This window comes from Christensenella sp. KGMB01412 (assembly GCF_055522415.1).
In genome coordinates this window covers 403,701-492,976 of the sequence record NZ_JBVFVW010000002.1, presented here as the reverse complement: position 1 = coordinate 492,976, position 89,276 = coordinate 403,701, and the positions used below count along the sequence as shown (strand labels likewise).

Below are 89,276 nucleotides of genomic sequence, written 5' to 3'. Positions count from 1 at the left end.
TATCTTTTTTGTTTTTTTTATTCAGGATGTGTTTATATAGTTAAATTACCTTTATTTAAGCGAAAAAATGATTTATATAATTTTACGTTTGATCCTGTTTTTTTGTCTCGATTCAAAATTATTTGTGGCTTTTTTACTTTTTTATAAAATGCCATATACTGACAATCTCCCACATCCACAAATAAAAAAGGACTGTTACGACGTCTTCGCCCTAACAGTCCTTTATTCATATATTCATAATAAATTTTTTACTTTACCGTTTTTCTGAGGTCTACACCAAGCTGGTAAGCCGCTGCAAGTTCCTCTTCGTTCGGGTTGAGCTTCGCCTTTGCTTCGCCAACCACCTTCACGCCAAGATCGGTCAGCCGCTCGCTCATATACTTGCAGGCCTCCCCGCTCCACGCATAGGTGCCGAATACTGCCGCGTGCTTTCCCTTGACCACATAAGAGCAAAGGGAAGTCATTACATCCCATACGGGCTTTAACACATCCCTGTTGAGCGTTGGCGATCCAAGCGCAAACGCATCCGCATTATGGATTTTTGCGGCAACTTCCGACGCAGCAATCTTGGAAACATCCTCGATTTCTACCTCCACGCCATCCTGATCCGCTCCTTCATACAGCTTTTCGGCAAGCTTTGCCGTATAGCCGTAGCATGTAACATATCCGATATAAATCTTTTTCGGATCGTTGATCGTGGGCATGGACCAATTTTCGTAACGCTTCACAGCGCCCCACGGATCCTGACGCAAAACCGGACCGTGAGACGGGCCGATCACATCAATTTTCAGGTTCCGGATCTTTTCAACCGCCTGCAAAACATAGCTTTTGAACGGCGACATAATCACATCGAAATAATATTTCTGGGAAGCGATCATATTCGCGTCAAGCTTTGTAAGGTCGTCGAATATCTGGCCTGCCGAATAGTGGAACCCGAATACGTCGCCTGAAGACAGGAACGCATCCTCCTTCACATACGTAAAAATGGAATCCGGCCAGTGTAAATAAGGCGCTGAAATAAACTCAATCGTCTTATTGCCAAGGTCAAGCGTTACTCCGTCGCCCGCAACAATACATTCGAAATCCCGGTTAATGATCTCTTTGATGAACGTTTTTGCAGGACGCGAGCATACAACCACTGCGTTTGGAGCCGCATCCATCAGCTTAACCAAGGCGCCCGAATGGTCAGGCTCTGTGTGATTACATATAATGTAGTCAATTTTCTTCGGATCGACAACCGCGCTGATGCGCTCCAGCTGTTCTTCCGAGAATCCCTGTTTTACAGCGTCAACTACCGCAATCTTTTCACTTCCCTGAATCAAATACGAATTATAGGAAGTTCCCCATTCGGTTCTCATGATTACGTCGAAAATACGCAGATCAGGATTCTGAACACCTACCCACCAGATGCCGTCCGTTATTTTTGTCGGTGCTGCTGTCATACATACCCCTCCGTCTTATTCTTTCTCGAATGCCGATTTATCGGCTCCGCAAACAGGGCATACCCAGTCATTGGAAATATCGTCAAACTTTGTTCCTGGCGCAACGCCGTTATCCGGATCGCCCACCTCGGGATCGTAAACATAGCCACAGATTGTGCATACATATTTTTCCATTTGTTTTGTTCTCCTTTAGTAATTGATTTATAATGCGGAACAATCGTCCCTTATTTATCTGCAAGATACGCGTTCAGCTTTGTTTCCAGAGCATCCGCGTCAATTCCATGGACGGCACAAGCCTGTTCCAGATTCTCAAAATGCGCAGCCGCGCAACCAAGGCAGCCCATTCCGGCTTCCATAAAGATATCCGCGCAGCCTTCGTCTACCTGGATAATATCCATGATGTTCATATCCTTCGTTACTTTTTTTGCCATTGATTTTTACCTCTTTCCCTCAATCATTAATTACTGCTTTTTTATCGATCTCTAAAATATATAAATTATCATATATATTCATAAATAACCGTTCCCCAAATTGGCTAAACGTTTTTTTACGCGCCAAACGTCACAATAAGTTCCGGCGAACCGTTTTCCCGGATGAACCGGACAAATTCCTGCGCGCTGTGAATACCGTCCGGGAGCATCACGCCTCCCCGGCCGACGTCCTCTTCACTGTGCGCATCGCTTCCGCCGATCATGAGCAGATCATGCTCCGCCGCAAATTCGATCGCAAGCTTATTGCGCGAAAAATGCCTCGGATGCGTATTGACGATCTCTATTCCGTCATAGCAGACAGGCTCTACCGGCGTAAGGCCATAGCGGTACGGGTGCGCCTGGAATACGAGAAAACCGTTCTCGTGCATTTTCCTGTAAAAATCCTGAAAGCTGAGCCGGTACAGGTATGGCTCGTCATATAAGAATTCCCGAGTGAATCCATACACCAGAAAATCGCTTCCAAGCCCGCTTTCCTGATCGATGCCAAGGGCGACCTCCATCCCCGGAAGCACGGTAATGCCCGTTCCCTCCGCCGCCTTGAGCGTATGCTCGTAGCCATTCCAGAAATAATCGATTTTTTCCTTCCACGATTTCCGTTTGAGCTTCGGTACCTCAAATACCTCCGGGTGATAATGATCTGTCGTAAATACATAACGGTATCCCGCTTCCTGATATCCATTGATCAGGTATTTGGCAGGTATCCGCGAGCACGGGCTGACTTCCTTCGTGTGACAATGCAATTCCGCCTGATAATATTTCAATATGCCACCTCCGCATTCTTACACTCCTATCATAGTATATTAATACCTCCCGTGCAACGCAAAACTTGATATATCGCAGCTTTTTTTTAATAAAATACACCTGTGGCAATTTGATATATTTTATTTTCCCGTTGCTTTTCTTTGCTTCCAACGCATGCGATTTTGCGAAGGAATCAGGCGGTATGTAATACTTCCATACATAGAAACATTGCAGCATGAAAATTTTTGCAGAATATGTCCAATATATCATTTTGATATCCATAAGCGTAAAAATGAGCGGCAACCAACACACAATTTGATGAAAAAACACTCCGCATATGTTATGATATTAATAGTATTGGGCTGCTATCCTGAGAGCGAGCAGTCTGACATAATTTCAGAAATCGTATTTTTATCAAAAAATCAAAGGGGTTATTATGCAAAATCATTATTATTTTTATCTTTCTCCAAACAACAACCCGCATCACACGCTCGCAGTGGAAGAATATATGATGAACCATGTGAGCCCTGGCGATGTAATTCTTTACCTTTATATCCATTCTGATTCCATTATTATTGGAAAAAACCAGAATGCCTGGGCAGAATGCCGTCACGAACAACTGGGGGCGGACGGCGGGATTCTTGCGCGCAGGGTGTCCGGCGGCGGAGCAGTGTTCCACGATATGGAAAACCTCAACTTTTCCTTTATTGTCGGACGCGAGACTTACGACCTGCACCGCCAACTCAAGGTCATGCTGGCCGCGGCAAAAATGTTTGGTATAGATGCTGAATTTTCCGGCAGGAACGATATTCTGGCGGACGGCAGGAAATTCTCCGGCAATGCGTTTTGTTTCCGCAAAAACGGCGCGTTTCACCACGGTACAATCCTCATCAATACGGATATGACAAAATTATCCAAATATTTAGCGGTACCAAAAGATAAAATTGAATCCAAGGGCATCGCGTCCGTACGTTCCCGTGTCGTAAACCTTGCAGAGCTCAATCCCCAGATCACACCCGAAAGCATGACTCAGGCGCTCAAAAAATCCTTTGCCGCAGAATATGGGGAGCCGCAGGAATATCCCTTCACGCAGGAAGCATGGGATGAAATCGCAAGAATCGAAGAACGCAATGCAGGATGGGACTGGCTGTTCGGCCAGACGCCGCAGTTTGACATCACCATCAAAACACGTTTTGCCTGGGGCGGAATTGAGCTTTTACTCAAAACCAAGGATGCGGTTATTGAAGACGCTACGCTTTATTCAGACGCAATGGATGCGGACTTTATGGCTTCCATCCCCAATGCACTGAAAGGGAGCGTATTCCGCAGCCAGGAGCTGGCAGAACGCCTCCGCAGCCTTCCTGAAACCGAAGAACAAAAGCAGATCACGGACGATATTGCGGCATACATTGTCGAGCAGGGATATTAAATAATCCAGAACACAGGCAGCCATACCGGTTCATTGCGGGTATGGCTGTTTTTTTTGCGTCTTCTACTTTATAAAAAAACGATACTCGGTTATTGACCGGCAGATTTCGTTCTTTCCAAGGATACACGATGGAAAATGATCGTGATGCACACTGTCCGGATACAGCTGCGTTTCAAAGCAGCAGGCGCTTCTTGCCCCATAACGTTTCCCCCGCTTTCCCCTGACTCCCGCAAGTGCGTTCGCAGTATAAAACTGCATTCCGGGCCTGTCTGTAAAAACCTCCATCACAAGACCGCTTCCCGGCGCTTCAAGCCGTGCGGCGCGGCGCAGTCCCCTGCCCCTCAGCACAAAATTATGGTCGTATCCGCCGCACAGCTTCATCTGGCGCGCTTTGCTATTAATCATCCGTCCAATCCGGTGCGTTTCTCTGAAATCAAACGGCGTATTTTCCACCTTTAAAACTTCTCCTGTTGGAATCAGGTTCTCATCGACCGGCGTATAATAGTCGGCTTCCATAAAAAGCCTGTGATCTTCGATGCGCCCGCCGCCATCCAAATTGAAATAGGAATGGTTTGTAAGGTTCAATACGGTATCCGCATCCGAACGCGCCTCGTATTCAAGGCGAAGCGCATTTTCCTCCGTAAGGCTCATTGTTACGCACACATCCACTGCCCCCGGGAATCCCCCTTCCCCGTCAGGGCTTCTGTACGTAAAGAATAACCTGTCTCCTTCCCCTGTTTTCCCCTCCCATACAGCCCGGTGAAATCCAAATTTTCCGCCATGTAACAAATTGATTCCGTTTTCATTACATGGAATATGGTATTTCTCTTTTCCAACCGCAAAGCTTCCCCCGGCGATACGGTTTGCGCAGCGCCCGATGGTCGCCCCCAAAAATGGTTGTTCTGCAAAATATTCCTGCGGCATATCAAAACCGAGCACCACGTCCTGAAGCGTTCCATGTACATCCGGAATTTCAAGGGACATGATCGTGGCCCCATAATTGGTCGCCTTTAAGCGCATACCGTTTTTATTTGCAATCCTGTAAATGTAAACCTCTTTTCCGTTTTTTTTGCACACTCTTTCTGTTGTTGCCATCGTATCTTCCTTTCCAAAGGAAAAGCGGCGCATATGCGCGCCGCTTTTCCCATTTGTATTGTGAACCTACCTTATGAGGTGGCTTTCGCACCCATATTGTTTGTATCCTGAATTTTCCGGTAAAACCCATGCAGCTCTTTGAGGGATTGTTCATATAGCTTTTGGAAGGGTTTGTATTTTTCATACATATCCTGATTCGTGGCATACTCCGCAGCAACTTTTGCATGTGCTTTTGCCGTATCTTTAAGGTCCGGAAATATGCCAACCGCATTTCCCGCGAGCAGCGCTCCGCCCCACATTGCCGCATCATCCCTGTGGAGCACCTGATAAGCCTTTCCTGTCACATCTGCGTTCATCTGCATCCAGAACGCAGATTTTGCGCCGCCTCCGATTGCCCTGACCTCTTTTTTGCGGTATTCAGGATACAGCTTTTCTATTGTGTCAATCGTAAGATTGAAATCATATGTAAAGCTCTCCAGCAGCGCTTTATAGAAATGCTCCCTCCCGTGACTCCAGTCGTGCCCCATCCACATTCCGCGCAGCACTCCGTCAAGCGGCATAGAGCTTCCTCCCAAAAGTCCAATCGCCATAAGCCCGCCGCATCCCGGAGGTATATTCCGCATATCCCGCTCCAGCCTGCAAAACGCTTCTGATAGCTTTTCCCCGTCGCGCCGTGCAAACGTATTTACAAACCAGTCAAGCGTAATCCCTGAACCAGCTACAAACTTTGTCGCAAAAAAGTGTCCCGGTACTGCGGATGGCAGGCAATCGATTCTGCCCGTCTGTAAATCGGGCCTGTAATCCGGCACACAGCAACTGATCTCCCCGTAAGAACCAGCCTCAAAAATCAAATCCCCGGGCGATACCGCGCCGCTTCCGAGCGCGCCCGCCATCTTGTCCCCCGCACCGGAAACAAGCGGCACACCTTCTCTAAGGCCGGTATACTCTGCCATTTTTCTGGAAAGTTTGGCGCATATGGTATTGGATGAAACGATGCGCGGCAGGTATTTGGTATCGAGCCCGATCCTGTCGCAAATGCGCTCCGACCATGCTCCCTTCCCAATATCTGCAAGGCCCGTCCATGTCGTGTAGGTCGTATCGATCACCGCATCCTCGACAGGCATTCCGGAAAGCTTTCCAATCAGATATCCGCTGATCATCAGGTATTTCCTGATCTTTTTGCTTTCCTCCGGAAATTCCTTTTTGAACCATTCAAATTTAGGCGCCATCTGCGGAGCATTTGTGCCGCTGGTCTGAAGGAATTCTCTCTTCAGCTCCTTCATTTGGCGCTGCGCATACGGCATATACCGGCTGTCAAGCGAGCACGACCATGTGGTGATATCATTCCATTCATGATCCACCCCCATAAACCCGGACATCTGGCCTGTAAAAGCGATTGCCGCTATGTTTTTCACCCTGCCTCCAAGCTCATAGCATACCTTTTTCATACAGGAAACCGCGGAAGTTACCAGATCGTCTCCCTTCTGGATAAAGATGCCGGGCTTTGGCCTCTCATCCCTGACCGGCTCTGTCCTGAGCGCTACGCAGGCGCTGTCCGTATCATACACGCCGGTTTTTATGAAACTCGTTCCGAGATCCACCGACATCAATAGAACCTCTTCCATATTCGTTTCTCCTATTTTACCAAGAGAACATACTCCCAAAGGGGCCGTATGTTCTCCTGGCGTCGTTTCTATTTTGGTGTGTTTGTTACCTTAAACCTCGATACACTCGATATCGAGTACATCGCACAGCATACGCAGCCTTCTCATATGGTCGCCTGTAAACATCACCTGATGATGCGTGCCTCCATATTTCAGCCAGTCGTTCATTGACGCACGGATTCCCTGATCCGGTTTAAAAAACGAATAATTCATCGGAATCCCGGGGATTTCTTCCGTATCAAGCACCTCGCCCTTTGAAATCAGCATCCTGTAACGGCTGCCTTCCACAGGCACCAGCGTTGCCATCGTCGTCTCTCCCGGCTGTGCGCTGTAAATCGGCGTGGGCGGGTTTTCCATATCCCCAATGTCCAGCGGACGGTCAATCAGCTTTATGGGCCTGTCCTTACGGGCGATCTTCCAGTTTCCTTCTCCCATATGGCTCATCAGCGCCGCATCGCGTACGTAATCGAGCGAATACATCTCGGTGAAATGCGGATCGCCGATCAAAAGGTGTCCTATCACGGTAAGCAGCATCGCGTGCACGTCCCCCTCCGCCGAATAACCATAGCCTTTGGCAAGCAGGTTTGACGCGCCCAGTATCGGCAGCTGCCGGAGCCTTGCGCCGTCATCGTGGTAAATGGTAAAGTTTGGCGTAAACGCCTCATACCCTTTTTTGACCATGAATTTTTCAAAGGCAATCTGCAGCCGGGCCGCGTAATGGTGCGATTCCTTCGGCAGGTTCGGCATAATCTCAAAATTCTTCGCATCCTCTGCTACCTGCTCGTCCACTTCCTCTTTTGTTACTTTTTCAAATTCCTCCACCACAAGCCCGATTGACTCGTAATCGATTTCCATTCCAAATTTTTGGAAATATGCCACTTCGTCCCCAAGGATGTCGCCCATGCCCTGCATTTTGTTAAATACAGCTCCCTTGACGGACTTCAGACGTTTTTTGGTGTAAGCCGCCGCAGCCCAGTCCTCTACAAAGTCCTTGAACGCCTTCGTATGCCAATCCTCTGTAATAATCGTTGGCTTTACGCCAAGGCGCATCAGCATATTTGCCGTATCCTGCGAGCCGTGAATGCCCTGGTTGGTTGTCAGCAGGCTCCAGTTCCAGTCCTGCGTTACCTCGGCAAGCGGCTGGATGTTTGCGATCAGCACCGGCAGCCTGTTGTCTTTCATTGCCTGTACCACGCGCATTCCCGGCGAATACAGCAGGTTCAGGGATATGATTCCGTCATAATCCTTATCGTTAAACGTTTTTACGATGCGTTCGATTCCATCCCGGTCCTTTGCAATCTCCGGAAAATCGATCTCCACTACATCATCCAGATAAGCGGTCAGCTCCTTTACAAATTTTGTCTGGTTTTCCGGTATTTCCGGCTGCGACTCGTCATAAAGCCCCTGCATGATTCCTAAAAGGCCAACCTTTGGTTTCATTTTCTGCAACATCGTTTTTCTCCTTATGTTTAATTTCCTTTTTTCCTGTGTGAAAGCTGGTCGATCGTTACTGCCAGTATCAAAATCGCCCCACTGATAAGGTCCTGCCAATATACCGATACGCTCATCAGCACAAGGCCATTGTTGATAATATTGAGCAATATCACGCCGAGGATCGAGCCGAATACCGTGCCCTCCCCGCCCGTCAGGCTCGCACCGCCGATCACGCACGCCGATATCACGCGCATCTCCGTTCCCACGCCCGCGTTTGGAGCTGCCACATTAAAGCGCGAAAGTGACAGCACTCCCGCAACGCCTGCGAGAAGCGCGCATACAATGTAAACGATCATCTTGATCTTTGCCGTATTGATGCCCGAAAGGAGCGCCGCTTTTTCATTGCTGCCTGTGTAATACACATTGCGCAGCGGCGCAGACTTGCGGAACAGGAAGTCGGCTATGACCGCTATGACGACAAAAATAATGACAAATACCGGAATCCCTGCAAGGTCTCCGCTGCCAAGCACACGGAACTCCTCAGATACGCCCGAAAGCGACAGCGGCGAGCCTTCGGTCAGCACATATGCCGCGCCGCGCGCAATACTCATCATACCAAGCGTCGCGATGAGCGGGCTGAGGCCGATCTTTCCGATAAAGTATCCGTTGAATAAGCCGCACAGCAGCGCTACTCCAAGGGCAATGAGTGCAGCCAGCCAGATATTGACTCCAAAAAAGATATACAGCGCACCGGCAGTTACCATCGATAGCCCCATCACAGAACCAACCGAGAGGTCTATTCCGCCAATCACGAGAACCATTGTCATTCCAATCGCAATAATTCCATCCGCAGATAGCCCCAGCGCTGTTGTCGAAAGGTTTGCGCTTGTCAGGAAATACGGCGAAATGATACTCAGGATTACTGTGATGCCAATGATCAGGAAAATAACCGAGGTTTCCCTGAAAGCAAACAGCTTTTTGAATGTATTTGCGTTTTTTTGATTTTGAAGTGTTCTTTCTTCCATTTTTCTCCCCCTTAGCTTGCGGCTGTTTTCTGCTGCGCGCCCGATGCGTACACGATAATATTTTCTTCGCTCAGGTCGCTGCCCGAAAGCTCCCCGCTGATTTTCCCCTCGTGCATCACGACCACCCTGTCCGCAACGCCTATGATTTCCGGCAGCTCTGAAGAAATGATGATCACGCCAATCCCTTCGTTTGCAAGCTTACGCAGCATTTTATGGATTTCTGATTTTGCGCCCACGTCGATTCCGCGCGTCGGTTCGTCCATAATGAGAAGCTGGGGATTGGTCGCAAGCCATTTGCCGATCATCACCTTTTGCTGGTTGCCGCCTGAAAGGCTTTTTACCTTTTGCTGGTTTGAAGCAATCTTGATTTCAAGGTCTCCCACATACCGGTCGCACAGCTTTCCCTGCTTTGCCTTGTCGATGGTAAGCCCGGACCTTATATTGTCTACCTTTGCCGCCGCAATATTCTCCTCAATGGTCATATCGAGGAACAGCCCCTGCGATTTGCGGTCCTCCGTGAGATATGCAAACCCGTGCGATATCGCTTCTTTATAGTCCTGGTTTTTGACCGTCTGCCCTTTAAAAATAATTTCACCGTCATCCTTTTGGTCGATCCCGCACATGGCCCGCATGACCTCCGTACGCCCAGCGCCCACCAGTCCGTAAAAGCCGAGCACCTCGCCCTTTTTGAGCGCGAAGGAAACGTCCTCAAATACGCCCCTGCTCGTGAGCCCATTCACCTTCAGAATCACTTCGCCGGTTTGCGCCGCCTTTTCCGGATACAGGTTTTCTATATTGCGCCCTACCATCATCCGTACAACCTGGTCCGGCGTTACGTCTTTCACTTCCACGCTGTCTACAAAGCAGCCGTCCCGTATGACAGTGATCGAATCGCACATCTCGAATATTTCTTCCATACGGTGGCTGATATAAAGGATGCTCACCCCCTGCTCCTTGATTTCCTTTAATATCTGGAACAGCACCACCGTTTCCGCTTCCGTAATGGATGAAGTCGGCTCGTCGAGTATCAATAATTTGCAGTCGAGCGCAAGCGCTTTTGCAATCTCGATAATCTGTTGCTGTGCAACCGTAAGGTCCTTTACAAGGTCGTCCGGCCCAAAATCCGCATGGAATTTCTGCAGATAGCGTTTGGCATTCTCATGCAGCGCACGCGCGTCCGTAAGCTTCATTCCCTTGCGCGGCAGCCTTCCCATAAAAATATTTTCGCTTACCTTCAGGTGAGAGCACAGGCTCAGCTCCTGGTGCACAAAACCGATCCCCGCATCCTGCGCTGCCTTTGGCGTCAAAAATTGCACCTTCTCACCCATAAATATAATTTCCCCTTCATCCGGCTGCATCAGCCCGGAAATCACATTCATGAGCGTTGATTTGCCCGCCCCGTTCTCTCCTACGATCGCGTGCGCTTCCCCTTTGTGCACTTTGAAATGCACCTGATTGAGCGCGAGCGTGCCGGGGAATTTTTTTGTAATATCCTTTACTTCCAAAATAATCTCGTCATGTGACATAGCGTTCCCCCATTTCGTCATCCTTGTTTTGTATCCGGCTTCGATTCTGTCGAAGCCGGATACAAAGGAAAGCAAACCTATTTTTCCATGTAGAAGGAATCCGCATTATCCTTCGTTACAATGCTTACGCCTGTATCGACCGTAGTCGGCAGTGGGCTGATGCCTTTTTCCTTCCAGCCTTCCACTGGATTAGCATGGTTATTGTGCAGGTCATACAGGAATTCAAACGACCAGAAGCCCATATTGTAGGTGCCCTGTGCAATCGTCGCCTGGATCGTGCCCTCCTTAATCATATCGAGCGTCGCAGAATCCGTATCAAAGCTTACAACCTGGATCGCGCCTTCCTTGCCCGCTTCCTTGACAGCCGTACCCGCGCCTACTCCTGCGGTGGAGTCCGTGCAGAAGATTCCTTTCATATTGGGATTTGCCTGTAGCATTCCCGCCGTTACCTTCGCGCCTTCCGCCTGGTCGAGATTACCGTTTACAGTCTGTACCACCTTCATATTTGGATAATTGGCCTCGATTGTTTCTTTAAAGCCGTTTGCGCGTTCCTCCAGGTTCAGCAGGCCCGGCACCTGCAGTATCCCGACTTCTCCCTGTTCGCCGCATAGTTCTGCGATAGCCTTTGCCGCTTCTACGCCCGCCGCATAGTTACCGGTGGCAAGGAAGGAGTAGCGCCCGCTGTCAGGAGAATCCGAGTCGAACGTCACCACTGGAATACCCTGGTCTATCGCCTTCTGGATCGGATCCTTCAGCCCCTCCGGATTCACGCACGTTACCGCAATGCCCGCAGGGTTTTTGGCGATGACCTGCTCCAAAACGGTAACCTCCTGGTTTACGTCGTTTGTATTCGCGCCCGTATATTCGGTTTTTGCTCCATATTTGGCCGCCGCGCTTTCAAAACCGTTATAACAGCCCTTCCAATACTCGATCCCCGAAGAGAACGTAACCATATAGTAGACGTCGTCCGGATTTGCCGCAGACACAGCCTGTGTTCCCTCATCTCCTGCGGATGCGGCAGGCGCGTTTGCGGAAGTGCCGCTGCAACCAGCCAGCATAGCCGCCGTTAACAATAAAGCTACGATAACCATCAAATTTTTTTTCATTTTTTCTCCCTCTTTCATTACTTTTTTATAGGATTTCATTCTTGTGAATGAAACTTATGATCTTCGATTACGCCCGTTATTCAAACGTTATTACCGCCTTCATAACGCCCTTTGTGCGAATATCTTCAAATGCGTCCCCAATCCTGCAAAGCGGGTACCGCTGCGAGATATATTTTCCTGCATCGATTTTGCCGCCGGACATCCATTCGAGTACCTTTCTGTTTTGTTTTGGCGTTGATGCGTGCACCCCATATATACCAAGCTCTTTATAGTGGATGATATTGCTGTCCAAAAAACCTGTTCCTTCCCCCGGAAGTCCGCCAAACAGACTGATCCTTCCGCGTTTTGCAATGATGCTTTGCGCGTCGCGCTGTGCCGCGCCTGCAGAGCACGCAACAATCGCAACGTCCGCTCCGCAGTCTTCCGTCAGCTCCAGTACGCTTTGCCGCACATCCCCTTCAACAGCAAATATCTGCGGGATCAGTTCTTTTGCAGCCTGTCTGCGCGTTTCGTTTGGTTCGATCATCATTACCTTCTCCGCCCCTGCTGCCAAGGCAAGCTCAGCGTGCATACATCCGATAAATCCGGAACCAAATACCACAACACGGTCCCCTTCGCCAATATTCAGGAATTCCTGCGCGTTCACCACGCACGCAATCGGCTCCGCAAGCGCCGCTTGCTCATAAGGTACATTTTGGGGCACATGGTTCACATTTCCCATTTCAAAGTACCGTGCAGGTATTTCCATATATTCCGCAAAACTTCCGTCACACTGGAACCCCAGCGTTTCCAGATGATCGCACATATTCGTATGCCCCCTGCGGCACATCCTGCATTCACCGCATCCAAGCGCCGGGGCAACCGACACGATATCCCCCGGTGCAAACCCCTGCACACCCACGCCGGCTTCGACAATCTCTCCACACATCTCATGGCCGATTGTAGTGCCCGGGGCAATCTTTTTGCTGCCATGCAGGTATGTCCTGAAATCCGTACCGCATATGGACGATGCGAGCACCCTTATCACTGCCGCGCCTTTCCCTGCCTTTGGGCGCTCCTTCTCTACCAGTTCAAATTTTTCGTCCCTGTTAAAAATATATGCCAGCATATTGTCAACCCTTCCCTTCTGCCTTTGTTATTTTTCCAACCGCGTTCACGTGCACTCATTTTGCAAAAAAATTTCCTTTGAGATGCTAATATTACCTTTTTTCCAACTTTTGCCATGTATCAGGTGTGGCCAAGAATGATGCGGAAACTTTTTCTGTACTTCATTCGGCTTGCGTTCACGTGCACTCAAAAGATTAAACAAAGTACCGCCTTTTCGAATGCCTGGAAAAAGCCTGTTTTCATGCGCTATTCATTTTTTTGCTGTCATTTCTGGAGTCTGGTTAAAAATCTATCGTTACTTGCTTTTCAATATTTATAGAGCGGGTACCCATCCACACTGGGCCGTTCGCTGAGCAATATCCCCAGCCTGGTGTACAGATGTTCCTTCTCAGGCATTTTACCGTCCGTGAGATACCGCGATAATATTTTCAGGGAGTAATAGCCTTGCGCGTGCGGATCCTGGTGGATTGCCGCATAAATCACATTTTTTTGCATCAGCTCTTCTATTTCGTCATTTACGTCAAAACCGATCGCCTTTATAACGTCCTGTTTCCCGCAATCAAGTATTGCCCTTGCGGAGGCTTCAAGTCCCGTCGTTGTGGTCAAAAATACGCCCGCAAGCTGTGGGTAATCGATTGTCAGCCGTTTGGTGATCTGGTAGGCTTCTTCCTTGTCCTCAAAATACTCGTAGGTGCCAATCAGCTCAATCTGCGGAAAGCTTTCCTTCATGACGCTGATAAAGCCCTCTGCGCGCTCGCGCAGCCCGGAAGCCTGTGGAAACCCTGAGAGAATTGCCACCTGTCCCTTTTTCGCAAGAAACTTTCCCATCAGCTCTGCGGCCACCCTGCCCGCCATCATGGAGTCCTCGCCCACAAAGCAAAGCCTCTTGCTGTCCGGCAGATCGTTATTGAGTGCAACCACCGGCATCCCGGCCTCAACCGCAGCGTCCACATGGGGGCGCAAAAGAACCGGGTTTGCGGGTATGATCAGCATTCCGTCATACTTTTCCTGTATCGCTTTTTCAAACAGCTCGATCTGCCCGCATACGTCGTTGACAGCCTTGGTATGGTAATAGGTAACGCTTACGCCAAAATCCTTCAGTTCCTTTTCCGCATCCCTGATGCCCTGCTCGATCTTTCCAAAAAAGTACTCGGGTATGCTCGGCAGAATCGCTACAATACGGATGTCCTTTTGCAACACCAGCGTACGCGCAAGCTTATTGGGCTTGTAGCCAATCCTCTCTGCGGTTTCCAGAACCCTGCGTTTTGTTTCTTCGCTGATCCTTCCGGCGTTATTAAGCGCCCGATAGACCGTTCCTCTGGAAATACCAAGCAAATCCGCAATATCTTGTGATGTATGTCTTTTTTGCATAAACCGTATCCTTTACGCAGCTTCCATTCAGAGTTGCCTGCTTTATTTTTCGTTGTGTGCTCGTGAACGCAATTCATTAAAAAAATATATTTATAAAGTATCACGCATTTTTATAAATAGCAAGCCTTTCTGTCGCAAAAAAGCGAATCTGAAATATATTTCCAGGATTCGCCCTTGCAGGTTAAATTAATTTCCCTTTGTTTTTCCCTGTTCTCCCGTGTATAACAATTCATCCAGCATTCTCTGCGGATGGTTGAGGAATTGTTTTGTGATAAAGTAATGCTCTGTTTGCTCGTACATCGTCTTTTCTATGCCATGCTCATCCAGTACAAAAATATCCGCATCAGGATACGCCATCAGGATCGGAGAATGCGTTGCAATGATAAACTGCGAGTTGCGGCTGGCAAGCTCGTGCAGCATCACCAGAAGGGAAAGCTGCCTTGCCGGGGAAAGCGCCGCCTCCGGCTCGTCAAGGATATACAGCCCGTTTCCCCAAAAGCGGTTCTCCACAAGCGCCATAAAGCTTTCCCCATGCGACTGCGCGTGCAGCGATTCCCCGCCGTAGGAATGATAGATGCCTGAACGCTCTTCCTCCATCTCGTCCACATTGGAGGCTACGTTGTAAAAACTTTCGGCGCGCAGGAAAAATCCGTCTTTTGCAAAAGGAATTCCTTTTGCAATCCTGATGTACTCATACAGGCTGGAATGCGTGCTGCGTGAAGAGAAATTAAAATTTTTAGAACCGCCTTCCGCATTGAAGCCGTATGCCACTGCCACCGCCTCGAGCAGCGTCGATTTTCCACTGCCGTTCTCACCAACAAGGAAAGTGACCTTTTTTGTCAATTCAAGCGGGCGGTAAAGCGCCCTTATTGCCGGAATCCCGGCCAGGTACGACCGTTCCAGCTCCGCGCGCTTATCCTGCCGCAGTACAACCTGTTTTACATACATTGTTTCTCCCCATGCTCAGTACGCGTAATAACCGAACGCGAGCAGCATCATTGCAGAGAATACGGCTACGATAATCGATACCGCCAGAAAAACAACGCTGAGCACAAAGCCCGCGGTTCCCATTCCCTTCGCCGTGGAACGCATTCCCTTCCTGCCGCTGACAATTCCGATAATACCGCAAACAATCCCAATGATCGGTATCCAGATGCCAAGGATGCTTACCAGCCCCATTACAAGGGCAAGCGTCGCACTTCCTTTCGGATCGTGAACAAACACCGGTATGCCCTGCGACGCCTGCTGCTGCGGCTGGTATACCTGTTGCGGCGCTTCCTGCCGGAAGTTTTGCGCTCCCTGAACGGCTGGTGGAGCCTGCTGCATGTCCGGCGCAGTCTGCCCTGCCGGCTCTGTGGGCTGCTGGGGCGCCGCTCCATTTTGCAATACCTGCGATTGCTGCAAAAGTCCGATCAGCTGGTTCACTGTTTTATGGAAGCTGTCCTTAACGGCAAATCCCCACGCCCCGGTAAAATCCATCTCCCCGCCATATACGCCGGGCAGCCATACAGTGCGCAGCCACGCCTCGAGGTGCACCCGCCCGCCCATATACTCAAGCTTGATAAACTGCGGCGCTGCAAGCGCTCCAACGCCCTTTTTCCATACATTTTCGCCTTTGAAATTTACATACTGGTATCCTTCCTTCCCGAAAAAATCCTGCGACACAAATGCAATAAACTGATCCGCATCCGGCCTGTCCACATAAAAATCTGCCATAAACCTTGCCATCACTTTTCTCCTTTTCCTGTTTGTCTCCGTATGATCGATCTATTTTATCAAACTTCCATGCACCTTTGCAGGCGCAGGAAATACAGATACTTTTCTTTGACCGGAATTCCGGTGATTTCTTCAAGCGCACGTGCATAGAGCTCAAGCTGAACTGCATAACCCTGCGCGGCCTGTTCCATCGTATTGTGCGTCACGCGGTCTGTTTTATAGTCTACAAGCACCCATTTGTCTTCCAGGAAAGCAAGGTCTAAAATACCCTGCACCATCATGCTGCCTTCTCCTTCGTAGCCGATGCTCTGCGCCTTTACCTCCAGATTAAACGGCTGCTCCTTCAAAACGCGCCCGGCGGTTTTGATCCTCTCATAAAGAGATGTTTTCAAAAAGCCCTCAATCCATTCCGTGTGTGCAAGAACCGCCTCGCGCTCCTGCCCGGTCAGCAGCTTTCGCGCTTCCATTTCAAGCGCCGCCTCACGAACATCCTGACCGGTAAGCACAACGCGTTCCATCATGCTGTGCACAAGCGTGCCAAGCCGTGCGCCTGTGATCTCCTCGTCGTCCGGCTGGAGGTCTGGTATCAGGAACCTGCGGATATTCGCAGCGTTCGACTGCTTTACTGCGCTCACCGAAACCTTTGCAGGGATATCCGGCTGGCGCGCAGCGGATAGAAGCTCCGCCCGGTCCTCAACTTTTGCCATTTTATTACAGTATTCATCAAAGTCGAACGTGGTTTTTTCCTTTTCCCCTGCCTCTTCATCCCCTGCAAAACGAACCGGTATCTGTCCGCCGGCATTCGCCGCCATAATCCAGTCCAGCATGGATTTTGCATCCTCGTAGGAGCCCATATCGTGCATCATCGCCCATTCGTGCCGCGCCTTTTCAAGGTTCCCCACGCTTCCGGCAAGAAATAGCTTTTCACGCGCGCGCGTCATCGCCACATACAGCACGCGCAGCTCCTCCGACAGGTATTCGCGCCGGATTTGTTTTTTTGCAAGCTCAAGCTCTATCGTTGAACGCCTCACAAGGCTTTGCTCGTCGATATACTGCATCATCAGCCCATAGTCTGAATGGATCAGCATCCTGTTTTTAAAATCCTGCACAGTAAGCCTGCGCTCGAGGTTTGCAACATAGACGATCGGATATTCGAGTCCCTTGGAGCTATGAATCGTTGTAATGTGCACGCAGTCCGCGCCACCGGCTGCCATCGCTGCTTTGACATACGCGCCGTCCCGTTTTTTTGTTTCATGCAGGGCACGAAGCAAAAGATAAAGGCTGTTGCCCTGCGCGGCGCACAGCTGCGCCGCCATACCAAGAAACTGCGAAAACGCCGTACGCTTCATTTCGCCGTCAGGTACGCAGGCAAGGTAAGTTTCAAAATCAAATTCCGTCGCCACAAGCGACAGAAATTCAGGCATCGCAAGGGATTGTGCACAGGTTTTAAGGTAATCGAGCTTTTCATAAAAGGACCGCAGTTTTCTTGCCAGCGTGTCCTCTTTTTCCGCCGCATACATCTGTGCCGACTCATAAAAAGGTTCCTTATCCCTGTCTGCGCCGATTCGAATACGTGCAAATTCCTCCTCGTTCATTCCACCGATAAACGACCGCATCACACTCAGAAGCGGTATGTCCTGCCGCCTGTTATCCACCAACCGCAGGATGTTCACAAACAGCTCGATCTCCTTAAGCTCCCTGGCCTGTTCCACATCAATGGAGCAGGGAATGCCCCGCCTGTCAAGCTCCGCCTTCAGCAGATAAATCATATCGCTGCGCGAACGAACGAGTACTGCAAAATCTCCAAACGCCGCTTTACGCATTGCGCCTGTTTTTTTGTCGGTCACCTCGCCCGCAAGCTCCCTCTCGATGCTGCGCGCAATCATTTCCGCTTCCACCGCATGCCTGCTGCGCGTTTCATCCTCACCGTCGTCCGCCTCGCAGGCGAGCAGGATTTCGGTCTTGCCACCCCGGGCGCTGCCAACCAGCCGCTCTCCCTCGTCGTACCTGATCTCCCCCAGGGTTTCGCACATTACGCATTCCATGATGCCATTAACCGCATCAATCACGCCGCTCTTACTGCGGAAGTTGTCATTCATCAAAATCAATTCGCCGCCTTCGGCCTGCGCGCGGAATTCCTGTGATTTCTCCTTGAAAATAAGCGGATCAGCCAAACGGAATTTATAAATACTTTGCTTAATATCCCCCACCATAAAAAGGTTTCCATCGCCCGACACGGCTTTTATAATGCTCTCCTGTACCGGATTGGTATCCTGATATTCATCCACAAAGATGTACTGGTACAAATCCGCATACATCCTGCGCACCTCTTCATCCTCAAACGCACGCAGCGCAAAATGCTCCATATCCGAATAATCCAGAACGTTGAGCTCCGATTTGCATTCCGCATAATATTCGTGAAACTGCCGCACCAGGGCAAGCATTGCGCAAACGTCCTGCTGCGTATGCGCCAGCTCCGCACTGGCGGTAACATGGAAGTTTTCGTAATCATCCCCGGCAAGCGCCTGTTTCAGCTCCTTACGCGCCTGGGCGTACAAATCCTGAATCCGTTTCTTACACTCGTCTCCAAGTCCTTTCGTGATGCTGGGTATCTTCATGCCCACGCTGTTTTTGCGCAATGCGGCAACGCCGTTGTCACGCGCATAGGAATACGCCTCGCCAAGCAGCGTGGCGCAGGCTTCGTCCTGTGCAAGCTGCTGTGGATATTTGCTGCCGGAAAGCGTGGCGCTGGCATCCATCAGACGCTTTGCACGCAGGAGATGTTCCATGATATTCTCGTCGTACTGCGCTTTCAGCCTTGCGATATATTCCTCATTATTTTTATGCTCTGATCGCTCCGCCCACGCAAACGGCTCCGGCTTGCTCATAATATGATCGTAAATACGGAACAGATATTCCATCAGCTGCCTGTCGTCCCCACGCCTCGTATAGCGCTGCACAAGCCGCAAAAAATCCCCGTCTTCCTCTTCATACAGCCCGTCAAACAACTCGCGCGCAGTCTGCGTTTTCATGCGGTTCATCTCTCCCGCATCCATGATACGCACCGTTGGAGACAGCCCCAGGATCGCATAATTTTTGCGCACCACCTTCCCGCAAAAGCTATGAAAGGTGGAGATATCCGATACCGCGACAAACTCCGCCTGTTCATACAGGCGCTTTTCCCCCTGCCGATGCGCCTCCTCTCGCAACTCCCGGGCTATCCGCTGCCGCATCTCTGCCGCCGCCGCATTTGTAAACGTCATAACAAGCATTGTGCGGATATCCGCCCCGCCCTCAACAAGGCGCGCGACGCGCTTTGCAAGCACGCTCGTCTTCCCGCTGCCCGCGGCAGCTGATACAAGTACGCTTTTTGTCTGTGTCTTAATTGCCCTTGCCTGTTTATCTGTCAGTCTCATACCTGTTCCCCATGTCCGCTGATTTTCTCCATTGCCTGCTCCCGCGTCAATTTCTCAATCACACGCGGATGGTTCCCCATATATCCCTCGTCATACATACAAATACTCGCAAATTCACAATAGTCACAGCCCATACGCTGTTCGAGCCGGTACGGCATGATCTGCGTATTTCCCTGCTTCATTTCAAGTACCGCCTGACCGATCAGTTTTTTGGTAAACGCTACCAGCTCTTCCACCTCATCCGGGCTGAACAGCCTGTCCTGCGCATTTTTCCTGACACTGCCGTCCTTTTTACGTTCAATCGCGATCGTAAGGACAATATCGCCTTCCCCGCCGTAGAGCTTTTGTGCCGTATCAAAATCAACGCCGCAAATACCCTCCATGTCAAACTCCCCGTCAACGTCTTTCCCTTCCTCTTCAAAGGACGGAAGATGTATTTTCAAATAGTTCGCGCCTGCAAATTCCGCGCCGTTTCCCAGCAGCTCGCGCACTGCAATGATATAGATCATCAGCTGCAGGCTAAGGCCGCTCGCGAGTTTCAGGAGCTTAAATTGCGGATCGCCTGTTTTATAGTCCACAATATCAAAATAGAGCGTACCATCGATAACTGCCGTATCGATACGGTCTATTTTACCATTGATCGTAAGCCCATCCGTAAATTCCTGCGAAAACCAGTATTCACTCTCCGCAGGCTGCAGGCTTGCGCGTCCGGTCTGCGTACGGATTGCGTGCGCCGCAAGCCCTACCTCTCGTTCCACCAGGGCCAGCACGTTTTCATTGTGCCTGTTTAACGTATATTTACTTTGCTCCTCACGCGCCGTCCCTGCGCAGGCCTTCAGGGTTTCCACAAACTCCTCTTCCGGAACATCTGCCCAACGCGTTTGCTTCTCCTTGAATGTGTTTGTCAGCTCCTCCAGAATTTTGTGCGCATAGTTTCCAACATCAAGCTGGTCGATCACATATTCCCTCGGCTGCTCCACATTCAACCCGTAAGCAATAAAATGCTTGTAAGGGCATTCAAAATATTGCTCGAGCCTGCTCGCGCTGCCCTTCATTTCTCCATACAGGGCAGCGGCAATATCCGCATTGAGCCGCGCTGCCGCATTCGCATTCATCACACCGCGCCGGATGGCCCGCTGCTTTTCCGGAAGCGTGTCGTCTGCCAGTACGGCTGCAACTACCTTTCTGTCATATTCCTCAACCGTCCCGTCGGCAAGCCCACGAACGATACGCGCAGCCTGTGCATAGGCGTTCTGCTTCAGAAGCGGCGCGATATCAGCGGCACGGTTCTGCTTTACCGCTCCGAATAATTCGCCGAGCTTATCGATCAACGGCGACGGTTTTTCCCTCCCGTCGTCCACATAACTGAAAAACAGCTTTTCCTTCGGCTTTGTAACGATTTTCTGTATTGCCAGCTTTTGCTTTTCCACATTCCCGGTAAACTGGAGCCCCGCAAGCTGCGAAAGCAACAGCTCCCGTTCATAATCAGCAAGAATATCGGACGGCTGTTCGTAATTTGGTAAAAGCCCGTCGTTCGCCCCCACAACAAAAACAGCCTTAACATCGTCAAGGCGGATATAAGAAACATCTCCCACCGCCACCTCATCTGCTCCCGGCGGGATCACGCCGATTTTCTGTGATGTAAGCCCTGTTTTCAGTAAAGAAAGTATCTGCCCCTTGCCTGCCTGCGTATCTTTTAAAATCTCCCTTGCCTGCGTCAGGATGCGCATGGTCTTATCAAAAACCTGCCCGTTCCACTCCGCGCTTTGCAGAAGCCCCGCCTCACGCGCTGCCTTGGTCTGTTCCGCAAGCTTCGCGTCCACATGCAGCCTCTGCATATACGCAAGCACGCAGCCAATCAGGCTGTCCGCGTCCTTTGCCCCCTTCGCCGCTTCACGCAGCTCGGTCACTGGCTCCATAAGGCGCAGCCTTGCCCGCTCCGCGCGCGGCTCCTTGAACGGATAGCCAAATGCAAACCCGTCGCGCACATTGCAGTACGCATAATTTTCCAGTGCGTCCGCCTGTTCCTCCCTCAGATCGCAAAAGCCTGTCCTCGCGTGTGCAAGTAACGTATCCTTTTTCAGCCGTCCCTGTGCAAGTTCAAGCGCAGTCAATAAAAACATACTGAATGCGCACTGTGCAAGCGTCCTTTTTTCTCCTGTAAAGCATGGAATGCCCGCCTCTGCAAAACGTCTTCTTATCACAGGCGAATAGCGCTCCCCGCTGCCGCACACAACAGCCATGTCGCGGTAATCATATCCATATTTCCGGTTAAGCCACACAATCTGCGCCGCCACCGCGCGCACCTCTTCGTCAACGTCCGGCGCACTTGTTACGCTGATGTCCTTCGCCCGTTCTTTATGCCGTGCAGGATAAGCGTAAAGATTCTTTTCAAGGTGCAGGATGTCCTTCGAAATTTCCCTGTTTTCCGTAATGATCGTCGTTTCAAGCCCCATTTTTATTGCATCCTGCAAAAATTTATTCCTGTTTTCATTACAGATTTCATAAACCCCGCTATCCGGAGCATTGGTCTGTGCGTAATAAAAGGACATGGTCGTATCCTTTGCCGCGTGCATCAACGCTTTTAAAAAACGCACCGTCTGCACATTATAAATATCAAATCCATGAATCACAAGATGCGCGCCTTTTAAAAATTCAGCTTCCGGGATATGCTCGATGACAAGGTTAATTTTGTCTTCAGTGTCAAAAAGCCCTGCTGTCTTTTCCTCAAAACGCTCATACAGAAGCGCAATATCTGCAAGCTTTTTTTTGGTGTTTTCATGGCTCGTATCGATTTCAAGCAGCATTTGCGGCGTTATGTCAAGCGTTTTAAGCTCCGCGATCAGCCCTGAAAGCTCCATGGGAACATCGCTTTTCCTTGCGCTTTTGGCAAGCGCCTCGAGATGTTCCTGTTCGCCGTCCAAAATAAGGCGCAGGATCATACTCTTTCCCACGCTGTCAATTTCAGGGATCGTCCTGCCATACGTACTTTCCAGCACCCTGTCGCAAATACGCGCAGGGCTTTGTACGACCGCGCCCATCAGCCCCTTCAGCCCAAGCTTGTGCATAAGCTGCTTTTCCGTGATATAGGTGGCCTGCGGCGGCACAACAACCAATACATTCGCAAGCGGATCTTTGCGGATGATCGATCCTATTTTTTCCATGACATAATCGTCTCTTTTGCTGGCGGTTCTTCCCAGCACAAATTCAACGCCCACGTATCGCTCCGTTCTCTCAAGGTTTTTCAAACCAGAACATAAAAATTTTACTTAGCATTATTATATCATGGGACGCAACCAATTTATGGATTAAATTCAAAGTATTTCAGGCAATAAAAAAAGGTTATAGCCTAATGGCTACAACCTTGGTTTACAAAAGGTTTTTAACCTCTTACTAAGTAGTTCAGCAAGAGATTCAAATCTTCTGGCTCGGATACGATCAAATCCAACTCGTCGATCTGTGCGTCTTTGAACATCTGCGTCAAAGCGATGTACTGGCACAGTGTGGATTTCAGATTCAGTCTGTCACCCTCTGAGGTAACAAGCTCTACCTTGCCTTTGCAGTCCTTCAATAATTCAAAGAATTTCTGCGGTTCGCTAATGTTTTTAATTTTCACTCCGTTGTCCTCCTGACACATTATAAATTTGTGGGTTCCGGGGAGTTTTTTGGAGCTCACCCTTTGTGTAATAGTAACACAAAGCCCTACATACTGTCAATATAACCCGTATGGATTGCCCGTAAACATTTTAATGAAACTTTTACAGAAAATACCTGAAAATAATCGGCAGGGCGATGGCAACGCTTCCAAAAACGGCAATCATAACCTTGATGACTGTCATATCGTGCTTTGTCTCCCGCTGCACCTTCCTGAGCTTTTCGTGAATGGTTTTGATTACCGCGTCATCGGCTTCTTTGCGTTGCTTTTGCTCCTGCTCGCGCAGTTGCCGCACAGCTTGTTCCCAATCGCTCATACGCGAGGTAATCTCTTCAGAATATATATTGAGCCGCTTTTGCAGGTCTGCTGTCTGTTCCCTCAGCGCAAGCCTCAGCCTGTCCTGCTCCCGCCTGATCGTTTCGTATACGGTTAGCGTACCGTCTACAAGCAGCGCGGAATTTTTCAAAAGCGCTTTCATCTGCGACTTGGTATGCTCCAGCTTCTCATCGCTCTTCTGCAAATCGGAAACAAGCGCCGTTACGCCTTCCATTTCTTTCAGGGCCTTATTCAGCTCGTCAATACTTTCATTTAGCTGTTCAAACATAGCCATGTTTTTTCCCCGTCTTTCCTGCCCTTTAAATTCCCGGCCTTCAGATTCCCCACTTTTCCTCCAGTGCCAGCGTCGTCCCGTTTTCCTTTAGCTTTTCGATTGTTTTGTTCATTTCTGTCTCGACGGCGCTCTGCCCTGTCGGCAGCATAATACAATATCCAACCGTATAAAGCGGTTCCGCCAAAATCCTGTAGCCTGCATCCTGGAACTGTCTGGATATTGCGCGCGGCATGATCACCGCCGGAATACGCCCGGCTTCCAAATCGAGCATTGCGCTTTCGTAATCCGCATACCGCTCGACCTCAAAGTTTAACTTTTCATCCTCCAGATACTGCTTCAGGTCGTCCACAGACATTGCGGTATTGATAACGCCAATCGACGTCGCCTCAATGTCCGGCACCCTCTGCACACGCGAATCCGCACGCATAACGGCAACGACGTCGTCCGTATAATATGGCTCGGTCAGTGTAAAGCCTTTTGTTTTTGAGACATTTTCGCCTGTCGTCAAAAGCCCCAGCGCAATATCGATGTTGCCATACTTGATTGCACCGCCCGCATCCTGCGATGTAATAGGATAATACTCATACATTTTTTCCTGGTTTCCGAGCAGGTCTTTCAGTACTGCGTCGATATAATCCCTGTCAAAGCCTATCAGGTTCCCGTTTTCATCTTTTCCGCCAAAGCCTTCTATATCAGTACGCAAACCAATCCTCACAACGTCGCGCGTCATAAGGAAGCTTGTATCAAATCCCTGTCTGGTTGCCAAATTGGTAAACAGAACCGCACAGGCGATTACCGCGGCAATAATCAAAATGGTAATCAAAAGCGGTTTTTTATTTCGTTTTATAAACTCGGCGCCCCTGTTGCGGCGGTGCGATTTAAATTCTCTGTCCAAATTATTTCTCCTGTTTGTCTATGTGGCTTATTATACTGATTTTCGCGGAATAATTCAACCAAACACTTGCAAAACATTTTTTAACATGATAAATTTAGGTTAAATATCAGTCATAAAATAAATGAAAAAAAGGACATGTAATTTATGCCTCAGAAAAACATCGAATCCATCCTGGTCATGGGAGACTCCGTCGCAAAGGGCGTTGTGTTCCATCCTGAGAAAAACCGATATATTTTTTCCAAGTCGGGGTTCATTCGCAGGCTTGGAACCATGCTCAAGGCCAAAATCCTTGATTTTTCCAAATTCGGCACCACCTCTGATTATGGATCAAAGCTGCTGGGCGATAAGCTCAGTGACCTCAATCCTGATCTTGTGCTGATTGAGTACGGCGGAAACGATTGCGATTACAACTGGGATGAGGTCGCGCAAACCCCCATGAAAGAGCATTTCCCCAATACGCTTGTTACGGCTTTCGAGGAAAATATCACCCATATGGTAAATTCCTTAAAGAAAGAGAATAAAATACCGGTGCTTATGAATCTGCCGCCGCTTAACGCGCCTTCGTATTTTCGCTGGTTTACCAAAAACGATCCGCAACGCGCCCATAATATCTTAAAGTGGCTGCATGATGTATCCAAAATTTACTGGTGGCAGGAAAAGTATTCTTACACAATCGAAAAAATCGCCCACGCGACCGGCACGCACCTGATCAACGTCCGTAATGCGTTTTTGAGCCAGCAGCATTATCAGAATCTTATCTGCGAGGACGGTATCCATCCCAACGAGAAGGGGCAGGCCCTGATTGAAAAGACTTTTATCGATTATATCGAAAAACACGCGGCATATATGATGGTATAAATAAATTGCATTAAAAAAGGCGCATATCAAGGTGTATGCGCCTTTTATGATTGCCGCTTATCGCCTCGCGGCAGCGGTTCTTTCCCATGCTTTCTTCACGCCTTTTGACGTAACAAATACTCCGTTTTTTAAATTTCACTTTCCGCTGTTGCGCTGTCAATCAGCTTGATGAGCTCGAGCGCGCTTCGAAATTTCTTTTTTTCGTTTTTTTCAGACCAGACAACCTGACCCTGCCAGGTCGCGTTTTGCCTGTATTGTATCTGAACGATAAATGTCGCTTTTTTCCCAGTTACATTAATTGCTTCCGTCTGTTCTGCCATACTTTTTGCCCCACTTGCCTGAGTTTTTTCCTGCGCTTCTTTTCTCTTTCCAAACACCCGGTGCTCGATTGCCGCCTGCGGATATTTCAGTGTATTCAAAACAGAATCTATTTTGATCACCATTTCATTGATGTCGCAAAACTCTTCTGGTTTTTCCAGGCATTTGTGGTGAATGCTTCCAAAAAAACCTGCCCCGTCTCTCTTGTCTACGCATACATGAATACTGTTTTGCACAATTCATATATCCTTCCTCAGCTTATCATTACTATTATAATCCAAGCCAGTCACAAAACCGGTCACAAAATTGGCTTTGCATAGCCCTTTTGAAATTATAAGGCAAAAAAGGCCCTTTCATTTCTTCCGCTTACAGCTCATTTACCGTATGCTTCCTAAATGATTTCATATCCTGCGCCGCAGTTCTCCGCAGCAACGCAAAATGGATACTGCTTCGCAAGGGCATCCTGCGCTTCCTGTACCGCTTCTTGCGAAAAAATAGCAAATACACAGCTCCCGCTTCCCGTCATCATCGCAAAATCCGCCCCCAAAGCCCTGCATGCACAAATCACATCAGAAACCTCCGGGCATATCCTGATCCCCGCAGGCATCAGCACATTATTTGCCAGTGAAAAATATCGGCGCACATCGCCTTTGGCCAGCGCATCTGTAATTCCATCCATATCAACCGTTTCCTTCGGCAGCTCATGAAACACGCTGTACGCCTGCCCTGTCGGCACGCCGCCTTCCGGCTTTACAAGCAAATATGCAAATCCGCACCGGTTCGCTACTGGCGATAATACTTCTCCCACGCCGCGCGCGCGCATACATCCTCCCTCGATAAAAAACGGAACATCCGCGCCGATCCCGACGCCGATCTCCTTCAACACTTTTTTCGAAAGATGCGTTTCATAAATCCGGTCAAGCGCGGCAAGCGTCGCCGCCGCATCGCTGCTGCCTCCGCCCAGCCCTGCCTGCGAGGGGATTCTTTTTTCGAGCGTGATTTTTGCGCCGCCCGTTATCCCTGTTTTTTCAAAAAACAGGCGCGCCGCACGCAGAACGGTATTATCTCCCTGCGCTTCCATACCGTCGCACAAAAGCGCCAGCCCGTCCGCGCGCACTACGGTTAATTCGTCCGCGAGGGATATATTCTGCATCAGCATATCAAGCTCGTGCATCCCGTTTGGATATTGTCCAATTATGTTAAGGGCCAGATTCAGTTTTGCATATGCCTTCAGTTTCATAATTTCTCCCGCATTCAAATGGTCAGCAACATTATAGCATAAAGCGTTGCATTATGTTAGAATATTCAGGAAGAATTGAATCGAGGATTTAGAATGTTTTTATCAGATGAGTGGAGTGATTATAAGGTGCTCGATACCGGCGACGGTATGAAGCTCGAGCAATGGGGAAACGTAATCCTTTCCCGGCCCGATCCGCAGGTGATCTGGGCAAAACAGGCTCCCGCGCTTTGGCGGGACGCCCATGCGGAATACCACCGCAGCGAACGCGGCGGAGGACAGTGGAGCTATCTCAAAACGCTTCCCGAGCGCTGGACTATCAGTTATCGCGATTTGCAGTTTTATGTGCGTCCCACAGGCTTTAAGCATACGGGGCTGTTTCCTGAACAGGCTGCCAACTGGGATTTTATGGATAGTATGATCAAAAATTCCGGCTTTTCTCCCCGCATCCTGAACCTGTTTGCATATACCGGCGGAGCAACGCTTGCATGTGCGGCTGCCGGAGCGCAGGTTACGCACATCGACGCGGCAAAAAGCATGAACGGCTGGGCGAAGGAAAACCTTGCGCTCTCAGGCCTTTCGGACAGGCCTGTGCGCATCCTTGCGGACGACTGCCTGAAATTTGTACTGCGGGAACAGCGCAGGGGCAACCGCTACGATGGAATCATCATGGATCCGCCAAGCTATGGCAGGGGCTCTGACGGCAGGGTGTTCCGGACTGAGGACAATCTTTTCGATCTGGTATCCGAAACCGCAAAGCTGCTCTCAGATACGCCGTTGTTTTTTATCATCAACTCCTACACCACAGGGCTTTCCTCCGTGGTCAGCAGAAACCTCCTGTCCATCTGTCTTTCCGGGCGGGGCGGCACAGTGGATGCTGACGATTTGTGCCTTCCGGTGGAGGGCCAGAATATCTTCCTTCCCTGTGGCACAACGACAAGGTGGCACATATGATTCCGCAGATACTATTTGAGGACAATCATCTGGTCGTTGCTGTAAAGCCACAGAATATGCCCTCGCAGGCAGATAACTCCCACGATGCTGATTTTCTCAACGTCATCAAGCGTTACGTCAAGGAAAAATACGGGAAACCGGGCGACGCATACATTGGACTTGTGCACAGGCTTGACCGTCCCGCAGGCGGCGTGATGGTGTTTGCGCGCACATCCAAAGCCGCTGCGCGGCTATCCGCGCAGATAAAAGATGGCACGCTCAAAAAAAACTATTATGCCATTATAACAAATCCGGTCCCGCCCAAGGGGACGCTCTGCGGCTATCTCTTAAAGGATGCCAGAACGAATACTTCTCGCGTTGTTCCGGAGGATACCCCGGGCGCCAAACGCGCAGAGCTGTCCTATTCCATCGCCTGTTCGGACGGGCCGTACTCCCTTGCGGATATTGCACTTAAGACGGGACGTTCACACCAGATACGCGTGCAGTTTTCCCATATGGGGGCTCCGCTTCTTGGAGATGTGAAGTATGGCGGCATGGAAAACCCAAGGCTGTGCCTGTGGTCGTATTCCATTTCCTTGATTCATCCCACAAAAAAAGAGCGGCTGACCTTTACCTGTCCGCCGCCCAATCTCTTTCCATGGCCCCTGTTTTTTGATTAATCAAAATTCACAAGCGGGAAATCGATATCCTCTGTCTGGATCATCTTCCCGTTCAGATATTCGAGCATATTGTTCACGCCCGTATCAAAACTGATCGTAGTCGCCCATAACGCCTGGTATTTGATGCCAAGCTTTTTGTTTGCCTTCATATCCCCATAGAGGTTATCCCCCAGGATCGGGAAACCCGCCGCTTCCATATGCGCGCGCTCCTGATTCAGGTACTGAGTCACCGGTTCGATATCGATAATGCTGTATATTCCATTGCTTTCCACCACCTGATAACGCGTATAAATAGGCACGCTGCCACGCAACTTCGTTTTTGCGACACGGTAATTGTCCTTATCGTCCTTCACATAAAAATGCTGAAATTGCCCGCGCTCATATTCCGGACACCCCTTAACAATGGCACGAAAAACACGTTTAATACGCCGCTGGCGGATTGCTTCACGGATCGCCTCGAAATATTCGGCATTCTTGGCAAACATCACAAGCCCGCCCGTATAAATATCGAGCTTAAAGCACATAAATGGAATACAGCCTGATTCTTCGGAATATTCATTTCCGTCCTTCATATAGTTAATTACCATAGACATCAGCTCCGGCGCGTTTGGCGTCGCAGCGGTGCAGGTCACGACCGTTCCCGGCTGCTTGTTGACCACAAGGATGTTCTTATCCTCGTATACCACATCAAGCAACGGAAACCGCTCATATTCCACAGGCACATACACCTCTATGATGTCGCCGTCCTCCACCTCAAAATCCTTCTTGATGCGGCAGCCGTTCAGCTTAATATCGCCTGTTTTGATCATCTTTTTCAGATTCAGTTTTTGAAGCTCCGGTAAAGAGGCAGCAACGCACTGCGTTACCTTGCTGCCTTCCTGCTCCTTCTCGATTTCCAGTTTGATCATGAATGTCCCTCTGCCTTTTACGCTTCTAGTGGTAGCGTGTTTTTTGTGATATACTATATATTGTATTATAGCCTTCAAGCAAATAATTTGCAATTCTTACTGATATAATATATATTAAAAACATATATAATATATATTAAAAACATAAAAAGCAGAAGGAGGACTTCTATGGATCAGTTATCATGCGTTTTTAACCGCCGCAGCGTCCGCAAGTATACGGATCAGCCCGTATCCACGGAGCATGAGGAGCTTTTACTGCGTGCGGGTTTATGCGCTCCCAGCGCGCACAATTCACGGCCGTGGGAATTTATTGTAGTGCGTGATAAGGACGTACTAATGTCGCTTTCACAGCTGCGTCCCTATTGGAAGCTATTGAAAAATGCCGCCCTCGCAATCATCGTTTGCGGTGATGTTGCGGATTATCATGGTTCCACCAAAGAATTTTTCATTCAGGACTGCTCGGCTGCCACGCAAAATATCCTGGTCGCTGCAGAAGGCCTCGGGCTTGGAGGCGTGTGGCTCGGCTGCTATCCCACCGAAGGCGCAAAAGGCGTTGCAGAGCTGCTCTGTATTCCGGAAGGCGTTATCCCGGTGAGCGTTATATCGATCGGGCATCCCGCCGAACACGCAAGGCCGCACAGCGGAGTCGAACCGTCTAAAATCCATTACGACAAATACTGATTAAACAGCGCTTGACATACCTTGAACATCTATGTATAATCCAAGCATAGGTATTCAAGGTATTTTTTGTGCAAAATTATCGTTCTGTAATCTCAAAGGAGGTAACCATGAAGTTTGACAAAAACATGACCTCAGTAGGCACTTCGCTCCTGATTCTCCATCTTCTTGAAAAGGCCGATATGTACGGCTATCAGATTATCAGCGAGCTCGCGCAGCGTTCCAACCACGTGTTTGAATTTCAGGAGGGCACGCTGTATCCTGTTTTGCATAGTATGCAAAAGGATAAGTATATCGAGTCCTATAGCGTCAAAGCCGAAAACGGCAGGCTGCGTAAGTACTACAAAATCACGGATAGGGGCATCAGGCAACTCTCCAGCAAAAAGAAAGAATGGCGTATATTTTCTTCCGCCATGGAAAGCATGATGGGAGGTACCGTGTGATGGGATTCAGCAAAACCAATTTGCCCGATCGAAACAAAGGGGTGATCTATCATGAAGCTTGGTGAAACAGCTTTAGCGTATATTGCATCCGTTTGTGGCAAGATCAAAGACCGCCGTGCGCGGGAAGCTCTTCGCGAGGAGCTTACCAGCCATCTGGAAGAAATCATTGACCAGTTGGTTTCGGAAGGATACGAAACGGATCGTGCTGAATTTGAGGCGGTATCGCGTATGGGCGATCCCCGTACGATCTCAGGAAATATGAACAAGGTCTATTCGCCGGTGCTCTACACGATTGCAAAATATTCCTGTCTTGTGGTCACCTGCGTGCTGTTCCTGCTGAATATTGCGCCCTTTCTCTTTTCAGGCAGCAATTTTCCGCCTGCGATTATATCAGATGTCGGCGCCATCGGCGGCGCGGACGGACCGACGGCGATCTATGTTGCGACTACGTTTCCCTTAGCCGCCCTCTTTTATCTCTTTCTGTTTGCTACGCTCTTTCTTTTCCTGTTTCCGCTCCTGAAAAATACAATCCACAAAAGCCGTAAAAAATAAGGACAAAAACACCCGGAAAAAATCCGGGTGTTTTTGATTCGCTATTCGTTCTCTATCATACCGTTTCGTAAATTCCGGTCGTTCCCGTACCGATATGATCTGATATCCGACTCCTTTGCTTCCATCCCTGCAAGCATATTTTATCATGCCGGGTATCTGGCTATTCCCTGCCCGGGAACAAATCCGCATAGCGCATTTCTTTTCCGCAGCCGCTTTTAAAAACAAGCGTTTCCTTCGTGACGCACATTGGTACGTGGGGCACGCCGGTATCGTCTATTTCATCCCCGCACACCTCGAAGCCGAAGTTTTCATAAAACCCTTTGACTCTTTTTTGCGCAGTGAGGCAAACCTTTGACGGCTTGAATTCAAACGCTTTCACAAGCAGCACGCGCATCATCAGGTCGCCGATGCCCTGTCCCCTGTCTTCCTTCAGCACGCATATCCTGCCAATACGAAAGGTTTTCCCGTCGTGGTATACCCTGCCGGTACCCACCGGCCTTTGCCCGTCATAAATCACGACGTGCATTGCCTGATCGTCAAATACATCAAGCTCTTCCTCTTCCGGAAAGCCCTGCTCCTCTACAAATACCGCATGGCGGATCATCTTTGCATCCGGAGCATCTTTTATCCCGCAAAACCACTGGTTCGTAATCAATATTCCGGCGCCTCCTCGTCGTCATGGACATAATCCACTTCCATATATTTCGTGTATTCACCCTGCCATTGCATAGAGATCGCCCCCGTTGGGCCGCTCCTTTGCTTTGCAATGATGACACGCGCTTTTCCAATATTTTCCGGCGTTTTATCCTCCGGGTAATAATCTTCCCTGTGCAGGAAGATAACAACGTCCGCATCCTGTTCGATCGCCCCTGATTCACGCAGGTCTGAAAGCATTGGGTACCGCGACTTTTTATCACGTTTTTCCGAAGCACGCGAAAGCTGTGAGAGCAACAGGATCGGCACGTTCAGGTCTTTTGCCATGATCTTTAGCGACCGCGTGATCTGCGCGACCTCCTGCTGGCGGCTTTCCACGCGTCCCGAGCCCTGCATAAGCTGTAAATAGTCGATCGCAATGAGGCCAAGCCCCTTGCTCTTTTTGAGGCTTTGCGCCTTTGCAAGCATCTCCGTCGGCGTAATGGAGGCAGAATCGTCAATATAGATTTCCGTTCCGGAAAGCTCCTTGATTGCCTCGGCAAATTTGTTGATTTCCGCAGCGCCGATTTTCCCCGTACGCGCATCCTGGCTGTCTACCCTTGCCTGAGAGCACAGCATACGAGTCGCAAGCTGGTCTGCCGCCATTTCCAGAGAAAACACAAGGCATACTGCCTTTTGCGTCAGGCCAATATGCTCTACCATGTTCATGGCAAAGCTGGTTTTACCCATACCCGGACGGCCCGCGACAACAATGAGCTGCCCTCCCTGCAAACCGGAAAGCATTTTATCCATCAGCGGGAATCCTGCCGGAAGGCCCATCAGGCCGTCCTTGTTTTTCATTGCCTCGCTGATAATCACATAGCTTTGCTGAAGCGCGGTCGAAAGATGCTGCATTGTGCTCTTATCGTCCTGCAGCGCAAGACTCAGTATCGCCGTCGCCGCGGTGTTTGCAATTACGCGCGCATCCTGTTCGCCACGGTAGCAATCATCTGATATCTTCATACATACGTCAATCAGCTTTCGCAGCGACGCACGTTCCTTCACAATATGGATATAATGCCTGATGTTTGCAACAGAAGGAACTGCCATCGTCAGGTTGGAAAGGTACTCCATTCCGCCCATCGGCATCTTCCCCGCCTGCTCGAGCTTCTGGCTTACCGTTACCATGTCTACCGACACGCCCTCGCGCACAAGCTCGTCCATCGCACCAAAAATACTGCGGTGCTGCTGCTGGTAAAAATCGTCCTCGTGCAGCGACTCCATCGCCTCAAATACGCATTTTTCACTCAGCAGCATACTGCCCAGTATCGATTGCTCCGCCTCAAGGTTGTTTGGCGGTATGCGCCCCGCGGGCAAACGCACGCTGTTTTGTTCAGCCATCGATAACCTCTACCTTTAACGCGGTGCTCACTTCCGCATAAACCTTAACGCTGACATTGTATTCTCCAAGCTCTTTGATATTGGGCACAGTAAATTTCTTTTTGTCGATCATAACGCCTGTTTCCTTCTGAAGCTCCGCAGCCACTTCCTTTGCGGTGATCGCGCCAAAAAGCTTTCCGTTTCCGCCATGCTTTGCCTTGATCGTCAGTGTCATTCCGGCAATCTTTTCCGCAAGCTCCTTCGCATCCTGTTTTTCCACCGCTTTTTTATGCTTTTCCGCAGCAATCGCAATGTTCGCCGCATTCAGGTTTGCCGCTGTCGCCTGTTTTGCCAATTTTTTAGGGAACAGGTAATTGCGCGCATAGCCGTCGCTCACATTTACGATATCCCCTTCTTTTCCTTTTCCTGCTACGTCTCCTGTCAAAATAACCTTCATGTTTTAGCTCTCCTTTTTATAATCTTCGATTGCCTGCCGCAGTTCGTCGTTTGCTGTCTTTTTATCGGTTCCTTTCAGCTGCGCCCCCGCAATGGTAGCGTGGCCCCCGCCGCCAAGCTTTTCCAGAATACGCTGCACATTAATCCTGCCGATTGACCGTCCGGAAATGATGATCGTATCCCCCTGCCCGCACAACACAAACGAGGCGTTTATCCCACGGATGCCAATCAGGGAATCCGCGGCCTGCGCCGCAAGCATCTGTGGATTTTTCGCATCGTCCGGGCACCACGAAATCGCAATGCCGTCCGGCAGAACCTGCGCGTTTTGTACGACGCTCGCCCTTGTGGAAAATGTTTCCAGATCATCCTGGAACAAATGCCTGATAGACGTGGTATCCGCGCCAAGCTTGCGCAGGTATGAGGCCGCCTCAAATGTCCTGACGCCTGTTTTAAAGGAAAATCCTTTGGTATCGATTGTAATTCCCGCCAAAAGCGATTCCACTTCAAGCGGTTTGATGTAAATCTTATCTGAGAAATATTCCAGCAGCTCGGTCACCATTTCTGCCGTTGAAGACGCATAAGGCTCCAATAGCGAGAGCGTCGGCATTTCAATATGCTCCGTACCGCGCACATGGTGATCGATCACCACAAGCGTCTTTGCTTTGGAAACAAGCTGCGGGGCAATCGTAAACGACGCAATCTGCGTATCGAGGATCACCAGCATGGATTGCTCCTCCAGCAAGCTGTTTGCCTCAGCCGGTGTGATCAACACATTATTGTAATCCGGATCGCGCTTCATCTCGTCCACAAGCCCCTGCACCGCGGCATTGGATTTATCCAGAACGATATATGCCTTTTTTCCGACCTGCCTCGCGCAGGCAAATATCCCCATCGCCGCCCCCATGCAGTCAAGGTCCGGCACAGTATGCCCCATAATAATCACACGGTCGCATTGCTCCATCAGGTTTTTCAGGGCGTGGGAAAACATTCTGGCCTTGACGCGCGTTCGTTTCTCGATCGCCTGCTGTCCTCCGCCGTAGAACTTATATCCTGCCTCGTCCTTAATGACGGCCTGGTCCCCGCCGCGTCCAAGGGCCAGCTCAAGGGCCGCAATCGCGCTGCGGTTGGCATCCTCCGGCACATTTCCCACACCCACGCCCACACTGAGCGTAGGCACAACGGCATTTGTCCCCGTATCAACGCGCTTCACCTCGTCGATAAAAGAAAACTTTGACTGCATCAGCGCCGACAGGTAACGCCGCTCAAAAATCATCAGGTATTTGTCCCTGTCGTATTTCTGGTAAACGCCTTTAAGGCATTTTGTTTGTTTGGAAATAATACGGTCAATTTCCGCGTCAATATTGGCATGCCTGTTTTGGCTTGTCCCGCGCAGCAAATCGCCATAATTATCCACCTGTATGTGCGCGGACGTCGCCATAACCGTCCTGCACAGGTCGGATGCTTCATAAGTGTTTCCCACGTCAATCAGGCGGTAAATCATATAGTCCACGCCGTCGAACCTGGCAGGTATCGCCTCTTTGAGGTATGTCACGTTGCCGATCTTTACCTTTTTGTCCTTTTCCGGCTTGTATAGCTGCGGAAAAATGCGAAACAGGTTTTGCCCCTCGCAGCGTCCGCCGGCAAGCAATGCAAATGCAGGATTATGCCAGCCAATCATCCCGTTTTTCCTGGTGATAGCCGTGGGCATTGTCACCGCGCTTACGTATTTATCCATCTGCTCCGAGCAGCTGGTCAGGACTTTTCCCGCGATATAAAACCACCGTTCCTTACGCAGCGTCGATATTACAAAATACACGATTGCCACAACGAATATCATTACGATCACTGCTGTGCGAAGGCTTGGCGGCTCCATCAGCATCGTCACAAGCAGTGCCGCAGCAAGTAATACCAAAAACACAACAAGCTCTGTCGTTATATAACTGCTTCGTTTTTTCTTCGTCATGCTAAGGCCTCTCCACTGCGTGTGTGTACTCAATCCCGACACTAATCCATAATATTATATTATAGCCTTTTGGGCATATAGTCAACTATACCCCGCCTGTTTTACATTGCGTCACAAAAAAAAACAGCGCCCGTTCTTTCGAACAGACGCTGCCGTTTTTTTCGTTAGTTCGCGTAAACGCTTACCTGCTTCTTGTCTCTGCCTTTGCGTTCAAACTTTACAATACCGCTTGTGAGAGCAAACAGAGTATCATCATTGCCACGGCCTACGCCGTTGCCCGGATGGATTTTTGTTCCTCTCTGGCGAACCAAAATGTTGCCCGCGAGTACATACTGTCCGTCTGAACGTTTGATGCCAAGGCGCTTCGATTCGGAGTCGCGTCCGTTTCTTGAACTACCTACACCCTTCTTATGTGCCATGTGAATCACACCTCGCTTCTACGTTAAATTCCTGATTATTCTGCGTCTTTTTTAGCAGTTTCTTTTTTCTCAGCTGTTTTTGCAGCCGGCTTTTTTGCCGTTGTTGCCTTTTTCTCGCCTGTCGCAGCCGTTTTCTTTGCCGCGGGCTTCTTAGCAGCAGCCGGTTTTTCTGCCGTTGCCTTTGCCGGTTTTTCTGCAGCCGGTTTCTTTGCAGCCGTTGTCTTCTTAGCTTCCGTCTTTACCGCCGTTGCCTTTTCTGCTTTCACAGTCTTTTCAGCTGTTTCCACTTTTGCAGCTTTCGCCGGTTTTTCTTTTGCAGGGGCAACTTCCGAGCCAACCTGAGTGATTTCCACTTTTGTATACGGCTGCCTGTGTCCCTGTTTTTTGCGATAGTCTTTTTTTGGCTTATACTTGAACACGATCACTTTTTTCGCTTTATCTTGCGCAAGCACTTTGCCTTTGACCGCAACATCCTTCAAAATCGGATCACCGACGGCAACTTTCTTGCCATCCGATGTCAGTAAAGCTTCAAAAGCGACCTCGCTGCCTACCTCTGCGTCGAGCTTCTCAACCTTGATGACCATTCCAGGTTCTACTTTATACTGCTTACCGCCTGATTTGATAATTGCATACATAACATTTACCTCCCTTGCCCAGTCTCGCCGCAATCGGTCCATATCCTGCGATATGTGTTTCACACCTTATGCGAGCGGCTCAGTTAAATATGTTACCACACAAAGTGGCCTCTGTCAACAAAAAACCTGCGTGTCGGACAGGGAATTCTTGTCCGTAATGCGCGTTATAACGATCTGCTCCGGATGCGCGTTTGGCACACTGCGAATAAAGAAGTGCGCGTTTTCATAATGCGGGAGCACAGCCTGGTTCTGGTTGTTACGCGAAACAATATAATTCGCGAGATTGCCGTTCACCTCTACGACAAACATTCCCTGCTCGTCCGGGCTTACCGTGCGGATAATTTCCCTTCTCAGGCGCATTGCCATATTTTCCAGATTGTATACCCTTCCGGAGCCGCTGCAGCACGGGCATGTTGTCTGCGTGAGCGAAGAAAGCTTACGGCGCGTTTTCTTGCGCGTCATTTCCACAAGCCCAAGCTCTGTCATGCCGATCACATTGGATTTGGTCCTGTCGTTTTTGAGCGCACGCGTGAGCTCGTCCACGACCTTTTGTTTGTTCTCCTCATTATCCATGTCGATAAAATCGATCACAATGATACCGCTTAAGTCGCGCAGCCGAAGCTGCTTGGCAATTTCCTGCGCCGCTTCGATGTTGGCGTTTAGAATGGTATCCTGCAGGTTGTCCTCGCCGATGTATTTACCGGTATTGACGTCCACCACAGTGAGCGCCTCCGTCTCGTCGATCACAAGATAACAGCCGTTTTTCATCCACACCTTGCGCTGCAGCGCTTTGCTGATTTTATCTTCAATCTCGTAGTAATCAAAAATATTCCCTTCATGTTCAAACAGCTTCAGCTTGCCGTCCATTCCGGGTGAAATGATATTGACCACCGCAAGAACCTTGTCATAATAATCCTTGTCGTTGATGATAAATTCGGAAACGTCCGCTGTGAACATATCGCGCACCGTACGGAACAACAGTGTTTCCTCTGCGTGTATCAGGCGCGGAGCGCTCACAAAGTCCGCTTTTTCCTGCACTTTCTGCCAAAGGCGCACGAGGAATTTTAACTCTGCCTCAATTTCCTCCGGATCTGATTTTTCAGCCACAGTACGCACGATCACGCCCATGTCCTTGGGTTTGATTTCCGTCAGGAACTCTTTAAGTTCTTCACGTTTTTTTTCATCCGCAATGCGCCGCGAAACGCCGACATGGTCTACCGTAGGCATCAAAACAAGCATCCTGCCCGGCAGGGTAATGTGCGTTGTGACGCGCGCGCCTTTTGTGCCGCCCGGCTGCTTCAGAACCTGCACCATAATTTCCTGATTCGGCTTTAAAAGCTCCTTGATGTTGGGCACTTCCAGCTTTTTCTTCACCGGGCCTTCGTCCGCGTTTTCGTCAAAAATAAAATCCGACTCGTCGCAAAGAATATCCCCTGCGTATAAAAACGCATTTTTGTCGAGCCCTACATCCACAAACGCAGCCTGCATTCCCGGCAAAATATTGGCAACCCTGCCCTTATAAATATTTCCGACGAGGCGTTCCTTGCCGCGTGTCTCCACCTGGATTTCGACAAGGTCCCCATCATCGAGCAGTGCAACCCGCGCTTCATGCGCATTTGCATCGGCTATGATTTTTTTAATCATTCCAATCTCCTTAAACTTTTTAAAAAACTATATCTCACTAAACGGCATCACTTCGCCGTTCACAATCGCGTAACATTCCTTCCGGCAAATGTCGCAGTCCATTTCCGCCGCATCCATCTCAAGACGCAGTGCATTTGCCGCCACAGCCGGATTCAAAGCGCCGTCGTTAGCGTTTTTTAAAAGCAGCGAGACGACTTTGCCATTGGTATCCGCTTTTAAAATCAGTGGGCGGATATCTATTTCCCTGCCCTTCCTGTCCCTTGCCATATAGTGCCCGGGAGCAGTCAACGCTATCACAGCATCTTTTATTTTAACATATTCCCCACCATTTTCAAAATGAAAATTGAGTTCGTAAAGCGCGCTATGGTTATGCGCCATCAGCTTTTTATTGTCTTTTGCCATATGCACGTGCAGGATGCGTATCTCCTCCGGGAAAACCGAATTAAACGCTTCCTTCAGCTCTTCCGGCGGCATTTCCGATGCAAGCGACAGCTCCAGGTAATCGCCGTCCGTTGCGTATCCCACCGAGAGCGGAGAGGCAAACGACATCACAATATGCGGATTAAAACCATGCGAATATTCCGCGTCGATACGCGCACGGCGAACCGCCCGTCCAAACGTGCGTTGCATATCCAGGTGTGAAATATACTTTGCCGCGCCATGGCGGCTGTATTTGATAATCGCTTTCATACTTTTTCTCTCGTCACAAACCCGCAGTCTTTTTGCAGGCCGCAGCCCACGCAGCGTTTCCTGCACTCGGGCGTTGTCGTTTCTGCATAGGCCTTCGCGCGTTCTTTGAGCAGGAACGCCTTGTCGATCCGGCAGTTGATGTGCTCAAACGGCATCATTTCCTCATCGCCACGCACACGGTTTGCGTAGAAAGCAGGATCGATCCCACAGCGTTCAAACGCCTCCAGATAGCGCTCCAGAGAAAAATATTCGTTCCACGCATCAAAAACCGCACCGTTTTTGTATGCGTCCAGCAACGCAGCGGAAAGCCTCCTGTCCCCTCTTGCAAGCACCGCTTCAAGAAAGCTCAGCGACGAATCGTGATAGCTGAACTTCACGCCCTTCATTTTGAGCTTGCCGCGCAGGAACTGCTGCTTTTGCCGAAGCTCCTCCATGGTGTCCTGCGCCTCCCACATGAAAGGCGTACAGGGCTTGGGTACAAAACAGGAAGCCGAAACGTTGATATTAATAAACCCATTGCGTTTTTCCCTTGGTACGCTGTAAAACGCCTCCCTGATTTCACGAACCAGGTTTGCAATCCCAGTAAGGTCGTCGTAGGTTTCTGTCGGAAGTCCGATCATAAAATAAAGCTTTACTGTGGAAACGCCGCTTTCAAACGCACGCACCACGGTTTTCATGATCATTTCCTGCGTGATATTTTTATTGATCACATCGCGCAGGCGCTGCGTGCCCGCCTCGGGCGCAAACGTAAGGCCTGTTTTACGCACTTGCTGCAGGCCCGCTGCCAAATCCTTTTCAAAGCTGTCCACACGCAGCGAAGGCAGCGATACCGACACCCTTTGCGCGGAAAACTCATCCACCAATCCCCCCACAAGCTCGTCAATTTGCGAGTAATCGCCCGACGATAGCGAAGAAAGGGAGATTTCATCATATCCGGTAGACTCAATCACGCTGCGCGCCGTATCCCGCACCGTCTGCGCTTTTCGTTCGCGCACCGGCCTCATTGCAAAGCCTGCCTGGCAAAACCGGCAGCCGCGGGGACAGCCGCGCATTATTTCCAGTGTGCACCTGTCGTGAACCGTGTTGATATAAGGCAAAACCGGCTTTCTGATTGTCTGCTCGGCGTCAAAGTCCTTTACGATCCGCCTTGTCACAGTCTGCGGCGCGCCTTCCTTTGGCGTAATCGAACGAATCGTACCATCCTCATGATAGGCTATCCCGTACAAAGACGGCACATAAATCCCATCGATCTGCGCCGCAGCCCGCAAAAACGCCTGGCGCGAAAACCCCGCCTTTTTATGTTCCCGGTAAAGCGCAATCAGCTCACGCGTTACCTCCTCGCCGTCGCCAACTGCAAACAAATCAAAAAAGTCGGCAACAGGCTCCGGGTTTATCGTGCAGGCCCCGCCGCCCAGAACAAGCGGATCGCTGTCGCCCCGGTCCTTTGAAAGCAGCGGGATGCGCCCCAGCTCAAGCATCGTAAGCACATTGGAATAACACATCTCATAGGAAAGATTGATCCCTACAATATCAAATTCACAAAGCGGCTTTTTCATTTCCAAAGACCGAAGCGGTTCGTCCCCGCTTCTTAGCTGCTCTATCATATCCACCCACGGGCAGAATACGCGCTGCGCGTAAACGCCGTCGATGGCGTTAATTACCTCATATAATATATTGATTCCAAGGTGGCTCATTCCAACCTCGTATGTATCCGCAAAACACATTGCAAAATCCACTTCCGCGTTTTGCTTATAAACGGAATTCAGTTCCCCGCCGGTATACCGCGCGGGTTTTTCCACATGATCCAGTATTGACAATTTCTACTCCTGACAACCCCTAAAATTTTATATCACCGGCAATATCCGCACAGGCTTAATCCGTAACATTCTTTCCTATTGCCCCTGCCATCTTTGCCTGCGCATATCCACGCTGATCACCATGCCAAACGCAATACAGTTTGTGACCATGCTGGAGCCACCGTACGAGAAGAACGGCAAAGGAATGCCCGTTACAGGCAATATGCCCAAATTCATGCCGATGTTTTCCACCACATGGAACAACGTCATTGCGGCAACGCCGACGATAATATATGCGCCAAAATCGTCTTTGGCGCGAAGCGCAAGCATAAACGTGCGTCCAATCAACAGAAAATACAGGATGATTAATATCAGGCCGCCCAAAAAGCCGAATGCTTCTACCGTCACCGCAAATATAAAGTCATTGTGTTTTTCAGGCACATAATTCAGCTGTGAAAGCGATCCCGGCGCGAACAGGCCTTTTCCAAGGAACTGCCCCGAACCGATGGCAAGCTTTGCCTGGTCTACCTGCATCGTTGCGTCGGCGCTCTGTGCGCTCGGATTAAAGAAGGACAGGATACGCTGTTGCTGGTAATCCTTCATGGAGAACCACAGGACAGGCGCCGCAATCGCAATGATCAGCAGCAGCCACAGCACCACCTTCCAGTGCACCTTGCCCATAAACAACATCGCGGCAAAAATAAACAAATATACGACAGCCGTACCAAAATCCGGTTGTATCATGATCAGCACGACAGGAATCATCACGCGCCACAGCGCCGGAAAAATGTCCCTCATTGTCTGCAGCCCGTCGTCATTTCCCTCCGTCTTATCAGATAGTACCTTTGCGAGGACAATAATAATCAGTACCTTACAGACCTCGCCCGGCTGAAATCCACGGTTGCCGATCATAAACCAACCCGTCGTTCCGTTTTGTTCGCTGCCAAGAAACATAACCGCCACAAGCAGCGCCACCGTCGCCCAATACAGCAGGTCTGTGATGTGCGCGACACTGTGATAGTCCACCAGCATTACCAAAAACATACAGAAAAGGCCGACGACGAAAAATATGACCTGCCACATCGCGGAATTCAGGTTCAGGTTTGCAAAAAATTCCGCAAACGTTTTTTCATCGCCTGTAAACGGGCTTGCCGTTGCATTTACAATGGAAAGGATGCTGTAGCCTACCAGTATGAAAATGATCACAACCAGTGCCCAGTCCACATATTTCCACATGTTTTTGTTAATTGCTTTTGTCTTCATCCGTTCTCCGTTATTTTACAAAAAGACCGCGTACGCAACACGGTCTTTTGATTGATACGTCCCTTATCTTCCTGCGTTTTTTACCATCTGCTTGATTTTTTTGATTGGGATGTTCATCGCGATCTGCGAGGAAACACCTTCCTCTTCCTGATTCTGCACGCTCTTGAAGTCGATCTCAAATTCCGATTCATCGATTTCAACATATTTTGAAATCACCTGCATAATATCTTTTTTGATCATATTGATCATATCGTCATTTGAGGTTGTGCCTGCGCGGTCATAAATAAGGACCAGCTTCAGCCTGTCCTTTGCCACCTGGCTGCTTTTCTTTTTATTAAAAAACCATCCCATGCTAACGACCTCCGATTATTTTGAAAAGAGCTTCTTCAGCTTACCAAAGAATCCTGATTTTTGTTCCAGGTTCAGCATAGGAACATCCTCGCCCATAATGCGCTTTGTTACATTGCGGTACGCTTCGCCCGCAAGCGAACTGTTATCCGTAACAGCCGGTTCTCCCAGATTGGAAGAACGGAAAATAAGCTCATCCTCTGGGATCACGCCAACCAGGTCGATCCCCAGGATTTCAAGCGTGTCGTCGATCGCCAGCATATCGCCCTTGCGTACAAGGTCCGGACGCAGGCGGTTGATGAGCAGCTTTACGTCGTCAACGCCATTTGCTGAAAGAAGTCCAATGATTCTGTCCGCATCGCGCACAGATGAAACCTCCGGCACAGTCACTACAATCGCTGATTTTGCCCCTGCAACAGCGTTTTTGAATCCGCGCTCGATGCCTGCCGGGCAGTCGATCAGCACATAATCAAATTCCTTTTCAAGCTCTGCGACAAGCTCCTTCATCTGCTCGGGCGCAACCGCCATCTTGTTTCTGGTCTGTGCCGCGGGAAGGAGATAAAGCCCCTCGTAGCGTTTGTCCTTGATGAGCGCCTGCTTCAGCTTGCAGGTGCCCTCCACAACGTCTACAAGATCATAAACGATCCTGTTTTCCAACCCAAGCACCACGTCAAGGTTACGAAGCCCAATATCCGTATCTACCAGTACAACCTTTTTTCCCTGCATTGCAAGTCCCGTTCCAAGATTTGCCGTGGATGTCGTCTTTCCCACGCCTCCCTTGCCGGATGTGATTACAATTACATTTTCCATCTGTTATGATACCTTCCTTACAGCGCTCACTTCGTTCGCTTCCCAAGGGGAACAAGCTGTTCCCTTGAGGTAATCCCCTCGCTCAATGTTTGTTTTGCTTCTCGCATACTTTCGCTCGCAAAACCGATTGATTCCTGACGATCCCCGCAACTTTGCACGCGCTTATTATTTTCTTCTTTCCCTATCTTAAGCTGACAGGGCGGATAACCACCTTGCCATCCTTAAACTCTGCTATTTCAGCGTCATGCGCATCCGCCCGCTCATTTGGGAACGTAACAACGCGTCCTGAAATCCGCATCTGCTTTGGACACATGTTGAGCGCAGCCACGCATACGTCGGTCCTTCCCGCGCATCCTGCGTGCGCCAGGCCCCGCAGCCTTCCAAAAACAGCGATGCTGCCGCCGGCGATTACCTCCGCGCCCGGGTTTACGTCCCCGACTACGACGATATCTCCCTCGCACTCGATACGCTGTCCGCTCCTGATTGTGTTGTTGATAAAAATCGACTGCGCATCAAAATAGGCGTTCGACACGAGCTCCACTTCGTCCGTATACTCGTCCTCAGGCGCATGGACACGCTTCATTGCAGAGGGTTTCTCAATCGAAATTTCCGCCTCATGCACGCGCTCCGCCTCATCGCCGCAGTAAACGTTGCGTATCCCAAAATCCATCGCGAACACGCGCTTGATTTCATTAAATTGGGCATTGGAGAGCTCTTTTCCCCTTATCACAACTTTTGTACCGGAATCTTTAAAGAAGCTCTGGTTCTTTTTCAGCTTATCCATCAGTTCTTCGCGCAGGACGGGATAAGTAGACTTTTCATCAAGATAGATTTCCAATCCGTCTTCTTTTCCCTTAAATGTCACAATACTCTGCATGATTCTTCCTTCCTTCGCCTTCCGGCCACCTGTATGGCACAAAAATACGTACTTTATTACGCACTACATTATACATGATATCATAACGCTAAGCAAACTGTTTTTCCCTTGTCTTAGGGTATCAGCGTGTTTTCAGAAGGCAACTCGTTAGCCTCCTCCTGCTGCTTGCCGTCGAGGTAATACTGAATGATATCCTTTGCCGCAGGAATCGCGTGCGATCCTGACATTCCGTTCGGTATGTAGGACACAACAGCAATCTCCGGATCGTCCTTGGGTGCAAACGCCACAAACCAGGCATTCGTTTCCAGATCGATGGTGGAAACCTTACCGGAGCCCGTCTTGCCCGCGATGTCGTTTTCATACGGCCAGCCCTTGAAGATATCTCCGGCAGAGGTGTCCTCGCCCGATACCACCTTGGACATCCCGTCGCGCAGCGCCTCAAAGTACTCCTCCGGAGCGTCGATCTTGTTGTATACCACCGGCTCCTTCTGCTCCACCACATTCCCGTCCGAATCGAGAATGCTGTCTACGACATGCGCCTCGTATACGGTTCCGCTGTTTGCAATCGCCGCCACATAACGTGCCGCAGCAATCGGCGTGATCGTCGTACTGCCCGAACCAATACCGGAAATAATCGTCTTGATTGGATTCCAGCGAAGCTCCGCAATGATACCGTTGATCTGGTTGTCCCAACCCTTATTGGAAGATACCGTCTCCGGGATCTGCAGCTCCTCGCTCAGGATGGCCCTGATTTGCGAACCGACCTGGGTATTATCCGGATCTACAAGCTGTATCAGCTTTTCCGCCGTCGTTTTGAGCTGCTCGTCCGTATAAGTAATGTCCCTGCCTTTTTCTCCAACCTCATCCCTTAAAAAAGTGATCAGCGAGCTGCGCACCAATGCAGGCAGCGAGGTTTTCTGATTATCAATGGATTTGGTCTTATCGTAAAGGGTTTCCTGGTTACCGATTGCTCCGACCGCTTCGCCTGTAAGCTCGATCCCTGTCGTAGAAGTAAGTCCAAACTGCTCGCCCCACTTCACAAGGTTATCTACGCCTGTCCTGTGGGCTACTTCATAGAAGAAATAGTTACAGCTGTGCTCAAGGCCCAGCACAATATCCTGATTGGCATGTTCCGGAACGCTCGACATCCCCTTTACGTAAGCCCAGCAGGCCGGAACGTCGTCGCCGGTATAGCCTTCCTGTACGTCGATATTATAAAGGCCCATATCGCTGATTTCCTCATGAAGTCCGAGGTCTCCTTCCATAAGGCCCGCAAGGCCGGTTACCATCTTGAAAATAGAGCCGGGAATTCCCGTCGAGGAGATCGCGTTATTAAACATAGGACGCGTTTTGTCGTCCTGTAATTCCTTAAGCTGTTCTTCCGAAACTCCACCCGAAAAAATGTTGAGGTCATAAGACGGATAGCTCGCCATGGCAAGTATCTTTCCGGTATTGACATCCATCACAATGAGCGCACCCGATTGCGCGAGATTAAGCTTATCGAAATTAGTCGTCTGGCCTTCTTTTAGCGACCGTTCATCCAGCTTGGTATCATACCCAACATATCCCTGCCTGTCGTATCTTTTTTCAGGATCATTATACGCTGCGACCTGCTCTTCATAGACGCTCTTAACATTTGCCTCGATCGCTTTTTCCGCTTCCATCTGCAAATCGAGGTCCAGCGTCAGCCGCACATCGTTTCCTGAAATCGCCGGGGTACTCGAAACCTCTTTGATCACCTTGCCTTTACTGTCGACCTCTACCTGGCGCGTCCCCTGCTTTTCCGTTGAATTTCCAGTCAGGTATTGCTCCATCGTGCTTTCGATACCCGCTACGCCGATTTTATCTTCCGATGAATATCCCTTATCCTGATATTCCTTAACGGTATCTTCGTCAACCATTTTCCCCATGTATCCAATAATATGCGCCGCAACGCTGTCCTTTGGATACACGCGCACCGCGCTTTCCGCCACCTGGATGCCGTCAAGCTGGTCCGCCTTCGCCTCGATTGCCGCAACCGTGTCCATATCGACGTTACTGCAAATCGTAATCGGCTCGTACGCACGGTAAGACGACAACTGCACCTCCTGCCAGATTGACAGCAGCTTACGCGCCTGCTCGTAGGTATATTCCTCCGGGATTCGGTAACGCGTACGCATATCGCTGTAAAGCGCCGCCGCATCCGCCGTCTTGGAGGCAAACATATTTGTGCGCCAGTTTTCCTCGCGCTTTTTGATTGCTTCCTCGTCCGTGATCCCAAAATCGAACGCAAACGTGCCGTCGTCCTGACGTTTGATTGCAAACGTATCAATCGTCGTGCCGCCGTTTTGTTCAATGATCTCGATCGTCTGCATGAGGACGTCCGTATAGTAAGATTTGTCTGTCGTTGAATTTTTGGAAGGATCCCTTACGAACTGGATATCATAGCTGCTTTGGTCGTACGCAAGCGGTATCCCTGAATTGTCGGTAATCTGCCCGCGCGAACCCTTTACGGAAAGCGTCCTTACTTTTTTACTTTCCGATTGTGTTGTAAGATCGCCGCCCTGGGCAAGCGTAAGATTTCCAAGTCCCGCCGTTAAAAATACAAAAAGCGCGACAATAATTGCCAGTCCGGCAAAAAACCTGTTTTTTAATTTTTTCAGCATCGTTTTCCCTCATAAATTACCGCTTCTGCTTTCACGCGGTCAAAGCCTTTTCGCCACGCTGCTTCCCTCAGAAGTCCTCCGGGCGATAAGCGACGGCCGGACGCATCCAGCCATTCTTATATAGTCTTGCAAATAACAGATAAGCGACGATCAGCAGCCCTCCCGTAAGCGCCGCCGTAGGAAGCGTATACCTTACGAGGATGGACAGGAAATCAAACCGTGCGCCTAACACATACACAATGAGCGCCATTACCGTTTCTTTGATCACATATCCTGCCGCGCCCACCAAAAACAGGATCAGTACGTTGAATTTCTCTTTGTTACGGAACGCAAGGAACACAACGGCCGCTGCCACCGTATAGCTCAGCGCATACACGCCAAGGACAGTGGAATACATAATATCCATAAAAAGGCCTGTCCCCGCGGCAAAAATGATCGCAGCTCCGCTTTTGTCTACAAGCGCCAGCGCAAGGACAATCAAGAGTACGATATCCACCTGTATCCCCGCGAGATTAAGCCCGCTGAATACGGAACCTGATAAGATTGTGCTTACAATGGCAAACAATACCAAAACAACATATCTCATCTTTTACTCCTGCGCGGCTGCCGATGCCGATGCGCTCTGCGAAGCCTGCGCGTCCTGCCCGGTTATCACTTCATTTGCCGCCTGCTGCGTCCCTGTCGGTTCGCCGTCTGTTGCCACCACCACAAACACTTCTTCCAGCCGGCGGAAATCAACCGCGGGCGTTATTTTAACATTCTTTCCGTCCTTTTCCGTATCTGTCGACTTTGCGACTTCGCCAATCACAAGGCCTTTGGGGAATATTCCATCCAGTCCGGAGGTAATTACCCTGTCGCCTTCCGCCACATCCGCGTCGAGCGGCAAATAACTCATGTAGAGCGATACGTCAAGCGCATCGTTTGCTATATTTCCTTTTACCGCTCCTACGTCGCGCGTGCGTTCCATGATAGCCGATACGCTGCTCCTCCCATCAATGATCGCCATGACCTTTGAAGAATTGAGGCTAACCTCTTCCACACGGCCAACAAGGCCATCTGCGGTGATAACAGGCATATTGACCATAATGCCGTCTTTTCTGCCAAGGTCGATCGTAAATACGTCAAACCAGTTGCCCGGATTTTTCCCTGTGATCGTCGCCACTTTAAGCTCCTGCGACGTATTCTTCTGCTTATATTCGAGCATTTCCTTCAGGCGCTCGTTTTGCGCTTTCAGCTCGTCATAATTGTTCGATTGGCTTTTGATCGTCTCAAGCTCGCTTTCAAGCTCCTTATTTTGCTGGGCCGTATCCCCGGTGTTCACAAGGCTGTCAAAAAAACCGCCGATCGAATTTGACGCCTGATAAAAGAACTCCTGCACCGGTGTAAAAATCCCCCCCGCTTCACCTGCGCCCCGCGAAATACTGCTGCTGTTGCCGGACATTACCAAAAGCACAATGAGTATTACAATTACAATAATTGTTATAAGGAGCGGTTTATTTCTAAATACACCCACAGCCTGTCTGCCTTTCCATTGTTTTCGATATCTGCCGCGCAAAACGTTTTGCTCCGTTTTATGGCAGACTCCGATTATTTTTTCAATTATACCATAAAAGGTATATGCTTGTCATACGTGAAAGTAAACTTTTTGTAACAAAGCCGTCGCTCTTCCCTTCTGTTGAAGGCAACAAAAAAAGGGCAAACGCACGAAGACGCTTGTCCTTTTGCTGATTGATACACTCTTATTTTTTCAGGCAATGGACCAAAAAGCTTTTTGCTTCCTGTTCATCCGAAACCTCTTTGTGTTCCCCGGTAATATAGCTGATCGCATCTGCCCATTCCGAAAAAGAATAAGCGCGGGGCTCTATACTGTCCATAATTTCAGAAAGTCCCGGAAATAAATATGGCTTGCGCAAATCAGACAAATAGGCACAACCGGCTCTTTCCGCTAAAAAATCAAGCAGTGTGCTTTTGGTATCTTTTTTCCCTGATTGGCTCATGTGTTCCACCTCAATCCAGTACTTCCAAGTCTCGTATTGGTCAAAAAAGTAGACTTTTATGACCAACCAAAAAATCCGGGCATTTTGCTGCATATTCCCTAAAAATGCCCCTGTATTTAATCTTTTAATCTTTTTTATCAGTATAATTCATATGGCTATAAAAGTCTACTTAATAAATCGCAAAAAAATTTGCTGACCGCAAAAGTCTACTTTTTTTGTCACTTTTTTTCATCGTTTTCAACAATTTTTACCCATTTGAAAAATGTGTTATGCGTAATATGGAGTCTGCGCGCCGCCTCCCTTCCGCTGATTTTACTTTCCTTCCACTCGCGGTAAACCTCCGCAAAATCCGGCGGCATCTCTTTTTGGGGCCGCCCGAAGCGTATCCCGCGCCGATGGGCAGCAGCAATTCCCTCCGCCTGCCTTTGGCGGATATTTTCGCGCTCGGTTTGCGCCACATAAGACAATAGCTGCAATACAATATCTGCAATCAACGTTCCCGTAAGGTCCCTTCCCTGCCGCGTATCGAGCAGCGGCATATCCTGCACGACAACCTGTGCGCCTTTTTCCTTGGTAATCATCCGCCATTGATCGATAATCTCCTCATAATTCCGCCCGAGGCGGTCAATGGAGTGTATGACCAGTAAATCGCCTTTTTTCAGCTTCCTGATAAGCTTTTTATATTGCGGCCGGTTAAAATCCTTTCCGCTCAGCTTATCCAGATAAATATTCTTTTTTGCCACCGGAAATCCCAGCAGCGAGATCATTTGCCTGTCCTCATTCTGATCCTTGGTAGAGACTCTCGCATAGCCGTAAGTGCCCATTTTTTAACCTCCTGTATTTTGATCCGGCACTCCACAGAATATCATCTTTCGTGACAATTCGGCATTAAAAGAACATTTGGCTCACGCGCAGCCTTTTTTAGCGCACAAAAAAATACGCTGGTTTACAGCGTATTTCCAACTTTGTACTTACTTTTTAAAGATAAAATTTTAATCTACCGCATCCATTTTATAGCAATTTGTCAAAAGGTTGTTTGCAAACTTTTGGTATAAATTGCATATGCAAGCGATTTATCGTAAGTTTTGCATAACCTACTTTAAGTCAAATTGCTGTAATAATTGGTACAGCGTCGAAACCGGGAGCCCTACCACGTTAAAAAAGCAGCCTTCTATACGGGAGATAAATTTCGCGGCGCCACCCTGAATGGCGTAAGCGCCCGCCTTATCCATGATGTCCTCCGTGCGCAGGTAATACTCAATTTCCTCTTTGCCGACGGTGTTGAACGTTACGGCAGTGGAGCACACTTTGCTCACGCGCACATCCCCTTTGATGACGCAGATTCCGGTATGTACAAAGTGCGTTTGTCCGGACATAGCGCCGATCATCCTACGCGCATCCGCAAGCCCGGCGGGTTTGCCGAATATTTCTCCACCCGCTTCTACGACTGTGTCCGCGCCAATCACCACATCGTGGGGATTGCTGCGCGCAACGTCCGCCGCTTTTTTCTCAGCCAGAAAGCGCACGAGTTTTTTTGCATCTTCAATTTGTACGTCTTCATCCACGCCGCTTACTACTACTTTAAAGTCGTCCGTAATCAGATGCAGCAGTTCTTCCCTGCGCGGGGAAGCCGAGGCAAGTATGATCATTTTGCCACCATGCTGATTGCACCCAGCTTGCACGCTTCTTCACATAAACCGCATCCGCGGCACAGGTCTGTCACCTTATGCGTCATTTTCAATTCCCCTTCGATTGCACCGAACGGGCATGCCTTCGCGCATTGCGTACAGCCAACGCACTTTTGCGGATTGATCTTTGCTTTCAGGTCGGATTTTGTTGTTAAAATACATTTGCGCGGGCATTGCTCCACGCAAAGCCAGCAGCTCCGGCACTTACCCATATCGATCACCGGAAGGTTATTTTCCATTGTGATCGCTCCAAACGGACACAGGCTCGCACATTTTCCGCAGCCGATACAGCCGGCGCTGCAGTTTTCCATGACTTCCCTGCCCCTGCCCGTATTGGTGCACGCCGTATAAACGTCTACGTCGCGCTCCAGAACAGCAATCGAGCTCTGCGGGCACTGCTCCACACACCGCCCGCAGCCCGTGCACTTGTCTTCGTCGATAAACGCAATCCCGTCCGGGCCCATTGTGATTGCGTCAAATTTGCACACCTTCGCGCACGTTCCGAGTCCAAGGCATGCAAACTTGCAGGCTTTAAAGCCGCCGGCGATCGAATATGCCGCACGGCAATCGAGCGCGCCGTCATACTCAAATTTATTCTTGCAGTGTCCTTCGCTTCCAAGGCACATGATACGTGCAACCTTCGGCTTCATTTCACCGACGGAAACCCCAAGGATCTCCGCAATGTCCTTTGCCTTGTCCGCAGAGAGCACAGCGCATGCGCTCACCTCAGCCTTGCCTGCTCCAAGCGCTTCCGCCAGGCCGTCACACCCCGGGAAACCGCAGCCCCCGCAGTTTGCCCCCGGCAGGTTTTCGCGTACCAGGACTACCTTTTCATCTTTTTCCACAGCGAATTTCTTGGACGCCACGCCCAGCATAATGCCAAATACGGCTCCAAGCCCTCCTAATACAACTATTGACCAAATAATCGGCTCAAACATAATTACCTATACCTTCTTCGTTTGTTTGCTTTCCTGTTTTTTTGCTTCGCCATTTAAATCCCAGGCCTACACCAGCCCTGAGAAGCCCATAAACGCAACGCTCATCAGCGACGCAGTTATGAGGGCAATCGGGAAACCCTGAAACGGCTTTGGTATCGACGACAACTCCAGACGCTCGCGTATTCCGGCAAACAGAACGATTGCAAGCGTAAACCCAAGCGCTCCGCCCACACCGTTTACAAGGGATTCCACAAGGTTATAATTTTCCGTGATATTGAGGATCGCAACCCCAAGCACCGCACAATTCGTCGTAATCAGAGGTAAATATACCCCCAAACTCTGGTACAGCCCCGGGCTTGTTTTTTGCAAAACCATTTCCACAAGCTGAACAAGGGCCGCGATTACAAGGATAAATGCAATCGTCTGCATATATCCTACGCCCAGCGGCACCAATACGTAATACTGCACCAGCCACGTAATCAGCGACGCCATTGCCATGACAAACGTAACTGCCATACCCATTCCGACTGCCGTTTCCACTTTTTTCGATACGCCGAGGAACGGGCATATTCCCAAAAAGCGCGACAGTACAAAGTTATTGACCAATATCGAGCTCAAAAGGATGGTTAGAATCCGAATAAACATATCCATTATTCACGCACCTCCCCTGCTTCGATTGCTTCTTCTTTTTTCTTTGGCTGCACTTTCTCGCGCATCAGTACAATTTTATTGATCAGCGCAAGCAATAGTCCAAGTACCAGGAAGCCGCCAGGCGCAAGGATAAACATCAGTGCCGGCGGGTAATCTGCCCCAAATACGGAAATGCCGAAAAGCGAGCCTGCTCCAAGCAACTCACGTACCATAGCAATCAACGAAAGCGAGCAAGTGAAGCCTACGCCCATGCCGATCCCGTCTATCATGGAAGGTATTACGCTGTTCTTTGCCGCAAATGCTTCCGCACGCGCAAGAATAATACAGTTTACCACAATCAACGGGATAAAAATTCCAAGCGAAGCGTCGAGCGCCGGAATAAAGGCCTTCAGCACCATCTGTACCACCGTAACAAACATCGCGATCACCACAACATAGCATGGAATCCTTACTTTTTCCGGTATAAAGTTCCGCAGCAGGGAAATCAGCATATTCGAGCACATCAGCACGAATATAACCGCAGCGCCCATGCCAAGCGCATTTGTCACCGAGGTCGTAACGGCGATTGTCGGGCACATTCCAAGCACCAGGCGGAACGTTGGATTTTCATTCAGGATGCCGTTTACAAAAACGCCCTTCATCATTTTCTTATCCACCTTGCTCACGCCCCCTTTCCGAGATACTGCTCAGAGAATTCACGCACAAGATTAACGGCGTTTGTAACGCCCTTACTCGTGATTGTTGCGCCGGTAAGCGCCTGTATTTCATTTTCCGCTCCACTGGGCGTTTTACCCACGGTAAGCGGCCCATCCGTACCGATAAACTGGTCGAGGAAATCCGGCTTTGTCGCATTTGCTCCAAGGCCCGGCGTTTCATCGTGGCTGACAATGGTAACTCCGGTCATCTTGCCATCCAGAGAAATACCTATCGTAAGCGAAAGCCCCGGCTTATAACCCTTGGTGACGATCGAAAACGTATAGCCGACTGCCTGTCCGTTTGCCGTTCCTTCATAAACTTCCTGTATATCGGAATATTTTTCCCTGTCGTAATCGATTCCGTCGAGCGCAATCTGTTTGAAATCAGTCGCGTCCGGCAGCACCATCTGGCGTGCTTCCGTCGCTTTTTTGATCTCCTGCTGCTCGATCGGCCCCTTTGTGATCCCGTACACAAGCCCTAATATGAGGCCTGCGCATACCGTAATGATCACAAGCCGCAGGGTAAGGTTAAAAATGCTGTCATTCTTTGCTTTATTCATTGACCTTTTGCACCTCCCCGAACACCTTGGGACGCAGCGCCTTATCAAGAAGCGGCGTCAAAAGGTTCATAAACAATATGGAGAAGGATACGCCCTCCGGATAGCCGCCCCACAGCCTGACGACCATTGTGATTACACCGCAGCCAATCCCAAATACAATCTGCGCTTTTGGAGAGGACGGAGACGAAACATAATCCGTCGCCATAAAAAACGCACCGAGCATCAGCCCGCCCGCAAACAGCTCAAATAAGATCATTTCCGGCTTACCGGTTAAAAGCGTAATCAGCGCGACGGTGCCGAGGTAGGCAAGCGGTATCCGCACGGAAATAACCTTGCGTATCATCAGGTATACCCCGCCAATCAATAACGCGAGCACACTTGTCTCCCCCATGCTGCCGCCGATATTGCCAATAAACATATCGTAGAGCGCCGGCGCTGTGGTCGCGCCCTCCTTCAATGCGGCAAGCGGGGTTGCGCTGGCCACGGCGTCCACACCTGCAAACGGGGCGATAAACGTCGTCATTGCAACCGGCCATGAAATCAGCAGGAAGCAGCGCGCTGCAAGCGCGGGATTCATAAAATTATGTCCGAGGCCTCCAAAACACTGTTTCACGATAATGATCGCAAACGCACTCCCGCACACCGGAAGGTACCACGGTACATTCGGCGGCAGGTTCAGCGCCAGTAAGACGCCTGTTACCACTGCGGATAAATCACTGATCGTGACCGCTTTTTTTGTGAAAAACTGAATTGCAGCTTCGCAGCCAACCGCACTGCCCACACATAATGCGATGGTCGTAATGCAGCCGATACCAAAGAAATAAACCGCGGCAACGCACGCCGGAATAAGCGCAATCAGGACGTCAAGCATAATACGCGTGGTGCTTTGGTTTGATTTGATATGCGGCGAACCAGATAAAATCAACTCTTGTTGCATAGCATTTCCTTTCTCGATTCTTTTATCCAATAAATTTTTAATAACTCATTTACTCTGCCGCTTCGCGCTCCGCCTTTTCCTGTTCGGCCTTGCGCCGTTCCTTCATGCGTTGCACGCTGATCATGTCCTTTGCAAACTTAATATTCTGGGCAATCGGTTTTTTAGCCGGGCAGATATAACTGCAGCAGCCGCAGCTCATGCAGTCCATCGCGTTATATTTCTCCGCTTTTTCAAAATCTTCAAAAACAGCGGAGGCGGAAATCATCATAGGCATTAAATTCATCGGACATACGTCCGCGCATTTTCCGCATTTGATGCAGTTTGTTTCCTTCTGCTTTTTGGTGTACTGCGAATCCAGAACCACGAGCCCGGAAAAACCTTTCGTGACCACGCAATCAAGCGTAGGCAGCGGCAGCCCCATCATTGGCCCGCCGGAAAGAATTTTCAAGGGTTCGCTCGATGGTCCGCCCACATATTCGAGCACCTCCCGCGCGCTTACGCCAAAACGCACCAACAGGTTTTTAGGATTTTTAACCGCGCCGCTCACTGTCACAACGCGGCGGTAAAGCGGCTCTCCTACGCAAAACGCATCTGCAATCGCCTTTGCCGATCCGACGTTCACCACCACTACGCCTGCGTCCATCGGCAGTCCTCCCGCCGGTACGACACGGCCTGTAATTGCGTTAATCAGTTGCTTTTCAGAGCCCTGCGGGTATTTTGTTTCCACGTCGACAACCCGGATGGCGTGGGTATCCACCGCCGCGGTCATTTTCTGAATCGCCTCCGGCTTATTGTCTTCAATCCCTACAATCGCTTTTTTGATTCCAAGGGCGCGCATCAATATCTTTACACCCATAATCACACGCTTGGGGCATTCCACCATCAGGCGGTAATCCGCAGTCAAAAACGGCTCGCATTCCGCGCCGTTTAAAATCAGCAGGTTTACGCTTTTTCCTTCCGGCGGCGATAATTTCACATGCGTTGGAAAGGTTGCCCCGCCCATACCGACATTACCGGCCTCCTTGATGCGTTCAATGATCTCCTGCGGAGAAAGCGCCTCAATATCCTCTTCCCGGAAGGGGACCGCTTCATCCTTAAAATCATTTTCGATCACGATTGCCTGGACGGGTTTTCCGTTCGCCCCTGTAATCTCCGCGATCTCCATCACCACGCCTGAAACGCTTGCGTGAACCGGCACGCTCACAAACCCCTGCGCTTCGGCTATTTTCTGGCCCACCAGAACGCGCTCGCCCGTCTTGACAATCGGCTCCGCGGGCGCGCCAACATGCTGCGAAAGCGGAATTTTTACGATATGCCCTGCGGGCATTTCCTCAATCGCACACTTCTCGGTCAGTTTCTTTCCTTCCTGTATTTCACTGAGCGGATGAACGCCGCCCTTAAACGTAAGGTTCATAGTAACCTCCCCCAATTTTGCTAAACGCTAGAAATCATTATAGCACAACGGCTTTTTTTTCTAAAGTGTTAATCAATTTTTTCATGTAAAACCGGAAAGTCCGCCTTCCTACGCTGTTTCCGCATTATTTTGCCGTTTTTTCAGGCACACTCCACTTTTTCAGGTCCATTTATTTATATCGACACAAATGTAAAATTGTTTCGTAAAAAATTATTAAGAATCGATTTTATTGAAATCATATGACCGCTGCTTTATAATAATGAAAGAAGCGGAGGTCTTTTTTATGAACGGAATTGTCCCAATTATTATATTATTGATTGCCCTTGTCCTAGGAATCCTGTATTGTTTTTGGGGCTATAAATACCTGAAGGTCATTATTTTCCTGTACGCCTTCTTCATGGGCGCGTACTATTCTTATACCCTTGTGGGCACCTATTTGCCGGACGCAACCAACTGGCTCTGGCTGATTAGCCTGATTATAGGCCTTGTTTTTGCATTGTTATCGTTTTTCTTTATCAAATTTGCAATATTTGTAGTAGGCGGTATTGTCGGCCTGCTCGTTTATGGCTTACTGCGCAGCGGCTTCGCTGAAACGTTCTCCTCGATGGATCCAATGACGCTGTTCATTATCGGCCTTGGGCTGTTTGTGGTGTTCGGTGCGATTACACTTGCCTCACAGCGGCATTTTGTAATTATTTTCTCAGCTATTTTCGGCGGATACACCATTATCCACACAGTGGGTATCATCATCGGCCTGTTTTTCAATTCAGGACTTCTATCCACCATCACCTGGGGCAACTACCAGCAGATATTCGAATCAATCAGTATTTTCCCCGCGGGAGCTACGTGGGCGCTCGTCATTCCCACCGCTGTGTTTGCGATTGCCGGAATGGTGGCGCAGTACAGGTTTACCGCTCCAAGCCGCAGGAAATAGCGCAAAATAAAATTCCCTGTTGTCACGTAATCATTACGGTGGTATACTGGGATACGGGCAAAGGAAAGAACGCTTTGTCCGTACAACTCCATAAAAATGTGCAGAGTAGGTTTTGCGCGTCAAGTGTATAAGGATGGGATGTCGCCTTATAACGAAAAGGCCTTTGGCCTTGCGGTTCAAAACTGCGTCCGCTGCTCACAAAAGAATCCGCCGGTTGTGCGTCGTGCGGGCAATATCTTTCTTTTGTAGAGGCGTGCCATTTTTTTACGAAAGGAAGGTATTTTTTATGTCCAGAATTTCATCAAAAACAATGCGTATTGTCTATTACGCCGTGCTGATTGCGATTGCAATCATCCTTGGCATCTTCTCGCCCTATCTGGGCCCGCAGATCAAGCTTTCCCTTGCGCCCATTGCCGTGATGTTCGCCGGCGCGATTTTGGGGCCGGTCGCCGGAGGTGTTATCGGCTTTTTATCAAACTTTATATCATTTTTTGTAAACCCCTTTAATCCGGGCGGCGCGTTTAATCCGGGCCTCGCCCTTACAATGGCTCTTTACGGCATTGCAGCGGGATTGCTTTTTTACAAAAAGGAAAAAATTTCCTTTCCCAAGGTTTTTATCTCGATTTTAGTGATCCAAACCGTTTTTTCGGCGCTTCTCAACACATTCTGGCTGTCGCTGTTTTTGGGCGCGCCGTATCTGGAGCTGATGGTATCGCGCCTGCCCACAACATACATTACCTGCGTTGTTTATATCTGTGTCATGTATGTTCTGCTGCGTAACAAGGATAAAATATACAGGCCGCTTATAACGGCTTAGGCTTAACATGAACGAGAAAAGGCCGCACATCCGCGGCCTCTTTTTTTGCCCAGAAACGAGAAAAACCGATTCTTACGAATCGGTCTTCCAAAAAATAATAAAAGGGTGGGGATTGACATATCTTAAATCGCTTTAAGATATGCTTTTATTCTATAACAGTTTCTGTTATTTGGCAAGTGATATTTTATGAATAAATTATGAAATTATTCACATTCCTTTTTTATTGTTTCCCCTTCCGCTTTGTTAAGCCGCCTTTGCACATAAGTTGGTAATGCAAAGCACCCTTTGTGAAGCTTTGTATTGTAGTAATCTGTTTCGATCCCAAGGGCGTTCCATGCTTCTTCATCAAAAACAAGCGGATCTTTTTTCTTGGACGCAAACCCAAACAGCCAGTGCCCGGACGCATAGGTCGGCATATGGAACTGATATACCCTGCACACAGGGAATACCGCGGCAAGCTTTTTGTGCGCGCGCTCCATTTCCAGCGCGTCTCCCTCATAATAAGGGCTTTCGTGCTGGTTGATCATCACGCCGTCCTCCGTAAGCAGGCGAAAGCAGTCCTCATAGAACTGCATGGAGAAAAGCCCCTCTCCCACGCCGACAGGATCTGTGGAATCTACCAAAACCAGATCATATTGCTCCTTCGCATCCCGCACAAACGCAATCCCGTCGCAAAAATGCAGCGTTACCCGCCCGTCGTCGAGTTTTCCCGCCGTCTGTGGCAGATACTCCCTGCAAAGGGAAACCACCTTTTCGTCAATTTCCACCATATCGATCTTTTCAATCGTCTTGTAACGCGTCAGCTCGCGCACAGCGCCGCCGTCGCCGCCGCCGATCACAAGCACTCGCTTCACGTCCGGCTTCACAGCCATGGGCACGTGCACCAGCATTTCGTGGTAAATAAATTCGTCCCGCTGTGTCATCATGATAAACCCGTCCAGCGTAAAAAACCTTCCAAATTCATAAGAATCGTAAAAATCAATTTTCTGGAACTTGCTCTTTGTGTCGATCAAGTGTTCCCTGATTTTGATTCCAAATTTTGCGCTATCCGTAAAATATTCGTAAAACCAGTTATCCTTCGAAATTTTTGCCATAAAAAATCTCCTGCATTTCGCGCTCCAGGTTCCGCTCGATCCTGCTGCGCGTCTTCTCCTTTAAATCAACTGCATCCAGATTGAACAGGTAATTGTCCAGATCATATTCCCTGAGCATCATACTCGTATGGAAAATACGTTCCTCATATAAATTCACATCGTAGGTATCGTATTTTTTCAAAATATCATGCGGGATAAAATCCTGGATGGACATAATATCGTGGTCCATAAAAATCTTCCCGCCGCTTTCGCTGCGCGTAAAGCCGCGCACACGGTAATCCATTGTTATGATATCCGAATCAAAGCTCTTGATCAGCTTTTCCAGCGTGTTGAGCGGCGATATCTCCCCGCAGGTAGAAACGTCGATGTCCGCACGGAAAGTGCACACGCCGTTGTGCGGATGGCTTTCCGGATAGGTATGCACGGTTAGATGGCTTTTATCGAGATGCCCAACGAGGCTCGCGGGAATTTCTTCCTCCGCAATGAGCATCGTGACCGACGCTCCCTGCGGCTCATAATCCTGCTGGGCAATGTTCAGCACATGCGCGCCAATCCGCTTTGCGACGTCTTTTAAAATCGCAGTCAGCCGCTGCGCATTATAGTATTCGTCGATATATTCTATGTAGCTTTGCCTGTCCTTTACTGTGTTTGCATAACAGATATCGTATAAATTAAAACTCAACGTTTTTGTCAGGTTGTTGAATCCATAGAGCTTGAGCTTTTGCAACGCCATTCCTCCCATGCGCCTGTGATTTACCTATTATATCACTATTATTCATGAAATTAAAACACCTATCTGCTTGTTTGCCACAAACAAAATTTTGCCCCATAAAAAACGCAGCGGATTTTTCACGCTGCGTCTTGTATATTGTGCGCCTGTTTCTTTTTGTGTCCCCGCCATGCTTCCGGCAAACTCTCAGAATGGGTTTTCCGTTTTATAAAGCATTCCGGCAGGATGGTTAAACGCAATATCCTCCACGCCGAGGTAATTCATGACCGTATACAATGCTTTACCCACATGCCCAAACGCAACGGCGCCATGGTGCGGATAGTGTTTTTCGATCAGTACGTGCCTGTAAAAACGCCCCATCTGCGGAATTGCAAATATACCAATTCCTCCAAAGGAACGCGTCGCCACCGGCAGGACCTCTCCCTGCGCGATATATGCCTGCATCCTGGTGTCCGCATTGGAATGGATACGGAAAAATGTGATTTCGCCGGGGGCAATGTCCCCTTCAAGCGTTCCCCGCGTTACATCCGGCTCGCCGCCGTCCTCGAGCAGCCTGTTCTGGATCAGCTGGTATTTCACCGCTCCTTCCGAAAGCTTGCAGAAAGGCGTATTCCCGCAATGGAAGCCCATAAAGGTATCCCTTATGGTATAATCATACTTTCCTTTGATATCCTGTTCAAAAAGGTCTTCCGGCACAGAATTGTTGATATCCAGAAGCGTAACCGCATCCTGCGTAACGCACGCGCCGATGTATTCGGAAAGCGCGCCATAAATATCCACCTCACACGCCACAGGAATCCCCCTTGACGCCAGCCTGCTGTTGACATAGCATGGCTCGAAGCCAAATTCCGTCGGGAACGCTGGCCAGCATTTGTTTGCAAAGGCCACATATTCGCAGGCGCCTTTATGGTCGTTCATCCAGTCCAGAAGCGTCAGCTCAAACTGTGCCATGCGCGGCAATAAATCCGGGTAATGGTTGCCATCGGCTCCCAGTTCCCGCGCCATGTCCTCAACGATGCCGTTGATCCGGTCGTCGCCCTCGTGCTTGCGGTAGGAAACAAGCAAATCCAGCTCTGAGTTCTCTTCGATTTCTATCCCCATATCGTATAACCCTTTGATGGGCGCGTTGCACGAAAAAAAGTCCTGCGGCCTCGGCCCAAAGGTTATGATTTTAAGGGAGGAAATCCCAATAATCGCCCTTGCGGCAGGTATAAAATCCGCGACCATACGCGCGACATCTGCCGCCGTACCCACAGGGTATTCCGGAATCACTGCCCTCAGGTTGCGAAGGCCCAGGTTATAAGAGCAGTTCAGCATCCCGCAGTATGCGTCTCCCCTGCCCTGGATTAAGTCCCCTTCTTCCGCTGCAGCCGCATACATCACAGGCCCTTTAAAATTCTTTGCGATCAATGTTTCCGGCGTTTCCGGCCCGAAATTCCCAAGGAACACCACGAGCGCGTTACAGCCCGCAGCCTTTACCTCATCGACGGCTTTGAGCATATCGGTTTCATTTTCCACCGTTGTCTTCGCTTCAAAAACATCAATGCCCTGCTCTTTCCTGCACGCCTCCACCACGGCGCTTCTTCTCCTTTCGGACAGCGATATGACAAAGCAATCCCTGCTTACCGCAATCACGCCGAGTTTTACCTCCGGTATATTTTTCATCATTTCATTACCCTCCTTGCCTATTGTCAATTTTAATGATTTAAAGTCAATCCCCTGTTCCTTCCATGTCCGCCAGCGCCCTGAACTGCTCCTTCAGGCCTGGATATATTTCCCTGTATATGCGGTAATATTTTTCATATTCAGCACTGTTTTCCGCAACCGGCTTTTGCATTGTGCCAGTACGGATAACCGCTTCGCAGCCCTGCTGCACGCTCCCATAAACGCCCGCTCCCACTCCCGCAAGAATCGCAGCGCCCAGCGCGGGGCCTTCCTGCGTTTTGAGCGTCGTTACATTACAGCCGCAAACATCCGCGATCATCTGCCTCCACAACGGGCTTTTTCCCCCGCCGCCGGTTGCCAGCATTTCTGAAAACGGAACGCCCATCCCGCATAAAATGTTATAACATTCCTTCTGCGAAAATGTAACGCCTTCCATCACAGCGCGCAGCAAATTATATTTCGTATGCCGGGCAGACAGCCCCAAAAATACACCCCGTGCATTTTCATCCAGGATCGGCGACCGTTCCCCCATCAGGTAGGGCGCAAAAATTAATTTATCTGCTCCAATCGGCACTCTGGCAATCTGTTCATTGAGCAGCAGATACGAATCCACGCCCATGCCTTCCGCCGCCTCCATTTCCGCTTTACAGAAATGGTCGCGGTACCATTTTAAGGAGAGGCCTGCTGCGAGCGTACAGCTCATTACTGTCCACGCGCCCGGCACCGCAGCGCAAAAGGTATGCACCCGTCCCTCAGGATCGATTGCCACGCGCTCAGAATGTGCGAATATTACGCCGGAGGTGCCGATCGTTATAAACGCCTTTCCCTGCTTTACAACGCCCGTGCCGACGGCCGCCGCCGCATTATCTCCTGCGCCGCCCACAACAGGCGTGCCGGGTTGCAATCCGGTCAGTTTCGCCGCCTCCCCGGTGATAGCCCCTGTGACTTCACAGGACTCATACAGCCTGCCCAGCATCGATTGGTCAATTTCCAGCTTGTTTAAAATCTCATCCGACCACGTGCGCGCCGGGATATCCATCAGGTTCATACCGGACGCGTCGCTTACCTCCGTTGCAAACTCACCCGTCAGCATATAACGGATGTAATCCTTTGGCAAAAGGATATGCGCGCAGCGTTCATAGTTTTGCGGCTCGTTGTTGCGTACCCATAAAATCTTTCCTGCCGTAAAACCCGTAAGGGCGGGATTGGCCGATAGCTCTACCAGCCGTTCCTTGCCTATCGTTTTTGTGATATAGGCGCATTCGTCGCCCGTCCTTCCGTCGCACCAGATGATGGAATTGCGAATTACTTCGCCATCCTTTGTAAGCATAACGAGCCCGTGCATCTGTCCGGAAAGCCCGACTCCCTTTATTTCAGCCGCCTGCACGCCGGATTTTCTGATCACGTCCGGGACGGTTTTACATACGGCGTTCCACCAGTCGTGCGGATCCTGCTCTGCCCAGCCGTTTTTGGGCTGGTAGAGCGGGTATTCCATCGTTGCGCTTGCCCTTGCTTCGCCCGTTTCGTCAAACAGGACCGTTTTTGTCCCGGACGTCCCTACGTCTATTCCAATCAAGTAACTCATTAGTACCTCCCCGGCGCCGGTTTTCCTGCGCCACCTTCCGAATCATTTCATATCATAATCAGCATATGCTGTGCCCGCCAAAAAAACGAAAGGCGCGGCTAACCTCCATAACAATATGCTGTTCATTTTGCTCGTCTACCCGCATAGAGCATGTCCGGTATTTCTCCCTGTAATCGGCAGGAGAGCAACCAAACCCCTTCTCAAACGTCTTATTGAGATATTTGTAGTCGGAAAAACCGCATTCCATGCAAATATCAATATGGCTGAGATCGGTATGCAGCAAGAGGTATTCCGCTTTTTCTACACGCATCCGGTTCAGGTAATTCTGGAAGGATATCCCAAGGTGCGCTTTGATAAAATGCGAAAGATAGCACATATCCAGCTTTTCCTTTTCTGCAATTTCCTTTAGCGTGATGGGATACATATAATTTTCCCTTACAAATTCGATCACGCGCCGCAGCCTTTCCATGTTGCGGTTTTCAGCAGCAGCTGTTTTTTCGTCCAGAATCGTATACTGGTCATTTTGCAGCATACAGAACAACATGTGATTGAGGATGGACATCATTTCGATTGCAAAACCGTCGTGTTTTTGGGAATAGCAGGAAACGATTTCGCGCATGCAACGGTACAGCATTTCCCAGTACTGCCCGTCGGAATCCTTTTTGATATGGTTTTGGGAAAACCGCACCCGTGGTATTTTTGGATAATATTCCTTGCAAAGGTTTGGATCAAACTGGATCACCATCAATAAATTATCCTCATGCGTACGCCTCAGGCTGTGGATTGCATTTTTGTTGCTCAGGAAAATATCATTCTTTTTCAGGATGTACCTTTGTTTTCCATCATCCATGCTGACGCTTCCGTCAAGCACCAGCAGCAATTCCATATCATTGTGAAAATGCAATTCGCGCCAGTTGATCGCCACCACAAATGTTTTGAGGCCCGTTCCCGCAATATGTTTGATAAATTCGTATTCCATGACCTTCTCCCAAACACGCCTTTTCCATATCCATGAGAAAATACTCCGCAAACCTGCCCTTGAATGCCGTAATCTGGATCTCTCCTTACCGGCACGCGTATTCTGATTCTTCCCTGAGATGGGTGTGCAGTAAGCGGTATTGTTCAAATTTCTCGCGATAAAACTCCCGGTTTCCTTTATTTGGTTCAAGCACTTCTTTCACACGCGACATATTTTGAGCCGCTTCCTCCACGCTTGCGTATACGCCTGTGGCAACCGCACATAAGGCCGCGCATCCGAGCGCGCCCGCCTCGCCGCAATCGAGTGTTGAAACAGGTATTTGCATCACATCCGCCTTCACCTGGAGCCACGGCCTGCTCCTGCTGCCGCCGCCCACGCACATCAGGCTTTGCGCCGCAACGCCCTGTCTGGTGATTGTTTCAAGATTCAGGCACTGATCCAGCGCCAAACCCTCGAGCATCGCACGGTATAAATCAAAACGCGTGGTTTCCAGCCCTATCCCCGCTATTCCAAGCCTCGCAAGATAATCCAGATACGGCGTTCCGCTCCCCGCCAGATACGGCTGTATCATGATTTTTGTAGGCTGCGGTGGAAAATGTTCTTCAAACAGCGCATACGGCGCGCCGTGTTGCTGCGTCTCCGCGGCGGCAAATGTTTTAAAAAACCATTCGATCAGAAGACCGCTTGACGGGTTATAAGCAAGCGTGCAGTATTTTCCTTTCTCCCACACCGGCTCCGAACACAATCCCTGCCGCGCGGTCACCTTCACCGGAAACATACCGCTGAATACAGGCGTCATACATTCTGAAGTCCCCATCGAACACGCGACGCTTCCTTCCCTTAGTCCCGCTCCAATGGCGGACGCGGGCTGATCGTGTATTCCTGCGACAATCTTCATAGACGCCGGCGCGCCAAGCTCTTGCGCAATTTCTTTTTTTATCGTCCCGATGACCGTACCCGCAGCTACCGTTTGGGAAAACAACGCCTTTTCTATCCCAAATTGATTCATCATGATGCTGCTCCAGCAACAATTTTTTGCATCCAGGAGCATGGAGCGCGAAGCAACCGAATAATCGACCGCCCGTTCCCCGCTCAGCAGATACCCCACATAATCCTCAATAAACAGCACCTTCTTCGCCCTGTTATAAAGCTTCGGCCTGCACTCCTTTAAATAAAGCAGCTTGGATACGCTGTATGTGGGGGAAAACGGCAACCCGCAAACACAGGCGACTTCTTCCTACGACGTTTTTTCCGCTTCACGCAAAAATTCCTTTTCTCCCCTGCGGTCGGTGTAAATCATAATGTCGTGCAATACCCCGTCGTGCTCGTCAAGAAGCACAAACGCTTCTCCAAAAGACGCTACTGCAATCGCCGCAATGTCACCGTTTGTCTGCGCGCATACGCAGGCAAGCGCTTCTTTTGTCTTTTCCCACAAACGGCGTGCATCAAGCCCTCTTTTTCCATCCGGATCAATCTGCGTTTCATAAGCGCGGTACGCATTCGCTATGCCGGCTCCCTTCTCGTCAAAAACGACAGCCTTCACGCCGCTCGTACCAACGTCCAGCCCACAAACATTCATTTTCTGTCCTCCCGCTCGCAATAATGCGCAAAAGAGAGCCGCTGGCGGTTCTCTTTTGCGCATTGGATTATGATTGGTGCATCAGGTATGCTTTTCTTTCAGGAGACCTTTTTCCGCGCGAATCTCCGCCATGCGCTTTGTATATGGTGGATTATAAGTAGAACATCCCACGTTTTCCTGACGAATCAAAAACTCGATACAATTATCGCAGGCCGTGCACCATTTGATCTCGTCTTCACGGCCTTCCGCCATTTTCTTTGCCACATACGGATCTGCAAACGACTGGCGTCCAAGGCATACCATGTCCACAACGCCCTGCGCAATGTTCTTGTTTCCCCAATACCGCACGCTGTTCTTTTCCGGCGCAACCGCCTGGAAATTCGTCCCTTTTCCATTCCTGAAAATACTGTACGCAGAACCGATGACCACTGTCTCAGGTTTCAGGTTATCGCGGCATACCTTCTGGAAATATTGGTGCAGGTAGCCATAATCCGGCAGCTTCTTGTCCGGCTGCGAAAGCGCAAGCGTATGGGAGGGCGATCCCGCCGACTGAATAACATAACTCGCCCCACGCTCCTCGAGTCCTTTTAAAAGGTCAATCGATTCCGTAAGGTCCATAAGCGCCGTATCCGGTCCCGCAGTGCCCTGTCCTCCCGGAAAGCCCTCATAAATAGAAACCTTTGAGCCTACGATAAAATTCGGATCATTGATTTCCTTTATGACACGCTCGGTAAGGTCAAATGCGTATTGCCTGCGGTTTTCCCAGGCCCCGCCATACTTCCAGTTATGTTTATTAAACGGCCTTAAAATCTGCGAACCCAGATATCCGTGACAGAATTTCATGTCAATCCCGTCTGCGCCCGCGTCATGGGCAATTTTTGCTGCAAGCACAAGCTCGTCCATGATCCGTTCCACTTCATCCTCGCCAATCAGGCGCGCGTCCTCATATCCATAAAGCGGTTCTTTTGTAACGCGAATCCTTTTTGACAGGGTTGGATGGCTGATCTCGCCCGAATGGGTAAGCTGGAACACAAAGACCGTATCCTTGTTGATTTCCTTCATATGCCTGACAAACTCTGTAAGCGCCTTTTGGTTATGCGGCAAAATACTCAACTGGTTTTTTCTCGAAATGTTATCGTATTGCGCGGTAATCGCTTCAAGGTCTATAAACCCGGAGCCCCCGTCGAACAGCTTTTCATAGCGTTCATACGTTCTTGCCGATGGATTTCCGTTTTCGTCCGCGTCGCAGCATTCCATCGCATTGATGGCAATCCGGTTGGGCGCAGTCTTGTTTCCGATTTTTACAGGGGTAAATAACAGTTCCTCATTCATCATTTTTCTCCTTTTTTGATGAGCGCTGCCGTATCCTATAATATAATAGGTAGTTTTTTATTTGATCATATATTTTTCCGGTTTGATTGATGCCTTTCCCTTTGTTTCGGGACGGGCTTTCGATCAGTCAAACAGTACAACGCCCTTGATCTTTGGTTCCGTTGATTCTTTCATGAATACGATTCCCTTTTCCGCGTCTTCAAGCGTGAAACGTTGGGTAATGATCGGCTTCAGGTTTACCTGTCCCGAAGCGATGACCTCAAATACCTCATTCCACACAAGAGGCGCAAGCCATGAAAATTTCAGCGTGCGTTCCGACTGGATTGCTTCAAGAACAGGCACCTGCAGCTTATCCTCCGGGCCCGGGAGTCCAAAAAATACGATCGTCGAGCATCCGCCTGTCACGCGAAGCGCATCCTGTAAGGCCTCCATGTTGCTTGTCGCAACAATCGCGCGGGGCGCTTTGTCGCCGCCGTTGATTTCCATAATTCGCGCCGCAACGTCTGCGGCATAGTATTTGGAGCTGCTGTCCGAATTATTGACAACGTGTGTCGCTCCGCATTCAAGCGCTTTGTTCAGGCCGTAATCCTTTCTTGCGACAACGACCACTTTACCGGCGCCTGCCGCCTTTGCGAGCTGTGTCTGCATGAGCCCGATTCCGCCCGTTCCATATACCACAACCGTCTGTCCAAGCCTGATATCGAGCAGTTCTATACTGTGCGTCGCGCACGCAAGCGGCTCTGCAAGCGCGGCGTCTTCGAAGCTCACCTCGTCCGGTATGTGATAAACGTGCGTATATTTCACCTTTACATATTCCGCAAAACAACCGTTCGCCGAAACGCCAATGACCTCAGAATGGCTGCATATATTGAATTCCCCACGCATGCAGGCCGGGCATGCGTTACATTGCTGTACCGGGTTCACCGCGACGCGGTCTCCTTCCCGGAACAGCCCTAGCTTTTGCGCGATGCCGCCCACCTTTGCCACAACGCCGGAAGCCTCGTGCCCCAAATACAACGGCCCTTTTCCATCCGGCGTATCAAGCGGGCTATGCCCGTAATAATACGAAATATCCGATCCGCAAATACCTACCGCTTTTACCTTGATCAATACCTCATTGTCCGCGATCTGTGGAACGTCATGTTCCTCCAGCTTCATCACCATCGGTTCGTAAAAATTCTGAACTTTCATTTTCATGATTCTTTTTCCTCCGTTTTCCGCAACGCATTGCATAGCGCCCGGAAAAAGGGATCTCTCCCCATCCTTTTACCAATTTTGCGCCTGGTTGATTGGCATATCACTTTTTCCCGTTCATCTGCGGCATCCCGCAATCAGGCCCAAAATGTTTGAGAATAACAAGCGGCTCCACAGGCGACGTGTTCCTGATCACAACGCCTTCCTTTGCACGGGCGTGCGATACGAAAAATTCGTCCGCCGTTAATTGTCCGTAACGGATGAGCGTTGGGGATTCGACAACAAATTTTCCAAATTCACCGCGCCCCTGTACGGCAAGGCATCCGTATGCCGCCGCGTCTTTGATCGTAACCTGCGCGCCCGGTTCTATCGTAAGCTCCTTTGCCCCGATAAAGTCGTTGCCATAGCAAATCCAGTTCTGCACATATCCCTCGCCTGCGTGGTCCGGTACCGGAGGCCGGAAATATTTTTCACGGTAATTGGGGATCGTATTCATCTCCCAGTCGGCTGCGTCCATGATAACGTCAAGATCACGCTCGCTTCCTGCCGGCACATAACCGCACAAGCTGCTATAGTCAAATACTTCGCCTTCCACAATATTTTCCCACATTGCCATAACATCGCTGTTCCATTGCGGTTCATAGGTGCACAGCGATCCCGGCGCGTGAACAATACCTGCCGGTGTAAACCAGCCTGTTCCAAGCTCTACCCGGAACGCACGCGAAAGCTCCAGTATCCGCCCATCCGCTGTTTCGAATTTAGAAAGCCGCTCTTTGACTTCCTCCTTTGTGACAGAGGGATCAAAGCCAAAATAGCTGACCGGACGAATGCCCAGATGATTGTTGTATTGCTTGGGGAAAAAATAATGCTCATGCTTTGGCTTGACGCCAACCTTTGCGCAGGCTTCTTCCTTATGATGCACATGATGGAAAAGCGGCTCGTTGTAGTCATAAAATTTTGAGTACATGGGCCACGTGCCATATTCGTCCATCAGCTTACCGCCAATCAATCCGGCTCCGAGTTCATCTACAAAATCCTTAAAAAGCATCAGATGGCCGGTATTCCCGTCCGTATTGACAAAGCTCATCCCCTCAAATTCGCCCGCGCCGTCCGTTTCCACCTTTGTAACAGACGAAAACCAGCGTTCTACAATCGCGCCGCGCTTTAATCCCATTGCATAATAATCGTCAGGATGCAAACGGATGCGTTTGCCCGGCCTGTTAAACGGGCGCGGCACCCAGTTTGGGGCCATTGATAATATGCCCTCTCCGCTTTCCAGTATTTCTTTGATTTTTTTTGTCTCCATGTTGATTTCCCTTCAGCCGCAATACTCTTGGTTCAATTTATCTACAAACGCCTTGCAATCCGCCGTAACATTCCACGCATCCGGCCATTCGCACAGGTCTATCGCCCACCATTCGCCCTTGTAATCCGCTTTGTCAAGCAGCACCGGGATAATCTCGTCGAAATCAATGGCTCCCAGGCCAAACGGCGCGTGCGTGCTTGTTTCCGCTTCATTCAGCGTACCGTCCGAGTCGATCAGATGCACAAGCCCTATCTTTCCTTTGAGCATCTCTGCAAATTCCGCAAGCCCTCCCGTGAGCTTATTTGGTTCAATGTGGCGCGCGCCCACAACAGCCGACATATAGCCGTGGCAGGTGTCGAACAAAATACTGAAATTAGGTTCGTTTACCGCCTCATATGTTTCCAGAATATATTTGGGTTCGTTGATCAGAAAGCCCGGTTCAAATTCCCATACCACCTGCAGGCCGTATTTTTGTGCAATTTTGGATATACGTTTGAAATTATCCACAATTTTTTTACGGGCAAGCGCATAGCTCATCCCCTCCGGAAGGACGGGCGGCGTGCCGGAATCCACACGGATGATCTGAAAACCCATCTGCGAGGCAAATTCTGCATTTTTCTCAAACAGCTTCACCCATTCGTCGCTTTGCTGCAGCGCGTCAATACTCCACAGGTCGCAGGCAAAATCAGCAACCTCCAGATTATATTTTTTCAAAAGCCGTTTCAATTCCTCCCTTTTTTCAGGAGTGTCGTAAAGCTCAGGATTGGCATGCGGCCGAAAGCCGCCCATGCTGATTCCGTCAAATCCCAGCTCGTTCAGTTTGTCGCACAGCTGCGGCAGTAAAACCGGATCTTTTTCAAACGCTCCGAATACATACGCCCAGCTCCCTATCGATACTTTTTTCATATTTTCCACCCTTTCTTGTCAATACTTTTCATGTAAAGTTCATATTTTCATTGATTTTGATCACTGCTTTTGTAATGTAATCATCCACATGCCCCTTCGCGCCGTCCACAAAATAATCAAACAGCTTCTTCACAGATTGGTAGCCCTGTTCCTTCGGTTCCTGGCAGATCACATAATCGATGATCCCCCGCTCGACATAATCCCTCACATATTGATTGGTATCAAAGCAAATGACGCGAATTTCTTTCCCTTGCGTACGCTCTTCAATCGCGCGGCATACGCCCTGCACGCCCGCGGCGGTGATATATACCCAGTCTACGTCCGGATGGCTTTCCAGCATTTTCTTTGCCTTGAAATAGGCAATTTCATTGTCATCCTGCGTCTCGAAAAGATCTTCCAGATGATATTGTACGTTTCGTTCGCGGAACACCTCGTTAAAGCCTTGAATGCGCTCATTATGCCCTTTTACGTTCAGGGAACCCGTCGCGATTAAAACATTCTCTTTTTTGCGCGACCTGCATAAAAGCATAAGCCCTGCCGCAGTCCTTCCGGACACAATATAGTCGCTGCCCACATAGCACAGTCGCTTCGTATTGCTCAGGTCATTGTTGATTGCGACAACAGGCGTTCCTTTTTTCACGATTTTGTTGACGCATTTCCTGATTTCAGGAAGGTCGATACTCGATATACATAATGCGCTTGGGTTTTCCTCCATCATGGCATTGATCGCGCCGATGTGGTCCTTAACGTCAAAGCCGCGCACTTCTTTGATTGTAATGTTAACGCCAAAATCCTTCATTTCCCGTTCGGCGGTATGTATCCCTGTTTTGACGTCTTCAAAAAACAGGTTGCCGATACTCGGGAGCACATATCCTATTGTAAGGGGCTGCTTTCGTCCCGCCAGGATTTTTCCCGCCCGGTTTGGAAAGTAGCCCATTTTGTCAGCCGTTTTCCGGATATGCTTTTCCACATCCGGCTTTACACCGCCGCGATTATGCAAAACACGGTCTACAGTCCCGCGGGACACGCCCGCGGCAGCGGCGACTTGTTTGATCGTAACTGCCATTCTTCCTATCCACGTTTCTCCAGCCGCCTGAAACAGGCGTTCTTCCAGAGTGCTCTTTCCTTATTTTTGAACTGCTTATTCTGCGAATACCTTCCTTAAAAAAGGCAGCCCGTTTTCCGCAATCGCTTCCGGTGATTTTGCAAACGGCCTCCACACAGACGCGGCTTTTGCAATCTCCTTACAATCCGGCGTAAAGGATTCAATGACGCAATAATCGTCATAACCCGCGTCCCTGATTGCCGCGGCAATCGCCTTCCAGTCAAAGTTGTCCTGTCCGGGAGTCCCCCTGTTGTTCGCGCAGGTATGCAAATCCATAATCAATCCCCTTGCCGAACGGATCGCTCCCGGAATATCGGCTTCCTCCACATTCATATGAAACGTATCGAGCAGGAACCCCACATTGGAATAACCGATCCTTGCAATCAGCTCCAGTCCTTGCTCCACCGTATTGATAAAATCTGTTTCAAAACGGTTGAGCGGCTCGATCGCCAGTTTAATTCCCTTGTCCTGCGCGTATTCTGCAGCAATTTTAAGATTTTCCACAGCCCGATCCCACTGCTGCTTTTTTTCATCCTCAGAAATCTGCCGTGCCTTGCCCACCGCGGAATACAGCGGCCCGGCAATCACTTTGCAATCGATTTTTACAGCAAAATCCGTCATATCTTTAATATACTGCAACCCGGTTTGACGGTATTGCGGATTTTCTGACGATACGTCCCTTGTTTCGCCAAAAGCGCCGCAAATGGTAGGCGTCTGAATCCCTGTTTCCTTTTTTGCGGCATTAACCGCATCAACGTCAATCGTCGAAAAGTCCTCCACCGCGATTTCATAAATATCGCAGCCATATTTTTTTGCCTTGGCAAACTGGCCTGCCGGATCGCTGAACGGCGATTGCCATGCCAGTGAGTTAATTCCAAATTTCATTGCATTGTCCTCCTGAGTGTTCTTTACTTTTCCATCTTAACCCATACGCTGCCCGCTTCAGAGCTGTCCACGCATTTATTTGAAAATTCTACGCCCTCGATCCCCATATCGATTGTCGGATATCCGTAATCCGCTTCATTCACATCCCTGCCCGCAAGCTTGTCCTTTAAAGCGGCGCAAAAATCCTTGTAGATATTTGCAAACGCTTCCGTCAATCCTTCGGGATGCCCGCATGGAACGCGCACATATTTTGCAGCCTCCTCCTCGAGGTATCCGCAGCCGCGGCTGTATATTTTCGGCGGTTCGTGGCGCATGGAAACGCGCAAATAGTTGTTTTCCTCCTGCACGAATTCTATGGTTCCCTTCTCACCGAAAATACGGATTTTGAGCGCATTGTCGAACCCGATCGCTACCTGTGACGTCCAGTACATTCCTGTAGCGCCGCCTTTGAATTTCACCATGACTTCCACATTGTTATCAAGAACCCCGCCTTTGCCAAACACGTCGAGGTTGCAGCAAAGCCTGTCAATTTTTAATCCCGTGGCATAGTTCACCCAGTTTTCAATGTGCGTGCCAAGGTCTGCCACGCACGCGCCGCGTCCTGATAGCTTTGGATCTGCACGCCACGGCCTGTTATCTTCTGTAATTGTTTCCAGCGAATCCAAAAGCCAATCCTGCGGATATTCCGCCATAACCATGCGGATATCGCCAATCTGCCCTTTCCCGATCATAGCACGTGCCTGCCGTGCCATGACGTGCCCGGTATAGGTATATGTGACGCAGAAAAGGCAGCCGTTTTCCCGTGCCGTCTTTTTCAGGTCCTCGCCCTCTTCTACGGTAAAGCACAGCGGTTTTTCGCACACAACGTTAATCCCCTGCTCCAAAAAAAGTTTTGCGGCGGGATAATGAAACCGGTTGGGCGTTACGATATCTACCCAGTCGATCTTATCTTCGCGTTTTCCTTCCGCCTCCGCCATTTCCTCAAAGGTCGAATAGTTGCGTTCCGGATCGATGCAAAGCTCGCGTCCAGCCTGCTCGCGTTCTTCTTCAATATAGGAGAAACATCCCGCGACAAGCTGCGCTTCGTCATTCAGCCGTATAGCCGCACGGTGAACTCCTCCAATAAACGCGCCGGGGCCGCCGCCAATCATGCCATATCTCAATTTACGTTCCATTTTATATCCTCCTTGAATCCGCATTTTAGTGTGAAACCATGTTTCAGTCGTTTGCGATTGCCTTGTCGAACGCCACATCCGATGCTGCAAAATCAACTTTCCGTACAAAGTCGCACGCCTCTGTCGCGCCAAAAATCCGTTCCATTCCACTGTCTTCCCATTCTACAGACAGCGGCCCTTCATAGCCATATTGGTTTAACTCACGAATGATTTCTTCAAAATCCACATCGCCGTGTCCCAGTGAGCGGAAATTCCATCCGCGGCGCGTATCGCCAAAGGTAATAAAGGAGCCAAGTATACCTGCGCGGCCGTCAAGCGTAACCGCGGCGTCTTTCATATGCACGTGGTATACGGAGTCGATAAAATCCCTCAGGAAAATAGTCGGATTTACGCCCTGCCACAAAAGGTGCGACGGATCGAAATTGAATCCAAGCGTCTCCCTGTAATCAAATTCTTCCAGAAGGCGGTCCGCGGTATAATAGTCAAATGCAATTTCTGTTGGATGCACCTCAAGCGCAAACCTTACGCCGTATTTGTCGAACTCGTCAAAAATCGGCGTCCACAGGTCGACGATCTCGCGGAACCCCTGGTCTACCATTTCCTCCGTCGTCTGAGGGAAGGAGTACCAATAGGCCCAGATTGGCGAACCCATAAAGCCCGTTACAACGTCCACGCCCATGTTTTTGGCTGCCTGCGGTACATATTTCATGGTCTTGACCGCCCAGTTGCGAATTTCTTCCGGCTTTCCCGCAAGCTCTGCCGGAGCGAAGTTATCCAGGCGCGGATCCCACCTGTCGCCTACGCACTGCCCAACGATATGCGCTGCCAGCGCCCACGTTTTGAGCCCATATCGATCCATCGTCGCTTTCAGCGAATTGCAATATTCCATATCCTTCGCCGCGCGCTCCGGATCGATATGAGAGCAGCACATAATCTCCAGCCCGTCATATCCCATTTCCTTTGCTGTTTTGCACAGCGTTTCAAAGTCCATGTCGCCCCATTGCGCCGTCATGAGTGTTACCGGTCTTGCCATAATCATTACTCCCTTCGCTATTGGTCCTTTTATTTGATTTTTTCTATATCAACTTGAAATGATTTCAGATTTGTTTCGTCATAATTGCAGTTTATCAAATGATTGCCATTTGCCAAAAACTGCCGTTCCCCGGAAGAATCTATCTTTTCTCCCCGAGCTAATTTTTCCTTGTGCAGCGTACATGGTCGTATCTGCGTCATGTGCCAGGTCCCATTTATTCGCTTAAAGTATTTTTGTGCCCTTGTTTTTTTGCACTGCCCTCCCGCCCGCCGAAGCGGACGGGAGATAGCGCAAAGGTTCTATTTCCGTATGACCGGTTTGTTTATTTTCCGTCAAGTCCTTCCACTTCAACAACAGATGCGTCGTCGATGCTGATGGTGTATTTGTCCCTGTCAGCCATATATGTGTCAAGCGCGTAAGGAATGAGCGTCATATCCGTCATCGTTTCCTTATTGAACGGCTTCAACACTGAATTTACATAAGGTTTCTTCAACGTTCCGTCAAAATACTGCTGGATCATCTGGAAGAGAATGTCTGCTTCAAGCGTAGGCGTCTGGTTAACGTCCATCGTCATTTCACCGTCTTCAACCCATTTCCAGGATTTCTCTTTACCGTTTGAAGAACCGAGCCAGTAGTCTGCCGGGTTAAGGCCAGCTTCTTTGATTGCCTGGATTGCGCCGTCCATCATTTCATCGTTCTGCACGTAAGCGCCGTCAAAGCCATCCTTACCAAGGGAGGTGATTGCATCCTGCATTGCCTTTTTCGCCGGATCAGCAAACCACTCGCCGGAAGCCTTTGCAACCAGTTCAAGGTCAGCGCCGCCCTTGCCGTCAATGTTCGGAGCGCCGTCTACCCACAGGTCGCCAACGTCCTTGCCTGCGTCAACATAAGCTTTGATAAAGCCTTCTGTCTGCGCGGAAGCCGTACCCTGGCCCAGCTTGCCTTCGATCATGATTACCTTTTTCACGCCTTTTTCGAGAGCGTCTTTGCCGCCCATAACGCCTGCTTCAACAAAATCATAGCCGACGAACCCTGCAAGCTCCTGTCCGGATTTTACAGTAGGCATGTGCGTTGCCGCAAAGTAAGGAATGCCTGCGGCATTTGCTTTATCGATACATTCGGAAGTCGCTTCCGGAGAGTTCTGAACCACTACGATCGCGTCAACGCCCGTCGTGATAAAGTCCTCAACCGCTGCAATCTGCTCGGGAGCCGTGCCCTGGCCTGTCTTGTCGATTACTTCCCAGCCAACCTCGTTTGCCAGTGCGATAAACACATCGGAACCAGCTTTGTAATAGTCGTCCGGGCCGTCTTTGTAGTAGCCGATTGTAAGCTTTTTACCTGCCTGGGCGGTATTGCTCGCTTCGCTTGAAGCCGAAGCCGCAGCTGAAGATTCCGCCGGGGCCGAGGACTCAGCCGGAGCCGAAGATTCCGCCGGAGCCGACGCGCAGCCTGCAAATACAGTTGCGAGCATCAGCACGCATACTACTACTGCAATTAGTTTTTTCATTTTTCTTATTTCCTCCTAGTATTTTTATTTTGTTGGGGTATCCCCAATAAAAACAAATTCAGTTGCTTTCTTTCGTTCTCGCAGCCTGCTGCTTTTTCAGCTTGCGCTCCGCGAGGATAGCAGAGATTGCACCGGCAGACACCGCGACGATGATAATAATTCCCTTTACAACATATTGCCACTCTGCCTGGATACGAAGGATATTCATTGCGTTTCCAATGGTCGCCAGAAGGATCGCGCCAATAAACGCTCCCCACACATTGCCCTTGCCTCCGGCCATTGCCGTTCCGCCAATGACCGCGCCTGCGATTGCATCCAGCTCCAGTCCCTGGCCCAGCGTGATAATACCAACGTTGACACGCGCCAGCAGCAGAACGCTTGCAAAGCCGACCAAAAGGCCGTTGATCATGAAGGAGAATAATCTGATATTCGCGACGTTAATTCCCGCGAGATATGCCGCATCCTGGTTGGAACCCACGGCATACATCCTGCGTCCGAATTTTGTGTATTTCATGATCAGCCAGATTATGACCGCGATCGCGACAAAAAACACAACGTAGATCGGAAGCGATACGCTCAGGCCGCCAATCTGCCAATCAGGCAGAAGGTTCGTTTTGAAAAACGCAAGCTCATCGTTCAAAAGCCTTACTTCCCGCGAGTTGCAGATCAGGAGCGCTATGCCCTGAAACATCAGCTGCCCGCCCAGCGTGATAATAAAGGATTCCACCTTTAGCCTTGAAATAATAAAACCAAGAAGTGCGCTGCACCCAACGGACAGGAGCAGGGCCAGTATAATTGCCACGGGCGTTGCAATTCCCCAGTCGGAGATACAAAGCGCCGTAAAAATCGCAATCAGCGATACCTGCATACCAACCGAAAGGTCGATTGCGCCGGTAACCATGATCATCATCATACCAATCGTCAAAATTCCGACGCAGGCCACCTGCATCATGATATTAAAAAGATTGCTCGGACTAATGAAATTCGGAAAGCCGACGGCTCCCCTCGCTGCATTCATGCACAGCTGCAAAATTGTAATCGCCGCCAAAAATCCCAAAAAGATGAATAGAATCGTCATATTTTCATTCTTTTTCAGTATGGATGTCTTTTTTCCTGCCGTGTTTTTGTTCATATACCCGCCCCTCCAATTGAATACTTCAGTATGTTTTCTTCTGTCAGTTCGTCTTTTGTCAGTTCGCCGACCACCCTGCCCTTGCACATAACGAGCACGCGGTCGCTCATAGAGATCACCTCCGGCATATCGGACGATACCATGATGATCGCCTTCCCCGCTTTGAGCAGGTTAACCATGATCTGGTAAATTTCCTGTTTTGCGCCGATGTCAATACCGCGCGTCGGTTCGTCGAAAATATAAATATCGCCGTCGGTCACAAACCATTTTGCAAGAACCACCTTTTGTTGATTCCCGCCCGACAGATTCATGGCCAGGACATGTGAATCATTTGCCTTTGTTCCTACTTTTTTGATGTACTCGTCCCCGATTTCAAAGACCTCTTTTGGCTTGATAATCGCTTTTTTCATCTTCACAAGATCGGCGCTGATCGTATTTTCCGCGATGGTTTGCTTTAAAAACAAACCTGTGTGCTGCCTGTCCTCAGTGATATAGCACATACCGTTTTCTATCGCGTCCGTCGGAGTTTTCAGCTCCACCTTTTTGCCCTTGATATAAGTCTCTCCCGTAAATTTTTCAGAGACTCCAAACAGAATATCCATAAGCTCCGACCTGCCGGAGCCGACCATGCCTGCAAAGCCGACGATTTCCCCGCGGCGCACCTTGAAGGATGCTGCCGACACGCCTTTTCCGCTGATGTCCTTCGCTTCAAAAACGACCTCGCCGGGCGCGACTGATTCACGGTTGTAGAATGCAGAAGCATCCCTGCCCACCATGTCCTTGATCAATCTGGATTCATCGATATCCTTGTTTTCATAATTACTGATCCAATTTCCGTCGCGAATGACCGTGATGCGGTCTGCAATCTTAAATACCTCTTCAAGATGATGCGAAATGTAGATAATCCCAATCCCGCTTTTTTTGATTTCCTCTATGACGTTGAGCAGGTAATCGATCTCCGACAGGGAAAATGAAGCCGTAGGTTCATCGAGGATGATGATTTTTGCCTCGGTAATCAATGCCTTTGCGATTTCCACCATCTTCTGTTCGCCGCTCGTAAGGTTGCCAACAATCGCGTCCGGATCGATATTACTGTTCAGGTACTCCAAAACTTCCTTTGTGCGTTTACGCATCTGCGCATGCTGCATTACGCCGTTTTTCGTGATTTCCATACCGGTAAACAGGTTTTCAGTTACGTTGAGCGTTCCAAATACCGAGTGCTCCTGGTAAATTGTCTGTATTCCAAGCTCCATCGCGTATTTTGGATTTAGCTGAACCCGTTCCCCCTCAAAATAAATTTCCCCGCCTTCATCCGGCTGGTACGCACCCGATATGATCTTAATCAGAGTTGATTTTCCGGCGCCGTTTTCACCGCAGATGCAGTGCACTTCGCCTTTTTTGAGATCAAAATTGATGTTTGAAAGTGCGCGTACGCCGGGAAATTCTTTGTTAATGTTGACCATTTCCAGCAACGTTTCTCCCATAAGTTCCCCTCCTGCATTTTGTAAAATCAGATTTTTTTGCACAATAAGTTACACTTTAACGCGCGGGAAAAAAACATAAAAAAAAACGCCGTAATCGGCGTTAATTCCATAAAAAACAGTTTGAACGAAAAAGTGTGCTATTTCATTCAAATGTGAAGCGGGCCGTCTTACCCTTTTTGTGATTTTATTGAAAAACTTTTTCCGGAAATTCCGGAATTCCGGCCTTAAATGCAACCGTGCTCGTGCACATTCCTGTAAAAACCCTACAGGCTTTGTTCTTGTGCTTAGCTTAATATATATTTTCCGCCTTGTCAATACCCTATCTGTTTTAACAGGCTATTGATTTTTTTTCACATTGCGTGATAGAATGGTGATAATTTTTTCAAAGAGAGGTGGTTTTTATGAAAAAAATTAACGTTGCAGTCATTGGAATGAACTTTGGCAAAGAATTTGTAAAACTCTATCAGGCGCATCCAAACGTAGGAAAGGTTGCAATATGTCAGCGGAATCCGGAAACGCTCAGGCAAACAGGCCGTGAACTTGGCGTGGAGGAAGACATGCAATTCACAGATTTTGACGAGGTTTGTGCTTCGCAGGACATCGATGCAATCCACATCATAACGCCTATTTTGGACCATTACAAACAATCCCTCGCTTCCCTTAACGCAGGCAAGCATACTGCGTGCACAGTGCCCATGGCTACCAGTATCGAGGAGCTTCAGAGCCTGTGCGATGCACAAAAAGAATCCGGCAAAGTCTACATGATGATGGAGACCGCCGTATATACGCGTGAATACCTGTATGTAAAAAACCTGGTGGAAAGCGGGCAGCTTGGGCGCATCCAGTTTGTACGCGGCAGCCATATGCAGGATATGGGGCTTGAGGGATGGCCTGAATACTGGCTTGGATTTCCGCCCTTCTGGTATGGAACGCACGCAATTTCCCCGCTGTTATTAATTAACAATACCCTGGCGGAATATGTCGTCGGCCACGGTTCCGGACATATATCTGACGATCTTGCCAAAAGGTACGGTTCTCCCTTTGCCTGCGAGACGCTTACCCTCAAATTAAAGGACACAGACATTGTTGCGGAAGCAACGCGTGCACTGTATGAGACCGTACGCCAGTATCGCGAAAGCTTTGACGTCTACGGAACAAAGATGTCTTATGAATGGGACCAGATTGCCGACGAAGGCTCCGCGTTGTTTGACGGCGGAGAAAATGCGCGCCGCATCGTGGCGCCCGATACCGATGAATTGCTGATCGACGAGCTGAAATCCTTTACAAAACGCGAAGTAATCCTCAACAAAGACAATGTTTCTTTCATCCAGGGTTCCGGGCATGGCGGTTCCCATCCGCATCTTGTGCAGGAATTCATCGGTTCCATCATCGAGGAGCGCGAGCCTCTTTTGAACGCAAAGGTATCTGCCAATATTACAGCAGTGGGTATTTGCGGTCATGAATCCTGTTTGCGCGACGGAGAAAAAATTACGCTCCCACAATTCTAAGCTGTCAAAAATCTTTTTTCAAATATTATTATATATAATGTAACAAAAAACCCCGGACGAAATGCGCCCGGGGTTTTTGCTAAAAAAATAACTGAAAAGCATATCCTTTTCGACGGTATTTTTTTCTGCAAATCACACTTCATTTTTAAAATTCACATGTGATATCCGTCCTGTTTTTTGAGATAAATCCCGAAAAATTTTTTCAAAATCCTGCTTTTTCAGTATTTGGCGCAGCGTTTTTCATTAATCACAGTTTTATCACACATAATACGTGCTAACAGTTCCCTTCTATTTTAACCTTCCTTGCATTCAATTATCATAAATATAGAAACACAGCAAAGTAAGTAATATATCCGTATTCGCATGAGACGGTACAAATATTTCATACTTGCAAGATCAGGGATTTTATAGATCAAGGGAGGGAAGATTAAAATGAAATTACAGCTTGCAACAGATTATGCGATACGTATTCTATGTTATCTGCACGAGCACAACAACCGGCTTACAACTGCTGCTGACCTGTCAAAGGAGCTTGGGATTACTTATTTATATTTTATGAAGATAAGCGGCTATTTAAAGCAATCCGGCCTGCTTAAATCAGTACAGGGTTGTAACGGAGGTTACCAGCTCGCCAAGACGGCGGAAAACATTTCACTCTATGACGTAGTTAAGGTGATCGAAGGTGATATCACACTCAACCGTTGTCTGGAGGAGGACCGTTTTTGCAGCAGGGACGCCACCGAACAATGTTCTATGCACAGGTTCCTTAAAAACCTTCAGCAGGAACTGATCAGTAAGCTCGACACGCTGAATATCTCGCAGTTATGCGAACAGTATTAAACGCTAAAAACGCCTTCGGGCGTTTTGTTTCCCGCAGCTTGTCGCGAAATAATATCAATCATTTTACAGGAGGATCACGATTACAATATGAGACGCGGACAAAGACTAACTACAATTTTATTATCGCTGCTTCTTGTGTTTACGCTACTTACAACAGCGTTTGCCGAATCAGCAGATATGGGCGTGCAAAGCGCTCCTACACAGGAAAACACAGAGGAATCTACAGGGTTGCAGACGGCGGAATCTTCGGAAGAACCGGCGGCTGGCGCCGAGCCGGAACCATCCGCTACTGCTGATAACCAGCAGCCGGGCGCTTCTGCAAATGCACAACCTTCCCCTTCTGCGGCGGCCGAAGAGACGGAGCCGGTGGAAGAAGAGATGCTATTGGCGCCGTTCGGGCTTATTACGGGCGCGGACGTCACCGTAAACACATGGGAAGACCTGAAAGATTCCGTGGAACAGGCGGATGTGGATGGTAAGGTAATTCACCTCGATCCGTCTCTTGCGGGCGCCATGCCGGCCACGGTTGATTTCACCATAGCGCATAACAACAGTGTGATCATCGACGGCGGGGGCATTTCTTTAAACGCACCTTCCGGCGGCGCTCATTTTCGCATCACAAACTCGGGTACGGGTACGGTGACGCTTAAAAATATGACGCTTGATGCAACAGGAGGCGCGGGCAGCGTTACGCTTTCAGGCGGTATCGCAGGGCTTGAAAACCTTTCGATTAACCATGTAACCGGTACGGCAATCGACGCCATCGGCACAAACGCCGTAACGCTTACGGATGTAAACGTCGAAGGCGCGGCAACCGGCGTAAAAACAAGCGCAGGAACGCTTGCCATTACAGGCTCGTCCTTTAAAACCATCTCAGGAACGGCAATCAGCGCAGCCGGCGCGGCAACTCTTATGGACGTAACCGTAGAGGGTGCGAAAACCGGCGTGACCGGCGGCACTGGCCTGCTTACAATCGATGCTTCCGAATTCAAAACGCTCGCCACAACAGGCATTACGCTTGGCAGCGGTGGCGCGGACATCACGGATACCACAATCGACGGTGTAACAAACGGAACGGGTATCTCAGTCGGCAACAACACGCTTACGCTCACCGGCTCCACGATCACGAACATTGCGGGCGTCGGTGTGGACGGTTCGGGCGGCAATCTAACCATTGACGATTGTACGTTTTCAGAAAGCAATGGTATCGGCGTCAGCGGCGGCGCAAATGCAACGATCAAAAATACATTATTTGAGAATGTACGCAACCAACGCGGAGGCCACGGCAGCGCGATTTATGCCGGAACAAACCTCACGGTAGAAGATTCCAGCTTCGTAAACAGCGCGTCCACTCTGGACAGCGGATACATACAAGGGGCGATTGTCGGTTATGGCGGCTCGGGAAAAACGCTCAATGTCACACGTTCATACTTCAAGGACAATAAAGCCTCACGCTATGGCGGCGCGATTGGGCTCTATCAATACGGCGGCACGGTTAACGTCAGCTACAGCTACTTTGAAGCCAACGGCGTTTCCGGTAAGAACGCAAACAGCGACGGCGGCGCAATCGGCGTGTATAACAACAGCTCAAGCGTCCTGTGTACCGTTAATGTGGATAACAATACGTTCATTGGAAACACAGCGCAGGACGATGGAAGCGCGCTCTTCTTTGAGGGCCGTAACGACATGGTGGTCGCAAACGTGACGCAAAATACGTTTTATGGAAACAAAGCGAGCAAATACCTTTTGGCTGCCGCAGACAGCGGCGGTGTGGTGCAGCTTTCCCTCGACGTGATTGGCCACTTTAAGAATAATACGTTTATCGGCAATACCGCTCCCAATTACGCGAGCCTGCATGGGGCTGGCGCGGCAGTAGGCCAGCACGTGGACTCCGCAAATGCGGCGGTACGTCCCTCGGCGACCTTCCAGAACAATATTTTTGTCGGCAACGGCGGAAATGGAGGAAATAATTACGCTTCGCGCAACGTCGACATCCCGGACGGAACCGACCTTGGCGGTAATATAGGCTACGATAACGGCACGCCTGTTCCAGCAGACGTAACGGCAGAAAGCGTATTCGGCACTTCTCCGCAGCCGCGGGCCAACAACACCCAGTACGGAGCGGTTGGCAAAGGGGGCTCCGGCCATACCGGAACACTGATGACCGTTGTCATACAGCCGAACGACGGCGTAGCGGGCCAAGCGGATAATTCTGCGGGTACGCCTGTTTACAGCAAAGACGCACGGGGCTTCACACGCGACGGATCGAGCTCGGACGCCGGCGCAATGGAAATCAAATTCGTGAAGTTTGACGCAAATGGCGGCGCATGGAGCGGGCTTTCCAGCCTCACCTATGACGGCACCAAATATTATGCGGACGACACCGCCTCAACAGGATATTTCCTCGTGACAGATCCGGGCGGAAGTGTAAGTGTGCTTACAAGCGATCTGCCCGCCAATGGAGCGCTGGTTTTCGACGGCTGGTACACGCAGGCAACGGGCGGCACTGAAATAACGGGCAGCGTGACCGCGACAGACCAGACGCTTTATGCGCACTGGAAAACGGCGGCAACTGAATACACCGTAACTTATGACGGAAACGGCGCGGATGCAGGAACGGTCCCGGGAACGGATACCGTGGCGGAAAATACCTCATATCAGGTAAACACAACGCCTCCCACGCGCGCCGCTCATACATTTGACGGCTGGAAGGCAGACGACGGTACGGTCTATCAGGCGGGCGCTACATTCACGATGCCTTCAGGCAACGTAACGCTCACTGCCCAGTGGACGCCTGTTCCGGTCCAGTACACAGTCGAATACGACGGAAACGGCAGCGATGGCGGGATCGTTCCTGCTACCGATACCTATAACAGCGGAGCGACGGCGACGATCTCCGGTTCTGGAACAATGTCGCTGACGAATCACACCTTTATCGGCTGGGATACTAATCCAGTCGGAGGCGGAACGGCTTATACGGAAGGCCAGACCTTCCCAATCACCGGCAACCTCAAGCTGTATGCGCAGTGGCAGGACAATACCGCGCCGATCTCGCTCTACACCCTGACCTTTGATTCTCAGGGCGGGACGCACATCGATCCGATCACAAATATCGCTGCGGGCAGTAAGGTTTCAGCCCCTGTGCCGCCCACACGTGACAACCATGTGTTTGACGGATGGCACAATACGCCGGACTGCACATGCACAACCGACGATCCCTGCTGGGATTTCGGGCGCGATACAATCAACGACCACAAGACTCTGTACGCCAGATGGCAACCGGCATCGCAGCCTGCGAATTACTATACGGTAACATTCGACTCGCAGGGTGGAACCGGTGTAGATCCCATCACAAACATTGTCCCCGGCTCACGCATCGCGGCTCCGCAGCCGCCGACGCGGGATGGATACGTCTTTTACGGATGGTATCAGGAGCCTGAATGCGTCCGTTACTGGTTCTTTGACCACTATGACGTAAACGAAAGCCTTACGCTGTACGCAAGGTGGGAGCCTGTGGGTACTACGCCCGGCGATTCAACGGATAACACAACATCCGGAACGGGCACTGCCGCAAATGCTTCCACACCAAAAACCGGAGACGACACGCTTCCCCTGATTCCGCTGATTGTGGCTGCTGCGGCTGCTGCCGGAGCGATCATACTGGTGGCGGTAAAGAGAAAATCGAGACAAAGGCAGCAATAGCGACGCTGCCCTGCATAACTCCCCTACGAAAAAGAGCATGACCTGAGTCATGCTCTTTTTTTTGCCGCTTACAGCGATTCCACTGAATGCAGGTTATGCAATACTTACGATAAATCGCTTGCATTTGCAATTTATGCCAAAAGCTTATAAACGGCCTTTTGGCAAATTGCTATAACCGGTTATCTATTCCGCGCTTTCAGCGCTTTTTGACGTTTCCGAAGAGCCTTCTGCGGAAGCCTGTGCCGCTTCCTTTGCCGTCGGCGCGTTTGCAAAACGATAGCCGATATCTTTTCCCCTGATCTCCGCGATCTGCATCATCTGAGTTACCGTTACAAATTTATAGCCCTCGTCCTTGAGCGCTTTGATGATCCTGTCGTATGCCTGCACAGTTGTCTCGTGGATGTCATGCGATAACACGATACCGCCGTCCGCGACGTGTCCGCCGTCAGAAGTCCCGTTGACAACATGGTCATAGACAATATCAGGATCCCTGTTTTCCTTTTTCCAGTCATTTGGATCCACCGACCACAAAATCTGCTCACGGCCAATCTGCTCTGCAAGATCCTCTGTCATGGAGCCATAAGGCGGCCTGTCAATCAACGCACGCAGCCCGGTGACTTCCTCGATCGCGTCGTTTGCCTTGCCGTACTGGTCCTGCATGATCTGGTCCAGCGAAAGCTTTTTCAGGTCGCTGTGATCCCAGCTGTGCGTACCTATTTCATTTCCTTCCTCATACATCCTTTTCACAACGTCAGGATAGCTGCTTACATTTTTCCCAACCAGGAAAAATGTCGCGTTGATCCCGTTATCTTTGAGGATATCCAGCATTTTTTCGGTATACGGCCCGGGGCCGTCGTCAAACGTCAGTGCAACAACCTTATCGTTAAGCGGATCGATCCCGTCAAGGCTCTTTGGCTTCATATAGCCTTCCTTGGCCTGAAGCTGCGGCAAACTGCTCGTAACCTCCGGCGTTGGTGTTGGCGTTGGTTCGGGCGTTGGCGTAGCGGTTGCAGTTGCTTCTGCGGACGGCGTCGCCTGCTCGTTTTCTGTTGAAATGATTGTAGGCGTCGAGCTGGTTTCAGCTGCACTTCCATCTGCACATCCCGCAATCAGGCCTGTGCAGAAAAGCACAGTCAAAAAAACGCATACTATTTTTTTTGTTTTGTTCATTGTATCTCCTTCCGGACCTTCTGTTTCTATTCCAGCGCCCGTTTCTCTCACTCGTCCTACAGTATACTACAACTGCATCAAAGTTGTAAACTAAACCAATATTATTTCGCGATCTCAAAAAGGCCTTTCACGCGAAAACAAAGCTTATTCCTCTTCGCTCCCTGTGCCGCTTTCCGATTTTTGCCCCTGTGCCGCCGTTGGGGCGTTATAGAACATATATTTTAATTCTTCGCCCCTTGCTTCGGCAATTTGCATCATTTGCGAAATCGTCACAAACTGATAGCCCTCAGCCTTAAGCTCTTTGATAATCCTGTCATAGGCCTGCACAGTCGACTCGTGAATATCATGCGAAAGGATTACGCCGCCATCGGCAATCTTTCCTTCCGTCCCTTCCCCGCCTTCGATTACGTTTGTATAAATAGTATCCGGATCACGGTTCGCCTTTTTCCAGTCTTTGGGATCCATGGACCACAGAATCTGTTCGCGTCCAAGCTGTGCGGCTTCACTTTCCGTCATCCTGCCGCCGGGCGGCCTGTCAAATAATGCGCGAAGGCCTGTCGCCGCCTCGATTGCGTCGTTTGCCTTTCTGTACTGCTCCAGCTTTTCGTCCACAGACATATTTTTCCACGTTTCATCCGCAGGATGATTCCAGCTGTGCGTTCCGATATCATTACCCTGCTCGTATGCCTGCTTCACAAGCTCAGGATATTTCTCTACGTTGGTGCCTACCACGAAAAATGTAGCCACCGCGTCATTGTCCTTTAAAATTTGTAAAAGCTCAGGCGTAAGCGTTTCGTGCGGACCGTCGTCGAATGTCAGCGCGATTACCTTGTCATTCATCGGATCGATTCCGTCAATACTTCTTGCAGGCATAAACCCATCTCGCGCGCGAAGCTGCTTGATATCCGTATCAGCAGGCCCTGCAGGCGTTGCGCCTGCGCTTCCCGGAGATGCCTGCGAAGCCGCCGCCCCCTCTTCGCCGTTTTCTGCCAGGCCCGACGCGCTGAGCTTTGCTTTTACCTGTGCATTCAACAACCCATCCACCTTAGCGAGAGGAATTCCAACTTCAAACGTGCCGGCCTCTGCCGGCGCGATAGTCCCCCTGTTAAAGAAAAACAATATCTTTTCCGGCGTGATTGCAAAATTACTGAAATTCGCTTCATTTGCCGCAGTCCCCTGCGCAAACAGGCTTTCGTCCATGTTCTTGCGCAATATTTCATTGCGCATCAAATACTCCTGCGTCTCCCTGGATAAAACGTTCAGGTAATCCTGTGACGTATCAAACAAATCCGCAACCGCCAGCTGCTGGCCTGTGCCCAGATCGTATGCAAAGGCGTCGACATAATTAACCTTTTCCGGTTCAATAAGCTTTGAATTTGTGGTAAATTTTACACTGAAAATGCCGCCCTGTATGACGTATGGTTTATATGTCATCGTATATTCGAAGACTTTATCCGCATTTTCCTTTTCGCTGTGGGCAGCATCTGCGGCGGTACGGAATTCAGCCAGCGCCCCGTCCGCAAATTCTTTGAGCCGGGCAGACACGTCAGCATTGCCCTGTACTGACGGACAATCCACAGAAATAAGCGTATTCCCCTCCGACTCCAGCGTTTTCACAGCCTGCACGCCATCTGCCGCATCCAGCAGCCTGTTTTCCGCTGTACTTTGGAACTGCGCCCGGTAAGCCTGGGGATCGCTTTTGCTTTCCTGCTTGCTACAGGCGGCAACAATCGGCAGGAGCATAACGCCAGCCGCCAAAAACGCGGTAAGTTTTTTCCAGTGTCTTTTCATATCCCAACTCCATCATAAACCAAACTATCGTCCTGATTGATTCGTATTATTTTCAGTATATCACAAACGTTGCTCAAAAAAAACCTTTGCCTGCCTTCTGTCGCGCAGTAACTTGCTGTCGTTTTACGACACGTCACACCTGCTGTATTGCCACTTGCCCAAAGCAGGATGAATTCCCTCTCCCACGATGCTATACTTTACTCATCGAAAGGAGTTTTTGTTATGCTGACCATTGAAAATTTACAGGTAAAATACAGGGAGCAGACAGCGCTTTGCATTACAAAACCAATCGTTATCCGCGAAAACGACCGCATCGGCGTGATTGGTTCAAACGGTGCGGGCAAAACAACGCTTGTCAAATCCGTGCTCGGCCTGACTCGCTATGAAGGCCATATAAAAACCCGCCTGACGCCCGAGCAAATTGCCGTCCATATGCAGCAAAACAATTATGTCCGAACCATGACTGTAAAAAACATTATGGAAACCGTCCTTGACACCGCAATCCGCACCAACGGAAAACTGCAGGAGCTGATCGGCTTTTTTTCTTTTGAAAGCTGCCTGTACAAACGCTTTCAAATGCTTTCCGGCGGTGAGAAGCAGCGCTTTACTATCATACTCGTACTCATGCAGGACGCGCCTCTCACGTTTTTTGACGAGGTTACGTCCGGCCTTGACTTTGAAACACGGCAAAAGCTGATGGATACCCTCGTAGACTGGTACCGCGGCAAAAAAACAGCGCTTTGTATGGTATCCCATTACTATGACGAGCTTGAACGGATTGCGGACAAGCTGTTGATTTTAGAAAAAGGGTTTGTCGTCGATTTTGGCGGCACAGACGAGCTGTTTTTAAAATACTGCGGGAAATCCATCATGACCATTGATAATACAGAATTTAACCGTTCCCTCACAGCAAATTTCAAGACGATAGAATCTCCGCGCCACCTGCTCTCCTTTTCCTGCCCCGACGGGACCGCGGAAATGGAGCTTGCCTCCTTATTTATCCACAACAATGTAAATTACAGGCGGAGCAACCGGGACATCGAAAGTATTTTTACAGTCGCTGTACGGCGCTTCTATGAAAAAAGGAGGGATTTACAATGAAACAAAAAAGAATAAGTCTTCGTCTCATTCGATACGAACTCCTCAATACAGCGGGAAACTGGTTCACTATCTTTTTTGGGATTGCGTTTCCAATCCTGATGTCCCTTTTAATTGCAAACGTATTTCTGGGCGAACTTCCGCAGGAGGCGATCCCCGCAGCGAATACGGGCGTATTTCTTTCCATGAGTATTGTAATTCCATTGGCGACGCTGCTTATCGGCTATGCCGCCAATTACTCACAGGAACTGGAGAACGAGGTGCCGCTGCGCCTGCGCCTGTTTGGCTACCACGAGCAGAGTATGCTGGGCGCAAAAATGATTGCCAACCTCATTTTTATGACAACCGCGCTTGTTATCTACACAGTCTTCGATTCTATCTTTTTGCGGCTGCAAATCCCTGCGCCTGCTTCCGCGCTGATTTTGATCGCGTCTCTTTACCTGCTTGCGATTATCCTGTTTGTCCTTGCGCATGCAATCGCCTCTCTTACCGGAAAATTCGGGCCCACATACGGCATCACCATGACGCTGTATTTCTTTTTCCTGATTATTTGCGGCATGATGGGCCTGCCTGTGGATAAACTCCCGCAGGGCCTGCAAATGGTTGCCAAAGCGCTTCCCATGACCTACATCAGTACGGATTTCCAAAGCTTCTGGCAGGGTGGCGATTATGATTTTGCACCCTTTCTCCTGTCCTTCCTCCTTCTTGGCCTCGTCGCTTTCGCGTTTCTCGCGCTCAGCATCCGCAAGAACAGGCGAAAGCTCAGTTAAACGGCAAAGACCGCCGGATTTCATTCCCGCGGTCTTTTATTTTATGGGTACATAAATATCGATTTGCGACTCTGGATTGTCCGGCCCGCGGAACCGTTCGTCATACAGCTCGAAGTCCTCGCCATAATCAAGCTGAGTGCCACTCGCCGGAAACCAGGTTCCCCAAATGAAGTCAAAGGTTTCCCT

Annotated in this window: 81 protein-coding genes, 1 pseudogene and 1 riboswitch (1 of these 83 only partly in view); of the genes and pseudogenes, 14 read left to right on the top strand and 68 right to left on the bottom strand. The window is 49.7% G+C overall.

From position 1 onward, the window contains the following. Positions 1 to 248 precede the first annotated feature (248 nt). From ACS5WU_RS05385 to ACS5WU_RS05370, 4 genes are all read right to left on the bottom strand, one after another. Positions 249 to 1,442: an FprA family A-type flavoprotein gene (locus ACS5WU_RS05385; protein ID WP_059109613.1), complete on the bottom strand. Its 1,194-nt coding sequence runs from the start codon at positions 1,440 to 1,442 to the stop codon at positions 249 to 251. 15 nt (positions 1,443 to 1,457) lie between these two features. Further along, on the bottom strand, positions 1,458 to 1,616 hold the full coding sequence (rd, locus tag ACS5WU_RS05380) for a rubredoxin (RefSeq protein ID WP_059109614.1): 159 nt from the start codon (positions 1,614 to 1,616) through the stop codon (positions 1,458 to 1,460). A 50-nt stretch (positions 1,617 to 1,666) separates the two neighbouring features. Next, positions 1,667 to 1,873, bottom strand: coding sequence for a DUF1858 domain-containing protein (locus ACS5WU_RS05375; RefSeq protein WP_046442395.1), 207 nt, complete (start codon positions 1,871 to 1,873; stop codon positions 1,667 to 1,669). A gap of 116 nt (positions 1,874 to 1,989) precedes the next feature. After that, a complete protein-coding gene (locus ACS5WU_RS05370; protein WP_302762177.1) occupies positions 1,990 to 2,694 on the bottom strand; it encodes a PHP domain-containing protein in 705 nt (234 codons plus the stop codon). Positions 2,695 to 3,110: 416 nt separating this feature from the next. On the opposite strand from ACS5WU_RS05370, the gene ACS5WU_RS05365 reads away from it, so the two are divergent. Beyond that, complete coding sequence (locus ACS5WU_RS05365; RefSeq protein WP_302762178.1) at positions 3,111 to 4,103, top strand: lipoate--protein ligase; 993 nt, start codon at positions 3,111 to 3,113, stop codon at positions 4,101 to 4,103. Between the two features lie 63 nt (positions 4,104 to 4,166). Here ACS5WU_RS05365 and ACS5WU_RS05360 read toward each other — a convergent pair whose 3' ends face one another. The 15 genes from ACS5WU_RS05360 to ACS5WU_RS05290 form a co-directional block, all read right to left on the bottom strand. Continuing rightward, positions 4,167 to 5,198 carry an aldose epimerase family protein gene (locus ACS5WU_RS05360; protein WP_465088996.1) on the bottom strand — a complete coding sequence of 344 codons (1,032 nt, stop codon included), beginning with the start codon at positions 5,196 to 5,198 and terminating at the stop codon, positions 4,167 to 4,169. Positions 5,199 to 5,269: 71 nt separating this feature from the next. Next, positions 5,270 to 6,823: a xylulokinase gene (locus ACS5WU_RS05355; protein ID WP_465088995.1), complete on the bottom strand. Its 1,554-nt coding sequence runs from the start codon at positions 6,821 to 6,823 to the stop codon at positions 5,270 to 5,272. Positions 6,824 to 6,913: 90 nt separating this feature from the next. Next, positions 6,914 to 8,314 (bottom strand): L-fucose/L-arabinose isomerase family protein, encoded by a 1,401-nt coding sequence (locus ACS5WU_RS05350; protein WP_302761794.1) that lies wholly within the window; start codon positions 8,312 to 8,314, stop codon positions 6,914 to 6,916. A 17-nt stretch (positions 8,315 to 8,331) separates the two neighbouring features. Continuing rightward, positions 8,332 to 9,321, bottom strand: coding sequence for an ABC transporter permease (locus ACS5WU_RS05345; protein WP_059109620.1), 990 nt, complete (start codon positions 9,319 to 9,321; stop codon positions 8,332 to 8,334). A gap of 11 nt (positions 9,322 to 9,332) precedes the next feature. Further along, entirely contained in the window at positions 9,333 to 10,847 is a 1,515-nt protein-coding gene (locus ACS5WU_RS05340; protein WP_302761797.1) for a sugar ABC transporter ATP-binding protein, read from the bottom strand. Between the two features lie 77 nt (positions 10,848 to 10,924). Beyond that, entirely contained in the window at positions 10,925 to 11,953 is a 1,029-nt protein-coding gene (locus ACS5WU_RS05335) for a substrate-binding domain-containing protein (protein ID WP_046442429.1), read from the bottom strand. Positions 11,954 to 12,029: 76 nt separating this feature from the next. Next, a complete protein-coding gene (locus ACS5WU_RS05330; RefSeq protein ID WP_302761800.1) occupies positions 12,030 to 13,061 on the bottom strand; it encodes an alcohol dehydrogenase catalytic domain-containing protein in 1,032 nt (343 codons plus the stop codon). Positions 13,062 to 13,366: 305 nt separating this feature from the next. Next, entirely contained in the window at positions 13,367 to 14,431 is a 1,065-nt protein-coding gene (locus ACS5WU_RS05325) for a LacI family DNA-binding transcriptional regulator (RefSeq protein ID WP_046442402.1), read from the bottom strand. 186 nt (positions 14,432 to 14,617) lie between these two features. Continuing rightward, positions 14,618 to 15,379: an AAA family ATPase gene (locus ACS5WU_RS05320; RefSeq protein WP_059109622.1), complete on the bottom strand. Its 762-nt coding sequence runs from the start codon at positions 15,377 to 15,379 to the stop codon at positions 14,618 to 14,620. 15 nt (positions 15,380 to 15,394) lie between these two features. Further along, complete coding sequence (locus ACS5WU_RS05315; protein WP_302761788.1) at positions 15,395 to 16,159, bottom strand: hypothetical protein; 765 nt, start codon at positions 16,157 to 16,159, stop codon at positions 15,395 to 15,397. Between the two features lie 47 nt (positions 16,160 to 16,206). Then, entirely contained in the window at positions 16,207 to 19,563 is a 3,357-nt protein-coding gene (locus tag ACS5WU_RS05310; RefSeq protein WP_302761790.1) for a UvrD-helicase domain-containing protein, read from the bottom strand. Further along, a complete protein-coding gene (locus ACS5WU_RS05305) occupies positions 19,560 to 22,781 on the bottom strand; it encodes a PD-(D/E)XK nuclease family protein (protein ID WP_320607296.1) in 3,222 nt (1,073 codons plus the stop codon). The genes ACS5WU_RS05310 and ACS5WU_RS05305 overlap by 4 nt, the downstream gene beginning before the upstream one ends. Before the next feature lie 164 nt (positions 22,782 to 22,945). Next, positions 22,946 to 23,134 carry a polya polymerase gene (locus tag ACS5WU_RS05300; RefSeq protein WP_465088994.1) on the bottom strand — a complete coding sequence of 63 codons (189 nt, stop codon included), beginning with the start codon at positions 23,132 to 23,134 and terminating at the stop codon, positions 22,946 to 22,948. Positions 23,135 to 23,321: 187 nt separating this feature from the next. Further along, the gene (locus ACS5WU_RS05295) at positions 23,322 to 23,828 is read right to left on the bottom strand and encodes a hypothetical protein (protein WP_302761503.1); all 507 of its coding nucleotides are present in this window, start codon (positions 23,826 to 23,828) and stop codon (positions 23,322 to 23,324) included. A 40-nt stretch (positions 23,829 to 23,868) separates the two neighbouring features. Next, positions 23,869 to 24,723: a substrate-binding periplasmic protein gene (locus tag ACS5WU_RS05290; protein ID WP_302761505.1), complete on the bottom strand. Its 855-nt coding sequence runs from the start codon at positions 24,721 to 24,723 to the stop codon at positions 23,869 to 23,871. A 144-nt stretch (positions 24,724 to 24,867) separates the two neighbouring features. Between ACS5WU_RS05290 and ACS5WU_RS05285 the strand changes: the two genes are divergently transcribed. Beyond that, entirely contained in the window at positions 24,868 to 25,581 is a 714-nt protein-coding gene (locus tag ACS5WU_RS05285; protein ID WP_302761507.1) for an SGNH/GDSL hydrolase family protein, read from the top strand. A gap of 128 nt (positions 25,582 to 25,709) precedes the next feature. On the opposite strand, the gene ACS5WU_RS05280 is transcribed toward ACS5WU_RS05285, so the two are convergent. Beyond that, entirely contained in the window at positions 25,710 to 26,135 is a 426-nt protein-coding gene (locus ACS5WU_RS05280) for a hypothetical protein (RefSeq protein ID WP_235811596.1), read from the bottom strand. A 155-nt stretch (positions 26,136 to 26,290) separates the two neighbouring features. After that, complete coding sequence (ispE, locus tag ACS5WU_RS05275; protein ID WP_302761510.1) at positions 26,291 to 27,139, bottom strand: 4-(cytidine 5'-diphospho)-2-C-methyl-D-erythritol kinase; 849 nt, start codon at positions 27,137 to 27,139, stop codon at positions 26,291 to 26,293. A gap of 93 nt (positions 27,140 to 27,232) precedes the next feature. Here ispE and ACS5WU_RS05270 point away from each other — a divergent pair, with 93 nt between their 5' ends. Both ACS5WU_RS05270 and ACS5WU_RS05265 read left to right on the top strand, forming a co-directional pair. After that, positions 27,233 to 28,090, top strand: a complete 858-nt coding sequence (locus ACS5WU_RS05270) for a class I SAM-dependent methyltransferase (protein ID WP_046442411.1) — start codon at positions 27,233 to 27,235, stop codon at positions 28,088 to 28,090. Continuing rightward, a complete protein-coding gene (locus tag ACS5WU_RS05265) occupies positions 28,087 to 28,749 on the top strand; it encodes an RluA family pseudouridine synthase (RefSeq protein ID WP_059109629.1) in 663 nt (220 codons plus the stop codon). The genes ACS5WU_RS05270 and ACS5WU_RS05265 overlap by 4 nt, the downstream gene beginning before the upstream one ends. On the opposite strand, the gene ACS5WU_RS05260 is transcribed toward ACS5WU_RS05265, so the two are convergent. Further along, entirely contained in the window at positions 28,746 to 29,657 is a 912-nt protein-coding gene (locus tag ACS5WU_RS05260) for a pseudouridine synthase (protein WP_046442413.1), read from the bottom strand. The two genes, ACS5WU_RS05265 and ACS5WU_RS05260, sit on opposite strands and share 4 nt — an antisense overlap. Positions 29,658 to 29,825: 168 nt before the next feature. Here ACS5WU_RS05260 and ACS5WU_RS05255 point away from each other — a divergent pair, with 168 nt between their 5' ends. From ACS5WU_RS05255 to ACS5WU_RS05245, 3 genes are all read left to right on the top strand, one after another. Continuing rightward, positions 29,826 to 30,338 carry a nitroreductase family protein gene (locus tag ACS5WU_RS05255; RefSeq protein ID WP_046442414.1) on the top strand — a complete coding sequence of 171 codons (513 nt, stop codon included), beginning with the start codon at positions 29,826 to 29,828 and terminating at the stop codon, positions 30,336 to 30,338. 107 nt (positions 30,339 to 30,445) lie between these two features. Then, complete coding sequence (locus tag ACS5WU_RS05250) at positions 30,446 to 30,778, top strand: PadR family transcriptional regulator (protein ID WP_046442415.1); 333 nt, start codon at positions 30,446 to 30,448, stop codon at positions 30,776 to 30,778. A 51-nt stretch (positions 30,779 to 30,829) separates the two neighbouring features. Continuing rightward, entirely contained in the window at positions 30,830 to 31,330 is a 501-nt protein-coding gene (locus ACS5WU_RS05245; RefSeq protein WP_302761514.1) for a permease prefix domain 1-containing protein, read from the top strand. Between the two features lie 160 nt (positions 31,331 to 31,490). Here the strand turns inward: ACS5WU_RS05245 and ACS5WU_RS05240 are convergent, their stop codons facing one another. The 25 genes from ACS5WU_RS05240 to rsxC form a co-directional block, all read right to left on the bottom strand. Further along, entirely contained in the window at positions 31,491 to 31,985 is a 495-nt protein-coding gene (locus ACS5WU_RS05240; protein ID WP_052740181.1) for a GNAT family N-acetyltransferase, read from the bottom strand. Next, positions 31,982 to 33,364, bottom strand: coding sequence for a replicative DNA helicase (gene dnaB, locus ACS5WU_RS05235; RefSeq protein WP_046442417.1), 1,383 nt, complete (start codon positions 33,362 to 33,364; stop codon positions 31,982 to 31,984). The genes ACS5WU_RS05240 and dnaB overlap by 4 nt, the downstream gene beginning before the upstream one ends. Further along, a complete protein-coding gene (gene rplI / locus ACS5WU_RS05230; RefSeq protein ID WP_046442418.1) occupies positions 33,357 to 33,800 on the bottom strand; it encodes a 50S ribosomal protein L9 in 444 nt (147 codons plus the stop codon). Before rplI ends, dnaB begins: the two co-directional genes overlap by 8 nt. A gap of 3 nt (positions 33,801 to 33,803) precedes the next feature. After that, positions 33,804 to 35,762 (bottom strand): DHH family phosphoesterase, encoded by a 1,959-nt coding sequence (locus tag ACS5WU_RS05225; protein ID WP_302760176.1) that lies wholly within the window; start codon positions 35,760 to 35,762, stop codon positions 33,804 to 33,806. A gap of 164 nt (positions 35,763 to 35,926) precedes the next feature. Continuing rightward, positions 35,927 to 36,181 (bottom strand): 50S ribosomal protein L27, encoded by a 255-nt coding sequence (gene rpmA / locus ACS5WU_RS05220; RefSeq protein ID WP_046442419.1) that lies wholly within the window; start codon positions 36,179 to 36,181, stop codon positions 35,927 to 35,929. 35 nt (positions 36,182 to 36,216) lie between these two features. Then, positions 36,217 to 36,816 (bottom strand): 50S ribosomal protein L21, encoded by a 600-nt coding sequence (rplU, locus tag ACS5WU_RS05215; RefSeq protein ID WP_059109633.1) that lies wholly within the window; start codon positions 36,814 to 36,816, stop codon positions 36,217 to 36,219. A gap of 114 nt (positions 36,817 to 36,930) precedes the next feature. Next, positions 36,931 to 38,460: an Rne/Rng family ribonuclease gene (locus ACS5WU_RS05210; protein WP_082674902.1), complete on the bottom strand. Its 1,530-nt coding sequence runs from the start codon at positions 38,458 to 38,460 to the stop codon at positions 36,931 to 36,933. Positions 38,461 to 38,487: 27 nt separating this feature from the next. After that, positions 38,488 to 39,150, bottom strand: coding sequence for a TIGR03936 family radical SAM-associated protein (locus tag ACS5WU_RS05205; protein WP_302760175.1), 663 nt, complete (start codon positions 39,148 to 39,150; stop codon positions 38,488 to 38,490). Next, on the bottom strand, positions 39,147 to 40,967 hold the full coding sequence (locus tag ACS5WU_RS05200; RefSeq protein WP_302760174.1) for a TIGR03960 family B12-binding radical SAM protein: 1,821 nt from the start codon (positions 40,965 to 40,967) through the stop codon (positions 39,147 to 39,149). Before ACS5WU_RS05200 ends, ACS5WU_RS05205 begins: the two co-directional genes overlap by 4 nt. Positions 40,968 to 41,042: 75 nt before the next feature. After that, complete coding sequence (gene rodA, locus ACS5WU_RS05195; RefSeq protein ID WP_302760173.1) at positions 41,043 to 42,209, bottom strand: rod shape-determining protein RodA; 1,167 nt, start codon at positions 42,207 to 42,209, stop codon at positions 41,043 to 41,045. Positions 42,210 to 42,272: 63 nt separating this feature from the next. Further along, on the bottom strand, positions 42,273 to 42,560 hold the full coding sequence (minE, locus tag ACS5WU_RS05190) for a cell division topological specificity factor MinE (protein WP_046442423.1): 288 nt from the start codon (positions 42,558 to 42,560) through the stop codon (positions 42,273 to 42,275). A gap of 15 nt (positions 42,561 to 42,575) precedes the next feature. Next, on the bottom strand, positions 42,576 to 43,367 hold the full coding sequence (gene minD, locus ACS5WU_RS05185) for a septum site-determining protein MinD (protein WP_046442424.1): 792 nt from the start codon (positions 43,365 to 43,367) through the stop codon (positions 42,576 to 42,578). A 181-nt stretch (positions 43,368 to 43,548) separates the two neighbouring features. Beyond that, positions 43,549 to 44,244 carry a septum site-determining protein MinC gene (gene minC / locus ACS5WU_RS05180; protein WP_059109637.1) on the bottom strand — a complete coding sequence of 232 codons (696 nt, stop codon included), beginning with the start codon at positions 44,242 to 44,244 and terminating at the stop codon, positions 43,549 to 43,551. 113 nt (positions 44,245 to 44,357) lie between these two features. Beyond that, on the bottom strand, positions 44,358 to 46,889 hold the full coding sequence (locus ACS5WU_RS05175; RefSeq protein ID WP_059109638.1) for a penicillin-binding transpeptidase domain-containing protein: 2,532 nt from the start codon (positions 46,887 to 46,889) through the stop codon (positions 44,358 to 44,360). A 67-nt stretch (positions 46,890 to 46,956) separates the two neighbouring features. Beyond that, positions 46,957 to 47,475, bottom strand: coding sequence for a rod shape-determining protein MreD (gene mreD, locus ACS5WU_RS05170; protein ID WP_059109639.1), 519 nt, complete (start codon positions 47,473 to 47,475; stop codon positions 46,957 to 46,959). A 3-nt stretch (positions 47,476 to 47,478) separates the two neighbouring features. Continuing rightward, positions 47,479 to 48,402: a rod shape-determining protein MreC gene (mreC, locus tag ACS5WU_RS05165; protein WP_302760172.1), complete on the bottom strand. Its 924-nt coding sequence runs from the start codon at positions 48,400 to 48,402 to the stop codon at positions 47,479 to 47,481. A 226-nt stretch (positions 48,403 to 48,628) separates the two neighbouring features. Then, a complete protein-coding gene (locus tag ACS5WU_RS05160; protein ID WP_059109641.1) occupies positions 48,629 to 48,886 on the bottom strand; it encodes a hypothetical protein in 258 nt (85 codons plus the stop codon). A gap of 218 nt (positions 48,887 to 49,104) precedes the next feature. Further along, complete coding sequence (locus ACS5WU_RS05155) at positions 49,105 to 49,710, bottom strand: recombinase family protein (protein ID WP_059109642.1); 606 nt, start codon at positions 49,708 to 49,710, stop codon at positions 49,105 to 49,107. Between the two features lie 270 nt (positions 49,711 to 49,980). Beyond that, the gene (locus tag ACS5WU_RS05150; RefSeq protein WP_059109643.1) at positions 49,981 to 50,535 is read right to left on the bottom strand and encodes a Maf family protein; all 555 of its coding nucleotides are present in this window, start codon (positions 50,533 to 50,535) and stop codon (positions 49,981 to 49,983) included. After that, on the bottom strand, positions 50,532 to 51,512 hold the full coding sequence (locus ACS5WU_RS05145) for an RnfABCDGE type electron transport complex subunit B (protein WP_059109644.1): 981 nt from the start codon (positions 51,510 to 51,512) through the stop codon (positions 50,532 to 50,534). The genes ACS5WU_RS05150 and ACS5WU_RS05145 overlap by 4 nt, the downstream gene beginning before the upstream one ends. Before the next feature lie 66 nt (positions 51,513 to 51,578). Further along, positions 51,579 to 52,157, bottom strand: coding sequence for an electron transport complex subunit RsxA (rsxA, locus tag ACS5WU_RS05140; protein WP_046444937.1), 579 nt, complete (start codon positions 52,155 to 52,157; stop codon positions 51,579 to 51,581). Between the two features lie 5 nt (positions 52,158 to 52,162). Next, a complete protein-coding gene (gene rsxE / locus ACS5WU_RS05135; RefSeq protein WP_052740650.1) occupies positions 52,163 to 52,807 on the bottom strand; it encodes an electron transport complex subunit RsxE in 645 nt (214 codons plus the stop codon). 17 nt (positions 52,808 to 52,824) lie between these two features. Further along, positions 52,825 to 53,418, bottom strand: coding sequence for an RnfABCDGE type electron transport complex subunit G (locus ACS5WU_RS05130; protein ID WP_059109645.1), 594 nt, complete (start codon positions 53,416 to 53,418; stop codon positions 52,825 to 52,827). Further along, the gene (locus ACS5WU_RS05125; protein ID WP_046444900.1) at positions 53,411 to 54,355 is read right to left on the bottom strand and encodes an RnfABCDGE type electron transport complex subunit D; all 945 of its coding nucleotides are present in this window, start codon (positions 54,353 to 54,355) and stop codon (positions 53,411 to 53,413) included. Before ACS5WU_RS05125 ends, ACS5WU_RS05130 begins: the two co-directional genes overlap by 8 nt. Positions 54,356 to 54,404: 49 nt before the next feature. Then, positions 54,405 to 55,769, bottom strand: coding sequence for an electron transport complex subunit RsxC (rsxC, locus tag ACS5WU_RS05120; protein ID WP_059109646.1), 1,365 nt, complete (start codon positions 55,767 to 55,769; stop codon positions 54,405 to 54,407). Positions 55,770 to 56,052: 283 nt separating this feature from the next. Here rsxC and ACS5WU_RS05115 point away from each other — a divergent pair, with 283 nt between their 5' ends. Both ACS5WU_RS05115 and ACS5WU_RS05110 read left to right on the top strand, forming a co-directional pair. Further along, on the top strand, positions 56,053 to 56,703 hold the full coding sequence (locus ACS5WU_RS05115) for a TM7S3/TM198-like domain-containing protein (RefSeq protein WP_302760171.1): 651 nt from the start codon (positions 56,053 to 56,055) through the stop codon (positions 56,701 to 56,703). Positions 56,704 to 56,802: 99 nt separating this feature from the next. Next, a riboswitch (THF riboswitch) is annotated at positions 56,803 to 56,899 on the top strand. Positions 56,900 to 56,989: 90 nt separating this feature from the next. Beyond that, positions 56,990 to 57,520: a folate family ECF transporter S component gene (locus ACS5WU_RS05110; protein WP_302760170.1), complete on the top strand. Its 531-nt coding sequence runs from the start codon at positions 56,990 to 56,992 to the stop codon at positions 57,518 to 57,520. Positions 57,521 to 57,723: 203 nt separating this feature from the next. On the opposite strand, the gene speE is transcribed toward ACS5WU_RS05110, so the two are convergent. From speE to ACS5WU_RS05020, 18 genes and pseudogenes are all read right to left on the bottom strand, one after another. Beyond that, positions 57,724 to 58,614 carry a polyamine aminopropyltransferase gene (speE, locus tag ACS5WU_RS05105; RefSeq protein ID WP_302760169.1) on the bottom strand — a complete coding sequence of 297 codons (891 nt, stop codon included), beginning with the start codon at positions 58,612 to 58,614 and terminating at the stop codon, positions 57,724 to 57,726. Further along, positions 58,592 to 59,347, bottom strand: a complete 756-nt coding sequence (speD, locus tag ACS5WU_RS05100) for an adenosylmethionine decarboxylase (protein WP_046444895.1) — start codon at positions 59,345 to 59,347, stop codon at positions 58,592 to 58,594. Before speD ends, speE begins: the two co-directional genes overlap by 23 nt. 183 nt (positions 59,348 to 59,530) lie before the next feature. Then, positions 59,531 to 61,012, bottom strand: coding sequence for an L-fucose/L-arabinose isomerase family protein (locus ACS5WU_RS05095; protein WP_330697070.1), 1,482 nt, complete (start codon positions 61,010 to 61,012; stop codon positions 59,531 to 59,533). A 43-nt stretch (positions 61,013 to 61,055) separates the two neighbouring features. Further along, on the bottom strand, positions 61,056 to 62,594 hold the full coding sequence (gene xylB, locus ACS5WU_RS05090; protein ID WP_320607216.1) for a xylulokinase: 1,539 nt from the start codon (positions 62,592 to 62,594) through the stop codon (positions 61,056 to 61,058). Between the two features lie 58 nt (positions 62,595 to 62,652). After that, a complete protein-coding gene (locus tag ACS5WU_RS05085; RefSeq protein ID WP_302761932.1) occupies positions 62,653 to 63,573 on the bottom strand; it encodes an AraC family transcriptional regulator in 921 nt (306 codons plus the stop codon). A gap of 85 nt (positions 63,574 to 63,658) precedes the next feature. Continuing rightward, positions 63,659 to 64,390 carry an FGGY-family carbohydrate kinase gene (locus ACS5WU_RS05080; protein WP_465089002.1) on the bottom strand — a complete coding sequence of 244 codons (732 nt, stop codon included), beginning with the start codon at positions 64,388 to 64,390 and terminating at the stop codon, positions 63,659 to 63,661. 45 nt (positions 64,391 to 64,435) lie between these two features. Then, positions 64,436 to 65,152, bottom strand: a pseudogene (locus ACS5WU_RS05075) (FGGY-family carbohydrate kinase); the annotation flags it as partial. 81 nt (positions 65,153 to 65,233) lie between these two features. Next, on the bottom strand, positions 65,234 to 66,484 hold the full coding sequence (locus ACS5WU_RS05070; RefSeq protein ID WP_302761928.1) for an oxidoreductase: 1,251 nt from the start codon (positions 66,482 to 66,484) through the stop codon (positions 65,234 to 65,236). Between the two features lie 123 nt (positions 66,485 to 66,607). Further along, complete coding sequence (locus ACS5WU_RS05065; RefSeq protein ID WP_302761926.1) at positions 66,608 to 67,681, bottom strand: zinc-dependent alcohol dehydrogenase; 1,074 nt, start codon at positions 67,679 to 67,681, stop codon at positions 66,608 to 66,610. Positions 67,682 to 67,781: 100 nt separating this feature from the next. Next, positions 67,782 to 68,984: a hypothetical protein gene (locus tag ACS5WU_RS05060; protein ID WP_320607219.1), complete on the bottom strand. Its 1,203-nt coding sequence runs from the start codon at positions 68,982 to 68,984 to the stop codon at positions 67,782 to 67,784. Positions 68,985 to 68,996: 12 nt separating this feature from the next. Beyond that, positions 68,997 to 69,890 carry a sugar phosphate isomerase/epimerase family protein gene (locus tag ACS5WU_RS05055; RefSeq protein WP_302762193.1) on the bottom strand — a complete coding sequence of 298 codons (894 nt, stop codon included), beginning with the start codon at positions 69,888 to 69,890 and terminating at the stop codon, positions 68,997 to 68,999. A gap of 28 nt (positions 69,891 to 69,918) precedes the next feature. Beyond that, on the bottom strand, positions 69,919 to 70,956 hold the full coding sequence (locus tag ACS5WU_RS05050) for a LacI family DNA-binding transcriptional regulator (protein WP_046444887.1): 1,038 nt from the start codon (positions 70,954 to 70,956) through the stop codon (positions 69,919 to 69,921). Positions 70,957 to 71,031: 75 nt separating this feature from the next. Further along, positions 71,032 to 71,880: a sugar phosphate isomerase/epimerase family protein gene (locus ACS5WU_RS05045; RefSeq protein ID WP_302762192.1), complete on the bottom strand. Its 849-nt coding sequence runs from the start codon at positions 71,878 to 71,880 to the stop codon at positions 71,032 to 71,034. 23 nt (positions 71,881 to 71,903) lie between these two features. Next, positions 71,904 to 73,055, bottom strand: a complete 1,152-nt coding sequence (locus tag ACS5WU_RS05040) for a Gfo/Idh/MocA family protein (RefSeq protein WP_197408944.1) — start codon at positions 73,053 to 73,055, stop codon at positions 71,904 to 71,906. 43 nt (positions 73,056 to 73,098) lie between these two features. After that, positions 73,099 to 74,088, bottom strand: a complete 990-nt coding sequence (locus ACS5WU_RS05035) for a sugar phosphate isomerase/epimerase family protein (RefSeq protein WP_302761975.1) — start codon at positions 74,086 to 74,088, stop codon at positions 73,099 to 73,101. Between the two features lie 322 nt (positions 74,089 to 74,410). Next, the gene (locus ACS5WU_RS05030; protein ID WP_046444883.1) at positions 74,411 to 75,595 is read right to left on the bottom strand and encodes a sugar ABC transporter substrate-binding protein; all 1,185 of its coding nucleotides are present in this window, start codon (positions 75,593 to 75,595) and stop codon (positions 74,411 to 74,413) included. A 58-nt stretch (positions 75,596 to 75,653) separates the two neighbouring features. Next, the gene (locus ACS5WU_RS05025; RefSeq protein ID WP_052740643.1) at positions 75,654 to 76,727 is read right to left on the bottom strand and encodes an ABC transporter permease; all 1,074 of its coding nucleotides are present in this window, start codon (positions 76,725 to 76,727) and stop codon (positions 75,654 to 75,656) included. Further along, a complete protein-coding gene (locus ACS5WU_RS05020; RefSeq protein ID WP_059109653.1) occupies positions 76,724 to 78,211 on the bottom strand; it encodes a sugar ABC transporter ATP-binding protein in 1,488 nt (495 codons plus the stop codon). Before ACS5WU_RS05020 ends, ACS5WU_RS05025 begins: the two co-directional genes overlap by 4 nt. 401 nt (positions 78,212 to 78,612) lie before the next feature. On the opposite strand from ACS5WU_RS05020, the gene ACS5WU_RS05015 reads away from it, so the two are divergent. From ACS5WU_RS05015 to ACS5WU_RS05005, 3 genes are all read left to right on the top strand, one after another. Next, complete coding sequence (locus tag ACS5WU_RS05015; protein ID WP_046444880.1) at positions 78,613 to 79,719, top strand: Gfo/Idh/MocA family protein; 1,107 nt, start codon at positions 78,613 to 78,615, stop codon at positions 79,717 to 79,719. 432 nt (positions 79,720 to 80,151) lie between these two features. Beyond that, a complete protein-coding gene (locus ACS5WU_RS05010) occupies positions 80,152 to 80,559 on the top strand; it encodes an RrF2 family transcriptional regulator (protein ID WP_046444879.1) in 408 nt (135 codons plus the stop codon). Between the two features lie 87 nt (positions 80,560 to 80,646). Further along, a complete protein-coding gene (locus ACS5WU_RS05005) occupies positions 80,647 to 84,261 on the top strand; it encodes an InlB B-repeat-containing protein (RefSeq protein WP_302759876.1) in 3,615 nt (1,204 codons plus the stop codon). A 183-nt stretch (positions 84,262 to 84,444) separates the two neighbouring features. Here the strand turns inward: ACS5WU_RS05005 and ACS5WU_RS05000 are convergent, their stop codons facing one another. Continuing rightward, positions 84,445 to 85,431, bottom strand: a complete 987-nt coding sequence (locus ACS5WU_RS05000) for a polysaccharide deacetylase family protein (protein ID WP_302759875.1) — start codon at positions 85,429 to 85,431, stop codon at positions 84,445 to 84,447. 144 nt (positions 85,432 to 85,575) lie between these two features. Then, positions 85,576 to 87,222: a polysaccharide deacetylase family protein gene (locus ACS5WU_RS04995; protein WP_302759874.1), complete on the bottom strand. Its 1,647-nt coding sequence runs from the start codon at positions 87,220 to 87,222 to the stop codon at positions 85,576 to 85,578. 222 nt (positions 87,223 to 87,444) lie between these two features. Here ACS5WU_RS04995 and ACS5WU_RS04990 point away from each other — a divergent pair, with 222 nt between their 5' ends. Beyond that, a complete protein-coding gene (locus ACS5WU_RS04990; RefSeq protein ID WP_302759873.1) occupies positions 87,445 to 88,323 on the top strand; it encodes an ABC transporter ATP-binding protein in 879 nt (292 codons plus the stop codon). Continuing rightward, entirely contained in the window at positions 88,320 to 89,090 is a 771-nt protein-coding gene (locus ACS5WU_RS04985) for an ABC transporter permease (protein ID WP_302759872.1), read from the top strand. Before ACS5WU_RS04990 ends, ACS5WU_RS04985 begins: the two co-directional genes overlap by 4 nt. Before the next feature lie 36 nt (positions 89,091 to 89,126). On the opposite strand, the gene ACS5WU_RS04980 is transcribed toward ACS5WU_RS04985, so the two are convergent. Continuing rightward, a protein-coding gene (locus tag ACS5WU_RS04980) for an AraC family transcriptional regulator (protein WP_302759871.1) crosses the window boundary here: on the bottom strand, positions 89,127 to 89,276 show its 3' end. It continues 717 nt past the right edge of the window; 150 of the gene's 867 nt are visible here — the last part of the coding sequence; the start codon falls outside the window, past its right edge — the gene reads right to left on this strand; it ends in the stop codon at positions 89,127 to 89,129.

Coding starts and splice junctions, on each gene's coding strand:
- speD (WP_046444895.1), bottom strand. CDS start 59,347: ATGGCGTTGCAAAAGCTCAAGCTCTATGGATTCAACAACCTGACAAAA.
- ACS5WU_RS05265 (WP_059109629.1), top strand. CDS start 28,087: ATGATTCCGCAGATACTATTTGAGGACAATCATCTGGTCGTTGCTGTA.
- rd (WP_059109614.1), bottom strand. CDS start 1,616: ATGGAAAAATATGTATGCACAATCTGTGGCTATGTTTACGATCCCGAG.
- ACS5WU_RS05350 (WP_302761794.1), bottom strand. CDS start 8,314: ATGTTGCAGAAAATGAAACCAAAGGTTGGCCTTTTAGGAATCATGCAG.
- rpmA (WP_046442419.1), bottom strand. CDS start 36,181: ATGGCACATAAGAAGGGTGTAGGTAGTTCAAGAAACGGACGCGACTCC.
- ACS5WU_RS05365 (WP_302762178.1), top strand. CDS start 3,111: ATGCAAAATCATTATTATTTTTATCTTTCTCCAAACAACAACCCGCAT.
- ACS5WU_RS05385 (WP_059109613.1), bottom strand. CDS start 1,442: ATGACAGCAGCACCGACAAAAATAACGGACGGCATCTGGTGGGTAGGT.
- ACS5WU_RS05025 (WP_052740643.1), bottom strand. CDS start 76,727: ATGAACAAAAACACGGCAGGAAAAAAGACATCCATACTGAAAAAGAAT.
- ACS5WU_RS05335 (WP_046442429.1), bottom strand. CDS start 11,953: ATGAAAAAAAATTTGATGGTTATCGTAGCTTTATTGTTAACGGCGGCT.
- ACS5WU_RS04990 (WP_302759873.1), top strand. CDS start 87,445: ATGCTGACCATTGAAAATTTACAGGTAAAATACAGGGAGCAGACAGCG.
- ACS5WU_RS05270 (WP_046442411.1), top strand. CDS start 27,233: ATGTTTTTATCAGATGAGTGGAGTGATTATAAGGTGCTCGATACCGGC.
- ACS5WU_RS05130 (WP_059109645.1), bottom strand. CDS start 53,418: ATGAATAAAGCAAAGAATGACAGCATTTTTAACCTTACCCTGCGGCTT.
- ACS5WU_RS05125 (WP_046444900.1), bottom strand. CDS start 54,355: ATGCAACAAGAGTTGATTTTATCTGGTTCGCCGCATATCAAATCAAAC.
- ACS5WU_RS05345 (WP_059109620.1), bottom strand. CDS start 9,321: ATGGAAGAAAGAACACTTCAAAATCAAAAAAACGCAAATACATTCAAA.
- rplI (WP_046442418.1), bottom strand. CDS start 33,800: ATGAAGGTTATTTTGACAGGAGACGTAGCAGGAAAAGGAAAAGAAGGG.
- minC (WP_059109637.1), bottom strand. CDS start 44,244: ATGCAGAGTATTGTGACATTTAAGGGAAAAGAAGACGGATTGGAAATC.
- minD (WP_046442424.1), bottom strand. CDS start 43,367: ATGGAAAATGTAATTGTAATCACATCCGGCAAGGGAGGCGTGGGAAAG.
- ACS5WU_RS05160 (WP_059109641.1), bottom strand. CDS start 48,886: ATGAGCCAATCAGGGAAAAAAGATACCAAAAGCACACTGCTTGATTTT.
- ispE (WP_302761510.1), bottom strand. CDS start 27,139: ATGAAACTGAAGGCATATGCAAAACTGAATCTGGCCCTTAACATAATT.
- ACS5WU_RS05045 (WP_302762192.1), bottom strand. CDS start 71,880: ATGAAATTTGGAATTAACTCACTGGCATGGCAATCGCCGTTCAGCGAT.
- ACS5WU_RS05375 (WP_046442395.1), bottom strand. CDS start 1,873: ATGGCAAAAAAAGTAACGAAGGATATGAACATCATGGATATTATCCAG.
- dnaB (WP_046442417.1), bottom strand. CDS start 33,364: ATGGCTGAACAAAACAGCGTGCGTTTGCCCGCGGGGCGCATACCGCCA.
- ACS5WU_RS05040 (WP_197408944.1), bottom strand. CDS start 73,055: ATGGAACGTAAATTGAGATATGGCATGATTGGCGGCGGCCCCGGCGCG.
- ACS5WU_RS04985 (WP_302759872.1), top strand. CDS start 88,320: ATGAAACAAAAAAGAATAAGTCTTCGTCTCATTCGATACGAACTCCTC.
- ACS5WU_RS05060 (WP_320607219.1), bottom strand. CDS start 68,984: ATGGAGACAAAAAAAATCAAAGAAATACTGGAAAGCGGAGAGGGCATA.
- ACS5WU_RS05320 (WP_059109622.1), bottom strand. CDS start 15,379: ATGTATGTAAAACAGGTTGTACTGCGGCAGGATAAGCGCGCGGAGCTG.
- ACS5WU_RS04995 (WP_302759874.1), bottom strand. CDS start 87,222: ATGAAAAGACACTGGAAAAAACTTACCGCGTTTTTGGCGGCTGGCGTT.
- ACS5WU_RS05080 (WP_465089002.1), bottom strand. CDS start 64,390: ATGGGGACTTCAGAATGTATGACGCCTGTATTCAGCGGTATGTTTCCG.
- rplU (WP_059109633.1), bottom strand. CDS start 36,816: ATGTATGCAATTATCAAATCAGGCGGTAAGCAGTATAAAGTAGAACCT.
- ACS5WU_RS05005 (WP_302759876.1), top strand. CDS start 80,647: ATGAGACGCGGACAAAGACTAACTACAATTTTATTATCGCTGCTTCTT.
- ACS5WU_RS05285 (WP_302761507.1), top strand. CDS start 24,868: ATGCCTCAGAAAAACATCGAATCCATCCTGGTCATGGGAGACTCCGTC.
- ACS5WU_RS05095 (WP_330697070.1), bottom strand. CDS start 61,012: ATGATGAAAAATATACCGGAGGTAAAACTCGGCGTGATTGCGGTAAGC.
- ACS5WU_RS05360 (WP_465088996.1), bottom strand. CDS start 5,198: ATGGCAACAACAGAAAGAGTGTGCAAAAAAAACGGAAAAGAGGTTTAC.
- ACS5WU_RS05070 (WP_302761928.1), bottom strand. CDS start 66,484: ATGAATGAGGAACTGTTATTTACCCCTGTAAAAATCGGAAACAAGACT.
- speE (WP_302760169.1), bottom strand. CDS start 58,614: ATGGCAAAAATTTCGAAGGATAACTGGTTTTACGAATATTTTACGGAT.
- ACS5WU_RS05015 (WP_046444880.1), top strand. CDS start 78,613: ATGAAAAAAATTAACGTTGCAGTCATTGGAATGAACTTTGGCAAAGAA.
- ACS5WU_RS05150 (WP_059109643.1), bottom strand. CDS start 50,535: ATGATCATACTTGCCTCGGCTTCCCCGCGCAGGGAAGAACTGCTGCAT.
- ACS5WU_RS05310 (WP_302761790.1), bottom strand. CDS start 19,563: ATGAGACTGACAGATAAACAGGCAAGGGCAATTAAGACACAGACAAAA.
- ACS5WU_RS05325 (WP_046442402.1), bottom strand. CDS start 14,431: ATGCAAAAAAGACATACATCACAAGATATTGCGGATTTGCTTGGTATT.
- rsxA (WP_046444937.1), bottom strand. CDS start 52,157: ATGTTTATTCGGATTCTAACCATCCTTTTGAGCTCGATATTGGTCAAT.
- ACS5WU_RS05355 (WP_465088995.1), bottom strand. CDS start 6,823: ATGGAAGAGGTTCTATTGATGTCGGTGGATCTCGGAACGAGTTTCATA.
- ACS5WU_RS05340 (WP_302761797.1), bottom strand. CDS start 10,847: ATGTCACATGACGAGATTATTTTGGAAGTAAAGGATATTACAAAAAAA.
- ACS5WU_RS05175 (WP_059109638.1), bottom strand. CDS start 46,889: ATGCTGAAAAAATTAAAAAACAGGTTTTTTGCCGGACTGGCAATTATT.
- ACS5WU_RS05020 (WP_059109653.1), bottom strand. CDS start 78,211: ATGGGAGAAACGTTGCTGGAAATGGTCAACATTAACAAAGAATTTCCC.
- ACS5WU_RS05245 (WP_302761514.1), top strand. CDS start 30,830: ATGAAGCTTGGTGAAACAGCTTTAGCGTATATTGCATCCGTTTGTGGC.
- ACS5WU_RS05050 (WP_046444887.1), bottom strand. CDS start 70,956: ATGGCAGTTACGATCAAACAAGTCGCCGCTGCCGCGGGCGTGTCCCGC.
- ACS5WU_RS05000 (WP_302759875.1), bottom strand. CDS start 85,431: ATGAACAAAACAAAAAAAATAGTATGCGTTTTTTTGACTGTGCTTTTC.
- ACS5WU_RS05055 (WP_302762193.1), bottom strand. CDS start 69,890: ATGAAAAAAGTATCGATAGGGAGCTGGGCGTATGTATTCGGAGCGTTT.
- ACS5WU_RS05065 (WP_302761926.1), bottom strand. CDS start 67,681: ATGAAAATGAAAGTTCAGAATTTTTACGAACCGATGGTGATGAAGCTG.
- ACS5WU_RS05030 (WP_046444883.1), bottom strand. CDS start 75,595: ATGAAAAAACTAATTGCAGTAGTAGTATGCGTGCTGATGCTCGCAACT.
- ACS5WU_RS05250 (WP_046442415.1), top strand. CDS start 30,446: ATGAAGTTTGACAAAAACATGACCTCAGTAGGCACTTCGCTCCTGATT.
- xylB (WP_320607216.1), bottom strand. CDS start 62,594: ATGAGTTACTTGATTGGAATAGACGTAGGGACGTCCGGGACAAAAACG.
- ACS5WU_RS05315 (WP_302761788.1), bottom strand. CDS start 16,159: ATGGCAAGGTTTATGGCAGATTTTTATGTGGACAGGCCGGATGCGGAT.
- rsxC (WP_059109646.1), bottom strand. CDS start 55,769: ATGAACCTTACGTTTAAGGGCGGCGTTCATCCGCTCAGTGAAATACAG.
- mreD (WP_059109639.1), bottom strand. CDS start 47,475: ATGAGATATGTTGTTTTGGTATTGTTTGCCATTGTAAGCACAATCTTA.
- ACS5WU_RS05225 (WP_302760176.1), bottom strand. CDS start 35,762: ATGACGAAGAAAAAACGAAGCAGTTATATAACGACAGAGCTTGTTGTG.
- ACS5WU_RS05115 (WP_302760171.1), top strand. CDS start 56,053: ATGAACGGAATTGTCCCAATTATTATATTATTGATTGCCCTTGTCCTA.
- ACS5WU_RS05295 (WP_302761503.1), bottom strand. CDS start 23,828: ATGGCTATGTTTGAACAGCTAAATGAAAGTATTGACGAGCTGAATAAG.
- ACS5WU_RS05035 (WP_302761975.1), bottom strand. CDS start 74,088: ATGGCAAGACCGGTAACACTCATGACGGCGCAATGGGGCGACATGGAC.
- ACS5WU_RS05260 (WP_046442413.1), bottom strand. CDS start 29,657: ATGATCAAACTGGAAATCGAGAAGGAGCAGGAAGGCAGCAAGGTAACG.
- ACS5WU_RS05010 (WP_046444879.1), top strand. CDS start 80,152: ATGAAATTACAGCTTGCAACAGATTATGCGATACGTATTCTATGTTAT.
- ACS5WU_RS05085 (WP_302761932.1), bottom strand. CDS start 63,573: ATGGAATACGAATTTATCAAACATATTGCGGGAACGGGCCTCAAAACA.
- ACS5WU_RS05210 (WP_082674902.1), bottom strand. CDS start 38,460: ATGATTAAAAAAATCATAGCCGATGCAAATGCGCATGAAGCGCGGGTT.
- ACS5WU_RS05155 (WP_059109642.1), bottom strand. CDS start 49,710: ATGGGCACTTACGGCTATGCGAGAGTCTCTACCAAGGATCAGAATGAG.
- ACS5WU_RS05205 (WP_302760175.1), bottom strand. CDS start 39,150: ATGAAAGCGATTATCAAATACAGCCGCCATGGCGCGGCAAAGTATATT.
- rsxE (WP_052740650.1), bottom strand. CDS start 52,807: ATGATGAAGGGCGTTTTTGTAAACGGCATCCTGAATGAAAATCCAACG.
- ACS5WU_RS05110 (WP_302760170.1), top strand. CDS start 56,990: ATGTCCAGAATTTCATCAAAAACAATGCGTATTGTCTATTACGCCGTG.
- minE (WP_046442423.1), bottom strand. CDS start 42,560: ATGGGATGGTTTTTTAATAAAAAGAAAAGCAGCCAGGTGGCAAAGGAC.
- ACS5WU_RS05145 (WP_059109644.1), bottom strand. CDS start 51,512: ATGTTTGAGCCGATTATTTGGTCAATAGTTGTATTAGGAGGGCTTGGA.
- ACS5WU_RS05255 (WP_046442414.1), top strand. CDS start 29,826: ATGGATCAGTTATCATGCGTTTTTAACCGCCGCAGCGTCCGCAAGTAT.
- rodA (WP_302760173.1), bottom strand. CDS start 42,209: ATGAAGACAAAAGCAATTAACAAAAACATGTGGAAATATGTGGACTGG.
- ACS5WU_RS05330 (WP_302761800.1), bottom strand. CDS start 13,061: ATGCTGGCATATATTTTTAACAGGGACGAAAAATTTGAACTGGTAGAG.